This is a genomic window from Ancylobacter mangrovi (genome assembly GCF_024752355.1).
GTDB classification, from domain to species: Bacteria; Pseudomonadota; Alphaproteobacteria; order Rhizobiales; family Xanthobacteraceae; genus Ancylobacter; species Ancylobacter mangrovi.
On record NZ_JANTHZ010000007.1, the window covers coordinates 169,501 to 278,399 of the forward strand.

General features: G+C 69.6%; 110 protein-coding genes and 2 tRNA genes (2 of these 112 only partly in view). 42 read left to right on the plus strand and 70 right to left on the minus strand.

Annotation, left to right across the window (positions count from 1 at the left end):
- From NVS89_RS15895 to NVS89_RS15915, 5 genes are all read right to left on the minus strand, one after another.
- Positions 1-703, minus strand: the 5' portion of a protein-coding gene (locus NVS89_RS15895; protein WP_258733745.1) for an ABC transporter permease. Its footprint begins 221 nt before the window's first position; 703 of the gene's 924 nt are visible here — the first part of the coding sequence; it begins with the start codon at positions 701-703; the stop codon falls past the left edge of the window.
- Positions 696-1,772, minus strand: coding sequence for an ABC transporter permease (locus tag NVS89_RS15900; protein WP_258733746.1), 1,077 nt, complete (start codon positions 1,770-1,772; stop codon positions 696-698). Before NVS89_RS15900 ends, NVS89_RS15895 begins: the two co-directional genes overlap by 8 nt.
- Entirely contained in the window at positions 1,762-3,315 is a 1,554-nt protein-coding gene (locus NVS89_RS15905; protein ID WP_258733747.1) for an ABC transporter ATP-binding protein, read from the minus strand. The genes NVS89_RS15900 and NVS89_RS15905 overlap by 11 nt, the downstream gene beginning before the upstream one ends.
- Before the next feature lie 219 nt (positions 3,316-3,534).
- Positions 3,535-4,512: a quinone oxidoreductase family protein gene (locus tag NVS89_RS15910; protein WP_258733748.1), complete on the minus strand. Its 978-nt coding sequence runs from the start codon at positions 4,510-4,512 to the stop codon at positions 3,535-3,537.
- Between the two features lie 31 nt (positions 4,513-4,543).
- A complete protein-coding gene (locus tag NVS89_RS15915) occupies positions 4,544-5,281 on the minus strand; it encodes a CDP-alcohol phosphatidyltransferase family protein (protein ID WP_258733749.1) in 738 nt (245 codons plus the stop codon).
- A gap of 163 nt (positions 5,282-5,444) precedes the next feature.
- On the opposite strand from NVS89_RS15915, the gene NVS89_RS15920 reads away from it, so the two are divergent.
- Together NVS89_RS15920 and hspQ are read left to right on the plus strand one after the other, a co-directional pair.
- Entirely contained in the window at positions 5,445-6,656 is a 1,212-nt protein-coding gene (locus NVS89_RS15920) for a UbiH/UbiF family hydroxylase (RefSeq protein WP_258733750.1), read from the plus strand.
- A 398-nt stretch (positions 6,657-7,054) separates the two neighbouring features.
- Positions 7,055-7,387, plus strand: coding sequence for a heat shock protein HspQ (hspQ, locus tag NVS89_RS15925; protein WP_258733874.1), 333 nt, complete (start codon positions 7,055-7,057; stop codon positions 7,385-7,387).
- A 95-nt stretch (positions 7,388-7,482) separates the two neighbouring features.
- On the opposite strand, the gene NVS89_RS15930 is transcribed toward hspQ, so the two are convergent.
- Complete coding sequence (locus NVS89_RS15930) at positions 7,483-8,214, minus strand: invasion associated locus B family protein (RefSeq protein ID WP_258733751.1); 732 nt, start codon at positions 8,212-8,214, stop codon at positions 7,483-7,485.
- Between the two features lie 326 nt (positions 8,215-8,540).
- Between NVS89_RS15930 and NVS89_RS15935 the strand changes: the two genes are divergently transcribed.
- Positions 8,541-10,241, plus strand: coding sequence for an extracellular solute-binding protein (locus NVS89_RS15935; RefSeq protein ID WP_258733752.1), 1,701 nt, complete (start codon positions 8,541-8,543; stop codon positions 10,239-10,241).
- Between the two features lie 219 nt (positions 10,242-10,460).
- Positions 10,461-10,781, plus strand: a complete 321-nt coding sequence (locus NVS89_RS15940) for a hypothetical protein (protein ID WP_258733753.1) — start codon at positions 10,461-10,463, stop codon at positions 10,779-10,781.
- A 100-nt stretch (positions 10,782-10,881) separates the two neighbouring features.
- Here NVS89_RS15940 and mfd read toward each other — a convergent pair whose 3' ends face one another.
- Entirely contained in the window at positions 10,882-14,397 is a 3,516-nt protein-coding gene (gene mfd, locus NVS89_RS15945) for a transcription-repair coupling factor (RefSeq protein WP_258733754.1), read from the minus strand.
- Complete coding sequence (locus tag NVS89_RS15950; RefSeq protein ID WP_258733755.1) at positions 14,394-14,690, minus strand: FAD assembly factor SdhE; 297 nt, start codon at positions 14,688-14,690, stop codon at positions 14,394-14,396. The genes mfd and NVS89_RS15950 overlap by 4 nt, the downstream gene beginning before the upstream one ends.
- Before the next feature lie 148 nt (positions 14,691-14,838).
- On the opposite strand from NVS89_RS15950, the gene recG reads away from it, so the two are divergent.
- From recG to mobA, 3 genes are read left to right on the plus strand one after another with little or no spacing between them, the layout of a single operon-like run.
- Positions 14,839-16,920, plus strand: a complete 2,082-nt coding sequence (gene recG / locus NVS89_RS15955) for an ATP-dependent DNA helicase RecG (RefSeq protein WP_258733756.1) — start codon at positions 14,839-14,841, stop codon at positions 16,918-16,920.
- 7 nt (positions 16,921-16,927) lie between these two features.
- Entirely contained in the window at positions 16,928-17,365 is a 438-nt protein-coding gene (locus NVS89_RS15960) for a YbaN family protein (protein WP_258733757.1), read from the plus strand.
- Entirely contained in the window at positions 17,362-17,973 is a 612-nt protein-coding gene (gene mobA, locus NVS89_RS15965; protein ID WP_258733758.1) for a molybdenum cofactor guanylyltransferase MobA, read from the plus strand. Before NVS89_RS15960 ends, mobA begins: the two co-directional genes overlap by 4 nt.
- Here the strand turns inward: mobA and mobB are convergent.
- Positions 17,958-18,497 (minus strand): molybdopterin-guanine dinucleotide biosynthesis protein B, encoded by a 540-nt coding sequence (gene mobB / locus NVS89_RS15970; RefSeq protein WP_258733875.1) that lies wholly within the window; start codon positions 18,495-18,497, stop codon positions 17,958-17,960. The two genes, mobA and mobB, sit on opposite strands and share 16 nt — an antisense overlap.
- Before the next feature lie 196 nt (positions 18,498-18,693).
- On the opposite strand from mobB, the gene NVS89_RS15975 reads away from it, so the two are divergent.
- On the plus strand, positions 18,694-18,954 hold the full coding sequence (locus NVS89_RS15975; RefSeq protein ID WP_258733759.1) for a sulfurtransferase TusA family protein: 261 nt from the start codon (positions 18,694-18,696) through the stop codon (positions 18,952-18,954).
- Between the two features lie 17 nt (positions 18,955-18,971).
- Here the strand turns inward: NVS89_RS15975 and NVS89_RS15980 are convergent, their stop codons facing one another.
- Positions 18,972-19,265: a DUF2218 domain-containing protein gene (locus tag NVS89_RS15980; RefSeq protein WP_258733760.1), complete on the minus strand. Its 294-nt coding sequence runs from the start codon at positions 19,263-19,265 to the stop codon at positions 18,972-18,974.
- A 93-nt stretch (positions 19,266-19,358) separates the two neighbouring features.
- On the opposite strand from NVS89_RS15980, the gene NVS89_RS15985 reads away from it, so the two are divergent.
- Together NVS89_RS15985 and NVS89_RS15990 are read left to right on the plus strand one after the other, a co-directional pair.
- Positions 19,359-20,021, plus strand: a complete 663-nt coding sequence (locus tag NVS89_RS15985) for an alpha/beta hydrolase family protein (RefSeq protein WP_258733761.1) — start codon at positions 19,359-19,361, stop codon at positions 20,019-20,021.
- Positions 20,022-20,066: 45 nt separating this feature from the next.
- On the plus strand, positions 20,067-21,593 hold the full coding sequence (locus NVS89_RS15990) for an MFS transporter (RefSeq protein WP_258733762.1): 1,527 nt from the start codon (positions 20,067-20,069) through the stop codon (positions 21,591-21,593).
- Here the strand turns inward: NVS89_RS15990 and NVS89_RS15995 are convergent.
- Both NVS89_RS15995 and NVS89_RS16000 read right to left on the minus strand, forming a co-directional pair.
- Positions 21,562-22,140: a cytochrome b gene (locus NVS89_RS15995; protein WP_258733763.1), complete on the minus strand. Its 579-nt coding sequence runs from the start codon at positions 22,138-22,140 to the stop codon at positions 21,562-21,564. The genes NVS89_RS15990 and NVS89_RS15995 overlap by 32 nt on opposite strands.
- Positions 22,137-23,252 (minus strand): catalase family peroxidase, encoded by a 1,116-nt coding sequence (locus NVS89_RS16000; protein ID WP_258733764.1) that lies wholly within the window; start codon positions 23,250-23,252, stop codon positions 22,137-22,139. The genes NVS89_RS15995 and NVS89_RS16000 overlap by 4 nt, the downstream gene beginning before the upstream one ends.
- 368 nt (positions 23,253-23,620) lie before the next feature.
- Between NVS89_RS16000 and NVS89_RS16005 the strand changes: the two genes are divergently transcribed.
- A complete protein-coding gene (locus NVS89_RS16005; RefSeq protein ID WP_258733765.1) occupies positions 23,621-23,773 on the plus strand; it encodes a hypothetical protein in 153 nt (50 codons plus the stop codon).
- 114 nt (positions 23,774-23,887) lie between these two features.
- Complete coding sequence (gene bhcC, locus NVS89_RS16010; RefSeq protein ID WP_258733766.1) at positions 23,888-25,051, plus strand: 3-hydroxy-D-aspartate aldolase BhcC; 1,164 nt, start codon at positions 23,888-23,890, stop codon at positions 25,049-25,051.
- A 32-nt stretch (positions 25,052-25,083) separates the two neighbouring features.
- Here the strand turns inward: bhcC and NVS89_RS16015 are convergent, their stop codons facing one another.
- From NVS89_RS16015 to NVS89_RS16105, 18 genes are all read right to left on the minus strand, one after another.
- Positions 25,084-26,133 carry an FAD-binding oxidoreductase gene (locus tag NVS89_RS16015; RefSeq protein ID WP_258733767.1) on the minus strand — a complete coding sequence of 350 codons (1,050 nt, stop codon included), beginning with the start codon at positions 26,131-26,133 and terminating at the stop codon, positions 25,084-25,086.
- Positions 26,133-27,374, minus strand: a complete 1,242-nt coding sequence (locus NVS89_RS16020) for an aromatic ring-hydroxylating oxygenase subunit alpha (RefSeq protein WP_258733768.1) — start codon at positions 27,372-27,374, stop codon at positions 26,133-26,135. Before NVS89_RS16020 ends, NVS89_RS16015 begins: the two co-directional genes overlap by 1 nt.
- Before the next feature lie 37 nt (positions 27,375-27,411).
- Positions 27,412-28,452, minus strand: coding sequence for a GlxA family transcriptional regulator (locus NVS89_RS22955; protein WP_309486563.1), 1,041 nt, complete (start codon positions 28,450-28,452; stop codon positions 27,412-27,414).
- Positions 28,453-28,545: 93 nt separating this feature from the next.
- Positions 28,546-29,724: an NAD(P)/FAD-dependent oxidoreductase gene (locus tag NVS89_RS16035; protein ID WP_258733769.1), complete on the minus strand. Its 1,179-nt coding sequence runs from the start codon at positions 29,722-29,724 to the stop codon at positions 28,546-28,548.
- Entirely contained in the window at positions 29,711-31,300 is a 1,590-nt protein-coding gene (locus NVS89_RS16040) for an FAD/NAD(P)-dependent oxidoreductase (protein ID WP_258733770.1), read from the minus strand. Before NVS89_RS16040 ends, NVS89_RS16035 begins: the two co-directional genes overlap by 14 nt.
- Positions 31,297-32,634 (minus strand): MmgE/PrpD family protein, encoded by a 1,338-nt coding sequence (locus NVS89_RS16045; protein WP_258733771.1) that lies wholly within the window; start codon positions 32,632-32,634, stop codon positions 31,297-31,299. Before NVS89_RS16045 ends, NVS89_RS16040 begins: the two co-directional genes overlap by 4 nt.
- A gap of 206 nt (positions 32,635-32,840) precedes the next feature.
- Positions 32,841-33,089 (minus strand): DUF1993 family protein, encoded by a 249-nt coding sequence (locus NVS89_RS16050; RefSeq protein WP_258733772.1) that lies wholly within the window; start codon positions 33,087-33,089, stop codon positions 32,841-32,843.
- Positions 33,086-33,394, minus strand: coding sequence for a DUF1993 family protein (locus NVS89_RS16055; RefSeq protein ID WP_258733773.1), 309 nt, complete (start codon positions 33,392-33,394; stop codon positions 33,086-33,088). Before NVS89_RS16055 ends, NVS89_RS16050 begins: the two co-directional genes overlap by 4 nt.
- A 99-nt stretch (positions 33,395-33,493) precedes the next feature.
- The gene (locus NVS89_RS16060; RefSeq protein WP_258733774.1) at positions 33,494-34,285 is read right to left on the minus strand and encodes a carbon-nitrogen hydrolase family protein; all 792 of its coding nucleotides are present in this window, start codon (positions 34,283-34,285) and stop codon (positions 33,494-33,496) included.
- 84 nt (positions 34,286-34,369) lie between these two features.
- Complete coding sequence (locus tag NVS89_RS16065; RefSeq protein ID WP_258733775.1) at positions 34,370-35,281, minus strand: ABC transporter substrate-binding protein; 912 nt, start codon at positions 35,279-35,281, stop codon at positions 34,370-34,372.
- Entirely contained in the window at positions 35,278-37,338 is a 2,061-nt protein-coding gene (locus NVS89_RS16070; protein ID WP_258733776.1) for a CocE/NonD family hydrolase, read from the minus strand. The genes NVS89_RS16065 and NVS89_RS16070 overlap by 4 nt, the downstream gene beginning before the upstream one ends.
- Positions 37,339-37,349: 11 nt before the next feature.
- Positions 37,350-38,279 carry an ABC transporter ATP-binding protein gene (locus NVS89_RS16075; protein WP_258733777.1) on the minus strand — a complete coding sequence of 310 codons (930 nt, stop codon included), beginning with the start codon at positions 38,277-38,279 and terminating at the stop codon, positions 37,350-37,352.
- Between the two features lie 11 nt (positions 38,280-38,290).
- Entirely contained in the window at positions 38,291-38,920 is a 630-nt protein-coding gene (locus tag NVS89_RS16080) for an ABC transporter permease (RefSeq protein WP_258733778.1), read from the minus strand.
- A complete protein-coding gene (locus NVS89_RS16085) occupies positions 38,917-39,558 on the minus strand; it encodes an ABC transporter permease (protein WP_258733779.1) in 642 nt (213 codons plus the stop codon). The genes NVS89_RS16080 and NVS89_RS16085 overlap by 4 nt, the downstream gene beginning before the upstream one ends.
- Positions 39,558-41,546, minus strand: a complete 1,989-nt coding sequence (locus tag NVS89_RS16090; protein ID WP_258733780.1) for a CocE/NonD family hydrolase — start codon at positions 41,544-41,546, stop codon at positions 39,558-39,560. The genes NVS89_RS16085 and NVS89_RS16090 overlap by 1 nt, the downstream gene beginning before the upstream one ends.
- Before the next feature lie 349 nt (positions 41,547-41,895).
- The gene (locus NVS89_RS16095) at positions 41,896-42,816 is read right to left on the minus strand and encodes an SRPBCC family protein (protein ID WP_258733781.1); all 921 of its coding nucleotides are present in this window, start codon (positions 42,814-42,816) and stop codon (positions 41,896-41,898) included.
- A complete protein-coding gene (locus tag NVS89_RS16100; protein WP_258733782.1) occupies positions 42,813-43,154 on the minus strand; it encodes an ArsR/SmtB family transcription factor in 342 nt (113 codons plus the stop codon). The genes NVS89_RS16095 and NVS89_RS16100 overlap by 4 nt, the downstream gene beginning before the upstream one ends.
- A 124-nt stretch (positions 43,155-43,278) precedes the next feature.
- On the minus strand, positions 43,279-44,205 hold the full coding sequence (locus NVS89_RS16105; protein WP_258733783.1) for an AraC family transcriptional regulator: 927 nt from the start codon (positions 44,203-44,205) through the stop codon (positions 43,279-43,281).
- A 75-nt stretch (positions 44,206-44,280) separates the two neighbouring features.
- Between NVS89_RS16105 and NVS89_RS16110 the strand changes: the two genes are divergently transcribed.
- Positions 44,281-45,108: an oxidoreductase gene (locus NVS89_RS16110; protein ID WP_258733784.1), complete on the plus strand. Its 828-nt coding sequence runs from the start codon at positions 44,281-44,283 to the stop codon at positions 45,106-45,108.
- A 307-nt stretch (positions 45,109-45,415) separates the two neighbouring features.
- Here the strand turns inward: NVS89_RS16110 and NVS89_RS16115 are convergent, their stop codons facing one another.
- The 4 genes from NVS89_RS16115 to NVS89_RS16130 form a co-directional block, all read right to left on the minus strand.
- Entirely contained in the window at positions 45,416-46,027 is a 612-nt protein-coding gene (locus tag NVS89_RS16115) for a hypothetical protein (RefSeq protein WP_258733785.1), read from the minus strand.
- Positions 46,027-47,046 carry a DUF262 domain-containing protein gene (locus NVS89_RS16120; RefSeq protein WP_258733786.1) on the minus strand — a complete coding sequence of 340 codons (1,020 nt, stop codon included), beginning with the start codon at positions 47,044-47,046 and terminating at the stop codon, positions 46,027-46,029. The genes NVS89_RS16115 and NVS89_RS16120 overlap by 1 nt, the downstream gene beginning before the upstream one ends.
- Before the next feature lie 288 nt (positions 47,047-47,334).
- A tRNA-Ser gene (locus NVS89_RS16125) sits at positions 47,335-47,426 on the minus strand.
- A 164-nt stretch (positions 47,427-47,590) separates the two neighbouring features.
- A complete protein-coding gene (locus NVS89_RS16130) occupies positions 47,591-48,301 on the minus strand; it encodes a glutathione S-transferase family protein (protein WP_258733787.1) in 711 nt (236 codons plus the stop codon).
- A gap of 352 nt (positions 48,302-48,653) precedes the next feature.
- Here NVS89_RS16130 and NVS89_RS16135 point away from each other — a divergent pair, with 352 nt between their 5' ends.
- Positions 48,654-48,932: a hypothetical protein gene (locus NVS89_RS16135; RefSeq protein WP_258733788.1), complete on the plus strand. Its 279-nt coding sequence runs from the start codon at positions 48,654-48,656 to the stop codon at positions 48,930-48,932.
- Between the two features lie 326 nt (positions 48,933-49,258).
- Positions 49,259-49,942 (plus strand): hypothetical protein, encoded by a 684-nt coding sequence (locus NVS89_RS16140; RefSeq protein ID WP_258733789.1) that lies wholly within the window; start codon positions 49,259-49,261, stop codon positions 49,940-49,942.
- Between the two features lie 50 nt (positions 49,943-49,992).
- Here the strand turns inward: NVS89_RS16140 and NVS89_RS16145 are convergent, their stop codons facing one another.
- Both NVS89_RS16145 and gatB read right to left on the minus strand, forming a co-directional pair.
- Positions 49,993-50,496, minus strand: coding sequence for a GNAT family N-acetyltransferase (locus tag NVS89_RS16145; RefSeq protein WP_258733790.1), 504 nt, complete (start codon positions 50,494-50,496; stop codon positions 49,993-49,995).
- A gap of 15 nt (positions 50,497-50,511) precedes the next feature.
- Entirely contained in the window at positions 50,512-51,987 is a 1,476-nt protein-coding gene (gatB, locus tag NVS89_RS16150; RefSeq protein ID WP_374114584.1) for an Asp-tRNA(Asn)/Glu-tRNA(Gln) amidotransferase subunit GatB, read from the minus strand.
- A 183-nt stretch (positions 51,988-52,170) separates the two neighbouring features.
- On the opposite strand from gatB, the gene NVS89_RS16155 reads away from it, so the two are divergent.
- Together NVS89_RS16155 and NVS89_RS16160 are read left to right on the plus strand one after the other, a co-directional pair.
- Entirely contained in the window at positions 52,171-53,142 is a 972-nt protein-coding gene (locus NVS89_RS16155) for a threonine dehydratase (RefSeq protein WP_258733791.1), read from the plus strand.
- A 61-nt stretch (positions 53,143-53,203) separates the two neighbouring features.
- Complete coding sequence (locus NVS89_RS16160; protein ID WP_258733792.1) at positions 53,204-53,512, plus strand: DUF6455 family protein; 309 nt, start codon at positions 53,204-53,206, stop codon at positions 53,510-53,512.
- 36 nt (positions 53,513-53,548) lie between these two features.
- Here NVS89_RS16160 and NVS89_RS16165 read toward each other — a convergent pair whose 3' ends face one another.
- The 6 genes from NVS89_RS16165 to NVS89_RS16190 form a co-directional block, all read right to left on the minus strand.
- Complete coding sequence (locus NVS89_RS16165; RefSeq protein WP_258733793.1) at positions 53,549-53,854, minus strand: chorismate mutase; 306 nt, start codon at positions 53,852-53,854, stop codon at positions 53,549-53,551.
- Positions 53,845-55,326 carry an Asp-tRNA(Asn)/Glu-tRNA(Gln) amidotransferase subunit GatA gene (gatA, locus tag NVS89_RS16170; RefSeq protein WP_258733794.1) on the minus strand — a complete coding sequence of 494 codons (1,482 nt, stop codon included), beginning with the start codon at positions 55,324-55,326 and terminating at the stop codon, positions 53,845-53,847. The genes NVS89_RS16165 and gatA overlap by 10 nt, the downstream gene beginning before the upstream one ends.
- Positions 55,327-55,331: 5 nt before the next feature.
- Positions 55,332-55,619, minus strand: coding sequence for an Asp-tRNA(Asn)/Glu-tRNA(Gln) amidotransferase subunit GatC (gene gatC, locus NVS89_RS16175; protein WP_258733795.1), 288 nt, complete (start codon positions 55,617-55,619; stop codon positions 55,332-55,334).
- A gap of 139 nt (positions 55,620-55,758) precedes the next feature.
- Complete coding sequence (locus tag NVS89_RS16180; RefSeq protein WP_258733796.1) at positions 55,759-56,088, minus strand: hypothetical protein; 330 nt, start codon at positions 56,086-56,088, stop codon at positions 55,759-55,761.
- A 193-nt stretch (positions 56,089-56,281) separates the two neighbouring features.
- A complete protein-coding gene (locus tag NVS89_RS16185) occupies positions 56,282-56,587 on the minus strand; it encodes a hypothetical protein (protein WP_258733797.1) in 306 nt (101 codons plus the stop codon).
- Between the two features lie 24 nt (positions 56,588-56,611).
- Positions 56,612-56,947 (minus strand): hypothetical protein, encoded by a 336-nt coding sequence (locus NVS89_RS16190; protein ID WP_258733798.1) that lies wholly within the window; start codon positions 56,945-56,947, stop codon positions 56,612-56,614.
- A 111-nt stretch (positions 56,948-57,058) separates the two neighbouring features.
- Between NVS89_RS16190 and NVS89_RS16195 the strand changes: the two genes are divergently transcribed.
- Positions 57,059-57,991, plus strand: coding sequence for a hypothetical protein (locus NVS89_RS16195; RefSeq protein WP_258733799.1), 933 nt, complete (start codon positions 57,059-57,061; stop codon positions 57,989-57,991).
- A 10-nt stretch (positions 57,992-58,001) separates the two neighbouring features.
- Here NVS89_RS16195 and NVS89_RS16200 read toward each other — a convergent pair whose 3' ends face one another.
- Positions 58,002-58,703, minus strand: coding sequence for a metal-dependent hydrolase (locus NVS89_RS16200; RefSeq protein WP_258733800.1), 702 nt, complete (start codon positions 58,701-58,703; stop codon positions 58,002-58,004).
- A 148-nt stretch (positions 58,704-58,851) separates the two neighbouring features.
- Between NVS89_RS16200 and ruvX the strand changes: the two genes are divergently transcribed.
- A complete protein-coding gene (gene ruvX, locus NVS89_RS16205; RefSeq protein WP_258733801.1) occupies positions 58,852-59,334 on the plus strand; it encodes a Holliday junction resolvase RuvX in 483 nt (160 codons plus the stop codon).
- 3 nt (positions 59,335-59,337) lie between these two features.
- On the plus strand, positions 59,338-60,276 hold the full coding sequence (locus NVS89_RS16210; protein WP_258733802.1) for an AEC family transporter: 939 nt from the start codon (positions 59,338-59,340) through the stop codon (positions 60,274-60,276).
- A 46-nt stretch (positions 60,277-60,322) separates the two neighbouring features.
- On the opposite strand, the gene NVS89_RS16215 is transcribed toward NVS89_RS16210, so the two are convergent.
- Positions 60,323-60,709: a hypothetical protein gene (locus tag NVS89_RS16215; protein WP_258733803.1), complete on the minus strand. Its 387-nt coding sequence runs from the start codon at positions 60,707-60,709 to the stop codon at positions 60,323-60,325.
- Between the two features lie 163 nt (positions 60,710-60,872).
- Here NVS89_RS16215 and NVS89_RS16220 point away from each other — a divergent pair, with 163 nt between their 5' ends.
- The 4 genes from NVS89_RS16220 (at position 60,873) to dprA (ending at position 64,914) form a co-directional block, all read left to right on the plus strand.
- Positions 60,873-61,826, plus strand: a complete 954-nt coding sequence (locus tag NVS89_RS16220) for an aspartate carbamoyltransferase catalytic subunit (RefSeq protein WP_258733804.1) — start codon at positions 60,873-60,875, stop codon at positions 61,824-61,826.
- A complete protein-coding gene (locus NVS89_RS16225) occupies positions 61,819-63,129 on the plus strand; it encodes a dihydroorotase (protein ID WP_258733805.1) in 1,311 nt (436 codons plus the stop codon). Before NVS89_RS16220 ends, NVS89_RS16225 begins: the two co-directional genes overlap by 8 nt.
- A 63-nt stretch (positions 63,130-63,192) precedes the next feature.
- Positions 63,193-63,798, plus strand: coding sequence for a glycerol-3-phosphate 1-O-acyltransferase PlsY (plsY, locus tag NVS89_RS16230; protein WP_258733806.1), 606 nt, complete (start codon positions 63,193-63,195; stop codon positions 63,796-63,798).
- A 3-nt stretch (positions 63,799-63,801) separates the two neighbouring features.
- Positions 63,802-64,914 (plus strand): DNA-processing protein DprA, encoded by a 1,113-nt coding sequence (dprA, locus tag NVS89_RS16235; protein ID WP_258733807.1) that lies wholly within the window; start codon positions 63,802-63,804, stop codon positions 64,912-64,914.
- 5 nt (positions 64,915-64,919) lie between these two features.
- Here dprA and NVS89_RS16240 read toward each other — a convergent pair whose 3' ends face one another.
- Complete coding sequence (locus NVS89_RS16240; RefSeq protein ID WP_258733808.1) at positions 64,920-65,108, minus strand: hypothetical protein; 189 nt, start codon at positions 65,106-65,108, stop codon at positions 64,920-64,922.
- A 304-nt stretch (positions 65,109-65,412) separates the two neighbouring features.
- Here NVS89_RS16240 and topA point away from each other — a divergent pair, with 304 nt between their 5' ends.
- Positions 65,413-68,103 (plus strand): type I DNA topoisomerase, encoded by a 2,691-nt coding sequence (topA, locus tag NVS89_RS16245; protein ID WP_258733809.1) that lies wholly within the window; start codon positions 65,413-65,415, stop codon positions 68,101-68,103.
- Positions 68,104-68,181: 78 nt separating this feature from the next.
- On the opposite strand, the gene NVS89_RS16250 is transcribed toward topA, so the two are convergent.
- Positions 68,182-69,666: an MDR family MFS transporter gene (locus NVS89_RS16250; protein ID WP_258733810.1), complete on the minus strand. Its 1,485-nt coding sequence runs from the start codon at positions 69,664-69,666 to the stop codon at positions 68,182-68,184.
- 175 nt (positions 69,667-69,841) lie between these two features.
- On the opposite strand from NVS89_RS16250, the gene rnr reads away from it, so the two are divergent.
- The 5 genes from rnr (at position 69,842) to rpmG (ending at position 75,014) form a co-directional block, all read left to right on the plus strand.
- On the plus strand, positions 69,842-72,166 hold the full coding sequence (gene rnr / locus NVS89_RS16255) for a ribonuclease R (RefSeq protein WP_374114585.1): 2,325 nt from the start codon (positions 69,842-69,844) through the stop codon (positions 72,164-72,166).
- Between the two features lie 20 nt (positions 72,167-72,186).
- A complete protein-coding gene (locus tag NVS89_RS16260) occupies positions 72,187-72,645 on the plus strand; it encodes a DUF983 domain-containing protein (RefSeq protein WP_258733811.1) in 459 nt (152 codons plus the stop codon).
- 23 nt (positions 72,646-72,668) lie between these two features.
- The gene (locus NVS89_RS16265; protein WP_258733812.1) at positions 72,669-73,409 is read left to right on the plus strand and encodes an NUDIX hydrolase; all 741 of its coding nucleotides are present in this window, start codon (positions 72,669-72,671) and stop codon (positions 73,407-73,409) included.
- A gap of 136 nt (positions 73,410-73,545) precedes the next feature.
- Complete coding sequence (locus tag NVS89_RS16270) at positions 73,546-74,715, plus strand: MFS transporter (protein WP_258733813.1); 1,170 nt, start codon at positions 73,546-73,548, stop codon at positions 74,713-74,715.
- Between the two features lie 131 nt (positions 74,716-74,846).
- Positions 74,847-75,014 (plus strand): 50S ribosomal protein L33, encoded by a 168-nt coding sequence (rpmG, locus tag NVS89_RS16275; protein WP_013166321.1) that lies wholly within the window; start codon positions 74,847-74,849, stop codon positions 75,012-75,014.
- A gap of 289 nt (positions 75,015-75,303) precedes the next feature.
- Here rpmG and NVS89_RS16280 read toward each other — a convergent pair whose 3' ends face one another.
- Complete coding sequence (locus tag NVS89_RS16280) at positions 75,304-75,672, minus strand: response regulator (RefSeq protein ID WP_258733814.1); 369 nt, start codon at positions 75,670-75,672, stop codon at positions 75,304-75,306.
- A gap of 115 nt (positions 75,673-75,787) precedes the next feature.
- On the opposite strand from NVS89_RS16280, the gene NVS89_RS16285 reads away from it, so the two are divergent.
- Positions 75,788-76,090: a DUF3572 domain-containing protein gene (locus NVS89_RS16285; protein ID WP_258733815.1), complete on the plus strand. Its 303-nt coding sequence runs from the start codon at positions 75,788-75,790 to the stop codon at positions 76,088-76,090.
- Positions 76,091-76,132: 42 nt separating this feature from the next.
- Positions 76,133-77,515 (plus strand): DNA polymerase IV, encoded by a 1,383-nt coding sequence (locus tag NVS89_RS16290; protein ID WP_258733816.1) that lies wholly within the window; start codon positions 76,133-76,135, stop codon positions 77,513-77,515.
- Here NVS89_RS16290 and NVS89_RS16295 read toward each other — a convergent pair.
- Positions 77,469-78,290 carry a cell envelope integrity EipB family protein gene (locus NVS89_RS16295; RefSeq protein ID WP_258733817.1) on the minus strand — a complete coding sequence of 274 codons (822 nt, stop codon included), beginning with the start codon at positions 78,288-78,290 and terminating at the stop codon, positions 77,469-77,471. The genes NVS89_RS16290 and NVS89_RS16295 overlap by 47 nt on opposite strands.
- A gap of 152 nt (positions 78,291-78,442) precedes the next feature.
- Here NVS89_RS16295 and NVS89_RS16300 point away from each other — a divergent pair, with 152 nt between their 5' ends.
- The 4 genes from NVS89_RS16300 (at position 78,443) to NVS89_RS16315 (ending at position 81,621) form a co-directional block, all read left to right on the plus strand.
- On the plus strand, positions 78,443-78,904 hold the full coding sequence (locus NVS89_RS16300) for a RidA family protein (RefSeq protein ID WP_258733818.1): 462 nt from the start codon (positions 78,443-78,445) through the stop codon (positions 78,902-78,904).
- Positions 78,905-78,937: 33 nt separating this feature from the next.
- Positions 78,938-79,684, plus strand: a complete 747-nt coding sequence (locus NVS89_RS16305; RefSeq protein ID WP_258733879.1) for a glycerophosphodiester phosphodiesterase family protein — start codon at positions 78,938-78,940, stop codon at positions 79,682-79,684.
- Between the two features lie 160 nt (positions 79,685-79,844).
- Positions 79,845-81,095, plus strand: a complete 1,251-nt coding sequence (locus NVS89_RS16310) for a GNAT family N-acetyltransferase (protein WP_258733819.1) — start codon at positions 79,845-79,847, stop codon at positions 81,093-81,095.
- Positions 81,096-81,198: 103 nt separating this feature from the next.
- Complete coding sequence (locus tag NVS89_RS16315) at positions 81,199-81,621, plus strand: HIT domain-containing protein (protein WP_258733820.1); 423 nt, start codon at positions 81,199-81,201, stop codon at positions 81,619-81,621.
- Here the strand turns inward: NVS89_RS16315 and NVS89_RS16320 are convergent, their stop codons facing one another.
- The 5 genes from NVS89_RS16320 to NVS89_RS16340 form a co-directional block, all read right to left on the minus strand.
- A complete protein-coding gene (locus NVS89_RS16320) occupies positions 81,622-81,975 on the minus strand; it encodes an AzlD domain-containing protein (RefSeq protein WP_258733821.1) in 354 nt (117 codons plus the stop codon). It abuts the gene before it with no gap.
- Positions 81,972-82,727, minus strand: coding sequence for an AzlC family ABC transporter permease (locus NVS89_RS16325; protein ID WP_258733822.1), 756 nt, complete (start codon positions 82,725-82,727; stop codon positions 81,972-81,974). The genes NVS89_RS16320 and NVS89_RS16325 overlap by 4 nt, the downstream gene beginning before the upstream one ends.
- Before the next feature lie 162 nt (positions 82,728-82,889).
- The gene (gene clpA, locus NVS89_RS16330) at positions 82,890-85,325 is read right to left on the minus strand and encodes an ATP-dependent Clp protease ATP-binding subunit ClpA (RefSeq protein WP_258733823.1); all 2,436 of its coding nucleotides are present in this window, start codon (positions 85,323-85,325) and stop codon (positions 82,890-82,892) included.
- A gap of 31 nt (positions 85,326-85,356) precedes the next feature.
- Positions 85,357-85,713: an ATP-dependent Clp protease adapter ClpS gene (gene clpS, locus NVS89_RS16335; protein WP_374114586.1), complete on the minus strand. Its 357-nt coding sequence runs from the start codon at positions 85,711-85,713 to the stop codon at positions 85,357-85,359.
- A 550-nt stretch (positions 85,714-86,263) separates the two neighbouring features.
- Positions 86,264-86,599, minus strand: a complete 336-nt coding sequence (locus NVS89_RS16340) for a phasin family protein (protein WP_258733825.1) — start codon at positions 86,597-86,599, stop codon at positions 86,264-86,266.
- Positions 86,600-86,962: 363 nt separating this feature from the next.
- On the opposite strand from NVS89_RS16340, the gene NVS89_RS16345 reads away from it, so the two are divergent.
- On the plus strand, positions 86,963-88,645 hold the full coding sequence (locus NVS89_RS16345) for an SPOR domain-containing protein (protein ID WP_258733826.1): 1,683 nt from the start codon (positions 86,963-86,965) through the stop codon (positions 88,643-88,645).
- An 11-nt stretch (positions 88,646-88,656) separates the two neighbouring features.
- Here the strand turns inward: NVS89_RS16345 and NVS89_RS16350 are convergent, their stop codons facing one another.
- Together NVS89_RS16350 and NVS89_RS16355 are read right to left on the minus strand one after the other, a co-directional pair.
- Complete coding sequence (locus tag NVS89_RS16350) at positions 88,657-89,355, minus strand: DnaJ domain-containing protein (RefSeq protein WP_258733827.1); 699 nt, start codon at positions 89,353-89,355, stop codon at positions 88,657-88,659.
- Positions 89,352-90,098 carry a VWA domain-containing protein gene (locus tag NVS89_RS16355; protein ID WP_258733828.1) on the minus strand — a complete coding sequence of 249 codons (747 nt, stop codon included), beginning with the start codon at positions 90,096-90,098 and terminating at the stop codon, positions 89,352-89,354. The genes NVS89_RS16350 and NVS89_RS16355 overlap by 4 nt, the downstream gene beginning before the upstream one ends.
- Positions 90,099-90,237: 139 nt before the next feature.
- Here NVS89_RS16355 and panC point away from each other — a divergent pair, with 139 nt between their 5' ends.
- A complete protein-coding gene (gene panC / locus NVS89_RS16360; RefSeq protein ID WP_258733829.1) occupies positions 90,238-91,098 on the plus strand; it encodes a pantoate--beta-alanine ligase in 861 nt (286 codons plus the stop codon).
- A gap of 14 nt (positions 91,099-91,112) precedes the next feature.
- Here panC and NVS89_RS16365 read toward each other — a convergent pair whose 3' ends face one another.
- The 3 genes from NVS89_RS16365 to NVS89_RS16375 all read right to left on the minus strand — a co-directional run bounded on the left by NVS89_RS16365 (position 91,113) and on the right by NVS89_RS16375 (position 92,494).
- Positions 91,113-91,283 carry a hypothetical protein gene (locus tag NVS89_RS16365; RefSeq protein WP_258733830.1) on the minus strand — a complete coding sequence of 57 codons (171 nt, stop codon included), beginning with the start codon at positions 91,281-91,283 and terminating at the stop codon, positions 91,113-91,115.
- 61 nt (positions 91,284-91,344) lie between these two features.
- Entirely contained in the window at positions 91,345-91,779 is a 435-nt protein-coding gene (locus NVS89_RS16370; protein ID WP_258733831.1) for a DUF1489 family protein, read from the minus strand.
- Positions 91,780-91,819: 40 nt separating this feature from the next.
- Positions 91,820-92,494: a glutathione S-transferase family protein gene (locus NVS89_RS16375; RefSeq protein ID WP_258733832.1), complete on the minus strand. Its 675-nt coding sequence runs from the start codon at positions 92,492-92,494 to the stop codon at positions 91,820-91,822.
- 645 nt (positions 92,495-93,139) lie between these two features.
- Between NVS89_RS16375 and NVS89_RS16380 the strand changes: the two genes are divergently transcribed.
- A complete protein-coding gene (locus NVS89_RS16380; protein WP_258733833.1) occupies positions 93,140-93,835 on the plus strand; it encodes a DUF599 domain-containing protein in 696 nt (231 codons plus the stop codon).
- Positions 93,832-94,137, plus strand: a complete 306-nt coding sequence (locus NVS89_RS16385; RefSeq protein ID WP_374114587.1) for a DUF3253 domain-containing protein — start codon at positions 93,832-93,834, stop codon at positions 94,135-94,137. Before NVS89_RS16380 ends, NVS89_RS16385 begins: the two co-directional genes overlap by 4 nt.
- Here NVS89_RS16385 and NVS89_RS16390 read toward each other — a convergent pair.
- From NVS89_RS16390 to mgtE, 3 genes are all read right to left on the minus strand, one after another.
- Complete coding sequence (locus tag NVS89_RS16390) at positions 94,134-94,937, minus strand: YdcF family protein (protein ID WP_258733834.1); 804 nt, start codon at positions 94,935-94,937, stop codon at positions 94,134-94,136. The genes NVS89_RS16385 and NVS89_RS16390 overlap by 4 nt on opposite strands.
- 15 nt (positions 94,938-94,952) lie before the next feature.
- Positions 94,953-97,265, minus strand: a complete 2,313-nt coding sequence (locus tag NVS89_RS16395; protein ID WP_258733835.1) for a putative bifunctional diguanylate cyclase/phosphodiesterase — start codon at positions 97,263-97,265, stop codon at positions 94,953-94,955.
- Positions 97,266-97,356: 91 nt separating this feature from the next.
- Positions 97,357-98,754 carry a magnesium transporter gene (gene mgtE / locus NVS89_RS16400; protein ID WP_258733836.1) on the minus strand — a complete coding sequence of 466 codons (1,398 nt, stop codon included), beginning with the start codon at positions 98,752-98,754 and terminating at the stop codon, positions 97,357-97,359.
- 140 nt (positions 98,755-98,894) lie between these two features.
- Between mgtE and NVS89_RS16405 the strand changes: the two genes are divergently transcribed.
- Positions 98,895-99,188 (plus strand): acylphosphatase, encoded by a 294-nt coding sequence (locus NVS89_RS16405; RefSeq protein WP_258733837.1) that lies wholly within the window; start codon positions 98,895-98,897, stop codon positions 99,186-99,188.
- Here the strand turns inward: NVS89_RS16405 and lipB are convergent.
- Positions 99,185-99,913 carry a lipoyl(octanoyl) transferase LipB gene (gene lipB / locus NVS89_RS16410; RefSeq protein WP_374114588.1) on the minus strand — a complete coding sequence of 243 codons (729 nt, stop codon included), beginning with the start codon at positions 99,911-99,913 and terminating at the stop codon, positions 99,185-99,187. The genes NVS89_RS16405 and lipB overlap by 4 nt on opposite strands.
- Before the next feature lie 165 nt (positions 99,914-100,078).
- Between lipB and NVS89_RS16415 the strand changes: the two genes are divergently transcribed.
- Positions 100,079-100,163: transfer RNA gene (locus tag NVS89_RS16415), tRNA-Leu, on the plus strand.
- A 190-nt stretch (positions 100,164-100,353) separates the two neighbouring features.
- Here the strand turns inward: NVS89_RS16415 and NVS89_RS16420 are convergent.
- From NVS89_RS16420 to NVS89_RS16455, 8 genes are all read right to left on the minus strand, one after another.
- Positions 100,354-101,142 (minus strand): polysaccharide deacetylase family protein, encoded by a 789-nt coding sequence (locus NVS89_RS16420; RefSeq protein WP_258733839.1) that lies wholly within the window; start codon positions 101,140-101,142, stop codon positions 100,354-100,356.
- A gap of 113 nt (positions 101,143-101,255) precedes the next feature.
- The gene (locus tag NVS89_RS16425; RefSeq protein WP_258733840.1) at positions 101,256-102,677 is read right to left on the minus strand and encodes an exopolysaccharide biosynthesis polyprenyl glycosylphosphotransferase; all 1,422 of its coding nucleotides are present in this window, start codon (positions 102,675-102,677) and stop codon (positions 101,256-101,258) included.
- A 253-nt stretch (positions 102,678-102,930) separates the two neighbouring features.
- Complete coding sequence (locus NVS89_RS16430; RefSeq protein WP_258733841.1) at positions 102,931-104,019, minus strand: RluA family pseudouridine synthase; 1,089 nt, start codon at positions 104,017-104,019, stop codon at positions 102,931-102,933.
- Between the two features lie 48 nt (positions 104,020-104,067).
- On the minus strand, positions 104,068-104,451 hold the full coding sequence (gene crcB / locus NVS89_RS16435) for a fluoride efflux transporter CrcB (RefSeq protein WP_258733881.1): 384 nt from the start codon (positions 104,449-104,451) through the stop codon (positions 104,068-104,070).
- Between the two features lie 15 nt (positions 104,452-104,466).
- Positions 104,467-105,780: a replication-associated recombination protein A gene (locus NVS89_RS16440; RefSeq protein WP_258733842.1), complete on the minus strand. Its 1,314-nt coding sequence runs from the start codon at positions 105,778-105,780 to the stop codon at positions 104,467-104,469.
- Between the two features lie 7 nt (positions 105,781-105,787).
- A complete protein-coding gene (locus tag NVS89_RS16445) occupies positions 105,788-107,251 on the minus strand; it encodes a DegQ family serine endoprotease (RefSeq protein WP_258733843.1) in 1,464 nt (487 codons plus the stop codon).
- Positions 107,252-107,413: 162 nt separating this feature from the next.
- Positions 107,414-107,842 (minus strand): 50S ribosomal protein L17, encoded by a 429-nt coding sequence (rplQ, locus tag NVS89_RS16450; protein WP_258733844.1) that lies wholly within the window; start codon positions 107,840-107,842, stop codon positions 107,414-107,416.
- A gap of 75 nt (positions 107,843-107,917) precedes the next feature.
- On the minus strand, positions 107,918-108,899 hold the 3' portion of the coding sequence (locus NVS89_RS16455) for a DNA-directed RNA polymerase subunit alpha (protein WP_374114589.1). Its footprint extends 44 nt past the window's final position; only the last 982 of its 1,026 coding nucleotides appear in the window; its start codon lies off the right edge, out of view; the stop codon is at positions 107,918-107,920.

The following is a 108,899-nucleotide window of genomic DNA, read 5'->3' on the forward strand; positions in this document are numbered from 1 at the left end:
AGAACACCACCAGCGCCAGCGCGATCCAGCCGCGCCCGGCGGTCATGTCGCTGGCCCAGAACGGCGTGTAGGCGAGCGAGAGCTGCGCCCCCGCCAGCCCCGCGCAGGCGCCGCCGAACATCACAGCCAGCGTGCGGATCCTGCGCACCGGATGGCCCAGCGCATGGGCCGCCACATGGCTTTCGCCGACCGCGCGCAGCACCAGCCCGGCTCGTGTGCGGGCGAGCCCGTAGGCCACGATGGCGAGCAGCGCGATCGAGGCATAGGCGAAGGCGTCCTGCCCGAACAGCACCGGCCCGACGATCGGCAGGTCGCTGAGGACCGGGATGTGCAGGGCGGGCGCGGCGGTGAGCGTGGTGCCGACGAAGGGCGAGCCGATGAGGCCGGCAAGGCCGAGGCCGAGAATGGTGGTGGCGAGGCCCGAGGCCACCTGGTTCGCCGCCAGCCATATCGCGAGGCCGGCGAAGACGAGGGAGAGCAGCGTGCCCGCCAGCATGGCCGCGATGGTGCCGAGGATCAGGCTGCCGGAGCCGTAGGCGGCGGCGTAGCCCACCGCGGCGCCGACGATCATCATGCCCTCGACGCCGAGATTGAGCGTGCCCGCCCGCTCGGCCACCAGCTCGCCGATCGAGGCCAGCAGCAGCGTGGTGGCGGCGGCGACGATGCTCGCGAGCACGGCGCCGATGATGGCGGCATCAAGCATGGCTCGTCCCCTCCACGCGCCGGATGCGGTAGCGCACCAGCACGTCCGCCGCGAGGATCGCGATCAGCAACGTTCCCTGGAACACGCGGGTGACGTCGAACGGCATGCGCATGGTGATCTGAGCCGCCTCGCCGCCGATATAGGTCAGCGCCAGCACCAGGCTGGCGACGAGGATGCCCACCGGGTGCAGCCGGCCGAGCATCGCCGCGATGATGGCGGTGAAGCCGTAGCCCGGCGAGATCGAGGGTTGGAGATTGCCGATCGGCCCCGCCACCTCGATGATGCCTGCGAGCCCGGCGAGGCCGCCCGAGACCGCGAACACGCCATAGGTGACGCGCCGCTCGTCGAAGCCGGCAAAGGCCGCCGCGCGCGGGGCCGAGCCGCCGAGCTCGATCGAGAAGCCGATCAGCGTGCGCCCGAGCACGAAGGTCGCCGCGATCACCACCACCACCGCGATGATGATGCCCGCATGCAGGCGCCCCTCGTCGGACAGCAGCGGCATGATGGCGTTGTCGTCGAAGGTCACGCTCTGCGGGAAGTTGAAGCCCTGCGGGTCCTTCCACGGGCCGCGGACCAGGTAGTCGAGCCCGAGCTGGGCGACATAGACCAGCATCAGCGAGGTCAGGATCTCGCTGGAGCCGAAGCGCACGCGCAGGAAGGCCGGGATCAGCCCCCACAGCGCACCGCCGACGAAGCCCAGCGCCAGCATGGCGGGCAGCACCCAGGGGCCGGCATCGGTGCCGTGGGTGGCGAGGGCGAGCCAGGAGCCGACCACGGCGCCGGCCACATACTGGCCCTCGGCACCAATGTTCCAGCGGTTGGCGCGGTAGCAGAAGGCGAGGCCGACGCCGATCAGCATCAGCGGGCACGCCTTCACCACCAGCTCCTGCTGCGTGTAGGGGTCGAGCAGCGGCTCGATGAAATAGACGCTGAAGGCGCGCAGCGGGTCCTGCCCGAGCGCGGCGAACATCACCGCACCGACGACCAGCGTGAACACCAGAGCCACCAGCGGCGCCGCGACCAGCCCGATCGCGGGCACGTTCTCCTGCCGTTCCAGCCTAAGCGGCATGGACGCCCTCCCCGCCATCCTCGGCACCGCCCATGGCAAGGCCGATCGCCTCGCGCGAGGTCTCCGCGACCGGAACCGGCACGGTGAGACGCCCCTCGCACATCACCGCGATGCGGTCGGTGAATTCCAGCAGTTCGTCGAGGTCCTGGCTGATCACCAGCACCGCGCAGCCCTCGGCCGCCTTCTCGCGCAACGTGTTGCGGATGAAGGCCGCGGCGGCGGCGTCGACGCCCCAGGTCGGCTGGTCGACGATGATCAGCACCGGATCGCGCAGCACCTCGCGGCCGATGACGAATTTCTGCAGATTGCCGCCCGACAGGCGCCGCGCCTTCGGGTCGCGCCCGCCGAAGCGCACGTCGAAGCGCTTCACGATCTCCTGGAAGCGCGCGTTCAGCACCGAATGGCGCACCACGCCGAGCTTGACGATGGCGCCGTCGCTGTGGGTGGTCAGCAGCACGTTGTCGGAGAGCCGCATGTCGGGCGCGGCGGCGTGGCCGAGCCGCTCCTCCGGCACGAAGCCGGCGCGCAGCGCCCGCCGCTCGGTCGGGCCGAGCCCGCCGGCCGGCACGCGGTCGATGACGATGGATTCCTGGTCGTCCGCCAGCTTCTCGCCGGACAGCACCTCGAACAGCGTGGTCTGGCCGTTGCCCGCCACGCCGGCAATGCCGACGATCTCGCCGGCGCGGATCTCCAGATTGACGTCGCGCAGCGCCGAGCCGCGCGAGCCGTCGCCGGGAATGTTGAGGTTGCGGATCAGCAGGCGCGGCTCGCCGAGCTCGTGCTCCAGCACGCGCGGCAGGCGCGGCACCTCGGCGCCGACCATGAGGCGGGCGAGGCTGCCCGCCGTCTCCGCCTTCGGGTCCACCTCGGCGATGAAGCGGCCGCCGCGCAGCACGGTGGCGCGGTGGCACAGGCGCCGCACCTCGTCGAGCTTGTGCGAGATGAACAGCACCGCCCGGCCCTCGTCGGTCAGCAGGTCGACGGTGCGGAACAGGTTTTCCGATTCGTCCGGCGTCAGCACCGAGGTCGGCTCGTCGAGGATGAGCACGCGCGGGTCGCCGAGCAGGCAGCGCACGATCTCCACGCGCTGGCGCTCGCCCACCGAGAGTTCGCCCACCCGCCGCCAGGGCTCTACCGCGAGCCCGTAGCGGTGCACGCAGTCGTCGATGCGCGCGGCGAGCGCGGAGAGCGGCTCGTGCCCCGGCAGGCCGAGCGCGACGTTCTCCACCACGGTGAGCGCATCGAACAGCGCGAAATGCTGGAACACCACGCCCACGCCCCTGGCCCGGGAGGAGGCCGGGTCGGGGAAGACGATCGGCGCGCCCTCATAGAGCAGCTCGCCCGAATCGGGCTGCAGCAGCCCGCACATCATCTTCACCAGGGTCGACTTGCCGGCGCCGTTCTCGCCCAGCAGCGCGTGCGTCTCGCCGGCGCGGATGGCGAGGCTGACATGGTCGTTGGCGACAAGCGCGCCGAAGCGCTTGGTCAGGGCAACGGCTTCGAGGAGCGAGGCGGGAAGCGCATTCGGCGGATTTTCCGTCATACGCCGCCCTTCGCGACCGCGCGCTCCGGCACGTCAGCGGGCCGGCATGCGGCGGACGGCGCATGCTGACGCAAGCGGGGCTCGGGCTGGGTCTCGCGTTTCATTCGCTCTTTGAATACCGGCGATCCTCTCCGCAGCATGGCATGCTCCCCCCCGTGGGCAAGCCTAAAGTCTGGTCCGTCCGGTCCGAAAACTGACGCGTTTCGCGCCATTCCGCGGTCAGGGCAAAAGCACCGTGGAACCCGTGGTCTGGCGCGATTCGAGGTCGCGATGGGCCTCGGCGGCGTCCTTCAGCTTGTAGCGCTGATTGACCGGAATCTTGACGGCACCCGAGGCGACGACGGCCATCAGGTCCGCCGCATTGGCCTCCAGCGCCTCGCGCGTGGCGACATGGGTGAAGAGGGTCGGGCGCGTCGCGTAGAGCGAGCCCTTCTGCGACAGGGAGAGCAGCGAGAAATTCTGGATCGGCCCCGAGGCGTTGCCGAAGCTGGCGAACAGCCCGCGCGGGCGGATGCAGTCGAGCGAGGCGGGATAGGTCGCCTGCCCCACCCCGTCATAGACCACGTCGCACAGCGCGCCCTCGGTGATCTCCTTCACCCGGGCGGCGAAGTCCTCCTCACGGTAGTTGATCACATAGGCGGCGCCCGCCTCGCGGGCCATCTCGCATTTCTCCGGCGAGCCGGCGGTGCCGATCACGGTGGCGCCGAGATGGTGGCCCCACTGGCACAGCAGCAGCCCGACGCCGCCCGCCGCCGCATGCACCAGGATCGTGTCGCCCGCCTTCACCGGATAGGTCTGGCGCAGCAGGTAGCGCGCGGTCATGCCCTTCAGCATCATCGCCGCCGCCGTCTCGTCGGAAATCGCGTCGGGCAGTTTCACCAGCAGGGCGGCCGGCATCACGCGCTCGGTGCAGTAGGCGCCGAGCGAAGAGCCATAGGCGACGCGGTCGCCGCGCCTCAGCCCGTTGACGCCCTCGCCGACCGCCTCGACCACGCCCGCCGCCTCGTTGCCGGGAATGAGCGGCAGGCCGTTGGGCGCGGGGTAGAGCCCGCTGCGGAAATAGGTGTCGATGAAGTTCAGGCCGATCGCCGTGTGCCGCAGCTTCACCTCGCCCGGGCCGGGCTCGCCGACGGTGATGTCCTCGTAGGTGAGGACGTCCGGGCCGCCCAGTTCATGGATGCGTATTGCTGCCGGCATGATGCGCACTCTTTCGGTCGGCTTCGGGAAATCAGTCGTCGTGACCCATCCGCAGGCGGCGCCACGGGATGAGGCCGAAGAGGAGGAAATAGACCGCGCACACGCACAGTCCGGCGACGATCCAGCCCGGCGGGCGTAGCCCGTCGATCACGGCGGCGGCGGCCAGCACGGCCCACAGCGCCAGCAGCGCGATGGTGAGAAGGCGCAGGCGCACCACCCGGAACGGGTGCACGAACTTGATCGGCAGGAAGGTGGCGACCGACAGCAGCGCGACGGTTCCGCCCACCACCCAGCTATTGAGCGGCAGCAGGAAGAAATAGAACACGACGAGGTTCCAGACCGCCGGGAAGCCCTGGAAATACAGGTCGTCGGTCTTCATCGCGGTGTCGGCGAAATAGAGCGCGCTGGTGAGCAGGATCGCCGCGCTCGCCGGCACCGCCATCCAGAACGGCATCAGCCCGCCCGTCGCCACCGCGAAGGCCGGCACCAGCACATAGGTGAGGTAGTCGACCACGAGGTCGAGCGTCTCGCCGGACCAGCGCGGCAGCACCTCGCCGACCCGCGCGCGCCGCGCCATGGTGCCGTCGACCCCGTCGACGAACAGCGCCGCGCCGAGCCAGGCGAACATCAGCGCCCAATGCCCCTCGACCGCCGCCATCAGCGCCATCAGCCCGCAGACGGCGCCCGAGGCGGTGAACAGATGGACCGCGAACGCCAGCGCATGCCGACGGGTCGGACGCTCGCCGAGCGACTTGGTCGTAACCGCCACCGATTTTCCTCCCGCAGCCGCAGGAACGTCGCGGCCGCCGTCTTCTTCGACGTCACGCATATAGCATGTGTCCGTTCTGGTCCGCATTGCCAGAGCGCGCCGCTCCGCTTATCCCACACTCCGGCGCATGCTTACAGCCCCGCCGGCCCGCAGGGAGATCGGTATGACATCGCATGGGGATATAGGGCAGAAAATCGCCGTCGTCGGCGGTGGCGCCAGCGGCCTCATCGCGGCCCTCGCCTTCGCCTCGGCCGGGTTTCCGGTCCGGCTCGTCGCGCCCGACCGCGCGCCGGACCCGCGCGCCACCGCGCTGATGGACGGCTCGGTCCGGGCGCTGCGCGCGCTCGGGCTGTGGGACGCCCTCGCCCCTTCCGCCTCGCCGCTGCGCATCATGCGGGTGATCGACGGCACGAAGCGCCTGCTGCGCGCCCCGCAGGTCGATTTCCGCGCCGACGAGCTGGGGCTCGAGGCCTTCGCCTGGAACATCGAGAACGAGCCGCTGCTCGCCGCGCTTGAGACAGCGTCGGCGGAGAATGCGGGAATCGAGCGGGTGGCGGGCCGGGTCAGCCGGCTGGAGAAGGAGCCCGGCGGCATCCGCATCCGGCTCGAGGATGGCGGGCAGGTCGACGCCGCGCTCGTCGCCGCGGCGGACGGGCGGCACTCGCCCTGCCGCGCCGCGATGGGCATCGGCATGCGGGTCCACGACTACCCGCAGGTCGCGGTGACCGCGACCCTCGCCCATGATCGCCCGCATGGCGACGTCTCGACCGAGTTCCACACCGAAACCGGCCCGTTCACGCTGGTGCCGCTGCCCGGCCAGCGCTCGAGCGTGGTCTGTGTGGTCAGCGCCCGCGAGGCCGAGGCGCTGGTCGCCATGACGCCCGACGCCTTCGCCCGCGCGATCGAGCGGCGCGCCCATTCGGTGCTGGGCGCAATGCGGCTCGACTCCCCGCGCGGCAGCTTCCCGCTGAGCGTGCGCACCGCCGACAGCTTCGCGCGTGGCCGCGTCGCGCTGATCGGCGAGGCGGCGCACATCATCCCGCCCATCGGCGCGCAGGGGCTCAATCTCGGCATCCGCGACGGCGCCACCCTGGCCGAGCTCGCGGCCAACGCCGCCCGTGCCGGCGCCGATATCGGTGGGCCGGAGGTGATGGAAGCCTATGAGCGCCGGCGGCGGGTCGACGTCGACGGCCGCCGCGTGGCGGTCGACCTGCTCAACCGCTCGCTGCTGAGCGACCTGCTCCCCGTCGCCGGGCTGCGCGGCATGGGGCTGTGGCTGCTCGGCCGCTCGCCCATGGTCCGCCGCACCGTGATGCGCGAGGGCGTGGGCCCGAGCCGCGACGTGCCGCGCCTCATCGCCGGCGAGCCGGTTTGATAAAACACTTTACATTTTTCCTATAATAGTCTGATTTTACTAATTCTTGACCGCATCGTCCGTCGCCCGTTCGACGAGGTGTCGGGTGCGAGCGCCCATCCGCCATCGGCATCATGCAAGCCGCCAGCGGGAGGACCGGCAGCAGCGGGGCGACGTAGGCAGTGCCGATGCCGGGCCCGCCGCGTCCGCTCTCCGGCGTAGGCGCTCCTCGCCTGTCCTACGCCGACTGGCGGAGCAATGCCGGCCCACCCGCGCTTTGCTCACGCGCCTATCATGCGGGCCGCGCATGGAGAACGGCCCCGGCGGGCATGCCGGTTGCATTGCCGCTTCGGGATGAACCCGATAGAGAGGGGCCGTCGCGGCCCCCGACGGGACCGCAGATCGAGGTCGTGGCAATGATGACGAAGGCGAGGAACGCCAAATACCGCATCGGGCAGGTCGTGCGTCACCGCCACTATTCCTTCCGGGGCGTGGTGTTCGACGTCGACCCGGAATTCGCCAACACCGACGAGTGGTGGGAAGCCATTCCCGAGCATATCCGCCCGACCAAGGACCAGCCCTTCTACCATCTGCTGGCGGAGAATTCGGAGACGGAATACGTCGCCTATGTCTCCGAGCAGAATCTCGAGCCGGACAATTCCGGCGAGCCGGTGCGCCACCCCCAGGTCGAGGAGATGCTGGCGGCCGATGGCGACGGCGGCTGGCGGGTGCGTTCGGAGCGGCTGCAATAACCGTCCCGCCTTCCGCGTCCTTCCCGCAAGCCCTTAAACGACAACGCCCGGCACGAGGCCGGGCGTTCGATTCACGGTGCGTCTGATCGCGCGGATCACTGCGCGGGCTGGGTGCCCTTCAGCTTCTCGGCGCCGAGCTTCTCCAGACCCTGCTTGGTCTGCTCGTCGCGCTTGGCGGCTTCGCTCTGAAGCTCCTCCTGGCGGGCCTTCACCTTGTCCTGGATCTTCTTCAGCTCGGCGTCGAACACCTTCGGGTCGGTCGGCGGGCCGTCATAGACCTTGGCGAAGTCGCCGAGGCCGATCGGGTAGGAGATGACGCGGCCGACCGCGTTGGCGACCTGCAGCGTCAGGCCCGGCGCCTTCTTCATGCGGTCGATGAAGCCCTGGTCGATCTGCACGTCGCCGCGGCAGACCTGGTTGTCGCACATGATGAAGGTGCCGAGGATCGGCTGCTCGTTGGCGAGCGCGACGCGGAAGCCGTTACGCAGCAGCAGGCCGGTCGGGAAGGAGACGATGAACGCCTTCTTCGGATCGTCCTTCACCTCGAAGATGCCGAAGCGCACCAGGAATTGTCCGGTATCGGTGATGATGGTCTGCTCGAGGTTGCAGACCTCCTTGTTGATCGTCGGCTCCTGCTGGCAGTGCTTCACCCACGGAATGGGGAGCGCAGGGATCGGCTGGTTGGTCGGCTGCTGCTGCTGGCCGTTGGCCGGCGGCTTGGGCGCGGGCTTGGCCTGCTGGGCGTTGGCGGTCGCGGCACCGCCGACCAGCGACAGAGCCAATACGGCGCCGGCGAGGTTGCGCGCGAGAAGGGAGCGTTTGGTCATATCAGGTTCCTGTCGTGCGAACCGCGATGGAAACAGAGGACAGCGGACGCCCTTGGCGCCTACTCGGAGGGGGCTGTCTCCCGTCCAAATGAGGCGACAGAGTGACCCTCGGCAATTCCGGTGGCAGTTCATGTTAGACATGAGTGCGGGGATCGCGACTCGAAATGGTGACCGGGAGACAAAGCGTGATCGGTATCACCCGCCGAGCCTTGATGCGCAACGCTCTTCTGGCCGGAAGCGGCACGGTTTGCGCACGTTTCCTGCCTTTCTCGGCTCATGCGGCGGATGAACCCACCCCCGGCGCGGCACCCGCCCACGGCATCGCGATGCACGGGCGCCCGCTCTATCCGCCCGGCTTCTCCCATTACCGCAGCGTCAACCCGGACGCGCCCAAGGGCGGGCAGCTCGTGCAGGGCGCGGTGGGTGCGTTCGACAGCCTGAACCCCTTCATCGTGCGCGGCACGGCGCCGCCCTTCGTGCGCTGGAACATCGTCGAAAGCCTGATGGCGCGCAGCCCCGACGAGGCGTTCACCTGCTACGGGCTGCTGGCCCGCGGCGTGCGCACCGACGCCGCGCGCTCCTTCGTCGCCTTCGAGATCGACCCCGCCGCCCGCTTCTCGGACGGCTCGCAGGTGACGGCCGACGACGTGCTGTTCTCCTTCGAGTTGCTGCGCGCAAGGGGCCGGCCGAACCACCGCACCTATTACGGCAAGGTGGCCAATGCCGTCGTCACGGGGCCGCTGGCGATCCGCTTCGAGTTCGCCGTGGTCGACCGCGAGCTGCCGCTGATCCTCGCCCTCATGCCGGTGCTGGCGCGGCACGCGGTCGACGAAGCGCGCTTCGAGGAGACGAGCTTCACCGCCCCGCTGGGCAGCGGCCCCTACGAGGTCGCCGACGTGAAGCCGGGCGACACGGTGGTGATGAAGCGGCGGCCGGACTATTGGGGCCGCGACCTGCCGGTGAACCGCGGCAACTACAATTTCGACGTGCTGCGCTACGACTTCTACCGCGACGTGAACAGCCAGTTCGAGGCGTTCAAGCGCGAGCTCTACGACATCCGCTTCGAGACCGACCCCGGACGCTGGAAGACCGGCTACGACATTCCCGCCGTACGGCAGGGCCGGATCATCCGCGAGGAGGTCGAGGACGGCAAGCCGAAGCCCTATTCGGCGCTGGTCTTCAACATGCGCCGCGAGGTGTTCGCCGATGTGCGGGTGCGCCAGGCGATGACGGAGCTGTTCGACTTCCCCTGGGCGAACGAGAATCTCTATTACGGCCTCTACCGGCGCAACGGCAGTTTCTATGACGGCTCCGAACTCTCCGCCCGCGGCCGCCCGGCCGAGGCGCAAGAGCGCGACCTGCTGGCGCCCTTCCCCGACGCGGTGCTGCCCGAGGTGATGGACGGCACCTGGGAGCCGCCGACCTCCGACGGCTCGGGCCGCGACCGCCAACGACTGCGTCGCGCGCTCGACCTGTTCCGCGCGGCGGGCTGGGAGCTGCAGGGCGGGACCCTCGCCGCCAGCAAGACCGGCAAGCCGTTCGCGCCCGAGCTGATCGTCGGCACCAAGGACCAGGAGCGCCTCGCCCTCGCCTATCAGGCGATGCTCAAGCGTGCCGGCGTGACGCTCTCCATCCGCCTCGTCGACAACGTGCAGTTCGAGGCCCGCAAGCAGAATTACGAGTACGACATGGTTCCCTATATCTGGGACCAGTCGCTCTCGCCCGGCAACGAGCAGGCGTTCTATTTCGGCTCGGCGGCCGCCGATATGCCCGGCACGCGCAACTTCATGGGGCTGAAGAGCCCGGCGGCGGACGCGATGATCGAGGCGCTGCTCGCCGCCCGCGAGCGGCAGGATTTCGTCTTCGCGGTGCGCGCGCTCGACCGGGTGCTGATCTCGGCGCGGTTCTCGCTGCCACTGTTCTACACGCCGACGCAGTGGATCGCGCGCTGGCGCCAGATCCAGCGGCCGAAGGAGGTCGCGCTGGCCGGGACGCTGGCGGAAAGCTGGTGGCAGAGCGAGCTGTAACCTGCCCATACGGCAGGCGGGGCGCCGTGCTTGGCGCCCTGACGGTAGGATGTGCCGGCGAGTTTGCTGGGGACCTTGCCGCCACACTCCGAGGAATCATTGACCTTGATGGCACGAAGCGCTGGACAGGCCGGCCGGAAAGCGTTCCTTAAGGGCGGCCGCCCGTGGCGCCTGCAGCGGTGAACGCTGAGCCACACCGACCGTTTCGGAGTTCGATTCATGCGCTACGCCGCGTTTCCCGTGCTTGCCCTGCTGATGACGGCGCCCGTCGCGGCATTCGCGCAATCGTCCATCACGGTGCATCCCGGCCCCACCGGCCAGCCGCAGCCGGGCGGCGGCGTCGAGATCAACATCCCGACCGTCAACAACCCGAACTATCTCGACTACGGCCCGCTGCCGGACCCGCGCGGCTCCGACAAGTCGATGGACTACATGAACCAGGCCGGCGGCAACGACCCGATCTTCTCCGGCCCCGGCTCGGACAATGATTCCGACATCCTGCCCGACAATGACGGGGCCTACGACGCCCCGATCGAGTGAGCGCGGCTGACGCCACGCCCATCTCGCGCCTCGACCGGCGGCAGCGCCGCCGGCCCCGGCCCAGCCGCTTCGTCGGCCAAAGCGCCGCCTACACGACGCCCTAGGCCGCTTTGGCGCCCTGCTCGGCGATCTTCGCCAGCTCCTTGAGGATGACGCCGGTGCCGCGCAGCCGCGCGGTCGGGTTCGGCCAGTCCTCGGAGAACACCACCTTGCCGTCGGGGCGCATCTTCGCCACCACATGCGGCTTGCCGACATACTGGATGAAGCCCGCCGGGTTCGGGAACTTGCCTTCGCGGAAGGTGAGCACCATGCCGCGCGGGCCGGCGTCGACCTTCTCCACATTGGCGCGCCGGCACAGCGCCTTGATGGCCACCAGCTTGAGCAGCAGCTCCACCTCTTCCGGCAGCGGGCCGAAGCGGTCGACCAGCTCGGCGCCGATGGCCTCGATCTCCTGATCGGTCTCGAGGTCCGCCAGCCGGCGATAGAGGCCGAGCCGCACATGCAGGTCCGCGACGTACTCCTCGGGGATCAGCACCGGCGTGCCGATGGAGATCTGCGGCGACCACTTGTCCGCCACCGGCGCCGTGATGCCGGCCTTCAGGTGGGCGATCGCCTCCTCCAGCATCTCCTGGTAGAGCTCGTAGCCGACCTCCTTGATGTGGCCGGACTGCTCGTCGCCGAGCAGATTGCCGGCGCCGCGTATGTCGAGGTCGTGGCTGGCGAGCTGGAAGCCGGCGCCGAGCGTGTCGAGCGACTGCAGCACCTTCAGCCGGCGCTCCGCCTGCGCGGTGAGCACCTTGTTGACCGGCAGCGTGAAGATCGCATAGGCGCGGGTCTTGGAGCGGCCCACCCGCCCGCGCAGCTGGTAGAGCTGGGCCAGGCCGAACATGTCGGCGCGGTGGATGATGAGCGTGTTCGCGGTCGGGATGTCGAGGCCGGACTCGACGATCGTGGTCGACAGCAGCACGTCGAACTGCCCGTCATAGAAGGCGGACATGATCTCCTCGAGCTGCGTCGCCGCCATCTGCCCGTGGGCGACGGCGACCTTCACCTCCGGCACTTCCTTGTCGAGGAAGTCCTTCACCTCGGCGAGGTCCTCGATGCGCGGGCACACATAGAAGCTCTGCCCGCCGCGGTAGCGCTCGCGCAGCAGCGCCTCGCGCACGATCAGCGGATCGAACGGCGTGACGAAGCTGCGCACGGCGAGGCGGTCGACCGGCGGCGAGGCGATGATGGAGAGCTCGCGCACGCCGGTCATGGCGAGCTGCAGCGTGCGCGGGATCGGCGTCGCGGTCAGGGTCAGCACGTGCACCTCGGCGCGCATCTGCTTCAGCCGCTCCTTGTGGCCGACGCCGAAATGCTGTTCCTCGTCGACGATGACGAGGCCGAGATCCTTGAAATTAATGGTCTTGCCGAGCAGCGCATGGGTGCCGACGACGATGTCCACCGTGCCGTCGGCGAGCCCCTTCTTGGTCTCGGCGAGCTCCTTGGAGGAGACCAGCCGCGAGGCCTGGCGCACCACCACCGGCAGCCCCTTGAAGCGCTCGGAGAAGGTCTTGAAGTGCTGGCGCGCGAGCAGCGTGGTGGGCACCACCACCGCCACCTGCTTGCCGTTCAGCGCCACCGCGAAGGCGGCGCGCAGCGCGACCTCGGTCTTGCCGAAGCCGACATCGCCGCACACCAGCCGGTCCATCGGATGGCCGGAGCCGAGATCGTCGAACACCGATTCGATCGCGGCTTCCTGATCCTCGGTCTCCTCATAGGGGAAGCGGGCGCGGAACTCGTCATAGAGCCCGCTCGCCGGCACCAGGCGCGGCGCGTCGTTGAGCTGGCGCTGCGCGGCAATCTTGATGAGCTCGGCCGCCATCTCGCGGATCCGCGAGCGCATCCGCGCCTTGCGGGCCTGCCATCCGCCCCCGCCGAGCCGGTCGAGCTGGGCCTCGGTGTCTTCCGAGCCGTAGCGCGAGAGGAGTTCGATGTTCTCCACCGGCAGGAACAGCTTGGAGCCTTCCGCATAGTGGATCTCGAGGCAGTCGTGCGGCGCACCCATCGCCTCGATGGTCGTCAGCCCGACGAAGCGGCCGATGCCGTGGTCGACATGCACGACGAGGTCGCCGGCGGTGAGCGAGGTCAGCTCGGCGATCACGTCCTGCGGGCGGCGCGCCTTGCGCTTGGGCCGCACCAGCCGGTCGCCGAGGATGTCCTGCTCGCCGATGACGACGAGCCCGTCGGTTTCGAAGCCGGCCTCGATGCCGAGCACGGCGAGCGCGATGGTGCCTTTCGGCAGCGCCTCGGCCGCGTCGCGCGTGCCCACCGTCTGCGTGCCCTTGAGTCCGTGATCGGCGAGCACGGTGGAGAGCCGGTCGCGCGAGCCGTCGGACCAGGCGGCGAGGATGGTGCGCTTCTGCTTGGCGAGGTCGCGCAGATAGTCCGCCGCGCTCTGGAAGACGTTGCCCTCCGGGTCCGCACGCTCGGGTGCGAAGGAGCGCGCGGGGCGGCCGGCGAGGTCGACGATGTCCTTCGATTCGGGAAGAGCGAAGGCCGACAGGGCGACGCTCGGCGCCGCCTCGCGCCCGCGCTTCCACTCCTCGGCGGTCAGGTAGAGCGCGTCGGGCGGCAGCGGCTTGTAGGGCGCGCCGGCGCCGCCATGCTCCATGCCTTCGCGGCGGGCGTCGTAATAGTCGGCGATCTGCTCGAGCCGGGAGGCCGCCGCGTCGTCGTCCTGCGCCTCCATCACGATCGGCGCGTCGGGCGCGTAGTCGAACAGCGTGTCGAGCCCGTCATGCAGCAGCGGCAGCCAGTGCTCCATGCCCGGATAGCGGCGCCCCTCGCTGATCGCCTCGTAGAGCAGGTCGCCGCGCTGGGCGGCGCCGAACTGGGCGACATAGGCCATGCGGAAGCGGCGCATGGTCTCGGTGGTGAGCTGGAACTCGCTCATCGGCACCAGGTCCAGCGCGCGCATCTGCATCGCCGTGCGCTGGGTCTCGGGATCGAAGGAGCGGATCGATTCCAGCGTGTCGCCGAAGAAGTCGAGCCGCACCGGCTGCGGCAGGCCGGGCGGGAACAGGTCGATCAGGCCGCCGCGCACCGCATATTCGCCGGTGTCGCGCACGGTCGAGGTGCGCTGGAAGCCGTTCATCTCGGCCCAGGCGATGACCTCGTCGATCGACAGCGCGTTGCCCGGCGCGGCGGAGAACGACTGGGTGGCGACCAGCGCGCGCTTCGGCACGCGCTGCAGCGCGGCGTTCACCGTGGTGAGGACGATGCTGCCGCCCTCGCGCCCCTTCACCCGCGACAGGCGGGCGAGCGTGGTCATGCGCCGCGCGACCACGGCGCCGTTGGGCGAGGAGCGGTCATAGGGCAGGCAGTCCCAGGCGGGGAATGTCAGCACCTCGACGCCGGGGGCGAAGAAGACGAGCGCGCGCTCCATCTCCGCCATGCGCTCGGCGTCGCGGCAGATGACGATCAGGGTCGGCCAGGGGCCGTCGACCTTGGCGGCGAGCGCGCGCGCAAGGTCGGCCACCACCAGCCCTTCCATCCCGGACGGCACGTTGGAAAGCGTCAGCGTGCGCCCCGGCGCGAGACGGGACGCGATGTTCGGCAGCGCAGTCTTCATAGCTCGGGAACGCCCTCGCCCGACAGGTGGAAGTGGCGGAAGCGGTGGAACACCGGCGTGTCGAAGCCTTCCGGCGGCGTGCCGCTCGCCAGCCAGCCGAACAGGTCCGGGTCCTCGACCTCGATCAGGCGCTCGAAATCGAGAACGTCCGTGTCCGACATCTCGCCGATCAGCGCGTCGGTGAAGCGGCCCATCAGCAGGTCCATCTCGCGCGTGCCGCGATGCCAGGCACGGAAGAGGATGCGGCGGCGGCGGGCGTCGAGCCCGGCACTGGAACGCGTGGTTCCGGACATTTCTGAATCCCTGTCTGCGCAGGTGCAGCGCGAAAGGCGCTGTGTTTAGCGCGCCGCGCGCGCCCTGTCAGGACTACATATGGAGCGCGGTGCGTATCTCTGCCCGGCGCGTTGCGCAGGGCGCGCGCTTCGTCCACCTTCCCGCCTCATGCGGCCGGATATCCTCAATCCCTATTTCGCGGCGATCACCGACCTGACCGGCATCGGGCCGAAGCTCGCCCGCCCGTTCGAGCGGCTGCTCGGCCGTGAGGGCGGCGCGCGGGTGCTCGACCTGCTGCTGCACCTGCCCGCCTCCACCATCGACCGCCGCTCGCGCCCGACCCTGTCACAGGTGGTGCCGGACACGGTGGTGACGCTCGAAGTGCGGGTCGACCGCCACGCGCCGACCCCGCGCGGCTCGCGCGCGCCCTACCGCATCTACGCCCATGACGAGACCGGCGACATCGTCATCACCTATTTCAAGGGCGACCGGAACTGGCTGGAGCGGCTGCTGCCGGTGGGCGAGACGCGGTGGATCTCGGGCACCGTCACGCTCTATGACGGCATCCCGCAAATGTCGCATCCGGACCGGGTGGTGGACGAGGCCGGGCTGGCGAAGCTGCCGCCGATCGAGCCGGTTTACCCGCTGGTCGAAGGGCTCGGCCAGGGCCATCTGCGCCGCGCCATCGAGGCCGCGCTGACGCGCACCGGCGAGCTGCCGGAATGGCAGGCGGGCGCGCCGGCGACGGGCTTCCACGCCGCGCTCTTCCAGGTGCACCAGCCGCGCGAGACGGCGGATGCGAGCCCGCTCGGCCCGGCATGGAAGCGCCTCGCCTATGACGAGCTGCTCGCCGGCCAGCTCGCGCTCGCTCTGGTGCGCGGGCGCACGGTGAAGGATGCGGGGCGCCCCAGCACGGGCGACGGGCACGTCGCCCGCCGCATCGAGGCCGCCCTGCCCTTCACACTGACCCGCTCGCAGGTCGCCGCGCTGGAGGCGATCCGCGCCGACCTCGCCTCGCACGACCGGATGCTGCGCCTGCTGCAGGGCGATGTCGGCTCGGGCAAGACGGTGGTGGCGCTGCTCGCCGCGGCGACGGTGGTCGAGGCGGGACGGCAGGCGGCGCTGATGGCGCCGACCGAGATCCTCGCCCGCCAGCACCTCAAGACCATTGCCCCACTCGCACAGGCCGCCGGGCTGCGCGTCGCCCTGCTGACCGGGCGGGAGAAGGGGCGCGCGCGGGCCGACCTGCTGGCGGCGCTGGAAGCGGGCGAGATCGACCTCGTCGTCGGCACCCATGCCCTGTTCCAGGAGGGCGTCGCCTTCCGCGACCTCGCCCTCGCCATCGTCGACGAGCAGCACCGCTTCGGCGTGCACCAGCGCCTCGCCCTCGCCGCCAAGGGCGCGGCGGTCGACGTGCTGGTGATGACGGCGACGCCGATCCCGCGCACGCTGGTGCTCACCTATTTCGGCGACATGGATTCGAGCGAACTGCGCGAGAAGCCGGCCGGGCGCAAGCCGATCGACACCCGCGCCCTGCCGACCGAGCGCATCGACGAGGTGGTGGCGAGCCTCGGCCGGGCCATGGCCGAGGGCCGGCGCGCCTACTGGATCTGCCCGACGGTGGAGGAATCCGAGAACTCCGACCTCGCCGCCGCCGAGGCCCGCTACGAGGATCTGCGCCAGTATTTCGGCGAGCGCGTCGGGCTGGTGCACGGCCGCATGAAGGGCGCCCAGAAGGACGCCGCCATGGCCGCCTTCGCCGCCGGCGAGACCCAGCTTCTAGTGGCGACGACGGTGGTCGAGGTCGGCGTCGACGTGCCGGAGGCAAGCATCATCGTCATCGAGCATGCCGAGCGCTTCGGCCTCGCCCAGCTCCACCAGCTTCGCGGGCGCGTGGGGCGCGGCGACGTCGCCTCCACCTGCCTGCTGCTCTACCGCCGCCCGCTCGGCGAGATCGCCCGCCAGCGCATCGAGGCGCTGCGCGCCTCCGAGGACGGCTTCTTCCTCGCCGAGGAAGACCTGCGCCTGCGTGGGGAAGGCGACGTGCTCGGCACCCGCCAGAGCGGCTTTCCCGGCTTCCGGCTCGCCCAGCTGGACATCCATGGCGACCTGCTCGTCGCCGCCCGTGCCGAGGCGCTGGAGATGGTGCGCACCGACCCCGACCTCGCCGGCCCGCGCGGCGCGGCACTCCGGCTGCTGCTACATATTTTCGAGCGCGACGTCGCCGTGAAGTTGCTGGGCGCGGGCTGATGACTACATGACCCTGCAGGACCAATCTGGCGCGGTGGCGATGCAACCGGCGGACGACAGGCAGGCGCAGCCCTATTCGACGGCCTCACCCCTGCGCTGGGTGATGTTCGCCGCCGGCTGGCTGTGCGTGGGAATCGGCATCGCCGGGATCATCCTGCCGGGCCTGCCGGGAACGGTGTTCCTGATCCTCGCCGCCTGGCTGTTCTCCCGGTCCTCGCCGCGCTTCGAGGCGTGGCTGCTCGGCCATCCGCGTCTCGGCCCTTCCGTGGTGGCGTGGCGCGAGAAGGGTGCCGTGCCGCGCTGGGCGCAGTTCGTCGCCACCGGCAGCATGGCGGCGAGCTTCGGCGCGCTGGTGCTGCTCAGCTTCTCGCTGCCGATGCTCGGCCTGCTGGGCGCGGTCTTCCTCGCCGTCTCGGCCTATCTCCTCACCCGGCCGACCGCATGACGGCACCGGCGGGCCTCATCCTTGCCGGCGGGCTGTCGCGCCGCATGGGCGGCGGCGACAAGGGGCTGCGCGAGATCGCCGGCAGGAGCCTGCTGGCGCGCGTCGTCGAGCGGATCGGCCCGCAGGTCGCCCCCCTGCTGCTGAACGCGAACGGCCCGGCCGGGCAATTCGGCCTCGATCTGCCGCTCGTCCCCGACGAATTGCCCGGCCGGCCGGGCCCGCTGGCGGGAATCCTCGCCGGGCTCGACCACGTCGCCCGGCACCTGCCGCAGGCGCGCTGGCTGCTGACCGTGCCGGCCGACTGCCCGTTCCTGCCGCGCGACCTCGCCGCACGGCTCGCCACCGCCGCCGCTGAGACCGGCGCCGCCTGCGCGGCCTCGGGCGGGCGGGTTCATGGCGTGGTGGGCGTGTGGAGCCCGGCCTCGCGCGAGGCGCTGCGCCGGCTCATCGTCGAGGAGGAGGTGCGCCGCGTCGACGGCTGGGTCGCGCGCGCCAACGCGGCGACGGTCGAGTGGCCCGTGGCGCCCTACGACCCATTCTTCAACGTCAACACGCCCGACGACCTCGCCGAGGCGCAGCGCATCCTCGCCACCTATCCGGCCGCCTGAGGGTCCGGCAGGCGCCAGCGCACGCTCGCGACCGGCACCGCATGACGCTCGACCGCGTCGGCGATCGTCTCGACATCGTCGAGCCCGATCACCGGCAGCGCCACGTCCGGCAGCGCGCTGTCCGAGGCGATCGCGACGATATGGGGGTCCTCGGGGTGGAGAAACGGCTTGCCGACCTCGGCGCGGTGGATCTCGATCTTGGGATGGTGGTCGCGCTTGTAGCCCTCGACCAGAACGAGGTCGACCGGCGCCAGATGGGCGAGCAGTTCCGGCAGCTCCGGCTCGGGCGCGCCACGCAGCTCATGCATCAGCGCCCAGCGATTGGCCGAGGCGACCAGCACCTCGGTGGCGCCGGCCATGCGGTGAGTGTGGGAATCCTTGCCTGGCTTGTCGACGTCGAAATTGTGGTGGGCGTGCTTGAGCGTCGAGACGCTGTGCCCGCGCGCGACCAGCACCGGGATCAGCCGCGCCAGCAGCGTGGTCTTGCCCGCGCCGCTCCAGCCCGCAAAGCCGATGACACGCATCGCCGCCTCCCGCGTCGCCTCAGCCATCCTCGCCTCCCTCGTGACGTTCCGCCAGATCGGCCTCGCGCAGCGCCAAGTCAAGGCGGCGCCGGCCATGGCGTCATCGCCTGTACCAATCGCCTGCCGGCCCCGCCGGCGCGCAAATTCGCTTGCCGGCGGAACGGGCGCGGTCTAGTGCCGCCCGCGGAGAGGCACGATGGACGACGACGCGAATGGCGGGCCGGTGCGGCTCGATCTGAAGGGGCTGAAATGCCCCCTGCCCGCCCTGCACACGCGCCGCGCGCTGGAACGGGCGGCGCCGGGCGCCCGGATCATCGTCGAATGCACCGACCCGATGGCGGCGATCGACATCCCCCACCTCGTGAACCAGACCGGCAACGAACTCGAGGATGCGCAGACGACGGCCCTCCCGCTGGTGTTCCGCATCCGCAAGCGCGCGGAGCCGGCATCCGGCTAGGCGATCACGCGGCGGACTCAGGCGGCGTCCTGCCAGTCGAAGGGAAGCGGTGCCTCGCGGAAGGCGAAGCGGTCGAGATGGCGGGCGACGACGCCCTTCATGCGCTCCAGCAGCTCCGCGTCGGAGGCGTCGATGCGCACGTCCAGCGCCTCTGCGCTGGCCTTCATCTCGGCGAGCGCGCCGTCGGGCAGCTTCACCCGCCCCTCTTCCGGCGTGAACTCGACCTCCAGCTTGTGCGCCCAGTGCTTGCAGAGCTGCTGGAGGTAGCGGCTGCCATGGGCGGTCGGCACGTGTGCGTGGGTGGATACCATCAAACTCTCCTCACCCAGGGTCAAACGAATGGACAAGCCTGTCCCGTGCCGGCCTTATATAGGCGGTGCGCCGGCGGCGCGTGGGGGTGTTCCATGAAATTCCGTCTCAATCTCGCCGTGGCGATGCTCGCGGCCTGCGTCCTTGCCGTGACCCTTCTCGCTGGCGCATCCGGCGCCGCCGCGCAGACCTCGCCGCGCCCGCCCTGGGCCTCGCCGCCGGTGACCGCCTCGAAGGGTCAGACCCTGCCCACGCGGGCGCAGACCCATGTCTATCTGCTGCGCGGCCTGTTCGGCGTTTTCTCGACCGGCATGGACAGCCTCGCCAAGGAACTGGTCTCGCGCGGCTATGTCTGCGAGGTTTATGGCTGGGACGAGGCGGAGAAAGTGATCGCGCAGATCGATTCCCGCCACGATGCCGGACATACCGGGCCGGTGGTGGTGATCGGCCATTCGCTCGGCGCCAATGCGGTGATCCAGGTGGCGACGGCGGTGGACGCGCAGGCGATCCCGGTCGCGCTCGGCGTGACCTTCGACGCCACCGAGCCGGCGCCGGTGCCGGACAATGTCGAGGTCTTCGTCAACTTCTGGGCCAAGGACGGCTTCGGCCGGCCGGTGGTCGCGGTGCCGGGCTATCCCGGGCAGCTTGAGAATTACGACCTGTCGGGCGTTCCGGGCATCGACCACACCAGCATCGACTCCATGGACCAGTTCCACCAGTACATCATTGCCTCGCTCGAGAGCATGACGGGCAACTAGCCGCGTGCGCGTCCCCATTCCTCCCCGCCACAGGCGGCGCCCGCCATGGAGGTGACGGACGGGACCGGGGCGGCGGAAGGCCTGCGCGCGAGCCTGCGTGACTGGACGGCGCTCGCCGTGATCGCCGTGCCGTGCCTCGTCTACGCGATGGACCTCACGGTGCTGAACCTCGCCGTGCCGCACCTCGCGCTCGACCTCGCGCCCTCGCCGGCGCAGCTGCTGTGGATCGTCGACATCTACGGCTTCATGGTCGCCGGCACGCTGATGCTCATGGGCACGTTCGGCGACCGCATCGGCCGGCGCCGGCTGTTGATGGCGGGCGCGGCGGCGTTCGGCGCCGCCTCGCTGCTCGCCGCCTTCGCCCGCAGCGCCGAGGAGCTGATCGCGGCGCGGGCGCTGCTCGGCATCGCCGGGGCGACGCTGGCGCCTTCGACCCTCTCCATGGTGCGCAACATCTTCCTCGACGAGCGCGAGCGCAGCTTCGCCATCGGCGTGTGGATCGCCTGCTTCTCCTCCGGCGCCGCCCTCGGCCCGCTCGTGGGCGGGGTGATCCTCACCTATTTCTGGTGGGGCGCGGTGTTCCTCGCCGCCGTGCCGGTGATGATCGTGCTGCTGCTGGTCGCGCCGCTGCTGCTGCCGGAGTTCCGCAACCCGAACGCCGGGCGGCTCGACATTCTCAGCGCGGTCCAGTCCATCGTCGCCTCGCTGGCGGTGATCTACGGCATGAAGCGGACGGCCGAGAGCGGGCCTGATCTCGTCGCCGCGCTGGCGATCGTGCTGGGGCTCGCGGTCGGCGCGCTGTTCATCGCCCGGCAGAAGCGGCTCGAGGATCCGATGATCGACCTCGGCCTGTTCCGCCATCCGGGCATCGGCGCCGCGCTCGCGCTCAACGTCACGGCGATGCTGGGCGCGATGGGGATCTTCATCTTCATCTCGCAATATCTCCAGCTCGTGCTCGGCATGAGCGCGATGGAGGCCGGGCTCTGGACGGCGCCGTCCGGCGCCTGCTTCGCGCTCGGCTCGCTCGCCACGCCCTGGCTGGTCCGCCGCTACGGCATCGTCGACGTGCTGAGCCTGACCCTGCTGCCGGCAGCGTTCGGCTTCCTGCTGCTGATGTGGGTCACGCCGCACTCCTCGATGGCGGTGATGACGTTCGCCATCGTCCTGATCAGCCTCGGCCTCGCGCCGGTCGGCATGCTCTCGACGGATCTGGTGATGCGGGTCGCGCCGCCCGAGCGCGCCGGCGCCGCCTCCGGCATCTCGGAGGCGAGCTTCGAGTTCGGCGGCGCGCTCGGCATCGCCGTGCTCGGCAGCCTCGTCACCGCGACTTATCGGGTGGCGATGAATGGGGCGGACCTCTCCGGCCTGCCGGCCGCGGCGGCGGAACATGGGCGCCGCTCGCTCGACGGGGCGGTGAGCGCGGCCGCCGCCCTGCAGCCGGAGGCCGCGACGCGGCTGATGGAGGCGGCCGAGGCCGCCTTCTCGCTCGCCTTCGGCCGCGCCGCGCTCGCCTGCGTCGGTGCGACGCTGGTCGGGCTCGCTATCGTCCGCTGGCGCCTGAACAGGCTCTGACCGGGCGCAGCCTCCAGTTCGCCATGGACTGGAACACCCCGTCGCGGAAGGCGATGGCGTGCATCAGCGCCGCACCGATATGGGCGAGGATCAGCGCGAACAGCGCCAGCGCCAGCACGGTATGGGTGGTCCTGAGGATGGCGAACACCATGTCGTTCTGCGGCAGGATCGGCGGCAGAACGAGGCTGCCATAGAGGACGACCGGGTAGCGCGCCGCCGACAGCATCGCCCAGCCGACCAGCGGCACGGCGAACATCAGCGCGTAGAGCGCGACATGCGAGGCATGGGCCGCGAAGGCCAGCACGCCGGGCATGCCGGCCGGCAGGGCCGGCGGCGGGCTGACCCGCCGGTTGAGCAGCCGCACCGCCGCCAGCACGAGGATGGCGATGCCGAGCGGGCGGTGGACCGACAGCAGCCAGTGATAGTCGGCCAGCGAGGCCTGCATGCCGATGCCGATGAACAGCATGGCAATGATCATCAGCGCCATCAGCCAGTGCAGCAGGCGCGAGAATGCGGGAAAGGCGGGGCTCATTGGGGCGGGGCTCATTGCGGCGCGCCTCCTTGGGCGGGGAACTGCACCTCGCTCGGCGATTTGGGCTCGCCGGCCCGGCGGGTGAAGGAAACCGAATAGGCGGCAGAGCGGGCGCTGAGTAGCGGATCGTCCGAGGGCTCGATGCCCGCCGGCAGCACCAGCGGATCAAAATTCACATCGCGGCAATTGCCGGCGGCCTCGGCTTCGATGTGGTCGATGGTGAGGGTACCGAGGTCCACCTTCTGCCGGTCGTCCGGCCAGGGCAGCGTCGCATCGGCGGTCGGGTCGCCCGGCTGGCCGATGGTGGCGACCAGGTGCCACTCGACCGGCCCGCGCGCGAGCCGCGCCGCGAGATCGTCGAACAGGTAATCGGGGTCGGGCGTGCCGGGCTGGTCGGCCGGTTCGGCGACATCGGGATCGACCGCCATCATGGCCCAGCGCACCGGCGTCACCGTGCCGTCGGCGGCGACAAAACGGAACGCGTCGAGGCTGTTGTAGCTCGCATTGGCGAAGCCGCTGGCAAAGGGCCGCCCGGTGATGCGCTTGAGCGCCGCCGCCACCTCGGGATGGGCGCCGAAGAAGGCGGAGACCCGTGCCGGGTCCGGCTTGCCGGTCGCCGGGTCGGGTGCGGTAGCCGTCATCAGCCCTGTGAAATCCTGAGCCGTGGGCACCGGGAACACCGGGATGTCGTTCATGCCGGTGCGCCATTCCTCGCCGCCGGGAAGCTCGAAGCGCAGCGCGAGACTGCGCACCTGCGTCTTGTTGTCGGGCACGAAGGGCTTGCCGACCGCGACCGCGAAGCGGCCCGTCACCGGCAGCGTGCCGGGCGCGAAGACGACGGCCTTCGACAGGCGCTGGCCGGCGCCGTTGCTCTCGAAATGGCCGGCGATGCAGGCGCCCTTGGTGTGGTTGCGCCGGAAGCCGGGGTGCACGCCGTTGATCTTCTGGAAGGTATCGACGATCGCGCGCTGCGTCAGCCGGCCCGGCGTAAACAGCCCACCCGCATAGGCGAGCCCGCCGGCGAGGGCGAGCGCGACGAGGGCGGACGCGCCCAGCGCCGCCAGCAGGCGCGGGCCGGGCGGCCAGAGCCGGTAGGTGTCTTTGGAAGGATCGGGTTCGCTCTGCATCGACTGCCCTCTGCCCGTGGACGCTGGCGCGGATGCGTTTATTCCGAGCCTTTTACCACGATGCGGCATCGGACGGACATGGTCGTGTCAATTGCGATGCGATTTGCGCAAACGCACGCCCGCGTGGACGGGTCGTCTCGAGGGAATCGGGGCCGCCTCGGCAACACCCTCTGGATTGATGCATCCGCTTGACTCGGCGGCCGGATGCGTGCTCCGGTACCTTACTTAGAGGCAGCCTCGCCATTCGGCTGGATCGCTGCCGGCATCGGTCCCGCAGGCATCCGCAAGGGTGCGGCCGAGAGGTCCCGAAGTGTTTTCGCCGTCCGGCCGTCGTGGGACGCGACCTGTCGAGGAATCGACCTGATCCCTTGCAGTTCGTGCGTCCGCGTCGCCGCATTTGCGAATTCCTTTTCCGCTTCCCCGAGGCCCGATCTCCCATGCATCCGATCTTCAGCGTCGTCCTGCGCGTAGCGCTCGTCCTGTTCACCATCTGGCTGCTGGTGCGCCTGTTCGCGCACTGAGCCGACGCCTTGCCGGCCTGTGGCCGGAGGACCGGCGCGGCTTAGCTCTGGACACGGCGTGCCGGGCGAACGAAAACCCCTGCGGAACTTGGACATCGCAGGGAACCGCCGCGCATGAACGCTGATCCGCGAACCGGCCGCCTCGAGCTCGGCTTCGACGTGCCGGCCCTCCCGGGCATGGACGAGGCCGAGATCCAGACGCCCTGCCTGGTGCTCGACCTCGACGCGCTGGAGCGGAACATCCGCAAGCTGGGTGCCTATGCGAAGGCCCACGGCATGCGCCACCGCGCCCATGCCAAGATGCACAAGTCGGTCGACATACTGAAGCTTCAGCAGGAGCTGGGCGGCGCGGCCGGCGCCTGCTGCCAGAAGGTGAGCGAGGCCGAGGTGTTCGCGCGCGGCGGCATCGCCGACATCCTGATCTCGAACCAGATCCGCGACCCACTCAAGATCGACCGGCTGGCGCGCCTGCCCCTTCTCGGGGCGCGCATCAGCGTGTGCGTCGACGACATCGCCAATGTCGCCGAGCTGTCGGCGGCGGCGCAGCGGCATGGCACCCGGCTCGACTGCCTGGTCGAGGTCGATTGCGGGGCCGGACGCTGCGGCGTCGGTTCGCCCGAGGCCGCCGTCGCCATCGCCCGCGCGATCGACGCCGCGCCGGGGCTGAGCTTCGCCGGCCTGCAGGCCTATCACGGCCCCGGCCAGCATGTTGAGGACTTCGCCGAGCGGCAGGCAAGGATGGACGGCGCGGTCGCCATCGCCCGGGCGACGGTGGACGCGCTGACGGCGGCCGGCCTTGCGCCCGCGATCGTCTCCGGCGGCGGGACCGGCAGCTACACCATCGAATCCACCTCGAGCGTCTTCAACGAGCTGCAATGCGGCTCATACGCCTTCATGGACGCCTCCTATGGCCGCGTGCGCGCCGCCGACGGAAGCCGCCTCGACAAGGGCGAATGGGAGAACGCGCTGTTCGTGCTGACCTCGATCATGTCGCATGCGCGATCCGGCCGCGCGGTGTGCGACGCCGGGCTGAAGGCGCAATCGCTCGATTCCGGCCTGCCGACCGTGTTCGGGCGCGACGACGTGACCTTCACCGCCTGCAATGACGAGCACGGCATCATCGCCGACCCCGGCGACGTCCTCGCCATCAACGAGAAGCTCCGACTCGTACCCGGCCATTGCGACCCGACCTGCAATCTCCACGACTGGTATGTCGGGGTCCGCAACGGCAAGGTCGAGACGCTCTGGCCGGTCTCGGCGCGCGGGAAGATCCACTGACGCCGGCGGCGCGCCTGCGGGGCGAATGCCGGTCAGCGCTTCGTCGTCACCTCGACGTCGCCCTTCAGTTGTGAGCAGCAGGCGAGGATGTAGCCCTGGCGTTCCTCGCGGGCGGTGATGCCGCCCTTGTGGGCCATCTCTACCTCGCCCCCGAGCTTCCTCACCCGGCAGGTGCCGCACATGCCTTCCTGGCAGCCGGTCGGGATCACGATCCCGCCCGACCGCGCGGCGGCGAGGACCGTCATGCCGGCGCTCGCCGCGACGGCGCGGCCGTCGATGGTCAGGGTCGGGCCGGCAGTGCCGGACGGCGCCTCCGCAGTCACAACCGGAGCAACGGTCACACTTTCCGTCGCCCTGGCGGCACCGAAGCTCTCGGTGTGGAAATGCGCCGCCTCGCCGCCCTCGGCGTCGAAGATGCGGCCGATCGCGGCCATGAAGCCGGCCGGCCCGCAGCAGAACACCTCGCGGCGGGCGAGGTCCGGCACCATCAGCGCCATCATGCGCCGGTCGATCATGCCGCGATAGCCGGCCCAGCTCTGGCCGGCCGGCACGTCGGCGACCACGGTTACGATCCGCAGATTGGCCATCTGCCGGTCGAGCGCCGCCAGTTCGTCGGCGAATAGCACGTCCTCGGGCGTGCGCGCCGCGTGCAGGAACACCACGTCGACACTCTCGCCGCGGTCGGCGAGCCAGCGCAGCATGGACATCATCGGCGTGATGCCGCTGCCGCCGGAAATCAGCGCGAAGGCCGGGGCGTAGTGATGGGCGATCGAGAACCGCCCGACCGGCCCGCGCGCCTCGATCTCGAGGCCGGGCTGCAACGCCTCGTGCATCCAGCGCGTCGCATGGCCGTCCGGCGCCGCCTTGATGGTCAGTTCCACCTCGCCCGGCCGGGTCGGCGCCGAGGCGATGGTGAAGGTGCGCCAGGCCGCGCCCTCCGGCAGGGGCAGCGCGAGCGTCAGCGCCTGGCCCGGCAGATGCCTGACGGGGCGGCCTTCGACCTCGCGGAAAGCGAAGGTGACGACGTCGGCGGTCTCCTGCCGGCGCCCGACGCAGGCGAGGCGCAGCTCCAAGGGCGACATTACTCGGCCGCCACCCGCAGGCCGGAGGCGCCCGGGGGCAGATGCGCGGCCATCGTCGTCGTGTACCAGCGATTGAAGTCGAGGATCATGAACTCGCCGGTCGGCGAATAGGGACCGGGCTCATAGGCGTCCGACTGCACGCCGAGGAAGTTCTGCTCGGCCAGCACCTGGTCCTGCTGGTTGGTGACCTGCCACACCTCGGCGAGGCGGTTCACGTCGTAGTCCCAGCCCTCGATCGCGTCCTCGTGCACCAGCCAGGTGGTGCGCACCTCGGTCTCCATCGGGCCGCGCGGCAGCACGCGGAAATGGATGATGTGGTCGGAGAGGAAGTGGTTCCAGTTGTTGGGCACGTGGAACATGCGCACCGAGCCGAGGTCGCGCTCGGTCAGGTCGCCCACCAGCTTCTTGCAGGCCGGCTTGCCGTCCATGGTCATCGAGGTCACGCCCTCGTTGAACGGCAGGCGGATGCAGCGGAACTCGATGCCGCCATTCACCGGCTGGTGCGGCAGGCCGAGCGCGTCCCACTCCTCGCCCTTGCGCTTCATCAGATCGCCGAACCAGTGGGTGCGGGTGTCGCTCGGCAGCGCCGCCTCGACCAGCGAGACCAGCAGCTCGGGATGGTTGCCGGCGCAATGGTAGCACTCGCGGTTGTTCTCGATGACCAGCTTCCAGTTGGCCTTCTCGATCAGCACCGACTCGAACGCGACCTTGGTGCGCGCGGGCTGGTGCGGCGCGATGTAGGGCGTGACGGTGCGCTTGAAATGGTCGAGGTCCGGCGGCACCTCGGCGAGGCAGATGTAGACGAGCCCGGCGACGTTCGCGACATGGACCGGCTTCAGCGAATAGCGCTTCGGGTCGAAGTCGTCGGGCATCTGCGTGGCGGCGAGCAGCTTGCCGTCGAGATCGTAGGTCCACTGGTGATAGGGGCAGACCAGCCGCCCCACCGTGCCCTTGTGCTCCTGGCAGATGCGCGATCCGCGATGCCGGCAGGTGTTGTGCCAGGCCTGCACCTCGCCATTGTCGTCGCGCACGATGATGATCGAGTTGCGGCCGATCTCGAGAGTGAGGTAGTCGCCCGGCTCCTTCACCTCGCATTCGTTGCAGGCGAACAGCCACTGGGTGCCGAAGACCGCCTTCATCTCCATCTCGTAGACGTCGGCATCGTAGTAGAGCGGCCCCGGCAGGCTGAGGCCCGCCCGGTACTGCGCCATAAGCTCGGACACTTTCTCAATCGCGCTCATCGTCGGCTCCCGGCATTCGACGCCGGCTATTATCCGACTATCCGCGGCCCGGGGCCGTCCCGAATGCGACAGCGGGTGAAAGGGAGGCGACGTCGCCCTGCCCCGCGTGCCGCCGGCCCGCGCGTTCGCGCAGTTCGCTCGGGCGCATGCCGTAGATGCGCTTGAACCACTGGCCGAGATGCGAGGTCGAGGCGAAACCGACCGCGACCGCGATCTCGAGGATCGGCTGGCTGGTGTAGATCAGCAGCTCGCGCGCCCGGTCGACCCGCAGCGAGAGGTAGTAGCGCGCCGGCGTCACACCGAGATGCTGGTTGAACAGCCGCTCGAGCTGGCGCGGGCTGAGGCCGGCCGCCTGCGCCAGCTCGCCGACGCTCACCGGCATCTCGAGGTTGCGCTGCATGGTCTGCACCGTGCGCTGGAGCGGCGCCGGCAGGCTGCCCACGCGCCGCAGCCGGCCGCCGCGCTGCTCGTCATTGGCGTCGCGGATGCGCTCGTGGTGGAACTGGTTGGCGACGCGCTGGGCGAGGTCGGGATCGTAGCGATCGGCGATGACGTGCAGCATCATGTCCATCGCCGCCGTGCCGCCCGAGCAGGTCATCCGGTCGCGGTCGATCTCGTAGATCTTGCCGGTCGCGATCACCTTCGGGAAATCCTCCTCGAAGGCGGCGCCGTTCTCCCAGTGGATGGTGCAGCGATAGCCGTCGAGCAGCCCGGCCCAGGCGAGAAGATAGCTGCCGGTCGAGAGCGAGCCGACCGCGATGCCGCGCCGTGCCGCGCCGCGCAGCACGGCGAGGTAGCGCTTCACGTCCTTCGGCGCGATCCGCATGCCGCCGCACACGAAGATGGCATGCGAGCCATCCAGCGCCTGGTCCACCGGCACAGCGTCGAGCCGGATGCCGTTGGAGGCCACCACCGGTTCGCCGTCGATGCTGCACAGGCGCCAGCGAAACGCCTCGCGCCCGATGAGCCGGTTGGCCGAGCGCAATGGCTCGATGGCCGAGGACAGGCTCATCATCGAGAGGTTTTCGATCAGCAGGAAGCTGAAGGTCAGCGGCTCGGCGACCGCGTCGTAGAACATGCCGGCACCGGAGATGGAGGCGGTGCGTTTAGAATGGCTCGAAAACGTCACCAAGGCAACGAAACCGACATGATCGCGACGGGTATCTGATCTTCAGGAGGCCATCGCCATCGACTGCCAGCCCTGAAGCGCGGCCCAGTCGGGCTCCAGATTGGCGAAGCGGCCGAGGCGGAGCGTCGACAGGTCGGCGAAGGCGCAGGCGCCGTCGGTCACGAGCTGCTGGATCGCGTGGCCGCTGGCCGGCGACAGGCCGAAGCCGACGCCGGAGAGCGTAGCCACCGTCAGGTTGTTCCAGCCATCGGGCCGGTCGATCACGGGCCGGCCGTCCGGCGTGTTCTCGATCAGCCCGGCCCAGCTGCGGATGATCTTCACATGGCCGGCGAGCGGCAGCAGCTCGGCGACGCGCTTGCCGATGTTCTGCATCAGCGGCGTGGTGGGGCGCCGGCGCCCGGGCAGTTCCTCGGCCTCGACCCATTCGTGCGGGCCGCCGCCATAGGCGAGGTTGCCGCGCAGCGTCTGCCGGCCATAGAGGCCGTTGCCGTCGACGCCGCCGATCGGCATCAGCGGCAGCGCATCAGTGACGATCATCTCCGCGCGCGCGACCTTCATCGGGATGTCGACGCCCAGCATGGCGGCGAGCCGGCCGGTCTGCGGGCCGGCGGCGAGCACGAGGTGATCGCAGCCGAAGCGGCCTCGGTCGGTCTCGACTGCGGTCACCCGTCCGCCTTCGGTGACGAAGCCGGTGACGGCGGTGTGCTGCATCACCTTGCCGCCGAGGTCCTGCAGCGCCCAGGCGAAGGCCTGCACGGTGCGGTGCGGGTTGGCGTGGCCGCCGAAATGGTAGTAGTGCCCGGCGAACACGTTGTCGCCGGCCAGCGGCACCAGTTCGCGCACCTGCTTCGCGTCGATCTCGTCGATGCGGAAGCCCTGATGGCGGGCGTTCGCCACCGCGCGGCTGTAGAGGGTGAGCTGCTTCTCGTTCAGCGCGATGCGCACGCGGTTGGGTCGGAACTCGGTCGGGTAGCCGAGCAGCTCGTCCATCAGCGGCCACAGCCGCTGTTCCTCGGCGAAGAGAGGGGAATGGTGGTGCGAGCATCCGCCGCCATTGCGGCCCGAGGCCTCCCAGCCGACGATGCCCTTCTCGATCACCAGCACGTCCACGCCGCTGCGCGCCAGCCACCAGGCGGCGCTGAGGCCCGTCACCCCGCCGCCGACCACGACCACGGACGCGCCCGTGCCGCCCTCGGCCTCGCTGATCTCATTCGCTGGCATGGGGCTTTTCCACAGCTAGGCTGGCCACGGTGTATTCCTCGTCGACGTCCCAGAACGGCACCCACTGCCGGGGCATGCCGAACCAGGAATCCCACTGCTCGCCGAAGGCGGGGTCTTCCGCATGCGGGGATGCGGCGGCCAGAGGCAGCGGGCGGACCGGCGCGCGGTAGCCGGCCAACGGCACCGAGCCGAGCGGCACGGCGGCCTGCAGGGCGAGCAGCGCCTGCACCTGCTCGCGGCAGCGGCGGCCCTGGCACGGGCCCATGCCCGCGCGGGTCAGGCGCTTGACCTGGTCGGGATTGGGCGGGCCCTCGCCGAGAATCGCGGCGAGCGTGCGCTCCCGGTTGTCGGCCGCCTGCCAGTCGAGATAGCGCGGCGGGCGGACCTCGAGGATCTCGCGCGCGGTGACCTCCTCGCACTGGCAGACATAGGGCTCGCCCTCGGCCTCAATGATGCTCGCGCGCACCCAGTCCTTGCGGTAGGCGCCGATGTCGTAGGCCGGCTCGCCGGGCACCGGCGCGGGGGTGGCCTCCTCGCCCGGCCGGCCGAGGGAGGCCGCCGCCGCGGCCACCGCGTGGCGCGCCTCGGCCTCGGCGATGGCGGCGTCGCGGCTCTTGGCGGGCCAGATGCCGGCGACGTCGCCCACCGCCTGGATGATGTCGACGCTGGTGCGCCCCTCTCCATCAAGTACCGGGGTGAAGCCACCGCGTTCGGGCTGGAAGGCCAGCCGGCAGCCGGCGGCGTCGAGCAGGTCGACCATCGGCACCGCGCCGATGCCGAGCACGATGAGGTCGCAGGCGAGCGTGCCCGTGCGGGTGAGCGCGCCGCGCACGCCGTCGAGCCCGGTCTCGGCCGCACGCACCACCTCGCCGCAGCGCAGCTCGATCCCCGCCTCGCAGAGCTTCGCGACCAGATCGGCCGGGCCGACCGGCGCAGACGCCTGCTCGATCACGGCGGCGATCTCCACGCCCCGCTCGTGCAGGCACAGCGCCGCCAGCAGCGCCTCGGCGGTGGTGCCGAGCACGACGGCGCGTCGCCCCTCGAGGGCGCCGTAGCGAGTCGCGAGCTGGACCGCCGCGGTCGCGCCCATCACGCCGGGCTGCTCCCATCCGGGAAAGGCGAGGCCCATGTCGCGCCGCCCCGTGGCGACGATGGCGCGCTCGAAGCTGACGAGATGCGTGCCGCTCTCCTCGTCGGCGAGGCCGGCGAGCGGCGCCGGCATCCAGCCGAGATTGGCGCCGTTGACGTAGAGCCCCCAGCAGGCGGTGCCGAGCCGCACGTCGATGCCGAGCTCGAAGGCGTCGGCGATGGCGGGCGCGCTCTCCAACATCGCCTCCATCATGGCGTTGCGGTTGCGCGCAACGCCGCCGACCCGGCCGCCGAAATGCAGCGGCACGCTCTCGCCCATGGTCTCGAACGGGACCGGGTTCTCGTCGACCAGCATCACCGACAGGCCGCGCCGCGCGCCCTCGATCGCCGCGGCGAGGCCGGCCGGACCGGCCCCCACGACCAGAAGCTGGGCGTGGCCCTCGACGGTGAGCGTCTTGCCGGCGACGGAGCGCGGGTCGAGCGTCATGCCGCCTCTCCGATCGGCTCCAGCACCAGCTCGGCGAGGTCCGCGGCCGGCGCGCCGGTGCCCATGCCCATGACCAGCGTCTCGATCGCCTGCCGGCGGTTGTCGCCGAGCCGGCCGGCGAGCGCCTGGTACTTGGCGGAGATTTCCGCATCCGAGAGCGGATCGGACGGCCCGCCATGGGCCTCGGTCCATTCCGAGGTGAAGCGGCGCCCGTCGCGCGTCCCGAGCGAGACGACGGCGAAGCGCTCGGCCGGGAAGCGGGCGCAGATCGCCGGCTCCTCGACCAGCCGGATGGAGGCCGAGAGGTTCAGCACCTCCTCGTCCCGCAGCCCGGCGCCGGTGATCTCGTCGGCGCCGATGCGCCCGCGCACGATCATCGCGGCGAGCGGGAACGGCAGGCTGTACTGCGCCTCCTCCGTCGTCGCCGGGCGGGCGGAAGCGAGGCGCACCGCCTCGGCGAAGGTCTTCACCTCGACATCGGCGATGTCGGCGCCGGTGAGGCCGTGCTCGGCCATCAGGCGCCGGGCAGCCTCCACCGCCGGCTGCGCCCAGCGGCACACCGGATAGGGCTTGAAGTACTGCTCGAGGATCATCCAGCGCGAGCCGAGGTCGCCCCACAGCGCCTGCTGCGCGGGCGCCTCCATGGTCAGCGCCGGCGCGCCGGTGAAGCCGTCGGCGGCGAGGTAGGCGGCGGAGACGCCGACCAGCGCGCCCCAGCCCGAACCGTCCTTCAGCATGGTCGGGTAGTCGATGCAGCGCATCATCTGGCTGCGCGGCCCGTGATACTCGGCGGTGCCGAGCGCCTCGCGCGTCTGCGCCGATGAGAGCTTCATCAGCCGGGCGCCGAGCGCGGCGCAGGCGAGCGAATTCCAGGCACCGGAGGTGTGATAGTCGCAGGCGCTGGCATGGAGCGCGATGCCGGCACGCGTCGCAATCTCGTAGCCGATGACGATCGAGGTCAGCACCTCGCGGTCGTCCAGGGCGAGATCCTCGCCCTCCCAGAAGGCGAGCAGCGCCGGCAGGATGGCGACGCCGGCATGGCCCTTGGTCAGGGCGTGGCCGTCATGGGCGTCGAAGGAATCGATGAGCGAGGCGCCGGCATAGGCGGCCCCCACCGGGGAGACCCGCCGGCCGTCGAAGATCATGCGCGCGCCGCGCCCCTCCCCGGCGCCGAACTGACGCGCCGCGTGGTTGGTGACGATCCGCGCCAGATCGGTGCGGCGTCCGCTCGCGGCGACGCCGACGAGGTCGAGCAGGCAGCGCCGCGCGAGCGCCGCGACGGGAGCCGGCAGGTCGCAATAGCGCAGATCGTGGATGAAGTTCTGGACGTTCATGATGTCGCCTTTGGACGACCGGCCATCGGCGCATCCGCCCTGGCCCGGCACATCCTCATCCTTGCAACGGACGCGCGCTGCGCCACCCTCGATTTTGCGACGAGCGCAATCAGGAACGCGACATCCGCTCCCGCTCGGTGGCTACGCGCTGTGCTGAATCGGCCCTGCCCTTTCGTGAGGCAGGCCGTGCCGGACCGAACATCGGCTCAGAACGAAATGGTGCGCAGCCGGCCCTCGTAGTCACGCTTGCCGAGCGGCATTCCTCGCATGCGCAGGATGTTGTAGGCGGTGACGGCGTGGAAATGGACGTTCGGCAGGGAGAAGGAGAGGATGAAGGTCTCCGGCGTGAAGGCAAGCCGCCGTGGACCGATCTGAAGGTCGAGGTGCCTGCCCGCGCAACCGTCGATCTCTTCGGGCACGAACGCCTCCAGCGCCGTTTCCGCCTTGCCGATCATCGCCTGAAGGTCAGCGAAGGGAACGGCTCCGACCAGGGCGGGAGGGGTGAACGCGCCGGTCCTGAGGGCCTCGCCCCCCACACCGAATGATGCCACGCCGCTTCGATCTGGAAATGGAACGGCGCCATGTCGTCGAAGAGGCGGGCGTTCACGACATCGTCGGGATCGACGCCGGCGTTTGAAAAATGCGTTGCCGCGCGGCCGAGAAAGCCTCCGACGGCTCTTACAGTCTGCAGGAAGGTCGGCACGCTGAGGTCGTAGAGTGATGTCCGCATCGCCTGCCTCTCGCGCGCAATGTGGATCATTGTGAGCGGCCAGCGTGACGGCCGCAACGGCATGAGCCGACAAGATCCGATCGACGTGCCGCGTATCTTCGCTGCGCTTTGGCCAGCGTCGCGGCATCGTCACCCCATTCGGTAAAGGTCCGAACGGCGGTCGGCGAGATAGTCGTGGCCGGCCCGCCAGACATCGACGGTGGCGCGCTTCACGTCGGCCTCGACGATGGCCGGCTCCGCGCCGGACGCCGCGGCGAGCACCGAGCCGTCCGGCGCGGTGATCCGGCTCATACCGATGAAGTCGAACGTCCCGTCGGGCCCGGCGGCATTGGCGTAGACGACATGGCAGCCGTTCTCGTAGCCGCGCGCGGGCACAAGCGCCTCGGGCACCACGGTGTAGGGATGGCTGGTGGCGCTGATGACGACCAGCGTGTCGGCGCCACGCAGCGCGAGGTCACGCGCGGCCTCGGCGAATTCGAGGTCGTAGCAGATCAGCAGGCCGAGCTTCAGCGCCCCCCATTCCATCACGGGTGACGGCAGGCCGGGCGCGAACAGGCCGCGCTCATACGGCCCCCACAGATTGACCTTGCGATAATTGCCGCGGATCGCCCCGTCCGGCCCGACAGCGAGCGCCGAATTGTAGCGCCCCTCCCCGGCCTGCTCGGCATAGCCGGCGATGAAGCCCTTCCCCGCCCGGCGGGCGAGGTCGCGGACTTGTCCGATGAAGGGAGAATCCTGCGCGACGGCGAGCCGGCGCACCCGCTCGGCGTCGCCATAGCCGCACAGGGCGAGCTCGGGCAGCACGATCAGCCCGGCTTGCGGTGCGCCGGCGATGGCGCGCTCCAGCATGGCGATGGCCTCGTCATGGCTTTCCGGCGGCGCGCCCATCTGCGCCACCGCGACGCGCAGCTCGTCGGTCATGTTCCGTTTCTCAACGCAAGGAGCCGGGGCCCGCGAGGCCCCGGCCCGATGGATGGCATCACCCGATGCGGCGGGCGCTTCGCCTCACTTCGGAATGAAGCCCTTTTCCTTCAGATAGTCCTCGGCCACCTTCTCGACGTCCACGCCGTCGATATCGGCGCGGCCGTTGAGCTTGATCTGGGTGGCGGTGTCGAGCGAGTTGGTGACAGCCTCGATCGCCGGCCCGATTTCCGGGTGCTTGGCGAGCACGTCGTCGCGCACCGTGATGGCGGCGTTGTAGGCCGGGAAGAACAGCTTGTCGTCGTCGAGCACGGCGAGGCCGACCTTGCCGATGCGCGCATCGGTGGCGAAGGCGACGATGACGTCGACCGAGCTGCTGTCGATCGCCGTGTACATCAGCCCGATCTCCATCGGCTTGATGGAGCCGAACTTGAAGCCGTAATGCTTGCTCATGCCCGGATAGCCGTCGAGCGGGCGCGCGGCGAACTCGACCGACGAGCCGAGCGTCCATTTGGGCGCGTAGGGCGCAAGATCGGAGATGGTCTTGATCTTGAGCTCCTTGGCCTTGTCCTCCTTCAGCGCCAGCGCATAGGTGTTGTTGAAGCTGGTCGGGGACAGCCAGGTGATCTTGTACGTGTCCTTGTAGGCGTCGCGGACGGTCTCGTACGCCTTCTTCGGATCGGTGATCGGGTCCTTCTTGAGGACGTTGGCGAGCGCATCGCCGGTGTAATCCGGCAGCACGTCGATGGCGCCGGAGATGATCGCCTGCTGCGCGATGCCGGTGCCGCCAAGATTGGGGAAGCGTTCGACCGGCAGGCCGAGCTTCTTCTCGATCACCAGCGCCGCCATGATGCCGAGCATGGCCTGCTCGGTGATGTTCGGCCAGCCGATCTTGATGGGTTCCTCCGCCTTCGCCTTGGAGGCGGAGATGGTGGTGAGCGCCAGCGTCGCCGCGGCAGCGGCGCAGACGGCGCGGCGGGTGAAGAGCCGTGTCATGCGTTCTTTTCCTCTGGATGTGAGACGCTGTTGCCCGCGTCGTGATTGAGCCTGCCTTCGCGTGGAATCGTGACCTCCCATGTTCTTGTCTTGGCGAGGCTTTCTCCCTCGAACAGGTCAAGCCTCGCGGTGAGGTGGAAGCTGTCGGCATCGCCGCTCATGCGCGCGAGGCTTTCGGTGCGGACCGACCAGTCGCCGCGCGCCATCGTCATGGTCCAGCCGGTCTCGATGCGCGCGGAAAGCGGATCGCCGGCCTCGACCTCGTAGGTCTCGTCGTTGATGCGGCCGATCACCATGCCGCTGGGCTCGATCCGCTCGTCCCCATAGTCGAGCCGTACATGCATGCGGCGCGTGCCGGAGACGAGCTCGGAGGACAGCTCGCGGCGGAAGCTGCCCGCGCGCATCGTGGTGCGCGGCTCGGGCGGCGGCGCCTGCGGCGGGTCCATGTCGGGTAGGAACCGCGAGCCGGCGCCGGGCTGCCAGACCGGCAGGCGCAGCGCGCTGGCGCCGGTGACGAGGCTCAGCGTCGCCGGCTCGGGCGCGGGCCAGGCGGTCGGCCAGTAGGAGGTCGACACCGCGATGCGGATGCGGTGGCCGGCCTTGAAACGGTGGGCGATGTCGTTCAGCCCGATCTCGACCCGGTAGCGCCGCCCCGGCCCCAGCGCGACGAAGTGCTCGTGCCCCTCGACATGGTTGAGGTTGAGAAGCCCGTAGCTGACCCGCGACGAGGCACCGTCGGGCGCGACATCGTTCAGCCGCACGGCGACCATGGCGCGCGGGCGGTCGACCGAGAGGTCGAGGACGAGCACCGGCCGGCCGATGACCGCCAGCTCCGCGTCGAGCGGGGCGGTGTCGAAGCACAGCGAGCGCCCGTCATCCTCGCGCTGGTCGGTCGGCTGGTCGGCGGCGACGCCATAGGCGCACCACTCCCCTGCGCCGAAGCCATTGTCGAGCGGGCTCAGATGCCGGAGCTCAGTGGCCGGCGGCGGCGCCTCCGCGAGGCCGGCCGTGCCGAGGAACAGGCGCCGTTCGGTCGTGTCCGGCGAGGGCCAGGCGTCGAAACCGACCCAGCGGCCGGGCCGCGACAGATGGGCGGGGTCGGCCGGCAGTTCGTCCTGCAGCCAGACGCGCAGCGCCGGCTCGCCTTCCACCCCGGTATCGACGCCCTTCAGCCAGCGGTCCCACCAGCGCAGCGCCTCGCCGAGGAAGTCGGCCTGCGGGCCGGGAACGGCGAGGTGGGGATAGTCGTGCCCCCACGGGCCGATCAGCCCCCTGCAGCGGCCGGGAAGGCCGGAAACCAGCCGGGGGACGGCGTTGGTGTAGGAATCCGACCAGCCGCCGACCGCCAGCACCGGCACGTCGATGCGCGCGAAATCCTCGCACACGGAGCCGTGGCGCCAGTATGCGTCGCGCAGCGGGTGGCGGGTCCATTCGGCGATGAAGAGCTGCGCGTTGTCGACCCGCTCCAGCCACATCTGCCGCCAGCGCTCGCCGACCGCCTCGGGATCGGGCGGCCGCGAGAGATCGGCGAAGAAGGTCTGCGACCAGGTGAGGTTGGCGCTCAGCGGGCAGCCGCCCATGTAGTGCACGTCGTCGGCGTAGCGGTCGTCGGTCGAGCCGACGGTGATGATGGCCTTCAGCGCCGGCGGGCGCAGCGCGGCGACCTGCAGCGCGTTGAAGCCGCCCCACGAGATGCCCATCATGCCGATGCGCCCGTCGCACCAGGGCTGGGCGGCGATCCATTCCAGCGCCGCCAGCGCGTCCGCCTGCTCCTGCGCCGTGTATTCGTCCGTCAGCAGGCCCTCGGAATCGCCCGAGCCCCTTATGTCGATGCGCAGCGCCGCATAGCCGTGCCCGGCGAAGAAGGGATGCACGCGCTGGTCGCGCCCCGACATGGCGTCGGACTTGCGGTAGGGGATGTACTCGACGATCGCCGGCACCGGCCCCTCGTGCCCGGCCGGCAGCCAGAGCCGCGAGGCGAGGCGCACGCCGTCCGGCATCGGGATCCAGACATGGCGTCGGCAGTCGACATCGTGGGCAGCCGCGGCCTGTTGCATCCTCGCGGTCCTCAGCCGGTGCTCGCGCGAAGCAGGTCGCGTATGTGCAGGCTGCCGCCGCCCTCCACCGCGAGCGCGTCGTGGCCGGTGTCGAGCATGCGCAGGAAGGCGGCCTCCAGCGTCGCGCCGCCCTCGATGGCGGGCGCCCCCGCGCCGGCGGGCGTGTCGGTCATGGCGGAGGAGACCGGCAGCGTGCTCAGCAGCTTCACCAGCCGGTCATGGCCGATGAGCTCGGCGACGAAGCCGTCCTTCGGGTGGCGCAGGATGTCGACCGGCGTCTCGTGCTGGACCAGCCGGCCCGCGCGCAGCACCGCCACCTTGTCGCCGAGGCGGACCGCCTCGTCCATGTCGTGGGTGACGATGACGATGGTCTTGCGCACCTTGCTCTGGATCGCGAGGAGCTCGTCCTGGATGCGCACGCGGGTGATGGGATCGAGCGCGCCGAACGGCTCGTCCATCAGCAGCACCGGCGGATCGGCGGCGAGCGCGCGGGCGACGCCGACCCGCTGCTGCTGGCCGCCGGAAAGGCTGCGCGGAAACCGCGCGCGGTGCTCCGCCGGCAGGCCGACCAGCGCCAGCAGCTCGTCGATGCGCACGTCGATGCGGGCCTTGTTCCAGCCGAGCAGCCTCGGCACGATGGCGATGTTCTCGGCCACGCTCATATGCGGGAACAGCCCGACATACTGGATGACGTAGCCGATCATCCGCCGCAGCTCCTTGAGCGGCATGTGAGAGATCGGCCGGTCGCCGAGGAAGATCTCGCCGCTCGACGGCTCGATGAGACGGTTGATCATCTTCATCGTCGTCGTCTTGCCGCAGCCGGACGGCCCGACGAGCGCGAGGATGCTGCCCGCCTCGATGGTCAGCGACAGGCGGTCCACCGCCGGCGGATTGCCGGGGAACTCCTTCGTGACCTCGCGGAATTCGACCTGAAGCGCCATCTGCGCGCCTCCTATGATACGCGCCGGCTGGCGAAACGCTCCAGCCCGAACAGCAGGTAGTTGACGGTGACGGCGAGCAGCGCGGTGAGCCCGGAGCCGATGAGGAGCGGCGTCGTGTCCATGCGGGAAATGCCCTGCAGGATCAGCGTGCCGAGGCTGTCGACGCCGATATAGGCGGTGAGCGTGAGCACCGAGACCAGCATCACCGCCGAGACCCGCACGCCGGCGATGACCACGGGCAGCACCGCCGGCGCCTCGACCCCCAGCAGGATCTGCGACGAGGACATGCCCATGCCGCGCGCCGCCTCGATCATGCGCGGATCGATGGAGGCGAGGCCGCTCGCCGTGTTGCGCAGGATCGGCAGCACGCCCTTCACGAACAGCGGGATCAGCGCGCCGGAAATGCCGATGCCGAGGAACGGGATCGACAGCGCCAGCAGCACGATCTCCGGGCACGCCTGCAGGACGTTCACCACCGGCACGATCAGCGCGCCGAGCCAGCGTATGCGGTGGATCAGCGTGCCGAGCGTCATGCCCAGCACGATCGCCGCCGTCAGCGCGATGGCGAACAGCATCACGTGCTGTTCCAAGAGGTACAGGATGTTGTCGCCGAAGATGTCGATATAGTCCGCGAAGCTCATGGCGCGGTCACCTCCCGCGAGCGGGAGAGGCGCTGCTCGGCGAGCTTCAGCAGCCAGTCGGCGCCGAGCGCCATGGCCAGCACCGGGACGCTGCCGGCGATCACCAGGTTCCAGGACATGATGGAGATGCCGCGGAAGATGAAGTCGCCGAGGCCGCCGGCCGCGATCAGCGAGGCGAGCGTGACCATGCCGATCGCGTTGACCACCGCCACCCGCAGCCCGGCGAAGATCACCGGCAGGGCGAGCGGCAGCTCGACCCGCACCAGCCGGGTCAGCCGTCCCATCCCCATGCCGACGGCGACCTCGTTGAGGTTCGGGTCGATATTGGCAAGGCCGGTATAGGTGTTCTGCACCACCGGCAGCAGCGAGTAGAGCACCACCGCGACGATCGCCGGGACCACGCCGATGCCGAGCGGCGGGATCATCAGGCCGAACAGCGCCAGTGTCGGTACGGTGTAGATGATGCTGACCGTGTTCAGCACCAGCGTCGCCGCCAGCCGGTTCAGGTGGCTGAGGATGCCGAGCGGCAGGCCGATGCCGAGCGCCAGCCCGACCGCCATCAGCGACAGCCGCAGGTGCCACCAGGACACGGCGAGGATGTCCTCCCAGCGGCTGGTCAGGAAATCGTAGAGGCCCATCAGACCCCATCCCCCGACATGCCGGCGCGCGGCGTCTCGATCGTCCATTCCCGCGCGAAGATGCGCTCGCCATGGTCGTAGGCGTCGTATTCGGCATGGAGCCGCCAGCCGGTCGCGGTGGCGGTCAGCATGCTGCGGGTCTCGATGCGGGCCTGCCAGTCGCCGCGGATGAACTCGGCCTTGCGGAAGGCGAAGGACGAGGCTTCGCCCGGGTCGTCGCGCACGGTCGAATAGGTCTCACTGCCGAGCGCGCGCAGTTCGAGCCCGGTCTCCCTGATGCGGATGGCGCCGAGATTGCGCACCACCTCGACCGTGGCGCGCCCGGTCGCCACCTCGTGGGTGATGACGAGACGGCCGCGCGCGGGCGCCTCGATCACGTCCGTCTCCAGCGGCGGCGGCGACCATGGCGCGCCGAGATCGGGCGCGCCGGGCCCCTCCCCGCGCCGCACCGGCAGCGCGAGCGAGCCCTGCTCAATGGTCGCGGTCGCCACAACAGGCAGCGGCATCGTGAGCGGCCAGTACTGCGTCGAGACGGCGAGCCGCAGCCTGTGGCCGGCAGGCACGCGATAGCCGGTCACCTTGAGCGGCACTCTCACCTCGATGCGGCTCCCGGGCACCAGCGGCTTGCCGTGCGCGAAGCCGTCGCGATGCGCGAGATTTATCAGCCCGTAAGTGACGCGGGCGCTGGTGCCCTCCGGCGCAACCGCATTGAGGCGGAGGGCGAGCACCGCCTCGGGCCCGTCGACCGTCAGCACCAGCTTCACCTCGGGCCGGCCGAGGATCGCGAGCGGCTCATCAAGCGGCGCGGTGTCGAAGCAGGCCGAGCCGGCATCGTCCTCGCGCTGATCGCCGGGCATGTCAGGCCCCCAGCCATAGGGGCACCATTCGCCCGAGGCGAGGCCGACCGTCGCCGGCGACTTCACGCTCGCGGCGAAACGCGCACCGGCCTCGGCCCGCAGGGCGTCGGCGGCGAGATTGAACGTGCGGGTCTCGACATTGGCGCTCGGCCAATGCGCCTCCGCCACCCAGCAGCCGGCCCGCCGCTCATATTGCGGGCGAGGCGGCTCATAGTCCTGCATCCATGCGGTCAGCATCGGCTCGGCCTCGACGCCGTTGTCGACGCCCTTCATCCAGCGGTCGAACCAGCGAGCGGCAAGACCGATGAAATCGAAGCCGGGACCGGGAGTGGCGACATGCGAATAGGCATGGCCACCGGGTCCGATCACGCCCTTGCGCGGGCCGGAGAGATGGCTCAGCAGCCGGTGCACCGCGTTGGTGTAGCCGTCCGCCCAGCCGCCGACGGCGAGCACCGGCACCTCGATGCGGGCATAGTCCTCGCACACCGAGCCGCTCTGCCAGTAGGCGTCGCGGTCGGCGTGGCGCATCCAGCGCGCGGCCGGCGGCTCGCTGATCGCGTTCATGCGATCGAGCCACATCGCGCGCCAGCGTTCGCCGACGATCTCCGGATCGGGCGGGGGCGCGAGCCAGGTGAACAGGGTCGAGCCGTACTGCAGATTATCGTTCAGCAGCGCGCCGCCCATATAGTGCATGTCGTCGGCGAAGCGGTCGTCGGAGCCGCAGGTGGTAACGATGGCCTTCAGCGCCGGCGGCCGGGTGGCGGCGATCTGCAGCGCGTTGAACGCGCTCCAGGAAAGGCCGATCAGGCCGACCGCGCCCGAGCACCAGTGCTGGGCCGCGATCCAGGCGATCACCTCGTTCGCGTCCGCCCATTCCTGCGGGGTGTATTCGTCGTCCATCGTGCCGTCGGAATCGCCCGAGCCGCGCATGTCGACGCGGATCGCGGCATAGCCGGCGGCGGCGAGGCCCGGATGCAGGATGGCGTCGTCGCCGCGATGACGATCGCGCCGCCGGTAGGGAAGATACTCGAGCACCGCCGGAGCCGGGCCCTCCCCCTCCGGCAGCCAGAGGCGCGCGGCCAGGCGGCAGCCATCTTTGAGGACGATCCAGAGGGTCTCTTCGGCGGGCATGGCGTCCTGTCGGGTATCGGTGGCGGCGTTGCCCACTGATACACGCCATACGGCACGCGGGAGCCACGTATCCGACTTAAGACGTCAGATTGACGACAGAGGCATCGCTCCCGCGCCCGGCACATGGGCAGAGTGCGCCGCCGCACAATTTGCGGGCATAGGGTGTGGCGGCGCAGGGTCGGGGATCGCGAGACCGGCAACGCTCGCGAGCGCGGTACCGGCCGTGCCGCGCGCATGCCGGACGAGCCCGAAGGCCGATACCGGCCGCCCGTGGGGGGGCAATGGAGCGGAGTGCCAGGGGCGCGCCGCAGCCCTCCCCACTCGAGGCCAGCGACCGGCCCTCCGGCGTTCATCGGTTCTCGATGAACCGTTCCAGCTTGCCCAGCGTCTGCTGGCCCAGTTCCACCGCGCCGAATCCCTTCGCCGTCTGAAACTCGGCCTCGGTGCTGAACACCATGCCCAGCGTCACCCTGGTCGCCCCGCCCTCATCCTCGAACGAGGCCCAGGCGTCGGCGTGCTTCGGCCCGTTCTCGCCCCAGAGCAGCGCGTAGCCGATCCTCTCCTCGGGCCGAACCTCGTGGTAGCGATGGTGGTTCGGGAACACCGTGCCGTCCGGCCCGATCATGTCGAACACCCATTCGCCGTCCGCCCGCAGATCGATCCGCTTGGTGCGGCAGGAGAAGCCGTGCGGCCCCCACCATTGCGGCAGCGTCTCGGGGTTCATCCAGGTGTTCCAGACGATGCTCCGCGGCGCGCGGATCACCCGCTCAAGCACCATGGTCCGTGCCGCCACCCCGGCGAGATTGTCGAGCCCCGCCCCGAAGCCCTGCCGGTAGCCCGCCTCCATGTCGGCGGCCAGCGCGGAAAGCTGCACCGTCACGACCAGCCGGCTGCGCTCGCCGGCGCCGGAAAAATCGGCCGTCACCAGCGCCGCCGACAGGGTCGCGCCCTCCGACGAGACCACTTCGTAGTTCACGCTGCGCCGGCCCGGCTGCAATGCGAGCCAGCCGCACTCGCAGCGTATGTCCGGCTGGCCCTCGACCTTGCACAGCGAGACCTCGCGCCCGCCGACCCGGGTGTCGGCCTCCAGGAACTCCACGGTGACGGAGGGGGTGGGCGCGGACCAGACCGCCCGCGCGGCCGGGGCCGTCCACGCCTGCCACAGCGTCGGCAATGGCGCGGCCACCTCCCGCTCGAAGGTCAGCGTCGCGAAGCGACCCTCGGCGCCGCGCGCCGTCGGCATTGCGTCCGGATTGAAGTTCGATGTCATTTCGCGCGCTCCTTCGCCGCCTTGATCGCAAAAGCCTCCAGCCGGTCGAGGCGGGATTCCCACACGGCCCGCTGCTCGTCGAGCCATGTCCGCGCCGGCTCCAACGCCTCCGGCACGATGGCGCAGGTGCGCACCCGCCCGTCCTTGGAGGTGGCGATCAGCCCCGCCTCCTCCAGCACCGAGAGGTGCCGCATCACCGTGGGCAGCCGCAGGCCGGTGGGCTCCGACAGGTCGGTGACCCGCGCCGGCCCTTCCGCCAGCCGCGCCAGGATGGAGCGGCGGGTAGTGTCGGCCAGGGCATGGAAGAGCAGCGAGAGTTCCGGATGATGCTTAGCCATGTCGCTAACTATCATCCGCTGCGTCGCCGACGCAAGGAAAACTTTGCCGATCGGCTAAGTGTCGTCGGCAAGGCGGGTGGAGCATGGACTGGCCGCCATGCCGGGACGCGCATCTCTCACGATTTCAGGGAAGCTCGCCGAGATGCCGGCGCACCCATTCGGCCTCTTCCGAGGCGGTGCGCCGGAAGTGCCACTTGAAGTCGCGGCTGAACTGGGCCGGGCTGGCATAGCCGACCGACGCGGCGACGTCGGCGATCGTCCTGTCCCGGCGGGCGATGATCAGCCGCGCCTCGTGGAGCCGCATCGCCTTGACGTACTGAATCGGCGTACTACCCGTCAGGGCCTTGAAGTGGACGTGGTAGGAGGGAACGCTCATGCCCGCCTCGCTCGCCAGCTCCGCGACCGAAATCCCCGCCGCGTAGTGTTCGCGCAGGCGCGCGATGCTTTGCACGATACGCCCGGAAGGCCCCCGCTGCTGCAGCGCCGCGATCATCGCCCCGCCCTGCGGGCCGACCAGCACCCGGTAATGCAGCTCCCGCAGGAGGCCCGCGCCGAGCACCTCGAGCTCGACCGGATCGCGCAGGGCCCGCAGCAGGCGCAGCACGACATCCTCGATCCCCGGCTCCATCCGGCTCGATGTCAGGCTCTTCGCCCGGCCGGCCACTGCGCGCCCGCTGGTCCGGGCGGCGATCTCGGCGGCGAGCCGCATGTCGAAGTCGACATAGACCGCGAGCAGCGGCCGTTCGGGGCTGGCGAGCGATTCCATCCGGAACGGGACCGGCACCGAGACCGCCAGATAGTGCTCCTCGTCATAGCGATAGACCTCGCCTTCGAGCATCCCCCGCTTGCTGCCCTGCAGCACGAAGACCGCCCCCGGCCGGTACAGCACGGGAACGTCGTGAAGCACCGCCTCGGTCCTGAGAATGCGCACGCCCTGAAGCGGCGTCGCATTGTATCCCTCGCGGGAGGCCAGGCGCCCGGCCAGCTCCACCAGCTCCCGGCGCGGCGCCGAGGCCTGCTCCATCCTCATAGGATCCGACAAGAATCTCATAGTTTCGGCGGTCGATATGCGCTCCATCAGATATTATTGATCAACGCCAGGCAGCGATCAACAGGAGACGCCAGCATGGCACCCAAGACCTTCTTCATCACCGGCGCGAATTCCGGCTTCGGATTCGCAATCGCGGCCGCCGCCAGCCGCAAGGGCCACACCGTCATCGGCACTGTCCGCTCGCCGAAATCGCGGGCTGATCTCGCCGAACGCCTGCCGGACGCGCGGCCGGTCCTGTGCGACGTGACGGAATTCGATCGGATCGCGGACATCGTCCGGCAGGCCGAGGAGGACCACGGCCCGGTCGACGTGCTGATCAACAATGCCGGCTACGGCCACGAGGGCATCCTCGAGGAATCGCCCCTTGAAGAAATGCGAAAGCAGTTCGACGTGAACGTCTTCGGCGCGGTCGCGGTCGCCAAGGCGTTCCTGCCGCGGTTCCGCGAGAGGCGCCGCGGATTCATCGTCAACGTGACCTCGATGGGCGGCATGATCACCATGCCCGGCATCGCTTATTACTGCGGCAGCAAGTTCGCCCTTCAGGGCATCTCGGAAGTCATGCGCGCGGAGATGGCGCCGTTCGGCGTCCATGTGACGGCGCTGTGCCCGGGCTCCTTCCGCACCGACTGGGCCGGGCGCTCGATGGTCCGAACCGAGCGGTCCATCGCCGAATACGACCCGCTGTTCGACCCGATCCGGCAGGCGCGTCAGGCCAAGAGCGGCAAGCAGCTCGGCGACCCCGACAAGCTCGCCGCTGCGGTGCTGGATCTGGTCGAATCCGACAACCCGCCGCCCCAGCTCCTGCTCGGCAGCGACGCGCTAAAGCTGGTGTCGGACCGGATCGAACGGCTGAAGCAGGAGATCGCAGCGTGGGAGGCCCTCACCGTTTCGACGGACGGCTGAGGGTATCGACGGAGGGGCGCGTGGGCGGCGCCGTTACGCGGGCCGTCCTGTCTATGGGTGCGCGGGCGGGAATCGGCGGCTCTGTCGTGGTGGAGAGGGCAATGAGCGGCGAATGGCGGGACGAAAACGGAAAAACGGAGAACCATACGTACGCCATAACCCTCCAAAATTGGGGGAAGATCGAAGGACTGCATGGGGTGGTTAACGGACAGTCTGCATTCAGAAGGGGCGCCGAAAAGCAGACATCCGCTGACAGATGAAGGACGTCACGAAACCGATCAACGAAGCGGGAAGGGGTTCAGGCGAGCTAGCCTCTGACGATATCCCTCATCATGACATTGGCTTTGACGATATGGGTCTCGATCAATGGACGGGTGTACGAGACGCGCGGCGATACCAGAAGATTGCCGCACGTGACGCCGGGAACGCGGGCGCCGTAGTAGCGTTGGATCAGCTTCACGAAATTCTTTCGCGTGCCATCGTTCCTATGGGCGATGTGGTTCCTGATCCACCGAATATCGGTCATGAGGCCCGCGTGATTGATCAGCTCTTGGTGGCACTTGTCGCTGGGATCTATGACGAATTTGATGTTCTCCCGGATCTCCTTGCCGTCGTTCCAGGGCAAGCCGTTGCGCGTCACCGGCCGATTTAGAGTTTTCATAGTTTTGACGGCGGTCGGGATATTGCGCTGTTGCACGATCAAGGTAGGTGCAGCCCCGTCGATGAAGGTCGCTCCGCAGCAGAGCTTGCAGAATACGGTCTTCATTGAGTTCTCGATCAGGATCGCCAACCGCAACAACGCCACCTCGGCGATGTACTTGCGATGCTTGGGGGCCAGCGTCGTTGTCGACGCCAGCAGGCTCGTCAGCCGAGCGGTCTCCGCGCGGAAATCAGCGTAGTCCTTGACCAGCGATGGCATCAGAATGCAGCGGCAAGCGCCTGATCACGAAGGGTCCTGGACTTGATACGGTGCAGGTTACCGCCGGTGAAACCCTCGATGAGATTCGACTGCTCCTCGGTTCGGACATCCAGCTCCTGATAGCCAGCGACCCGTGCGTCGAAATCGCGGATGACCTGTTCGATTTTCTCGGCCGAGGGATTCTGATCCCTCATGCGGTCGACCACCACCATCAGGCTGAAGGCGAGCTGGTATTGCTTGAAGATGGTGTCCTTAAAGGCGGTAGCGGGGATAGCCACCAGCTTCACGAATAGGCTCTCCATCCGCTTCGCAATGTCCTCGCGTTCTGGGAAATCCACGTCGCGATCCTTGTAAAACTTGTCGATGGTCTTCGCGTTGAAGTCGCTCAAGCCCTTGATCATGTTGATCGCCAAGTCCGAAATGAACTGGACCTCCTGCATGCGCGAGATGTCGGCCGCGGTGAAGACGTCCGTCGCGCGCCAGAACGGGAGCCGCTCGGCCGCTTGCGTCAGCGAGAACTGCTTGAATTCGCCACTGTAGAGCGCATTTCGCTTCTCCTGCGGATTAAGCGTCTTGGAGATGGAGTTGATACGACCGAAGATCTCGATGACGTCCTGATCCTCGGCACCGATCAGGTAGCCAACCGAGAGCTTGGTGGCCACGAAGGTCTCCCGTTGCGTCTTGCTCAGCTGAGAGTACTTCACCTTGTTCTTGTGCTCGGGGTGCCGAGCGGCAAAGGCATCCTCTCGATAGGACAGGATAGTGCGAATGCGCTGCTGACCATCAACGACTTCCTTGATGCTTTTCTCGGCGTCGACGTCGATCTGATGGCGCACGTACAGGCTGGGCACCGGCTTCTGCTCGAAGATGGTGTTGATCAGGTAGGCCTTTTGGGGCTCCGACCAGACCGACCGGCGCTGATACCACGGGCTGATGTTCAAGCTCTTGTCGCGATGAAAGTTCAGAAGATCTTGGATAATCAGAGATTCGTAGTCGACACGATCCACAGCCGCCCCCATTTTTATCTCATTGCTACATAGATGACTGACGGTGCCGCGTCACCTAGCCTATCGGAATCGCCGTCGAACCTCCGGCTGCTCCAGCGCGAGCCGACCAGCAGTGCAGGAATGTCTGCGTCTGGGCATTTAGGAACGTCTGTGGGGCGACCGGTATGGGGTCGGAAGCTGCCGTTCGATGGCTTTAAGATTTGTCTGGCTGCAGCTTCGAATCAGCGGCTCTTAGCACCGTGGGGTGCATGCGCGGTGATCGGCGGCAATATCGCGCTATAGAGGGTAATAAGCGGCGAATGGCGGAGACGGAGGGATTCGAACCCTCGAGACCCTTTTGGGGGCCTGCTCATTTAGCAAACGAGTGCCTTCAGCCTCTCGGCCACGTCTCCAGCCGCCACCGGCTGCGCGGCGCGCACCGTATCGGCGGCGACCTGTCTAGGTTTCCCCATCCCGCCGGTCAAGGGCTTTCGCCGCATGTCCCCTCCCGCTGCACAGCGGCGCACGCCGCCGGCCCGGGGGTCGCGGCGCGCGTGGCCCGGCGCCCTCGCCCGCCTCAGCGCGCGCGCTGGCCGAACATGATGCTGCGCGCTTCCTTGTCGGTGGCGAGATCGATCGTGCCGCGATCCTCGGCGTTCACCGCCAGACCGCGCTTCACCGCCGGCCGCGCCAGCACCCGCTCCAGCCAGGCGGCGAAATGGGGGAACTCCTCGAGGCTCTGCCCCTGGCGCTCCCACAGCTTGGCCCAGCCGATGCAGGCCATGTCGGCGATGGAATAGTCACCGGCGATATAGGGGCGGTCAGACAGGCGCCGGTTCATCACGCCGTAGAGGCGGTGCACCTCGTTGGTGTAGCGCTCGACGGCGTAGGGCAGCTTCTCGGGCGCGTAGATGCGGAAATGGTGCGCCTGCCCGGCCATCGGGCCGAGCCCGCCCATCTGCCAGAACAGCCACTGGTCGACCTCGACCCGCCCGCGCTCGTCGGCCGGGTAGAACTGGCCGGTCTTGCGCCCGAGATACTGAAGGATCGCCCCCGACTCGAACACCGAGATCGGCGCGCCGTCCGGGCCCTGCGGGTCGACGATGGCCGGGATCTTGTTGTTCGGCGAGATGGCGAGGAAATCGGGCTTGAACTGCTCGCCGCGGGCGATGTTCACGGGGCGCACCTCATAGGGCAGCCCGCACTCCTCCAGCATGATGCTGATCTTCCAGCCATTGGGCGTCGGCCAGTAATAGAGCTGGATCGGCTGGGTCTGAAGCTCGGCCATGGACAGAACGCCTTCCGCATCGCCCCCGCGGGCGTTTCCACATCAGAACTAGGACCAGCGCCCGCCGCTGGCAAGCACGCACGAAACGCGCGCCCGCACGCGCGGGGGCGGCGCACAGGGCGCAGGCACAGGGCGCAGGCACAGGGCGCAGGCACAGGGCAGAAGGTTAGGTGACGGTACGTCATCATATATACTTATTATTTTACGGTTTTACTTGCCGATACGTCATCACCAAGCAGAGCGTTAAAGAGTTCGCTAAATTTTTGCTTGATTCCGTCCAAATTTCGACATGAGGCGGATAAGTAATCGCGGCGTCCGCAACGACGCGGATGTGAAACGAGGGTTTCAAGAAATGACCAAGCGCCTCCTTGCCGGGCTGACCGCCGCGACGTTCGTCCTCGCGTCGGCTTCCGCCTTCGCTGCCTCGTCCGGCACGGCGCCGGCCGGTGCTGCTCCCGCCGCGACCGCGACTCACGCCAGTGCCACGCCTGAGAAGCCCAAGACCAGCAAGGTCGCCGTCTCCAAGCAGCAGAAGAGCTGCGAGAAGGAATGGTCGGTCGACCACAAGGCGGGCAAGCTCAAGGGCGTGACCCAGAAGGACTTCATCTCGAAGTGCATGAAGGGCGCGTGAGCGCGGCGGCCCCGCCGGTCCGCGACATCCGCGCCGGCCGGGGTCGATTCCCATCGCCTGCGATGGGCGCTCCCGCGAACTGATGCTTCCCGCCGGCGATCGGCACGCATGGCGGGACAGTCGACTGGCCGTTGGCCACACCTGACGGCGCCGTCCCCTCGCCCCGTCGGGCCGAAACGGTTAAGCTCTCCCGGGAAGGCCGGCCTCGCGCCGGCCTTCGCTTCCGCCGACCGTACCTCTTGCCAACGCCGAGCCTCATGCCGACGCCGAGCCGTCTGTATTCGCCGAGCCGCATGCCCAGACGATTCGCGGCCGCGTGGGCCTGCGTGCTCCTTCTCGCGGCCCTCGCGCTGCCCGCGCCGACGCATGCGCAGTCCTCGCCGACGCAGGCCTGCGCGGATCGCTGGAACCAGATGAAGGCGCAGGGCAAGACCGGCGACCTCACCTATCGCGACTTCGCACGCCAGTGCCTGGCCGAGCTGTCGGACGACGACGACGCCCCCGCCGATTCGCCCGCGCCCGCCAAGCCGGGCGATTCGAAGCCGGCGGCGAAGCCCTCCGGCTCCGGCGCGCCCGTTCCCACCGGCCCGGCGGCCACGGCGGCGCAGCCCTCGATCAAGCAGTGCGCCGACCTGTGGAACGAGATGAAGGCGAAGAACCAGACTGGCGACTTCACCTATCGCGAATTCGCGCAGCAATGCCTCGCCGGCACCGCGGCCGGCGCCAATGCGGCCAAGCCCTCCAACCCTCCGGCCAAGGCGCCCGAGACCGGCGCAACCCCGAAGAACCCGGGAAGCGACGCCGCCGCCAAGCCGCGCACCTCCGTCCCCTCCGTCGGCACGCGCCCGATCGGCGATGCCGCGGCGGATGCCGACGAGCAGAATGAGGAGAAGGAGGACGAGCGCGCGGCGCTGAACCGCTGCAACGCGGCGTGGAAGGTCTACAAGGCGAGCCACAACCTCACCGGCGCCAAGGCGTGGCACGTATTCATGGCGAAATGCCTGCCCTGAATACTGCCCGCTTCCCCGGCCGTGCGTCCTGAACGCAGCCGGGAGGGCCGCTATGCCGGCCCGCTCAGATCCAGCTTGAAGCCTTCGTGCCGGCGCTCGAAGCCGAGGCGCTCATAGAAGCGCTGGGCGTCGATGCGCTTCTTGTTGGTCGCGACCTGGAGCGAGTTGGCCCCGCGCCGGCGCGCCTCGGCGATGGCGAACGTGACCATCGCGGAGCCGATGCCGCTGCCGCGCGCTTCCGGGTGAACCTGCACCTGCTCCAGCACGCCTATCCGCGCGCCGCGCCGCACCAGCACCGGGAAGACCACCAGCAGGAAGGTGCCCAGCACCCTGCCCTCGCGCCGCGCGACGTACAGGGCGAGGTCGGGATCGGCGTTCACCGCCTCGAACGCTTCCTCATAGACCGGCAGGGCCGACGGATCGGTGCTGTCGCGCTCGCCCAGCAGGCGGTCGGCGGCGAGGATGGCGACGATCTCCGGCAGGTCCGCCCGCGTCGCCCGCTCGATACTCACCGACAGGTCGCGGGCGTGCGATTCGCCCTGTTCGCCGGTCACGGCTCATCCCCGCCTTCAGATGCCGAGCTTGCCCTTGAGCAGCTCGTTCACCGCCTGCGGGTTGGCCTTGCCGCCGGTCTGCTTCATCACCTGGCCGACGAACCAGCCCAGCATGGTGGGCTTGGCCTTCACCTGCTCGACCTTGTCCGGGTTGGCGGCGATGATGGCATCGACCGCCGCCTCGATGGCGCCGGTGTCCGTCACCTGCTTCATGCCACGCGCCTCGACGATGGCGCGCGGGTCGCCGCCCTCGGTGAACACGATCTCGAACAGGTCCTTGGCGATCTTGCCGGAGATGGTCTTGTCGGCGATCAGGTCGACGATGGCGCCGATCTGCGCGGCCGAGACCGGCGAGGTCTCGATGTCCTTGCCGTCCTTGTTCAGCCGGCCGAACAGCTCGTTGACGATGAAGTTCGCCGCCGCCTTGGCGTCGCGCCCGTCGGCGCAGGCCTCGTAATAGTCGGCGGTCGCCTTCTCCGCGACCAGCACGTCGGCGTCATAGGCCGACAGGCCGTAGGCGGAGACGAAGCGCGCCTTCTTCTCGTCCGGCAGCTCGGGCAGATGCGCGGCGAGCTCGTCGACGAAGGCCTGGTCGAATTCGAGCGGCAGCAGGTCCGGGTCGGGGAAGTAGCGGTAGTCGTGCGCCTCTTCCTTCGAGCGCATGGAACGCGTCTCGCCCTTGTTCGGGTCGAACAGGCGGGTCTCCTGCTCGATCGTGCCGCCATCCTCGATGATGCCGATCTGCCGGCGCGCCTCGGTCTCGATCGCCTGGCCGATGAAGCGGATCGAGTTGACGTTCTTGATCTCGCAGCGCGTGCCGAACTCGTCGCCGGGCTTGCGCACCGAGACGTTCACGTCGGCGCGCAGGTTGCCCTTCTCCATGTCGCCGTCGCAGGTGCCGAGATAGCGCAGGATGGTGCGCAGCTTGGTCACATAGGCCTTGGCCTCCTCCGAGGAGCGCAGGTCCGGCCGGGAGACGATCTCCATCAGCGCCACGCCCGAACGGTTGAGGTCGACCAGCGACATGGTCGGGTGCTGGTCATGGATCGACTTGCCCGCGTCCTGCTCGAGATGCAGGCGCTCGATGCCGATCTCGATCTGCCCCTCGGCGGTGTCGACCAGCACCACGCCCTCGCCGACGATCGGGCTCTTGTACTGGCTGATCTGGTAGCCCTGCGGCAGGTCCGGGTAGAAGTAGTTCTTGCGGTCGAAGACGGATTTCAGGTTGATCTCGGCCTTCAGCCCGAGCCCGGTGCGCACCGCCTGCTTCACGCATTCCTCGTTGATGACGGGCAGCATGCCGGGCATGGCCGCGTCGACGAGGGAGACATGGCTGTTGGGCTCGCCGCCGAAGGCGGTCGAGGCGCCGGAGAACAGCTTGGAATTGGAGGTGACCTGGGCATGGATCTCCATGCCGATCACGACTTCCCAGTCGCCGGTCGCGCCCTTGATCAGCTTCTTCGGGTCGGCGGGGCGGGCGTGCATGTTCATCCTCGGCGGGCCTCGTCTGGATAGGTCATCGGCGCGGAACGGGTCGTCGGAACGTCCGATTGCGCCGTTTCCCTACTCCGTGTACCGCGGACCCGCAACCGGCGCCCGCTCCGTCCGCCATCCCCGGCGGGCGCCCGCCCTCCACCGCGAACCTTCACAGCCAAGCGAGGTCGAGCCGACAACATGTTCACCATCGACGAGCTCGAGAGCGCCCTGGCCGACATCCACACCGTTTTCGCCGGCACGCCGCAATATGCCTGGCCGATGCTGGCGCGCCGGGCCGGGACGGAGGTGTGGGTCAAGCACGAGAATCACACCCCGACCGGCGCCTTCAAGGTGCGCGGCGGGCTGATCCATCTCGCGCGGCTCGCCCGGGAGGACGGCGTCCCGCGCGGCATCATCTCCGCGACGCGCGGCAATCACGGGCAGTCGCTCGCCTTCGCCGGCGCACGCTTCGGCATTCCGGTCACCATCGTCGTCCCGCACGGCAACAGCCTCGAGAAGAACGCCGCCATGGCGGCGCTCGGCGCACGGCTGATCGAGCACGGCACCGACTTCGACGCCGCCCGCGCCCACGCCATGGAGCTCGCCGCGCGGGAGGGACTGACCTTCGCGCCCTCCTTCCATCGCGACCTGGTGCTGGGGGTGGCGACCTGGTCGCTGGAGCTGTTCCGCGCCGCGCCGCCGCTCGACGTGCTCTACGTGCCGATCGGCCTCGGCTCGGGCATATGCGGCGCCATCCTCACCCGCGACCTGCTCGGCCTTTCGACCGAGATCGTCGGCGTGCAGAGCGCGCACGCCCCCGCCTATGCGCTGTCCTTCGAGGCCGGCCATCCGGTGGAGACCAACAGCGCCGACACGAAGGCGGACGGGCTCGCGGTGCGGGTGCCCGATGCCGGCGCGCTCGCCATCATCCGCGAAGGCGCCTCGCGCGTCGTCACCGTCAGCGACGACGAGGTGGCGGCGGCCGTGCGGGTCTATTGGGAGGACACCCACAACCTCGCGGAAGGCGCCGGCGCCGCCGCCCTCGCCGCGCTGCTGCGCAAGAAGGAGACGCTGCGCGGCCGGCGCGCGGGCGTGGTGCTCTCGGGCGGCAATATCGACCTCGCCCTGTTCCGGGACTGGGTCGCGGGCGGGCCTACCCCGGCGGCTTGAGGAAGATCAACGCCGGCCGGCCACCTTCTTGCCACGATCGGGCAAAGCGAAGGAGGCGAACATGAAGGTGGACACGATCGACGAACGTCTGGCCCTGTTCGGCCGGATGCTGGAGCAGGCGGGGGTCGACGTCGACAGCCCGACCCTTTCGGAGCGCGAGCTGCGCGCGGCGGTGCAGCGCTGCCTCGGCTGCCAGGCCGGGGACGAATGCCGCGCCTGGGTGGCGGAGGCTTCCGAGAACCAGCCGCCGCCCGGCTTCTGCCGCAACGTCGAGCCTTTCGCGCGCTGGGCCGAGCGCCAGGCCGACATCGAGTTCGCCTCGCTCAGCGAGGCCGTGTGCTCGCTGGACGCCGCCGGCAGCGGAAGCTGAGGCGGAAATACGGGCAGGAACCGGCGATCGAGCGGCTCAGCCGAGCCGCTCGTTCTCGTAGTCGATCACCCACTGGATGAGGATGCGCCAGAGCTTCTCGACCAGCTCGGGCGGCACGCCCTTGGTCTCGGCGCGCACCATCACCTTCTCGACCACATCCTCGACCCGCTCGGGCAGGAGCGCCGCGAGGCCCTCCGCCCGCTTCACCGCGATCACATGCTTGACCACCTCGAAGCGGCGGGCGAGCAGTTCGACGATCTCGCCGTCGATGGCATCGATCTCCGCCCGGAAGGGCGCGAGGGAGCGCTCGTTCTCGGGCAGGATGCGCATGGTCACAGCCACCACTTGTCGTGGCACTCGAAGCGCCCGGCGGCGTCCTCGATCACCTGCGCCAGCGCGAACAGCCCCGCCTCGCCGAACGGGTGGCCGATGAGCTGGAGGCCCAGCGGCAGCCCTTCCGAGGACCGCCCCGCCGGCACCGATATGCCCGGCAGCCCGGCCATGTTGAGCGTCACCGTGAACACGTCCTGCAGATACATCTCCACCGGATCGGCCCCCGACTTCTCGCCGATGCCAAACGCCGCCGAGGGCGTTGTCGGCGCCAGCACGGCGTCGATGCCGTCGGCGAAGGCGGTCTCGAAGTCGCGCTTGATCAGCGTGCGCACCTTCTGCGCCTTCAGATAATAGGCGTCGTAATAGCCGGCGGACAGCACATAGGTGCCGATCATGATGCGCCGGCGCACCTCGGCGCCGAAGCCGGCGGCGCGGGTCTTCTCGTACATCTCGATGATGTCGCGCCCATCGACCCGCTCGCCGTAGCGCACGCCGTCATAGCGCGCGAGGTTGGACGAGGCCTCGGCCAGCGCGACGATGTAGTAGGACGGCAGCGCGTATTTGGTGTGCGGCAGGCTGATCTCGACGATCTCCGCCCCCGCGTCGCGCAACATGTCCGCGCCCTTGTCCCAGAGCGCGGCGATCTCGGGCGACATGCCCTCGACCCGGTATTCCTTCGGGATGCCGATGCGCTTGCCCTTGATCGAGCCGCCGACCGCCGCCTGATAGTCCGGCACGGGAAGGTCGGCGCTGGTCGAATCCTTGGGGTCGTGGCCGGCCATGGAGCGCAGCAGCAGCGCGGCATCGTTCACCGAGCGGGCGATCGGCCCCGCCTGGTCGAGCGAGGAGGCATAGGCGACGATGCCCCAGCGCGAGCAGCGCCCATAGGTCGGCTTGATGCCGACCGTGCCGGTGAAGGCCGCCGGCTGGCGGATCGAGCCGCCGGTGTCGGTGCCCGCCGCGCCGGCGCAGATATGCGCCGCCACCGCCGCCGCCGAGCCGCCCGACGAGCCGCCGGGCACGAGCGGCTGCTCCGAGCCCTTGCGCCGCCACGGATTGACGGCGCAGCCGAAGGCGCTGGTCTCGGTGGACGAGCCCATGGCGAACTCGTCCTGGTTCAGCTTGCCCAGCAGCACCGCGCCCTCGCTCCAGAGCTTCGAGGTCACGGTCGATTCGTAGCGCGGCACGAAGTTCCTGATGATCCGCGAGCAGGCGGTGGTGCGCACGCCCTCGGTCGCGAACATGTCCTTGATGCCGAGCGGAATGCCTTCCAGCCTGCCGCCCTCGCCCTTGGCGATGCGCGCGTCGCTGGCCTTGGCCATCTCCAGCGCCTTCTCGGGCGTGGCGAGCACATAGGCGTTGAGGTCGCCGGCCGGCTCGATCGCGTCGATATAGGCCTGGGTCAGCTCGGTGGCCGTGAAATGACGGCTGGCGAGGCCCTCGCGGGCGGCGGTGATGGTGAGGCGGGTGAGATCCGACATCGCGTTCACTCCACCACTTTCGGGACGGCGAAGAAGCCGTCCTCGCTGGCGGGCGCGTTGGCGAGCACCCGTTCGGCGGCGTCGCCGTCGTTCACCACGTCCGCCCGCAGGGGCAGCTTCATCGGGATGACGCTGGTCATCGGCTCGACGCCGGTGGTGTCCACCTCGCCGAGCTGTTCCACAAAGGCGAGGATGGCGTTGAGCTCGCCCTGGAGGTGAGCCACCTCCTCCTCCGTCACGGCGATGCGCGACAGATGCGCCACGCGCCGGACCGTCGCCTGATCGACCGACATCCGAAATTCCAATCCTCTGAAACCGATGCGCGCCCTATAGCAGGCGGGCACGGCGCCCCGCAACGCAGGGCGCCGGTTTCAGGCGGGGATGGAGGACGGCCGGTGGCGATTCCGGGCGCCGGCGTCCGGGCGCCGGAGTTCAGCGCAGGCCGGGGCCGTTCACGCCGCCATTGAGGTTCACGCCGGGGCCGGGACGGGCCAAGGCGCGGGTCTGCGCACGCGCCGGGCCGCCGGCGACGCAGCCCACCGGATAGCCCGGACGGGTGCAGTAGATGACCCTGGCGGTGGTGCGCGCCGGGGTCGGGCGCACCACGCAGCCGCGCGGATAGCCGGGGCCGGTGCAATAGACCACCGCGGCATCGGCGGGCGCCGGAGCGGTGAAGGAAAGGCCGGCGAAAAGCAGGGCGGCGGGCGCAGCGGCGGCCCCCGCGCGGGCCAGGAACGAAAGTCGGCTGTGATTCGCAGTCATGTCGCTTCCTCGCGTGACGTGGCCAAAGGTAACCCGAAAGCGTTACTTTCGTGTCACCCGCCCGAGGAGTCGGGCAGGACACCCCCTCGACAAGCGCCGACGGCGCCGACTGTTCCCCCGCGGATGCTTGGTTTGCCGGCCCTTCTCGGGTGCCGGCGGGATGGCGGGCGGCGGTCGCCCGCCGCCCGTCGAATCACGAGCCGGCCTGGGCGAGGCAGGCGCCGGCGGCCTCGGCATTGCTGCGGGCGCTGCCGCGGCTGATCTGGCCGGACATGGCGAGCGACTTGGTGGTGCTGGTGACGGTCTCGCGCACATCCGCGCCCGAGCTCACCTGCCCGATGGCGGCGGCGTAGATCGCCTTGCCGTCGGCCGACAGCGAGGCGGCGCAGGCGTCGGCCGAGGCCTTGTCGGCATGGGCCGGTGCGGCGGCGAACATCAGCGCACCAAGGCAGGCGGCCGCGAGAGCCTCCCGCACCGGGACGACACGAGAGAGGGTCATGCTAATCTCCTTCGGAGGTGGGATTCAGCGCAGGCCCGGTCGGTTGACCGGCCCGCCAAGATTCACGCCCGGCCCGGGCCGGACGACCGCGCGCGCCGCCGGCGCGGCGGCGGGGCCCGGCACGCAGCCGACCGGATAACCCGGCCGGGTGCAATAGACCGCGGCACGCGCCACCGGATTCGGCCCGGCGAGCGGCGTCGCACGCACGACGCAGCCGGCCGGCACACCCGGACCGGTGCAATAGACCACGGCCGCCTGCGCCGACGGCGCGGGCAGGCCCACCACACCGAGCACCGAGAGCAGCGGTGCCAGCGCAGCGCCGACCGTCACGGTCGGAAGGAAAGAACGAAGTCCGGTCATGTCGCGTCCTCGCCTGGACGTATCGTTGCGGAAACGGCGCGACTTAGAGCCGAACGGAGGGGGAGACACAATGTCGATTTTTGATCGCTTCGGCCAGAGCCGGGGACGGCGATGATGCTCGCCGGAGTGCCCGCAACACGGGTCCGCGAGAGCGACGACGCCCCGCCCCTCGCCGCGGTCCGAACCGATCCGGCCCTGTCGGCGGAAGAGGAGGCGGAACGTTCCCGCCTGCATGCCCGGCCCGATTTTCCCGGCATCGCGCGCGCCGCCGCCGCCAAGCTCTGCGCCTCCTACCGCCACGACCGCCTGCTCTCCCGGCTGATGAACGATCGCGGCCGGCTGACCCTGATGTCGCTGATGATCGACCTGCATTTCGAGCCGCCCGAGGCGCAGGGCCTGACCTCCGGCCGGCTGAAGGCCGAGGCGGCCGCGCTCGACATATGCAGTCCCGGGCGCGTCAGCGCCGTGCTCGCCGCGTGCCGGCTGTTCGGGCTGGTGGCGTCGGCGCCCGACGATGACCGCCGCCGGCGCCGGCTCGTCGTCACCGACCGCCTGCTCGACCTGCACCGCGAGCGCTGGGCGGTGATGCTGGAGGCGCTCGCGAGTGCCGTCCCGGAAGGAGCGGAGGGCCTCGCCCGCCTGCGCGACGAGGCGTTCCTCGCCGCCTATGTCGGCGCGCTGGTCGAGCCGATCCGGGCCGGATGGCGCCCGGTTTTCGACGTGCCGAGCCTCGAACTGTTCGTCGAGCGCGACGGCGGGCTGATCCTGGCGTTCGCGCTGTTCGAGAATGGGGGCGCCGGTGCGCCGCTCTCCGCCGCCGAACTGGCGCGCTCCTACAAGCTCTCGCGCTCGCACATCGTCGACATCCTCCAGCAGGCGGTCGAGGCCGGCCTCGTGCGGCGGATCGAGGACCGTGCGCAGGGCGGGCCGGGTTTCCTCGCCCGGCCCGCGCTCGTCGACGCGATGGAGATGCTGCTGGCGACCGCGCTGGTACGCCAGGCCCGGGCAGTGCGCCGTGGGCTCGCCGCCACCGCCCCGGGGTGAGCGGCGCCGCTCAGGCGGCGAACTCGACCGCCTCGCCCTTGGCCGGCACCACGACGGTCGCTTCCTCGCCGACCAGCGCGATGAAGCGCTCGGCATCGGGCTCCAGCAGGCCGAAAGTCGCGTAGTGGCCGGGAATGACGGTGAGCCCGCCGAGATAGCGCGACACCGCGACGGCGGCCGATTCCGGCCCCATAGTGAAGCGGTCGCCGATCGGCACGATGACGATCTCGGGCCGGTGCAGCTCGGCGATCAGCGCCATGTCGGAGAAGATGTCGGTATCGCCCATGTGCCAGACCACCGGCTCGCCCGGAGCCTTGACGATCAGGCCGTTCGGATTGCCGAGATAGACGCTGGCGCCGTCCACCATCATGCCGGAGGAGTGGTCCGCCCGCACCATGCTCACCGCGAAACCTTCGGTATGGATGGTGCCGCCGGTGTTCATCATCTCCAGCTTCTCGACGCCCTGCGTCGCCAGCCAGCTCGCCAGATCCGCATTGGCCACCACGGTCGCGCCGGTCTCCTTGGCGATCGCCACCGTGTCGCCGAGATGGTCGCCATGGCCGTGGGTGAGCAGGACATGAGTCGTGCCGGCGGTCGCCGCGGCGAAATCGCCGTCGAAGGCGGGATTGCCCGTCAGGAACGGGTCAATCAGCACGACCTTGTCCGCGAAATCGAGACGAAAGGCCGCGTGGCCAAACCAGGTGATCTTCATTGCCATCTCCGTGGGTAGGAAGTGGGCGGGAGGATAGGCGACGGCGCGGACGACTCAAGCGCGGAGCCGGTCACGCGTGCCCGCCGCTGCCCGCGCCCTGCCCCGCCATATGGCGCGGCGCGCGCGGGCGTGCTAGGCGCACGGCACCATGGTCGCGCCGATCCTCACCATCGCTGAAGCCGCCCCGCTGCTCGCCGAGCGCGGGAGCCTCGTCGGGCTCGACCTCGGCACGCGCACCATCGGCATCGCCAGCTCCGATCCCGACCGCCGGCTGGCGACGCCGGTCGAGACCATCGCCCGCAAGCAGTTCACGCCCGACGCCACCCGCATCCTCTCGCTCGCCGAGGCGCGCGGCGCCGCCGGCTTCGTGCTCGGCCTGCCCGTCAACATGGACGGCAGCGAGGGCCCGCGCGCGCAGTCGGCCCGCGCCTTCGCCCGCAACTTCGCGCGGCTGACCGAGCTGCCGATCATCCTGTGGGACGAGCGCCTGTCCACCGCCGCGGTGGAGCGCGAGATGATCGCCACCGACATGAGCCGCGCCCGCCGTGCCGAGGTGGTCGACCAGCAGGCCGCCGTCTTCATCCTCCAGGGGGCGCTCGACCGCCTGCGCCACATCGCCGGGGACAGGTGACGCATGACGGGTGTGCTCGGCGCCCTGGTCCCGGTGTTCCTCATCATCGCCCTCGGCCAGATCCTGAAGCGCAGCCTGCTGCCGGAGGATTCGCACTGGGTGGCGCTGGAGCGGCTCACCTATTTCATCCTGTTCCCGGCGCTGCTCATCGTCTCGATCTCGCGCGCCGAGCTCGGCAATGTGAAGGTGTTCCAGGTCTCGGTGTCGCTGCTGGGCGCCATCGCACTGTTCAGCGCGCTGCTGGTGGTGATGCGCGAGCCGATCTGCCGGGGGCTGCGGCTGATGGGGCCGGGTTACACCTCGGTGGTGCAGGGCTCGCTGCGCTGGAACAGCTATATCGCGCTTGCGGTCTCGGGCTCGCTCACCGGCACCGCCGGCCTCGCCGTGGCGGCGGTCGGGCTCGCGGTGATGATCCCGACCCTCAACACAATCAGCGTCGCGGTGCTGGCGCGCCACGGCGAAGGCGCGGCCGGCGGCAACCGCGCCATGCTGATCCAGATCGTGCGCAATCCCTTCATCTGGTCCTGCGCGCTGGGCGGGCTGATCAACCTGCTGCACATCCACGTGCCGGCGGTGATCTTCGACTTCGGCGACATATTAGGAAGGGCGTCGCTGGCGCTCGGCCTGCTCGTGGTCGGCGCCGGGCTGCGGCTCGCGGACCTTCGCCGCCCGCGCGGCGCCACCTGGCTCACCAGCGCGGTAAAGCTCATCGGCGTGCCGCTGGTGGCGATCCTGATCGGCTGGACGCTCGGCCTCACCGACGTGGACCTGCTGATCGTCGCGGTCGCCTCCTCGGTGCCCTCGGCGCCGAACGGCTACGTGCTCGCCCGCCAGATGGGCGGGGACGCGCCGCTGCTCGCGCAGATGCTCACCGTGCAGACCGTGCTCGCCGCCGTGACCATGCCGGCGATCATCGCCGCCGTGTCGCATCTGGGGGGGTGAGCGGCAAGGACGGCTGCGTCCCTGCCGCTACATGCTGTCCGCAGGGTCAGCAGCGGGTCCAGTAGCCGGTGCCGCGCATCGGGTTGGTCTCCACCCAGCAGCGGTTGGCCGGGCGGGCATAGGCCGGGCGGCCGTAATAGACCGGGCCGGGCGGCGGGCCGTAATAGCGGGGAGCGTCGTAGTAGCGCGGGCGCGCCGCGTTTGCGATCGCCGCGCCGGCGACGACGCCGGCGGCCACGCCGAGGCCGACCGCGCAGCCCTCGCAGCGCACCTGCTCGACCGGAGCGGACGTCGCACGGGCGGATTCGGGAACCGCGGCGCCCGACATGGGCAGGGCGGCGGCAGGCACGGCACTCAGAGCGGCCACGGCAGCTACGGCCATCGCGGCGAGCCGGCCGGCAGCCGGCCGGGTGGACTGAACGGACCTCGTCATCGATCGTTCTCCAATCGTGCCCCTCAGCACTGTGGCGCGACAACGTGGGCGTGCGAACGAAGTTCCCTGACGGCACCCCGCCACCGGGACAGCCGCTCGCCGTGGACAGCGACGGGAAAGACTTGCGGCGGGGCCGTGCTGCGTCTATCCAGCCGACTTCGATATGACATCGAACCCGACCGCCAGCTTCACCCTCTCGCGCCGCCACCTGCTCGGCATCGAGGGCCTGTCTCCCGAAGAGATCGTCGGGCTGCTCGACCTCTCCGAGGAATTCGTCATCCTCAACCGGCAGATCGAGAAGAAGCGCGCGACGCTGCGCGGGCGCACGCAGATCAATCTGTTCTTCGAGGCATCGACCCGCACCCAGTCCTCGTTCGAGCTGGCCGGCAAGCGGCTCGGCGCGGACGTGATGAACATGGCGGTCAGCAACTCCTCCCTGAAGAAGGGCGAGACGCTGATCGACACTGCCGCGACACTCAATGCCATGCACCCGGACGTGCTGATCGTGCGCCACAGCGCTTCCGGCGCTGTCGAGCTGCTGGCGCGCAAGGTCGACTGCGCGGTGGTCAATGCCGGCGACGGGGCGCATGAGCACCCGACCCAGGCGCTGCTCGACGCGCTCACCATCCGCCGCAACAAGGGGCGCATCCAGGGCCTGCTGGTCGCGATCTGCGGCGACATCGCCCATTCGCGCGTCGCCCGCTCCAACATCCTGCTGCTGCAGGCGCTCGGCGCGCAGGTGCGGGTGGTCGCGCCGCCCTCGCTGCTGCCGACCGACATCGAGCGCTTCGGCGTCGAGGTCCATAGCGACATGCGCCGGGGGCTGGAGGACGTCGACATCGTCATGATGCTGCGGCTCCAGCGCGAACGCATGAACGGCTCGTATGTGCCTTCGGTGAAAGAGTATTTCCATTTCTGGGGGCTCGACGAGGCGAAGCTGCGCCATGCCCGGCCGGACGCACTCGTGATGCATCCCGGCCCGATGAACCGCGGCGTCGAGATCGATTCGGCGGTCGCCGACGGCGCCCAGTCCCTCATCCGCGAGCAGGTCGAGATGGGCGTCGCCGTCCGCATGGCCGTGCTCGACGCGCTCTCGCGGACGCTGCCCAATGCCTGACCTGCGCTCCACGCCGCGCCCCACCCTGCTGTCCGGCGCCCGGATCCTCGATCCCTCGCGCGACCTCGACACCCATGGCGACATCCTGATCGCCGACGGCGTGATCAAGGACATCGCCGGCAACCTGAAGGCCGCCGGCCTGCCGGACGACACCGAGATCGTCGACTGCCGCGGCCTGATCGCCGTGCCGGGCCTCGTCGACATGCGCGCCTTCATCGGCGAGCCCGGCGCCGAGCACCGCGAGACGCTGGCCTCCGCCAGCCAGGCGGCGGCGGCGGGCGGCGTGACCACCATCGTGTGCCAGCCCGACACCGATCCCGTCATCGACGATCCCGCCATCGTCGACTTCGTGCTGCGCCGCGCCCGCGACACCGCCATCGTCCACGTCCATCCCATGGCCGCCCTGACCAAGGGGCTGGAAGGGCGCGAGATGACGGAGATCGGCCTGCTGCAGGCCGCCGGCGCGGTCGCCTTCACCGACGGCACCCGCTCCGTGCCCTCCGCCCAGGTGATGCGCCGCGCGCTCACCTATGCCCGCCATTTCGACGCGCTGATCGTGCACCACACCGAGGATGCCGGCCTGACCGGCGAAGGGGTGATGAACGAGGGCGAGTTGGCCTCGCGCCTCGGTCTCGCCGGCGTGCCCAGGGCGGCGGAGACCATCGTGTTCGAGCGCGACGTGCGCCTCGCCGCCATGACCGGCGGGCGCTACCACGCCGCCTCGCTCACCTGCACCGATTCGCTCGACGTGCTGCGCCGCGCCCGCGAGGCGGGGCTCGACATCACCGCCTCGGCCTCGATCAACCATCTGACGCTCAACGAGCGCGACGTCGTCGGCTATCGCAGCTTCTTCAAGCTCAGCCCGCCGCTGCGCGCGGAGGACGACCGGCAGGCGCTGGTGCAGGCGGTGGCGGAAGGGCTCGTCGACGTCATCGTCTCCGACCACAACCCGCAGGACGTCGAGGTCAAGCGCCTGCCGTTCTCGGAAGCGGCCTTCGGCGCCATCGGCATCGAGACCATGCTCGCGGCCGGGCTCCGGCTGGTGAATGACGGCTCGGTCGACTTGATGAGCCTCGTCCGCGCCATGTCGACCCGCCCGGCCCAGCTTCTCGGGCTGGAGGCGGGCACGCTGCGCCCCGGGCGAGCGGCGGACATCGCGCTGATCGCGCCCGACGAGGCGTGGATCCTCGACGCGGCGATGCTCAAGTCGCGCTGCCGCAACACCCCATTCGACGAGGCCCGCTTCGAGGGGCGCGTCATACGCACGCTTGTCGCCGGCTGTACGGTGTATGAATACGTGTGAGCCGGAGCGTCCCGGTGCCCTACCGGGATACACTTTCCGGCGAAAGCCACTAAGGTCGGTCCCATGAGTTGGTCCCTGCCCCCGATGTCGAGCTATGCCGCGCTGCTGCTCGGCTACCTCCTTGGCGCGATCCCGTTCGGCCTCATCATCACCCGCCTCGCGGGCACCAAGGACATCCGCAGCATCGGCTCCGGCAATATCGGCGCGACCAACGTGCTGCGCACGGGGCGCAAGGGCCTGGCGGCGATCACGCTGCTCTGCGACGCGCTGAAGGGCACGGTCGCCGTGCTGCTCGCCGGCTGGCTGTTCGGCGCGGCCGATACGCTGCCGGCGGCGCTCGGCGCCTTCCTCGGCCACGTCTTCCCGGTCTGGCTCGGCTTCAAGGGCGGCAAGGGGGTGGCGACGTTCCTGGGCGTGACCATCGCCCTCGCCTGGCAGGCGGCGATCGTGTTCGCCGCCTCCTGGCTCACCGTCGCCTTCGTCACCCGGTACTCGTCGCTCTCCGCGCTCGTCGCCAGCATCCTCACCGCGCTCGCCGCCTTCCTGATCGCGCCGCCGCCGACCGGCCTGCTGCTGGCGATCCTCTCGGCGCTGCTCTGGTTCATGCATCGCGCCAACATCGCTCGGCTGATCGCCGGCACCGAAGGCCGGATCGGCGGGAAGGGCTGAGGTTTGGCCTTACGCGGCGTCGAGCTCGACCACGGCCAGCGCCGCGACTGGCTTCGCCTGATCCGGGCCGAGAATGTCGGGCCGCGGGCCTTCCTCAACCTCGTCAACCGCTTCGGCGGCGCGGCGGCGGCGCTGGAGGCGCTGCCCGGCATGGCGCGGCGCGGCGGCCGGCTGATCGAGCCGCGCATTCCCTCCATCGCCGAGGCCGAGGCCGAGATGGAGGCGCTGGCACGCATCGGCGGCCGCTTCATCGCGCTGGGCGAGCCGGCCTATCCCGTGCTGCTGCGCCAGATCGAGGACGCGCCTCCCCTCATCGCCGTGCGCGGCCGTCCCGAGCTCATGAGCGCGCCCGTGGTCGGCATGGTCGGCTCGCGCAACGCCTCGGGCGCCGGGCGCACCATGGCGGCGCGGCTGGCGCGCGGGCTCGGCACGGCGGGCTGGGTGATCGCCTCCGGGCTGGCGCGCGGCATCGACACGGTCGCCCATGAGGCGAGCCTCGACACCGGCACCATCGCCGTGCTCGCCGGCGGCCATGACCGGCCCTACCCCCGCGAAAACGAGCGGCTGCTTGCCGCCATCGCCGAGCGCGGCGTGGTCCTCACCGAGATGCCGATGGGCTGGGAGCCGCGCTCGCGCGACTTCCCGCGCCGCAACCGTCTGGTGTCGGGCCTGTCGCTCGGCGTGGTGGTGGTGGAGGCGGCGGAGCGCTCGGGCTCGCTCATCACCGCGCGCCTTGCCGGCGAGCAGGGCCGCGAGGTCTTCGCCGTGCCGGGCTCGCCGCTCGACCCGCGCGCGGGCGGCACCAACGCGCTGATCAAGCAGGGCGCCGCGCTCGTCACCGACGTATCGGACGTGATGTCGGCGCTGGCCGCGTTCCGCGAGCGCCTGCCGGTCATCGACGCCGACGAGGAGGTGTCCCCGCCGATGGAGGCGCCCGAGCCGGGCGACGACCTGCGTGCCCGGGTGATCGGACTGCTCGGGCCGACGCCCCTGCCGGTCGACGACCTCGTGCACATGGCGGGCACGAGCGCCGCCGAGCTGCAGATCGTCCTGCTCGAGCTCGAGCTCGCCGGCCGACTGGAGCGGCACGGCGGCGGCCGGGTCTCGATGCTGTGACGGCGTCAGTCGTCCTGCCCGCCCGGCTCGGCGCGGCGGGCCGCCGCGCGTGCCTCATCGCGTGCCATCTCGAGCAGATAGCGCAGCACCGCGAGGTCGGTGGTGTCGGCGAGCTCGGAAAGTTCGTGGGCCAGCGTGGCGATATAGTCCGCGGTCTCACGCGTCCGGTCTGCGTGGCGATCGATCTCGTTCACGAAAGTTCCGTAGGGCTGAATTCTGGATAACTGAAGGGTAACATTCCGTTTCCCGGTATTGCTACCCATGGCTGCACTGTTTCCTATAGACACTATCAAAAATTGTAATGCGCCCTGCCGCAACCTCGTGCATGGGTGGTATGCGGCCGGACGGCTCCCCCGGTGCGGCCCGAGACGTTGCATGGATGCGCCACGCTGGCACTCCTCGTGCTTGTGGAACGGTTGCCATTTGACAGCCGGTGGCGGCTACCCCATTTTCCCGGCCTCTTTCAAGGCTTGATATACCAACGGACACAGCTGGCTCATGCAGGTCGTCATCGTCGAATCGCCGGCAAAGGCGAAGACGATCAACAAATATCTGGGTCCAGGCTACGAGGTCTTCGCCTCGTATGGACATGTGCGCGATCTCCCGGCCAAGGACGGCTCGGTCGATCCCGAGCACGATTTCCACATGTTGTGGAACGTCGACCCCAAATCCCAGAAGCGGCTGTCGGACATCGCCCGCGCGGTGCGTGACGCCGACGCGCTGATCCTCGCCACCGACCCGGATCGCGAGGGCGAGGCCATCTCCTGGCACGTGCTCGAGGTGCTGAAGGAGAAGCGCGCGCTCAAGGACAAGCCGATCTCGCGGGTCGTCTTCAACGCCATCACCAAGCAGGCTGTGCTTGAGGCGATGAAGAACCCGCGCATGATCGATGAGGCGCTGGTGGATGCCTATCTCGCCCGCCGCGCGCTCGACTATCTGGTCGGCTTCACGCTCTCCCCGGTGCTGTGGCGCAAGCTGCCCGGCGCCCGCTCGGCGGGACGCGTGCAGTCGGTCGCGCTGCGCCTCGTCTGCGACCGCGAGCGCGAGATCGAGACCTTCGTCACCCGCGAGTACTGGTCGATCGCCGCCCGGCTCGCCACCCCGCGCCGCGACGAGTTCGAGGCCCGGCTGGTCGGCGCCGACGGCAAGAAGATCGGCCGGCTCGATGTCGGCACCTCGGAGGAGGCAGCCGCCTTCCGCCAGGCGCTGGAGAGCGCGAACTACACGGTGCGCTCGGTCGAGGCCAAGCCCGCGCGGCGCCACCCCTACCCGCCCTTCACCACCTCGACGCTGCAGCAGGAGGCGAGCCGCAAGCTCGGCCTCGCGCCGGCGAGCACGATGCGGATCGCCCAGCGCCTCTACGAGGGCGTGGACATCGGCGGCGAAACGGTCGGCCTCATCACCTATATGCGTACCGACGGCGTCGACATGGCGCCGGAGGCGATCGCCTCGGCGCGCTCGGTGATCGGGCGCGACTATGGCGAGCGCTACGTGCCCTCCGCCCCGCGCCGCTACACCGCCAAGGCGAAGAACGCGCAGGAAGCCCATGAGGCGGTGCGTCCCACCGACCTGGCGCGCCGCCCGAAGGACGTCACGCGCTACCTCGAATCCGACCAGGCCCGGCTCTACGAGCTGATCTGGCTGCGCACCATCGCCAGCCAGATGGAATCGGCCGAGCTGGAGCGCACCACGGTCGACATCGACGCGGTCGCCGCCGGCCGGGCGCTGGAGCTGCGCGCCACCGGCTCGGTGGTGAAGTTCGACGGCTTCCTCACCCTCTATCGCGAGGACCGGGACGACGCACCGGCGGACGGCGAGGACGAGGAGAACCGCCGCCTGCCCGCCATGTCCGCCGGCGAGGGCCTCGCCAACAAGGGCATCAAGGCCGACCAGCACTTCACCGAGCCGCCGCCGCGCTATTCGGAAGCCTCGCTGGTCAAGCGCATGGAGGAGCTCGGCATCGGGCGCCCCTCCACCTACGCCTCGGTGCTCGCCGTGCTGCGCGACCGCGAATATGTGCGCCTCGAAAAGCGCCGGCTGGTGCCCGAGGACAAGGGGCGGCTCGTCACCGCCTTCCTGGAGAGCTTCTTCGACCGCTATGTCGAGTACGACTTCACCGCCGATCTGGAGGAGAAGCTCGACAAGATCTCGGCCGGCGAGCTCGCATGGAAGGACGTGCTGCGCGACTTCTGGCTCGATTTCACCGCGGCCGTCGGCGAGACCAAGGACCTGCGCGTCTCGGAAGTCATCGCCGCGCTCGACGAGATGCTCACCGCCCACATCTTCCCGCCCAAGGAAGACGGCTCCGACCCGCGCCTGTGCCCCAATTGCGGCACCGGCCGGCTGTCGCTGAAGGTCGGCAAGTTCGGCGCCTTCATCGGCTGCTCGAACTATCCCGAGTGCAAGTACACCCGCCCGCTCGCGGTGCAGTCCGGCGAAAATGGCGAGGCGGTCGAGACCGGCCCGCGCGTGCTCGGCACCGATCCGGAGACGGGTCTGGAAGTCACCGTGCGCGACGGGCGCTTCGGCGCCTATCTCCAGCTCGGCGAGGCCGCCGAGGGCGAGAAGCCCAAGCGCTCCAGCCTGCCCAAGGGGCTCGCCCCCGCCGATGTCGATCTCGACACCGCGCTCGGCCTGCTTTCGCTGCCGCGCGAGATCGGCCGCCACCCGGAGACCGGGGAGCCGATCCTCGCGGGTATCGGCCGCTTCGGGCCCTATGTGCAGACGGGGAAGACCTACGCCAATATCGAGGCCGGCGACGACATCCTCGCCATCGGTCTCAACCGGGCGGTGACGCTGATCGCCGACAAGCAGAACAAGGGGCCGGGACGCGGACGCGCGGCCGGCGGGCGCGAGCTCGGCGAGCATCCCAGCCTCGGCGGGTCGGTGACGGTGCGCCCGGGCCGCTTCGGCGCCTATGTCAATCACGGCAAGGTCAACGCGACCCTGCCCAAGACCATGTCGCCGGACGAAATCACGCTGGAGCAGGCTGTCGAGCTGATCACCGCCAAGGCCGGCTCGGCGCCCGCCAAGCCCGCCCGCCGCGGCGCGGCCAAGACCGCCAGCAAGGACGCCGACGCGCCCGCGAAGAAGCCGGCGGCGCGCAAGTCCGCCGCCAAGAAACCGGCCGCCAAGGCCTCGTCGGCCAAGTCGTCTTCTGCCAAGAGCCGCTCCGCCACCGGCGGCTGAGGCGAAGTCGTCCCGCCGGGCGGCCGGGCGACGATCTCCGGGAAAGAGATGAGGAAGCGGGCGGCGCGCCGCCCGGCCCTATTCCGGCAGCGCGGCGGCCGGCGAGGCGTGGCCCCTGAGCGGGCGCTCCTGCATCGCGATCATCGCGATCAGCGACAGGGTGAGCGCGGCCGCGGCCATCAGGAACACCCAGCGGAAGGCGAGCGCGAGTGCCTCGCTCCCGGCCTGCCCGCCGCCGAGCAGGGTCTCCATCGAGCCGCTTCCCTCCAGCCCCGACATGCTGATGACGACGGCGCCGAAGCCGGCGGTCAGGATGGCGCTGCCAAGCGAACGGAAGAAGTTCGCCAGCCCGGTCGCGGTGCCCATCTGCGGCAGCGGGACGGCGTTCTGGATCGCCACGGTCGAGACCGGCAGCACCGTGCCGAGCCCGATGCCCGTCACGCCCATCGCCACCAGATAGAGCCACAGCGGCGGGTTGACGGGCTCATAGGCCAGCACCAGCAGGGCGAGAATGCCGCCCACGAGGCCGAGCACCGGCAGCCGCTTGTAATGGGTGACGCGGCTCATCACCTGCGAGGCGCCGGTGGCGCCGACCACGACGCCCGCCATCAGCGGGATCAGCGCGAGGCCCGACTGGCTGGCGCTGAGCCTGACCACGCCCTCCAGATAGAGCGGCATCTGGATCGAGAGCCCGACCATCGTGCCCATCGCGAAGGCGGCCGAGGGCACGCCGGTGCGCACCACCTGGTTGGAGAGCACCGCGATCGGCAGCAGCGGCTCCAGCGCCGTCGCCACCCGCACCGCGAAGCCGAGCCAGATGACGGCCGAGATCGCGGCGAGCCCGAGGATCTGCGGCGAGGTCCAGGCGAAGCGCGTTCCGCCCCAGCTCAGCGCCAGCAGCAGCGCCACCGTGGCGGCGCACATCAAGAGCGCCCCGATCACGTCGAGCCGGCGCGGATGGTGATGAGCCGGCAGGCGGCGCAGCGTGCGGTCGCTCATGGCCGCGGCGGCGATGCCGAGCGGCACGTTTATCCAGAAGATCAGCGACCAGTGCAGGTGCTGGGCGAAGAAGCCGCCGAGGATCGGCCCCGCGATCGAGGAGGTGATGAAGACGGCGGCGAAATAGACCTGGTAGCGCCCGCGCTCGCGCGGCGGCACCAGCAGGCCGATGATGGTCTGCGCCAGCGCGATCAGGCCGCCGCCGCCGAGCCCCTGCACGGCGCGCCCGCCGATCAGCCACAGCATGGAGGGCGCCAGCGCGCACGCGATCGAGCCGACGAGGAACAGCGCGATGCAGCCGTTCAGCACCGGGCGCGGGCCGTGGATGTCGGCGAGCTTGCCGACCATCGGGGTGACGGCGGTGCCGGTCAGCAGGTAAGCGGTGACGATCCAGGAGAGGTTCTCGAGATCCCCGAACTCGGCGCCGATGGTCGGGAGGGCGGTGCCGATGATGGTCTGGTCCAGCGCGGCGAGCAGCATGGCGAGCATCACGCCGACAATGATGGTTCTTATCGCGGCATGGTCGAGCGGGGCGGGCTGCGCCTCCGTGGTACAGGCATCCATTAACGAATCTTTCAAGCAGCGGCTGGTCCCGCCCCCCGGGACGGCGCAAAATCTTCCTATGATCGCCTGAATGCAAGGGCAAAGGAGGCGCCCCTGCCGCCGGTGCGCCGGCCCGCCCGTCGACGTGAGCGCCCGATACCGCTAGCGTCTTCCTGACATTCTCGGACAGTGACTCGTGCGCAAACCCGCCAGACCGAAACCCCGCAAGGAAGCCGTCCCTCGCCGGCCGAAGGGCCTGCCTACCCGCGAGGAGCTCACCACCTTCATCGCCTCCCATGGCGGCGACGTCGGCAAGCGTGAGATTTCGCGCGCCTTCGGCCTCGACGGCAGCGACCGGATCGTGCTCAAGGCCATGCTGCGCGAGCTCGCGGACGAGGGGCTGATCGGGCGCAAGCGCCACAAGCTCCACGTGCCGGGCGCGCTGCCCGCCGTGGTCATGAGCGAGGTGGTGGAGCGCGACGAGGACGGCGAGCTGATCGCCAAGCTGATCGACTGGGACGAGGAGGAGCACGGCGAGGCGCCCCACATCCTGGTCCGCCTCGCCCGCCGCGGGCGCATGGCCGGCCCGGCCCCGGCGATCGGTGATCGCGTATTGTTGAAGACCGACGAGATCCCCGAGGCCGACGGGCGGGTGCGCCACACCGGGCGCGTGCTCAAGATCATCGAGAAGGCGCGCGCCCTCACCCTCGGCATCTTCCGCCGCGACGCACAGGGCGGCGGGCGCCTCGTGCCGGTCGACAAGCGGCACATGGGCCGCGAGCTCGTCATCCCGCCCGACTTCGCCGCCGACGCGCAGGAGGGCGACCTCGTCTCGGTCGAGGTCGTGCGCCACCACGCCTACGGCCTGCCGACTGCGAAGGTAAAGGAGCGGCTCGGCTCGATTTCCACCGAGAAGGCGATCAGCCTCATCGCCATCCACGCCCACGGCATTCCGAGCGTGTTCCGGCGCGAGGCACTGGCCGAGGCCGAGGCGGCCAAGCCCGCGTCTCTGGCCGGGCGCGAGGACTGGCGAGACCTGCCTCTCGTCACCATCGACCCGCCCGACGCCAAGGACCATGACGACGCGGTCCATGCGGTGGCCGATCTCGATCCCGACAATGAGGGCGGCTTCATCCTCACCGTTGCCATCGCCGACGTCGCCGCCTATGTGCGCCCCGGCTCGGCGCTCGACCGCGAGGCGCTGGCGCGCGGCAACTCGGTCTATTTCCCCGACCGGGTGGTGCCGATGCTGCCCGAGCGCATCTCCAACGATCTGTGCTCGCTGCGCCCGCTGGAGGATCGCCCGGCGATGGCGGTGCGCATGGTGGTCGGCGCCAATGGCCGCAAGAAGCGCCACAGCTTCCACCGGGTGATGATGCGCTCGGCCGCCCGGCTCTCCTACATCCAGGCGCAGGCCGCGATCGACGGGCGGCCCGACGACACCACCGGCCCGCTGCTGGACGAGGTGCTGCGCCCGCTCTGGGCCGCCTATGCGGCGGTGAAGAAGGCGCGCGACGCCCGCTCTCCGCTCGAGCTCGACCTGCCCGAGCGCAAGATCCTGCTGAAGCCCGACGGCACGGTCGACAAGGTCGTCGTCCCCGAGCGGCTCGACGCGCACAAGCTGATCGAAGAGTTCATGATCCTCGCCAATGTCGCGGCGGCCGAGACGCTGGAGGAGAAGCACACGCCGCTGGTCTACCGCGTGCACGACCAGCCCTCGCTGGAGAAGATGTCGGGCCTGCGCGAATTCCTGCAGACGCTCGACATCAAGCTGCCCAAGACCGAGACGGTGCGCCCGGCGCAGTTCAACGACATCCTCGCCCGGGTCGACGGCTCGGAGCTGGCACCGCTGGTGAACCAGGTGATCCTGCGCAGCCAGGCGCAGGCGGAATACGCGTTCGAGAATTACGGCCATTTCGGCCTGCATCTGCGCCGCTACGCGCATTTCACCTCGCCGATCCGGCGCTATGCCGACCTCATAGTGCACCGGGCGCTGATCCGCGCGCTCGGCCTCGGGCGCGACGGCCTGCCGGAGACGATGACGCCCGAGCAGCTCGCCGAGATCGCCGCCCGCATCTCCGCCAGCGAGCGGCGCGCCATGGCGGCCGAGCGCGAGACCATCGACCGGCTGATCGCCCACCACATGGCCGAGCAGATGGGCGCCCAGTTCAAGGGACGCATCGCCGGCGTCACCCGCGCCGGGCTGTTCGTCACGCTGGACGATACCGGCGCGGACGGGTTCATCCCCGCCGCCACGCTGGGGCTCGACTATTACCGCTACGACGAATCGCGCCACGCGCTGATCGGCGAGCACAGCGGCGAGATGCACCGGCTCGGCGACCGCGTCGAAGTGAAGCTGGTCGAGGCCGCGCCGGTAGCTGGCGCGCTGCGATTCGAGCTTATATCGGAAGGACAACAGGTCACGGGCGCCCGGAAAGGCGCGCGCGGGGCGGGCCGGTCCCGCTTCCGCCGCCCCGAGGAGCGCCCGCGCCGCGCGGCGCTGCGCGGCAAACGCAGATAGCGCCCGGAGGCGCGACGCAGATGAAGGCACGGCCGCAATATCCCTACCGCCCGGTCGGCACCGCCCTCAGCCGCGGGCTGCACATGCGCTGCCCGGCCTGTGGCGAGGGCAAGCTGTTCCACGCCTATCTCAAGGTGAACGAGCGCTGCCCCGCCTGCGGCGAGGCGCTGTGGCACCACCGCGCCGACGACGCCCCGCCCTACATGGTCATCACCATCGTCGGCCATATCGTCGTGCCGCTGCTGCTGGCGGTGGAAATGGCGCTGCATCCGGCGATCTGGATCCACATGGTGCTGTGGCTGCCGCTGACGCTCATCCTGTCGCTGGCGCTGCTGCCGGCAGTCAAGGGCGCGCTGATCGGCTATCAATGGGCGCTCCACATGCACGGCTTCGACCCCTCCGATCCCGAGCACGACCCGCTCCCGCCCAGCCACCGCGCCCAGGCGGCGATGGGCAAGCCCGCCAGCCTCGGATCCTGAACCTTCCGGAACGCCTCCCCGCCATGAGCCCTGTCGACGTCACCTCGCGCTTCAATGTTGCGGCGCGCGGACCCCGCCATCCGACCATCCGCCCCGCCGACGCAGCGGTTCTCATTCTCGTCGACCGCTCGAAGCGCACGCCGCGCCTGCTGTTCGGCCGGCGCAACCCGGCGATGCGCTTCATGCCCGGAAAGCTGGTCTTTCCCGGCGGACGGCTGGAGCCGAAGGACCGGCACATGCCGGTCTACGGCATGCTCGACGCCGAGAGCGAGCGCCGCCTCGCCGCCCGGGTGGTGCGCCCGAGCGCGGCGCGCTCGCGAGGGCTGGCGCTCGCCGCCATCCGCGAGGCGTTCGAGGAGACCGGGCTTGCACTCGGCACGCGCGAGGCCGGCACGCCGGAGCGGATGCCCGACGGCTGGCAGGATTTCGGCGCCGCCGGGCTGTTCCCCAATCTCGAGGCGCTGACCTTCGTCGCCCGCGCCATCACCCCGCCCGGCCTGGTCCGCCGCTTCGACACCCGCTTCTTCATCGCCGACCTCGCCGATGTGAGCCATCGCGTCGACGGCGTCATCGGGCCGGAGCGCGAATTCGTCGAGGCCGCCTGGCTGACGCCGGACGAGGCGCGGGGCGCCGAGATCCCCGACATTACCCGCGCCATCGTGGAAGAGGTCGAGACCCGGCTTTCCGGCGGCAACAAGCCCTGGCTGCCGGTGCCGCTCTATTTCGCCCGCGGCAAGCGCATGTATCGCGAGCCGCTGGCCTGAGGCGCCGGGCCGGCGAGCGCCCGGCCTCCCCCCGATCCGCGTGATGAACACATTGCCAAAAGTCATTCGACTTTCGCCGTCCATGGGGTAGAGCCAACGGCCCGGAGGCTGCGTCCTCCCTGCTCCAGGTGCCGTCATGTCCGCCCCCGTCTCCTCCATCCCCGCGCCGCGCGGCGCCAACGTCGCCTCGATCGCCGCCGCGATCGCCGCGATCTCGGTGGTGGGGCTGGGGCTGGCGCTGTCGATCCCGCTGCTCGCCTTCGAGCTGAACGCGCGCGGCATCTCCAGCACCTGGATCGGCATCAACACCGCGGTCGGCGGCGTCGCGACGATCCTCATCGCGCCCTTCATGCCGGACCTGGTGCGCCGCTGCGGCGCCGGGCCGCTGCTGATGGCCGCGCTGCTCGCCGCCGCCGCCAGCCTCGTCGCCTTCAAGCTGACGGGGCCGTTCGTGCTGTGGTTTCCGCTGCGCTTCGTGTTCGGCGCCGCGCTGTGCGTGCTGTTCGTCGTCAGCGAGTTCTGGATCAACGCGGCCGCGCCGAGCGGGCGGCGCGGGTTCGTCATCGGCATCTACGGCACCGTGCTCTCGCTCGGCTTCGCCGGCGGGCCGGCGATCCTCAGCCTCGTCGGCACGGACGGCCTGACGCCCTATCTGTGGGGCGCCGGCTTCTTCGCCCTCGCCGCCGTGCCGGTGCTGATCGGTGCCTCCGGCGCGCCGGTGATCCGCAAGGAGAGCTCGGGCGGCGTGTTCAGCCTGATGCGGATCGCGCCCGCCGCGACGCTGGCCGCCTTCATCTTCGGCGCCGTCGAGACCGGCTTCCTGAACTTTCTCCCGCTCTACGGCCTGCGCCGGGGACTCGGCGAGGCGGACGCGGCGATCCTGCTCACCGTCGCCGAGCTCGGCAATGTCGGGCTCCAGCTCCCGCTGGGCATGATCAGCGACCGGGTGGACCGGCGCCGCCTGCTGCTCATATGCGGCACGCTGGCGCTCGCCGGCGCGCTGCTCCTGCCCCATCTCGCCGTCGATAGCTGGGTGATGTGGGCCGTGGTGTTCGTCACCACCGGAATCTGCGCCGGGCTCTACACGGTGGGCCTCACCCTGCTCGGCGCGCGCTTCGAAGGCGCGGCGCTCGCCACCGCCAACGCCGCCTTCGTCATGCTCTACTCGATCGGCCTGATCGTCGGCCCGACCGCGGTGGGCGGGGGCATGCAGGTGCTCGACCCGGACGGCTTCGCCTGGGCACTCGCCCTGTTCCTCGCCATCTATGTGGTGGTGGTCGCGGGGCAGATATGGCGCGATCGCTGACGCGCCTTCCTTGACAATCGCGCGCCGATCACGGATACGGACGCGCAACGAGCGGCGGACCAGCCGCACGAACCCAATCTGTTTGACGTGGCCGTCCCACGTTCGACTGCCACGCTCCTGGAGATCCGGTCATGGCCAAGGCAACGACCATCAAGATCAAGCTCGTGTCGAGCGCCGACACCGGCTTCTTCTACGTCACCAAGAAGAACTCGCGCACCATGACCGACAAGCTGGTCGTGAAGAAGTACGATCCGGTCGCGAAGAAGCACGTCGAGTTCCGCGAAGGCAAGATCAAGTGATCTGAGCCTTCGGGCTCGAGCCAAGCACGCAGAAGGCGCCGCGAGGCGCCTTTTTTGTTGCCGGTACAGGGATTTGCGGACGACGCCTGAGACGGCGAATCAGGCATGGATCGGAAGGTGGCGGCGCGAAGAGGCCTTCCGCGCCGCCACCCGCCGACTGACCCCCACGGACCCAGGAGATGCGGCGGACCCGAGCACTCCGCAGGGCAGCTCGATACCGGCCTCAGGCTAGCGCAAGCCGCGCGGAAAGCAACTGTCCGCCAGGGGGCGAATCGCCCCGGCAGGCGCTTCAGTCGGGAAGGAACTGGCGCACGGTCTCGAGGAACCGGCCGACCGAGATCGGCTTGGAGAGATAGGCCTCGCAGCCCCCCTCGCGAATCCGCTCCTCGTCGCCCTTCATGGCGAAGGCGGTGACCGCGATGACGGGAATCGCCTTGAGTTCCGGGTCGGCCTTGAGGGCGCGCGTGACGTCGAGGCCGGAGACTTCGGGAAGCTGGATGTCCATCAGGATCAGGTCGGGCCGGTGGTGGCGCGCGAGGTCCATCACGTCCCGCCCGTTGCGGGTGCCGATGGTGACGTAGCCGTGGGCTTCCAGCAGATCGTTGAAGAGCTTCATGTTGAGCTCATTGTCCTCAACGATCAGAACGGTCTTGGGCATCGGGGCTCGATCCGTGAATCCTGCGAGGTCGCCGACGGTCCACGCGGGCCGGAATCCAGCAGCGTCGGCCCGTCAATGGCGTTAATCTAGCCGCCCATTCCTTACGGAACCGCAAATGCAACGTCGCTCTTCCAAGCCCCTGTCGACGCTCCAGGCCGCCCGCGAGGTGAGTCTGGGCGCCCTGTCCTACCTCGCCGGCGATCCGGAGCGGATCGGCCCCTTCCTCGCCGAGAGCGGCCTCTCGCCGGCCGACCTGCGCGGGGTGGCCGCCTCGCCCGCCTTCCACGTCGCGCTGCTCGACTTCCTAATCGCCCATCAGGACCTGCTGCTCGACTATGCGCAGACGGCCGAGATCGATCCCGGCCATGTGGTGGCGGCGCGCGAGATCCTGTTCCACGCCGATATCGGCGAGGACTGACGGCGCGTCACGGGGGACGAGGGAGCGATCGGGAGACCAAGGATGGCGCGCCTGCCCGCCTTCTGCCGGGACTGCCTGCACGAGGCGGGCGGGGAGCCGCGCTGCCTCGCCTGCGGCAGCCCGCGGCTCGTCCGCCATGGCGAGCTCGACACGCTCCACATCGCCCATATCGACTGCGACGCCTTCTACGCCTCGGTGGAGAAGCGCGACGACCCGAAGCTGCGCGACGTGCCGGTGATCGTCGGCGGCGGCAAGCGCGGCGTCGTCTCCACCGCCTGCTACCTCGCCCGGGTGAAGGGCGTGCGCTCGGCCATGCCGATGTTCAAGGCGCTCGCCCTGTGCCCGGAAGCGGTGGTGGTGAAGCCGAACATGGCGAAATACGCCACCGTCGGCCGGCAGATCCGCGAGCGCATGCTGCGGCTCACCCCGCTGGTGGAGCCGCTCTCCATCGACGAGGCCTTCCTCGACCTCGCCGGCACGCAGCTCCTGCACGGCGAGAGCCCGGCCCGCGCGCTCGCCCGCCTCGCCCGCGAGGTCGAGGCCGAGATCGGCGTCACCCTCTCGGTCGGGCTGGCGCCCAACAAGTTCCTCGCCAAGATCGCCTCCGACCTCGACAAGCCGCGCGGCTTCGCCGTCATCGGGGCGGGCGAGGCGCGCGCCTTCCTCGCCCCGCGCGGCGTCGGCACGATCTGGGGCGTTGGCAAGGCGACGCAGGAGCGTCTCGCCCGCGAGGGCTACCGCCTGATCGCCGACCTGCAGGCGGCCGACGAGGCGACGCTGGCCCGCCGGCTCGGCAATGAGGGGCTGCGCCTGTTCCGCCTCGCCAACGGCATCGACGAGCGCCCGGTCAACCCGGAGCGGGAGACCAAGAGCGTCTCCACCGAGACCACCTTCGACGTCGACATCAGCGATTTCCGCGCCCTCGAGCAGGAGCTCTACCGGCTCACCCGCAAGCTGTCGGACCGGCTCAAGGCCGGCGGCCATGCCGGGCGCACGGTGACGCTCAAGCTCAAGACCGCCGATTTCCGGCTGATCACCCGCGCCCATTCGCTGGAGGACCCGACCCAGCTCGCGCACCGCATCTTCGATCACGCCCGCACGCTGCTGCAGCGCGAGGCGGACGGGCGGCGCTTCCGGCTGATCGGGGTCGGGGTGTCCGAGCTCGCCGACCCGGCGCTCGCCGACCCGGCCGACCTCGTCGACACGGTGAACACGCGGCGCGGCATCGCCGAGCGGGCGGTGGACGACCTGCGCGCGCGCTTCGGCAAGGAGATCATCGACCGCGGCATCATGCTCGACGCCCCGCGCCGCACCGTGACGCCGCAGCCGGACCGCAACCTGACCTCGCCGGACGCGCCGCCCGCCGGGCCGGACGCGGTCAGTTCTTCGGGCACTCCTCGCGCGGAAGCGCCTCGTAGGAGGTGAGCGTGCCGCGCAGGGCGAAATCGCCATAGTCCAGCTTCAGCGCGCGGCTGACGCCGTTGTCGAACAGGTCGAAGCTGATGATGTAGTCCGGCGTCTGGCTCTTGCCGCCGTGCTCGTAATAGCTGATCGTCACCGGGTAGCGGGTGCGCCCCGCCAGCTCGCCGGACTTGGCGGCGGCCTCGAGCCCGCTCTCGTCGGTGAGGCCCTTCCCGATCACGGTCAGCGTGTCATAGACCTTCCGCCCGTCGGGCGAACCGTCATAGACCGCGGCCTGCAGGATCGGGTCGCCGCGCGTCGCGGCGGAGAGGATCTCCATCACGTGCTGGGTCGGCAGCAGCACGTTGCCGGGAATCTGGATCGTCGCCTCTTCCGGCTCGGTCGCCTTGACCACCAGCTTGCCGCCCTTGCGCTCGGCGACGCCGTCCGCCTCCTCCGGCACCTCGCCATTGACGGCGTTGGTGACGCGGAAGCGGTAGGCGCTGCCCGAGCCGTCCTCCCAGGTCGCGGTCGAGATGGCGCTGCTCAGACGGCCGCCCTGCGTGTCGAGGTCCGTGTTCTGGCGAAGCTGCACCGAATAGCCCGCACAGCTATTGCCGCGCAGCTCGTAGACGATCTGCCCCTTGGCCGCGTCGACGCGCTTGGCGGGCTCGCTGCCGTCGAGCGAAAGCGCGTAGGTCGCGCGGTGCGGCGCGAGCTGGACCGCCCCCGCCGGCAGCGCCGCGCACAGGAGGAATGCCGAAGCGAGGGCGACGCGGAACGGCACGCGGACAGGCATAGGCACGGCTCCTCTGGCATGCTGCGCGCAGCTTGCGCACGGCCCTCCGATCAGCCAAACATCGCTACCCGAGCGGGGCAAGGGCCAATATCGAACAAGGCTAACGCCCTCCGACCCAGGGTCCGAGGTAACAAGATAGCATGGAGAGACATATGTCCGGAACGGTCGAAGCCAGGCTGGCGGCGCTCGGCATCACCATCCCCGAGGCGAGTGCGCCGGCGGCCAACTACGTGCCGAGCGTGATCACCGGCAACCAGCTCTTCATCTCCGGCCAGATCTCCATGGCGGGCGGCAAGATGATGCAGGGCAAGCTCGCCCGTGAATCCGACATCGAGGCCGGCCGCGCCGCCGCGCGCCAGTGCGGCATCAACCTGATCGCCCAGATCAAGGCCGCACTCGGCGACCTCGACCGGGTGAAGCGGGTGGTCAAGCTGGTCGGCTTCGTCAACTCGGCGCCGGACTTTACCGAGCAGCCGAAGGTCGTCAATGGCTGCTCGGACCTATTCGTCGAGGTGTTCGGCGATGCCGGCCGCCATGCGCGCTCGGCGGTGGGCGTCGCGGCGCTGCCCTTCAATGTGAGCGTCGAAGTCGAAGCGATCATCGAATTCGCCTGAGCGCGGCCCGTGAGCGCCCCTCCCGCCTATGCGATCAACGCCCCGGCCTGGCTCACCGCCCGGCCGGTGGCGCATCGCGCCCTGCATGACGCGGCGCGCGGCATCGTCGAGAACACGCCCGCCGCGGTGGACGCGGCGATAGCCCGCGACTACGCGATCGAGGTCGACATCCAGCTCGCCGCCGACGGCGAGGTCATGGTGTTCCACGACGACACGCTCGACCGGCTGACGACGGCCACCGGCCCGGTCGGCGCGCTTGCCGCCGCCGCGCTCAAGGCGGTCGCCTTCCGCGATACCAGCGACCGGATGATGACCCTGCCCGAGCTGCTGACGCGGGTCGCCGGGCGGGTGCCGCTGGTCATCGAGATGAAGAGCCGTTTCGACGGCGACGACGCGCTCGTCGTGCGGGCCGCCGGCATCCTGGCGGACTATGCCGGCCCCGCGGCGCTGATGTCGTTCGACCCCGACCTCGTGGCCGCGGCGCTGCGCCTCGCGCCCGACATCCCGCGCGGCTTCACCATGGAGCGGCGCTATGACGACCCGGAATGGGATTTCCTGGCGCCGGGCACCAAGTTCGCCTGGGGCAACCTGCTGCACGTGCCCCGCACGCGCCCGGACTTCCTCGCCCATTACGTGAAGGACCTGCCCTCGCCGGCCGTCGCGCTGGCGCGGCGCTCGCTCGGCCTGCCGCTGCTGACCTGGACCGTGCGCACCGCCGAGGACCGCGCCGTCGCCGCCCGCCACGCCGACCAGATCATCTTCGAGGGCTTCCTGCCCTGAGCTTCTTGCCCTGAACTCCCACCCGAGCGTGCTCTCCGTGCCCTGCCCGCAGCGCAGGGCACCGGAATTCGCGTTGTCGTGAAACGCCTTCCGTCCGCCGCATGGGGCGCGCACATTAGGCACGGCACCCCGCGCCATCCTGCGAACGACACGGCATCCCATGACTGACGACACCATCCGTCTGCGCGTCGAGAGCGACATCCGCGCCCTCACGCCCGCAGACTGGAACGCCTGCGCCGACGACGCCTCGCTCGAAACCTTATCGAACGACTTCAAGAAGCTGATCTGCAAGGATTTTTCCGACCCCGCCAAACGGCGCGGCAACCCGTTCACCAGCCACGAGTTTCTGTCCGCGCTGGAGGAATCCGGCTCGGTCTCGGCCAAGACCGGCTGGCTGCCGCAGCATCTGGTGCTGGAGGGGGCGAACGAGCAGGTGCTCGCCATCTGCCCGGCCTATCTGAAGTCCCACTCGCAGGGCGAATACGTCTTCGACCATGGCTGGGCCGAGGCCTATGAGCGGGCGGGCGGCCGCTACTATCCCAAGCTCCAGGTCAGCGTGCCCTTCACCCCCGCCACCGGCCCGCGGCTGCTGGTGCGCGCCGGTGCCACCGCGCCCGCCGCCCGCACCGCGCTGGCGCAGGGGCTGGTCGCGCTGGCGGAGATGCGCGGCGCCTCCTCGGTCCACGCCACCTTCCTGACCGAGGCCGATGCGCGGGCGCTGGAGGGCGAAGAGTTCCTGCCCCGCACCGACCAGCAGTTCCACTGGCATAATCGGGGTTATGGCAGCTTCGACGACTTCCTGGGCGAACTCGCCTCGCGCAAGCGCAAGGTCATCCGGCGCGAGCGGCGCGAGGCGCTGGCGAACGGCATCTCCATCCACTGGCTCACCGGCGCCGACATCACCGAGGAGATCTGGGACGCGTTCTTCGCCTTCTACATGGAGACCGGCTCGCGCAAATGGGGCCGCCCCTATCTCAACCGGAAATTCTACTCGCTGATTGGTGAGCGGATGGCCGACCGGGTGCTGCTGGTGATGGCGAAGCGCGCCGGGCGCTGGATCGCCGGGGCCATCAACTTCATCGGTCCGGACACGCTCTATGGCCGCAACTGGGGCGCCGTCGAGCACCATCCCTTCCTGCATTTCGAGGTCTGCTACCACCAGGCGATCGAGTTCGCGATCGCGCGCGGCCTCGCCACGGTCGAGGCCGGCGCCCAGGGCGAGCACAAGCTGGCGCGGGGCTATCTGCCGGTGACCACCCGCTCGGCCCATTTCATCGCCGACCCGGGCTTGCGCGCGGCGGTGGCGAGCTATCTCGAGCGCGAGCGCGACTACGTGGAAAGCGCGGGCGAGGAGCTGACCGAGCTCGGCCCCTATCGCCACAATGCCCGCCACCTCGACGAGGAAGCCTGACCGGCGCACGGGTGCGCGAAGCCTTGACCGGCGCCGCGCGGGCTGCAATCACGGCCGGCACACAGGACGGCCGGCGGGCGCCGGGCCGACAGGGAGGACCGCCATGACCTATGATCCGGGCAACATCTTCGGCAAGATCCTGCGCGGCGAGCTGCCCGCCTACCGGGTCTATGAGGACGAGCGCGTCCTGGCCTTCCTCGACATCATGCCGCGCGCGACCGGCCACACGCTGGTCATCCCCAAGGCCCCGTCCCGCAACCTGCTGGACGTGGAGCCGGACGACCTCGCGGCGGTGGTCGCCGCCGCGCAGCGCATCGCCCGGGCGCAGATGCGCGCCTTCGAGGCCGACGGCATCACGCTGACCCAGCACAATGAGAAGGCCGGCGGACAGGAGGTGTTCCACCTCCATCTCCACGTCATCCCGCGCCATACCGGCGTCGAGCTGCGCCCGCCCCTGTCCTACAAGGAGACGCCGGAAGCGCTCGCGGCGCAGGCGGAGGCGCTCAAGGCCGCGCTCGCGGGCTGATCACGCCCCGACGCCGAGCCACCAGGCGCCGGCCACCAGCACCACCTCGGCGGTGAGCACGCCCGCCAGCACCGAGCGCCGCCCGACGAGGAAGCCGGCGATGCCGGAGCCCACCGCGGCCAGCCTGAGCCAGAGCGGAAGCGCCACCAGCGCCCCGCTCGGCACCAGCACAAGATGCGCGACCACCGCTGCCAGCAGCGCTGTCGCCACCGCGCGGATCCAGCGCATGAGGAGGCTGTCGTCGTCGAGCCCGCGCCCGAGCGCGACGCCAAGGACGCGCCAGACCTCGTTCGGCAGGAAGCCGACCAGGATCACGATCAGGATCGCCCCGAACTCGCTGAGCTGTCCGTTCACGGGCGCGCTCCCGTCCGCCGCTTCGGCGGCAGCCGCGCGATGACGAAGGCGAGCGTTCCCCCGCCGACGCCGGCCCAGAACAGGTCGAGCCCGCCCGGCAGGTAGGAGGCGAAGGGCGAGATCGCCGCGCCGAGCACGATGGCGAGCCAGTCGACGCGCGCCTTCGCATTGCGCACCAGCAGGATGGTGAAGGAGATCGGCGTGAGCAGCAGCAGCGCCACCGCGAGCGGCGCCGGCAGCACGTTGGTGAGGTAGAAGCCGGCGGCGGTGCCGATGACGCTTGTGGTCATCAGCCCGGCACCGACGCCAACCGAAAAGGCCGGGCGCGCCGCCGTCGGCACCTTGGGCAGCAGGCGGAAGCCTTCCGCCCACAGCGTGACGGCGACGAAATGGGCGCAGAGCAGTTCCTGCCACAGGCGCGGCCTGCGCCCCCGCATCAGCGGCATCAGCGACACCACCATCGGCAGCAGCCGGACACCGGACAGGCACACGGCGATCGCCAGGGCCGGGAGCGAGGAGCCCGACGCCAGCCCGCCGACCAGGATCACCTGCGCCGGCAGCGCCCAGACCAGCACGGTGGAGATCAGGCCGGCGACGATGGGAAAGCCGAGGTCGTGCAGCAGGCCGCCGAACCCCAGGAAGGTCGCCAGCAGCACGAAGCCGGGCGCGCTCAGCGAGGCGATGGCGCCGCGCAGGAACCAGACCGGGGTGCCGGCCTCGCCGGCCTCGGGGATGGAAGGGGGTGAATGCATTATGCGGAATCCAGTGGGCCGTTGATCGACCCGCAGGACGGCGCGGTCAAGCCGAACCTTCGGACCCTGGCCGCCAGATAAAGCAAAACCGCCCGCGAGCTACCGCGGGCGGCTTGCATTTTTCGATGATCGGCCCGGCGTGCCGGGCCTCTCCGCCGCGGCTCAGACCTTGAGCGGCACGCGCGGCACGCGCGAACCGCCGGCCCGGCCGCGCCCGCCATCGGCGGCCTTCTTGGCCTTGGTGCCCGTGCCGGCCTTGCGGCGCGGCGCGCGCTTCGGCTTCGGCGCCAGGATCTTCTCCGGCTTCGGCGTGATCGGCCCCTCGGGGAACTCGAAGCCGAGCGAGGTGGTCGCCGTCTCGTCGGTGACGACCACGACCCGCACATGCCCGCCCGAGCGCAGCTTGCCGAACAGCACCTCGTCCGCCAGCGGCTTCTTGATGTGCTCCTGGATCACGCGGCCCATCGGGCGCGCGCCCATCTGCTCGTCATAGCCGCGCTCGACCAGCCAGGCGGTCGCCTCGTCGGACAGCTCGATGGTGACGTTGCGGTCGGCGAGCTGGGCCTCGAGCTGGAGCACGAACTTCTCGACCACCAGCGCGATCACCTCGTTGGTGAGGTGGGCGAACGGGATGATCGAATCGAGCCGGTTGCGGAACTCCGGCGCGAACAGACGGTTGATCGCCTCCACGTCGTCGCCCTCCCGCTTGGAGCGGGTGAAGCCGAACGCCGACTTCGACAGGTCGGCCGCGCCCGCATTGGTCGTCATGATGAGAATGACGTTGCGGAAGTCGACCTGCTTGCCGTTGTGGTCGGTCAGCTTCCCGTGGTCCATCACCTGCAGCAGGATGTTGAACAGGTCGGGATGCGCCTTCTCGATCTCGTCCAGCAGGAGCACGCAGTGCGGATGCTGGTCGATGCCGTCCGTCAGCAGGCCGCCCTGGTCGAAGCCGACATAGCCGGGAGGCGCGCCGATCAGCCGCGAGATGGTGTGCCGCTCCATGTACTCGGACATGTCGAAGCGCAACAGCTCGACGCCGAGGCTGGAGGCGAGCTGCTTGGCCACCTCGGTCTTGCCGACGCCGGTAGGGCCGGAGAACAGGTAGGAGCCGATCGGCTTCTCCGGTTCACGCAGGCCCGCGCGGGCGAGCTTAATCGCCGAGGCGAGCGCCTCGATCGCCTTGTCCTGGCCGTAGACGACGCGCTTGAGCGTGGTCTCCAGCCCGGCAAGGATCTCGGTGTCGTCCTTGGAGACCGTCTTCGGCGGGATGCGGGCGATGGTGGCGATTGTCGCCTCGATCTCCTTCACGCCGATGGTCTTCTTGCGCCGGCCCTCGGGCAGCAGCATCTGGGCCGCTCCGGACTCGTCGATGATGTCGATCGCCTTGTCCGGCAGCTTGCGGTCATGGATGTAGCGCGCGGAGAGTTCCACCGCCGCCTTGATGGCGTCGTTGGTGTAGCGCAGCCGGTGGTAGTCCTCGAAATAGGGCTTCAGCCCCCGCAGGATCTCGATCGCGTCCGGCACGGTCGGCTCCGGCACGTCGATCTTCTGGAAGCGGCGAACCAGGGCGCGGTCCTTCTCGAAGTACTGGCGGTACTCCTTGTAGGTGGTCGAGCCGATGCAGCGCAGCGTGCCCGAAGCAAGGGCAGGCTTGAGCAGATTGGAGGCATCCATCGCCCCGCCGGAGGTCGCCCCGGCGCCGATCACCGTGTGGATCTCGTCGATGAACATGATCGCGTCCGGATAGGCCTCGATCTCCTTCACCACCTGCTTCAGGCGCTCCTCGAAGTCGCCGCGGTAGCGCGTGCCGGCGAGCAGCGCACCCATGTCGAGCGAGAACACGGTCGCCTTCTTGAGGACGTCCGGCACCTCGCCGTCGACGATGCGGCGCGCAAGGCCCTCGGCGATGGCGGTCTTGCCCACGCCGGGATCACCCACGAAAAGCGGGTTGTTCTTGGAACGGCGGCAGAGCACCTGGATGGTGCGCTGGATCTCGCCGTCGCGGCCAATCAGCGGATCGATCTTCCCGTCGCGCGCCTTCTTGTTGAGGTTCACGCAATAGGCTTCGAGCGCATCGGCCTTCTTCTTGGCCTCTTCCCCGGTCTTCGTCTCCGTCTCCTCCTCGGCGCCACGGACGGGACGACTCTCGGACATGCCGGCGCGCTTGGCGATGCCGTGGCTGATGTAGTTGACCGCGTCGTAACGGGTCATGTCCTGTTCTTGCAGGAAATAGGCCGCATGGCTCTCCCGCTCGGCGAAGATCGCGACCAGCACATTGGCGCCGGTCACCTCCTCGCGGCCGGAGGACTGGACATGGATCACCGCGCGCTGGATCACGCGCTGGAATCCGGCCGTCGGCTTGGAATCCTCGCCCGCGTCCTGCACCAGGTTGTCGAGCTCGGTGTCGATGTACTCGACCAGGTTCCGGCGCAGCTTCTCGAGATCGACATTGCACGCGCGCATGACCGCGGCGGAATCCTGGTCGTCGACCAGCGACAGCAGCAGGTGCTCGAGGGTTGCGTATTCGTGATGGCGTTCGTTAGCGAGCGCGAGGGCCCGGTGAAGTGACTGTTCGAGGCTTCGGGAGAAGGTGGGCATCGGGACCTCTTCGTTTAGCCGTCGCGGGGCGTCACTTCTTCTCCATGACGCACTGCAAAGGATGCTGATGCTTTCGTGCGAAGTCCATCACCTGGGTGACCTTTGTCTCGGCCACCTCGTAGGTGTAGACGCCGCACTCGCCCACGCCATGCTGGTGCACATGCAGCATGATCTGGGTGGCTTCCTCCCGGTTCTTGGTGAAGAAATGCTCCAGCACGTGCACGACGAACTCCATTGGCGTGTAGTCGTCGTTGAGAAGGAGCACCCGATAGAGATTGGGCCGCTTCACCTGCGGCTTGGTACGGGTAATCACCGCCGTGCCGGGCGCGTTGTCGCCGCGCCGGCGACGCTCGTCGTCAGCCATCATCCTCTCGTGCAGCTTAGACATGACCGATAGTGCCATTCAGGCTGGACCTTCGCGGCCGGGGCTGGCCGTAGGAAACTATAATAGGTACGCCTCCCCCCCAGCGCCAGAGCCTCCTTGCGGGCGCTCTGTCGCAATCCGGTGACATTGCCCGCCCGGATCGTTGCGCGACGCCGCCTTGGCGCATGACCGCGCGATGACGCGCCCCTCGCGCCCGCCGTGGAAAACATTCCCCGAAGGGTGGGGAAAAGGCGAGCCGGCCGGCGCGGCAGGGCGTGGCCACAAAAGCAGAAGGCCCGGCGGGGAGCCGGGCCTTTGCGGTGGAGACGGTACCGGCCCAAAGCCGGAAAAGATTTGCCGAGGAGACTGCGGGAAGCAGTCCGCCGAGAGCGATCCGCCCGAGGGACCTCCCTCGCCGGACCCGCCTCGCGAATCCGGGCCCCGGGGAAAACCCGCGCAGACGCCGTCGCGACGGATCCCGGGGAGAGCCTCAGAGAGAGCGGCCTCGGCACGGCGCCTCGCTCGGCGCCGGCCAATAGGCGCCGATCACCTGACGCCGGTCACTTGGCGCCGATCACTTGGCGCCGGGAAACTTGCCCAGCATGCTCTCGTACGGCTTGTAGGTTTCCTTGGCGAGATCGGCATAGAGCTCGCCCATCTTGGTCGCCTGGGCGACGAAGCCTTCATAGGCGTTCTTGAAATAGTCGGACTGGATCTCGACCGCCTTGTCGAGCGTCTTGGCGCCGAACAGCTTCTCGGCCGCGGCAGTGCCTTCCTCGAAGGACTTCTTGGAATAGTCGGCGACTTCGACGGCGATCGCCTGGACGCCCTTCGACATGGTGCCGAAGCTCTTCATGGCGATGTCGAGATTGTCCTTACCCAGTTTCTGGATCTCGTCCATATTCTGCATGGTAGCCAACTCCTTTGCTCCTCCGCGCGTGCGGCCTACGCGTCTCACCCGCGCCTGCTTTGGGAAACCGTGGTCCCACGCTCTATATAATGCAATGCACCATCCACGTCAATGAATTTTGTGCACTGCAATATGGCGGCTACAACACTGCGCTACCTGCCCTTTTTCTCGCCACATGAATGTCGTTCACTATCCGAGTTTACGAGTTCGTAACCGCGCCCTCCATAAGCTCCCCGTAGTGATCGCTCGGCAACGTTTCCTTGAGCTGCGGGATATCAGCGCCGCTAAGGCGCATCCAGCGCAGGGGCGCTGACGGGTATGGATGTTCCCGGCCGGGGGCCGGATGAGTAGCGGGACGGGTAGATGCAGGTTCCGGGGATGGGCACGCGGCTTCTGCGTGCGGGGGCGACCTTGTTGGCAATTTCGGTGCTGGGGGCCGGTGCGGCCGAGGCAGCGAGCGGCGGTTGGCAACGCGGTTATGCCGACATCGTCATCGACGCCAACACGGGCAAGGTCCTTCACCAGGACGACGCGGATTCGCTGCGTCATCCCGCCTCCGTCACCAAGGTGATGACGCTCTACCTGCTGTTCGAGCAGCTCGAGGCCGGCAAGCTGCGGCTCAATTCGCAGCTCAAGGTCTCTTCTTACGCGTCCAAGCAGCAGCCCTCGAAGCTCGGCGTGAAGGCCGGCTCCACCATCCAGGTCGAAGACGCCATCCAGGCGCTCATCACCCGCTCGGCGAACGACGTCGCGGTGGTGATCGCCGAGAACATCTCCGGCAGCGTGCCCGAATTCGCGCGACTGATGACCCGCCGCGCCCACCAGCTCGGCATGTCGCGCACCAACTACGTCAACCCGAACGGCCTGCCGGACAAGCGCCAGCTCACCACCGCCCGCGACCTCGCCACCCTCGGCCGCGCGATCCAGGAACGCTTCCCGACCTACTACAAGTATTTCGAGGAACGCAGCTTCATGTATCACGGGGTCGCCATCCGCAATCACAACCGGATGCTCGGGCGGATGAAGGGCGTGGACGGCATCAAGACCGGCTACACCAATGCGTCCGGCTTCAACCTGCTGACCAGCGTGAAGCGTGACGGGCGCTACGTGATCGCCGTGGTGCTCGGCGGCCGCAGCGCCGCCTCGCGCGACAACCGCATGGTCGCGCTGCTCAACGACACGCTGTCCCGCGCCTATTCCGGCCGGCAGATGGTCGCCCGCATGGACAAGGCGCCGGTGGACGCCGACGACCTGCCGACGCCGGTGGTCGCGCTCGCCACGCCGACGCCGCCCGCCCCGCCGGCCGTGTCGCCGGAGGAAGTGCCGGTCCCGCTCGCCAATCCGCGCTTCGCCCTGGCCTCGGCCACCGCGTCCGTCACCTCGTCCGCCTCCGCCCCGCTGGCGATGGCCGAGGTCGAGGACGAGGACACGATGGCCACCGCCTCCATCCCGATGCCGCTGGCCGCGCCGCAGCAGGCCGCGCGCGCCCCGGTCAAGGTCGAGGCCGCCCAGGTCGCCGCCGCGCCTGCCGAGGACACCCCGCCCGTGGGTTCGGCCGCGCCGATCGTGCCGGTAAACGTCAAGACCGTGGCGGTGGTGTCGCCCAATTCCGCCGCGACCGCGCATTTCAGCAACCAGCCCGGCATTCTCGGCACGCTGTCCTTCAGCCCGCTGCCGGGCTCGGGGGTGAAGACCGCCGCCGCCCAGCGCGCCATCAAGCCGATCGAGGTGGCCAGCGTCGGCGACGTCGCCATTCCTCGCCAGGACACCGAGGTCGCCGAGAAGACCGCCGCTCCGCGTTCGGGCTGGGCGATCCAGATCGGCGCCTATGGCAGCGAGGCCGACGCCCGCGCCCAGATCGCCCGGGCGCAGAAGAAGGTCCCCGGCCCGCTCGCCAATGTCGATCCCTACACCGAGGAAGCGACCAAGGGCTCAACCACCTTCGTGCGTGCCCGCTTCGCCGGCTTCGATGCCGAAGCCGCCGCGCGCAAGGCCTGCAGCGCCCTGAAGCGCCAGGACTTCGGCTGCATGGTCTTCCGGAACTGACGGGGATGCGATCAATGCCCGTCGAGCAGGATATCCTTGGCCTCGTTTACCCGGGCGGCGAGATAGTTCGACCCGCCCTGGTCGGGATGGAGTTTCTTCATAAGGGATCGGTGAGCCTTTCGGATCTCGTCCGTCCCCGCCCCCGGCGGAAGGCCCAGGATCTGGTAGGCCTCCTCTTCCGTCATCGCGCCGCGGCTCGCCGCATGAGCGCGCCCCCGGCCCGGGTCGCCCTGAGCGTTTTCACGCCAGCCGGGCGCCCGGCGGTCCAGGTAAGCTTCGAGTAGCTGGCGGCTCTCGGGGTCGACCTCGAGCGCGAGCCGCGCCAGCGTCGCCACGTCCAGCCCGTCGAGGGCGGCGCCCTTCAGCGGCCCGCCGATCACCGTGCCGCTGAGCCGTCCGCTGTCATGGTCGAGCACCATGTCGAGCATGGCGGTGCGCACCTTCGACTGCCTGCCGGGCGTCTTCTGCCCGCGCGACCATGGCAGCGCCTGGCCGATGTTCCAGCCGATCAGCGACAGGCCGAAGATGCCGAGAGGCAGCGCGGTCTCGATATGCCCGCGCATACCGAGGAAGCCGGCGAGCAGCAGCACCACCGTGCCGCCGACCGAGCGGCCGAGTTTGGCCAGCGCCTGCGCATCGGCCCGGCCGAACGCCTTCAGCCCGTAATAGAGCAGCGCGACGATGGCCGCGCCCGCGAGCAGGTTGATCATCGCCCCTCTCCGAGCGCGGCGATGAGCTGGCGGGCGCCGGCCGAGGAGTGTGCCAGCGCGGTCAGCGCCTGCGTGCCTCCGGCGGCATAGGCGGCCGCTGCACGCAGCAGCGCGCGGAGTTGCGCCGCGGCGCCGGCGTCGAAGCGGCACCACGCACCGTGCGTCAGCCGCGCGATCTCGCGGAAGGCGTTCTCGGCCACGGGATCGTGGCCTTCCTGGAACATCATCACCGGAATGGCGCGCATCGCCAGCGGCCCCGCCTCGGCGCACAGCGCGTCGACCGGCTCCTCCATGGCGTCGCCGATGAACACCACCGCGCCGACGGGCCCCTTCTCCGCCTGGCTGGCGGCGTGGCGCAGCACGCGGGAGATCTGCGTGCGCCCGCCCCGGCAATCGATCCGCCCCATCAGCGCGCCGAGCTTGCCGGCGTCGGCGAGCCAGGGCGAGGCCCTGCACTCGCCGATGCCGCGATAATAGACGAGCTGGATGTCGAGGCCGCCGATCGCCGCCGCCTCCTTGAACATCTCCGCCTGCAGCGAGCAGGCGAGGTCCCAGGTCGGCTGGCGGCTCATAGTGGCGTCGAGCGCGAAGATCAGCCGCCCGCGCCGGTCGGCCGCCACCGGAGGACGGGCCTTCACCTCGGCGAGGAAGGCCGCGACGTCGGCACTCGCGGCGGGCGGTGCCGGCGTCCGGCCTGTCGGCGCCGTGGGGGAGGTGGGCGGTCTGGTCTTGTCGGCGGCCATGAAGCACCTGCACGCGGATTCGCGGCGATAGTAGCGGGGGAAGAGGCACGCCGAACAGCCATCTCCCGAACGGTTGACCCCCCTTCCCGCTCTGCTAGCTTCCGCGCCCCACCCGCCGACGCATCCCACAGGTCGCATCATGAGCTCCACCCGCACCATCCGCTCCGTCCACACCGTCGCGGATCTTCGCGCGCAGGTGGGTCGATGGCGCGCGGCGGGCGAGAGCGTCGCGCTGGTGCCCACCATGGGCGCGCTCCACGCCGGACACGTCGCGCTGATGGAGGCCGCCCGCGGCGAGGCCGACCACGTCGTGGTGTCGATCTTCGTCAATCCGACCCAGTTCGCGCCGACCGAGGATCTCAGCCGCTACCCGCGCACGCTGGAGGCCGATCTCGACAAGGCCGACGCCGCCGGCACCGAGCTCGCCTTCGTGCCGGATGCCGGGGAGATGTATGGCGAGGGCTTCTGCACCACCATCTCGCTCGCCGGCCCGGCGCTGGGGCTCGAGACCGATTTCCGCCCCACCCATTTCGCCGGCGTCGCCACCGTCGTCGCCAAGCTGCTGATCCAGACCCTGCCGGACGTCGCCCTGTTCGGGCAGAAGGATTACCAGCAGCTCCAGGTCGTCACCCGTCTGGCGCGCGATCTCGATCTTCCCGTGCGCATCGTCGGGGTGCCGACGGTGCGCGAGGCGGACGGGCTCGCCCTCTCCTCGCGCAATGTCTATCTCGGCCGAGAAGAACGCGCCGCCGCGCCGACGCTCCACCGGGCGCTGAGCGAGGCCGCCGCCGCGATCGCGGCCGGCGAGCCGATCGCCGATACCGTCGACGCGGCCCGCCACGAGGTGATCGCGGCCGGCTTCGCGCTCGACTATCTGGAAGCGCGCCATGCCGCGACGCTGGCGCCGATCGCCTCTCCAGCCGAGGGCCCGGTCCGCCTGCTGGTTGCGGCGCGGATCGGCACCACGCGGCTCATCGACAATCTGGCCGTACCCGGCTGAACAGCCGGCCCGCCTCAGGTGAAGGTCACGTAGCTGACCGCCATGCCGATGATGACCAGCACCAGGCCGATGCCCAGTACGTAGCGCATCGGCCGCACCTCGGCCGCCTGACGCTCCTCGGTGTTCGCCTTCACGACCGTCTCGCCGTGGTCGAACTCCCGGTGGTCGTCCGAATCCTGGACCATCTCGGTCTCCCTTGTCCGTTCTCACCTAAGGACAACGTTCAAGGAGCGGTCCGGTTCGCGCTTACATGAGGCCGAGCGAGCGCAGTTCGCGGCGCAGGTGCTCGGGCAGCACGGTGCTGCTCTCCTCTACGCCGAGATCGGCCGGCGCGTCCTTCGCGGCGAGATAGCGCCAGCCCTGGAACGGCCGGCTCGGGCGCGGCATCACCTTATGCACCGCCGGCTCGAGCACGAGGTGGCAGCGCCGGATGCCGTCGCCGTCCACGAAGGGCCGTATCGCGAGCAAGCGCTGGCGGCAGGCGACCTCGCCCTTGATGACCCAGTAGAGCGAGCCGCCATCGAGCAGCTCGTCGGTGCGGGTCGGCACCATGCGGGTGGTGTGGAACTGCTCCGCCGGCTCGCCGCGCGCGGCCTTACCGGCCAGATTCTGCGCGATCCACTCCTCGAGGTCCTGGATGGATTCGGCGCCGACGCAGAGTTTCAGCAGGTTGAGAGGCATGGCTTTTACGGGCATGGGAGGCGGGGCGGTTCGCCGCCCTCTATACGCGCTTCACCACGGGCCAGTCGACCTCGTCGATCTCCAGCACGTGGGTCTCCTTCAGCGCCGCCTCCTTCCACGCAACGAAGGCCGGATGGGCGTGGATCGCCTCCACATAAGCGGCCGCGACCGGGTCGACCTCGATGGCGTAGGTGCGCAGCCGCGTCGCCACCGGCGCGTACATCGCATCCGCCGCGCTGAAGGCGCCATAGAGGAAGTCCCCGCCGGCGCCGAAGCGCTCGCGTGCCTCGCTCCAGCGGCGCAGCAGCACGCGCACGTCCTTCACCGTGTCCTCGGGAAAGGCGCGCGGCTCCACCGGGCGCCAGAGATTCATCGGCGCCTCGCGGCGCAGCGCGCCGAAGCCGCCATGCATCTCGGTCGCCAGCGAGCGGGCATGGGCCCGCGCCGCCGGCTCGCGCGGCCACAGCGGCTTGTCGGGAAAGCGTTCGGCGAGATGTTCGAGGATGGCGATCGATTCCCACACCACCGCCTCGCCGTCGATCAGCACCGGCACCCGCCCCGCCGGCGAATGCGCGCGGATCTGGCTCTTGAATTCGGGCGTGTCGAGCGGGACCAGGATCTCCTCGAAGGCGATGCCGAACGCGGTCATCGCCAGCCAGGGGCGCAGCGACCACGAGGAATAGTTCTTGTTGCCGATCACCAGCTTAAGCGTCACGCCGTGCCTCCGCGCGAGAATTGGGGGACGCCACCTTCCGGCGTCGCGCCCCGCGGCGCAAATGCGAAGACGTCATGGACGCGATCAGCGACGTTGATCGCGGCCCGGGCGGCGTCGGGCCGGCAGCCCATTCGCAGTCCGGAAACGGAAAACGGCCCGGCTGTTGGCCGGGCCGCTTTCAGACTTAGGCAGGCCGCTCGCAAAAGCTGAACGAGAGCCAGGAATTGGCAGGCACGTTCAGCTCGCGGCAACCTGAACGGCGTCGAAACCGCCGAACAGATAGACCAGACCGACACCTACGAGAAAGGCGACAACAGCCCAGCGCGCAACTCCCCAACAGGAGCGCTCGGAAAGGGAACTCATGGATGATCCCCGGATAATCACACCTGACCGCCGGCTTTCGCGGGAACGACTCCCGAAGCGCAGCGCACGAAACATTATTTAATGAAACGTTACTCCTTTCGCAATCGCGGAAACGTCACAATCCACTGCTGCCCTGCAACCCAGACGCGCTTGGGACGCATGGGAAGGGCGGATCCGGGGCGTGCCTGTCTTCGCGCCAATGGTAAGCTCGGCCACCGCCGCATCAGCCGATTCGGCGGCGATGCTGGTTGAAGCGAAACGCGAGGGCACGATCCTACCGCCATGTTCGGCTTCACTTATCTGGACGGGATGGCCTTTGCCCTGTTCGCCGTGACCTGGGTCGCCTACCACCATCTGATGGAGGGCGGGTGGTCGCGCGGGCGGACCCTGAACGGGCGCATGGACGGCTTCCGGCTGCAGTGGATGCAGCGCATGCTGGCGCGCGAGAACCGCATCATCGACACCCAGATCGTCGCTGCACTGCAGAATGGCACGGCCTTCTTCGCCTCCACCTCGCTGCTGGCGATCGGCGCGTCGCTTGCGATCCTCCAGTCGACCGACGCGGTGATGGCGATCTTCGCCGACCTGCCCTTCGTCGCGCCCACGCGCTCGAGCTGGGAGATCAAGACGCTCGGCCTGACGCTGATCTTCGCCAACGCCTTCTTCAAGTTCGCCTGGGCCTACCGGCTGTTCAACTACACCACCATCCTGGTCGGCTCGACGCCGCCGCCCGCCGAGGTCGCCAGCGCGGAGGCGCAGGCGCATGTGCTCTCGGCCGCGCGCATGGCGACGCTGGCCGGGCGGCATTTCAACCGCGGCCAGCGCGCCTTCTTCTTCGCCATCGGCTATCTCGGCTGGTACATAAATGGCTGGGCCTTCATGGCGGCGACGGTCGCGATCTTCTTCGTCATGATCAACCGCCAGATCGGGCGCGACTCGCACTGGATCCTCGATACGGACGCGGGAGGCCGGCCGTGACCGCGCCAGCATCTACCGACACCACCTCGACGGACGCCGCGCCGGACGAGGCCGCGATGGAGGCGGCGATCCTCGCCCTCGCCGGCCGTCCCGATGCGCCGCGCACCATCGCCCCCGAGGAGCCGGCGCGAGCGCTGGCGACGGGGCCGGACTGGCAGAGCCTGCTTCCGCTGGTGCGCCGCACCGCGCTGCGCCTTGCCCGCGAGGGGCGGCTCGTCATCTATCGCAAGGGCAAGCCGGTCGACCCGGACAGCCTCAAGGGCGTCTACCGGCTCGGCCTGCCGCCGGACGACCCGGCCTAGGGCTGGGATTCGGGCCGGGGCGCGGGGAACCACGCGTCGGTGCGTCCGGTCCAGTAATAGACGGCAAGTCCCACCCATTCGCGCACGGAGCGGTCGACGAAATCGAGCCCTTCCGACACGCTGCTGAACAGCCCGAGGCTCAGCCTGTCCGTGGTGCGGAAATCGACCGGATAGGCGATCACCGGAAATCCCGCGGCACGGAAGCATCCCACCGCGCGTGGCATGTGGAAGGCCGAGGTGACGAGCAGCCAGCGCTCGCCCGGCTGCGGCTCGAGCAATTCCCGCGCGTTGCGGGCGTTCTCCGCCGTGTTGCGCGAGCGCGTCTCGAAGGTCACCCGCGCCGGATCGACGCCGAGCTGGCCCAGCGCCCGGCGGACCACCGCCGCCTCCTGCATGGTCGAGCCGAGGATCTGCCCGCTGCCGCCGACGAAGACCAGCCGCGCCTGCGGGTAGCGGCGCGAGAGGTCGGCGAGCGCGAATTCCCGCTCGGCCGACTCGTTGAAGCTCGGCTGCCCGCGCGAGGCGGTGATCTCGGTCAGCTCCGCGCCGCCGAGCACGATCACGCCGGTCACCGGCCCCTTTCCCTCATATTGGGGAAAGCGCTGCTCCAACTCGTGCATCAGCACGCGCCCGAGCGGCCCTAGGCCGGCCACCGCGATGCCGATCGCCCCCAGTGCGGCGAGCGTCAGCCCGAGCCGGCGGAACCATGGCATCAGCATCAGGCCGACGAGCGCCAGCAGGGTGAGGAAGGTCGAGGGAACGGCGACCATCCAGGCAATCTTGGAGGCGTAGAAGAACATGAGGCTGCCTCCCGCTCAGACGATGACGCGGCGGCGTTGCGGCGTGGGCGTGAGCGGGCGGAGCGCGCGTTCCAGATACCGATCGATGCTCGACAGCGGAACCGGGCTCGCCAGCAGGAACCCCTGCACCTGATGACAGCCGACCGACTGCAGGTAGCGAAGCTGCTCGCGCGTCTCCACGCCCTCGGCGGTGACGGTGATGGCGAGCGCGCGCGCCAGCCGCACCACGCAGTCGATGATCGCCGCCGCGTCGTCGCTGCGGCCGATGTTCTGCGTGAAGCTGCGGTCGATCTTGATCGTGTCGACGCGGAAGCGGCGGATGTAGCCGAGCGAGGAATAGCCGCTGCCGAAATCGTCGAGCGCGATGCGGATGCCCATGTTGCGCAGTGCCGAGAGCGAGGAGAACGCTTCGGGCTGGTTGCCGAACAGCAGGTTCTCGGTGATCTCGATCTCTAGCCGCTCCGGCGGGAAGCCGGTCTCCTCCAGAATGCGCGCCACCTGCACCGCGAGGTCCTGGGCGCGGAAATCCACCGGCGACAGGTTGACGGCGATCTTGACGTCGCTCCAGTCGCGCGACTGGGCGCAGGCCTGGCGCAGCATCCACATGTCCAGCTCGGTGATGAGGCTGGACTGCTCGGCGACCGAGATGAACTCGCCGGGCGAGATGACGCCGTTGGTCGGGTGATACCAGCGCACCAGCGCCTCGAAGCCGACCACCGCCTCGCCGTCGACCGAGAACTGCGGCTGGTAGAACACCGCGAGCTCGCCCTCGTCAAGGGCCCGCCGCAGCTCGCGTTCCATCTCGCGGCGGCGGACCACCTCGCGCTCCATGCTCGGCGCGAACAGGCGCACCGCGTTCCGCCCGTCCGCCTTGGCGCGGTAGACGGCAATGTCGGCGAGGCGCAGCAGCTCGCTGGCCTCGGTGCCGTGGTCGGGCACGATGGTCGCGCCGACCGATCCGCTCACTGCCAGCGTCTGCACGGCGAGCTCGACCGGCTGGCGAACCGTCGCCAGGATGACGGCGCCGATGGCCTCGATCTCGTGATCGTCCGCCCCGACCGGGACCAGGATCACGAACTCGTCGCCGCCGAAGCGCGAGGCGAGCGCCACCGGCATGGGCAGGCTGTTCAGCCGGTTGCCGATCTCGGTCAGAAGCTGGTCGCCGATATGGTGGCCCAGCGTGTCGTTGATGTCCTTGAAGCCGTCGAGGTCGAGAAAGAAGATCGCAAGCCGCGCGCCGGGGGCGTTCTGCGCCGGCCACTCGCCGATGGTGCGCACCAGCATGGCGCGGTTGGCGAGCCCGGTGAGCGGGTCGACATAGGCAAGGCGCGAGGCCAGCGCCTCGCTGGCGGCGAGGTTCTGGGTGGCGCGGCGCGCGAACCAGAGCACGATCGCGGCGGCGACCAGCAGCAGGACGGCGGTGCCCGTCAGCGCGGGCAGCAGCGCCCGGATCAGCGAGGCGCCGGGGTTGTCCGGGATCCAGCTCAGCCAAGCCGGTGGCAGGTTCGAATCGTAGAAGGGAATCGCTACCGCCTGACGTTCGCTACCCGGCGGGTGGTTGGTCACGATCGGGTCGACGATGTGCAGCTCCCCGACGATGTCGCCGAGGAAATCCGCATCCATGAACAGAACCGTGACGGCGATCGGCGGCAGGCCGCTGGGCGGCACCACGCGCCCGTAGTCCGGCGTGATGCTGATCGCGCCCACCAGCGCGGGATGGCCCTCGACGCGCATGTAGCCGGCCCGGAACACCGGCGGCAGCTCGCGGCTGCGCCCGTCCTCCATCTTGGGAGCGGTGGCGGCCTCGTGGCTGCGTGCGGCATAGGCGCTCTGCACGCCGCGCACCAGCGGCAGGATGGCGTCGGCGTCGAAGGGAGCCTTGTCGACCGGCGTCAGCTCGCCATCGACCGAGGCATAGGCGACCCCGCTGTCGAGCACGATGTAGGACCGGTTGTGCCGCTGGGTCTTGTAGAGCCAGTGGCCGAAATTCTCGTGCACCCAGTCGACGTCGAGGAAATAGGCGGTGCGCAGCACCGATTCGTCCCAGTGCGCGAAGCTCGCCAGGTCCCGCTGCAGCGAGCTCGCCCGGCGCTGGAGCGACTCGACCACGACGCTGCTCCAGCGGGCGCGCGAGGCCATGTCGATGCGTTCGGCGGCGACGAAGGCGAAGCCGGCCATGGCGACGACCGCGGCGACGATGACCAGCGCGACCGCGATGATCATGCGGTCGCCCGCGCGCGCCAGGTCCGGGTGCGGCGAGCCCGCCGCGCCGCGGATCGCGTCGCCTTCGGCACGAGGTCCAAGAAGGCGTCCGAAGGGCGCCTTCATCCGCTCCTCCAACAAGACGACAACAGCTTAGCTCGTGTTTCCTTAATTCCGATTGAAATCAGATAGGGAGGTAGACACGAAGCGGCGAGTCCTAGAACCACAATGAAGCGATACCCAGGAACGCGAAGAAGCCGACGACGTCTGTCACTGTGGTGACGAAGGGGCCGGAGGATACCGCCGGATCGACCTTGAGCCGGTCGAGCCCCAGCGGGATGAGGATGCCGCCGAGCGCGGCCGCCACGAGGTTGATGATCATGGCGAGGCCGATGACGTAGCCGAGATCGGCCAGGCCGAAGCGGGCGAAGACCACCGCCGCCATGATCACCGCGAAGACGACGCCGTTGAACAGCCCGACCAGCAGCTCGCGCATGACGATACGCCGGGCGTTGCTGGCCCTCAGCTCACGCGTCGCCAGCGCCCGCACGGCCACCGTCATGGTCTGGGTGCCGGCATTGCCACCCTGGCTGGCGACGATCGGCATCAGCACCGCCAGCGCCACCATCTTCTGCAGCTCGCCCTCGAACAGCGAGATGACGAAGGAGGCGATGTTGGCGGCGATCAGGTTCAGGAGCAGCCAGGAGAAGCGGCTGCGGGCGATGTACCAGAAGCTGTCCGACAGCTCCTCGTCGCCGGCGACGCCGCCCAGCGCCTTGAGGTCCTCGTCGGCCTCCTCCTGGATCACGTCGACGATGTCGTCGACCGTGAGCACGCCGACGAGGCGCCCTCCCTCGTCGACCACCGGCGCGGAGATCAGGTTGTAGCGCTCGAACACGCGGGCGACGTCCTCTTGGTCGTCGGTCGCCTGCACCACATGGCGGTCCGGCGTGACGACCTCGCCGAGCTTCACGTTCCGGCGCGTGCGGATCAGCCGGTCGAGCGGCACCGAGCCGCTGTGGCGGTAGGTCGGGTCGACCACGAACACTTCGAAGAAGGTCTCCGGCAGCCCTTCGGTCTCGCCGATGTAGTCCAGCGTCTGGCCGACGGTCCAGAACGGCGGCAGCGCGATGAACTCGGTCTGCATGCGCCGGCCGGCGCTGGCCTCGGGATAGTCGAGGCTGCGCTGCAGCGCCGCGCGCTCGGGAGTCGGCAGATAGGCGAGGATCTGCTGCTTGTCGGCCTCGTCGAGGTCCTCGAGGATGTAGACCGCGTCATCGGATTCGAGCTCCCGCAGGCCCTCGACCACGGTGCGGGTCGACAGCGCCTCGAGGATCTGCAGGCGCGCGGTCTCGTCGAGCTCGGTCAGCGCGGTGAAGTCGAAATCCGGGCCGAGCAGTTCGACGAGGCGCGGCCGGTCCTCGCCGGGAAGGGCCTCGAGCAGGCGCGCCAGGTCGCTCTCGTGGAGATCGGCGACCAGCTCGCGCAGCGCGCCGACATCGCTGGTCGCGACCGCGCCGGCCACCGCCTCGACGAAGCCGGGCACCTCGATCGGGTCGCGTTCGGGTTCCGTCCCGCGCGCGGGCGGGACGGCGAGATCGGTCTCTTCGCTCATGCCGCACTCCGGCCGGACGTTCACACTGACTGGATGGAGCTGTTCTTAGGAAGCATCGCATGGGAACGCAAATCGTTCCGCGCGCGATAGATTCGAACCGGCCGGCGCCGTTGTCGGTCCGCAACAGGAGAACCGGCAGCATGACACCTCAAGCGACCCGCCTGATCATCCACGGGCGCGTGCAGGGCGTGGGCTACCGCGCCTGGCTCGCCGACAGGGCGCGCCGCGAGGGCCATGCCGGCTGGGTGCGCAACCGGCGCGAGGGAACGGTGGAAGCGCTGATCCACGCTACGCCCGAATCGCTCGCCGCCTTCGTCGAGGCCTGCCGCGCCGGGCCGCCCTCCGCACGGGTGACGAATATCGAGGTGATCGGCGAGCCCCCGACGCAGGGCGGCATCATCGCCGGCGATTTCGCGGTGCTGCCGACGCTCTAGCCTTCGGTCCGCGTCGGGCCGAACAGCACCTCGAACTCGCGCCGCAGGGCGAGGTCGACATCCTCCATGGTCACCGGCAGGCCGAGCTCGACCAGGCTGGTGACGCCGTGCTCGCGCACGCCGCAGGGCACGATGCCCTCGAAATGCGCCAGCTCCGGCTCCACGTTGAGCGAGACGCCGTGCATCGTCACCCAGCGCCGCACCCGTATGCCCAGCGCCGCGATCTTGTCCTCGCCCTCCCCGGCCTTGGTGGGATGGCGCACCCAGACGCCGACCCGGTCCTCCCGACGCTCGCCGCGCACGTTGAAGGCGGCGAGCGTGCGGATCAGCCATTCCTCCAGCGCGGCGACATAGCGGCGCACATCCGGCGCGCGGCGCTTGAGGTCGAGCATGACATAGGCCACCCGCTGGCCGGGGCCATGATAGGTGAACTGGCCGCCGCGCCCGGTCTCGAACACGGGAAAGCGGTCGGGATCGACCAGATCCTCGCGCCGGGCGCTGGTGCCGGCGGTGTATAGCGGGGGATGTTCGAGCAGCCAGACGGTCTCGTCGGCCCGTCCGGCGGCGATCGCCTCGGCCAGCCGGTCCATCTCGGCGAGCGCCTCGGCATAGGCCACCGGCGCAGGCGCCACGCGCCAGGCGACGGGCGGACTACCCGCCAGCGGCAGGAAGGATGTGGGCAGCGCATCGCGCGCGGTGGAGGGGGAAACGGCGCTCACCTTCATGGCCCACACATAATCATCCGCGGCCGCGCTGTCTCCCCGCCGAGAGCCGCGGCGAACGCAGCCCTGTCCACAGCCCATGGCAGCTCTTGTGGAGCCTCATTCGATCTGTTAGACGATCCCCCGCTCGCGTCGGTAGCCACTTTGCCGGCGGATCAACGGGCATTTGCGGTCGTGGCGGAATTGGTAGACGCGCTGCCTTGAGGTGGCAGTGGGTAACACCGTGGAGGTTCGAGTCCTCTCGACCGCACCATTCCCGATCTGAAGGATCGGCCCCGGCCCGGAGATCTGTCCGGGCCCCTCATCCGACAATTTGACGATCAGAGCGGCGCAGGTCCCGCGCGTCGCGGCGAGCGCGCGCCGTTGGCTCCGGCGGCGCGTCCGGCCCCTGCCCTGCCCCGTGCGGCCACGGAGCGGGCGTTAACGCCGCACGGGGGCGCCGCTCACTGCGGGGCGGTCGCCGTCACCGGGCCGGCGGGAACGACGTGGACGACGTGGTAGCCCTTCCTGTGCAACTCGGCGAGGAAAGCCGGCATCATCTTCGCGGTCTGCTGGTGGGTGTCGTGCAGCAGGATGATTCCGCGCCGCTGCCGGTCGAGCCTCGACATCAGCAGCTTGAGCTGCTGATCCGGCGTCATCGGGTTCCAGTCGCCCGCCCACAGGTCAGCGCCGAACACGCCGACGCCCCGCTTGTCGAGATAGGCGAGGAGCTGCGGCGACGAGCCGAAGCCGGGGAAACGGAAGAACGGCACCCGCGGCTGCGCGCCGGCCTTGCCATAGGCGGCCTTGTCGACCGTGGCGAAGCCCTTCTCGATGTCCGCCACCGCCTTGTCGAACGGCAGGTCGGCCAGCGTCATGGGATGGGTCTGGCTGTGGTAGCCGAGCGTATGACCGCCGGCGAGGATCTGCTTCAGCAGCGCCGGATGGGCGGCGGCGTTGCGGCCGATGACGAAGAAGGTCGCCCGGGTGCATTCCTGCGCCAGCGCCCTCAGCACCGCCTCGGTCGTCCCCGGATGCGGCCCGTCGTCGAAGGTCAGCACCACCTCGCCCTCGGCGAGGTCGAGGGTCTGGGGAAAGTGCTTGGTGCCGACCTGCAGGTGATGAGGATCGACCTCGAGCACGCGCTCGGTGCCGAGCTTCCCCGCGCAGCTATCGGTTGCGAAGGCGCTGCCCGGCAGCAGGCAGGCGGCGAGGAGGGCGAGAGTGGGCAGGCGCCAGGAATGGCCGAGCATGATGGACCCGAAATCGGTGGGCGAAGGCGGCGGCCCGGCGCAGTCGTCCGGGCGCTGTCGGGCTTCAATGGCGCGTGGATTGCGACGCGACCAAGGCAGCGTCCGCCCGTGCCTCAATAGGCGTTGCTGTGGACCGCGACCCGGACCGTCATCACCAGGATCTTGATGTCGAGCCAGAGCGACCAGTCGTTGATGTATTCGAGATCGGCCGCGACGCGGCGCTCGATGTCCTCGCGGCTGTGGGTCGCGCCGCGCAGGCCGCGCACCTGCGCGAGGCCGGTCACGCCCGGCTTCATCGCGTGGCGGCTCCAGTATTCCGGCACCAACTCCCAGAACAGCGCTCCCTCGGCGCGCGAGCCGAGCGCGTGCGGGCGCGGCCCGACGAGGCTCATGTCGCCCAGCAGCACGTTGAAGAGCTGCGGCAGCTCGTCGAGGCTCGTGCGCCGCAGGAAGCCGCCGATCCGGGTGATCCGTGAATCGCCGCGCGAGGCCGAGATGCCGCCGTGCTTGTCGGTGAGGTCGGTGCGCATGGTGCGCAGCTTGAAGCAGCGATAGGTGCGGTTGTTGCGCCCGGTGCGGTCCTGCACGAACAGGGCGGGCCCGGGCGAATCGAGCTTCACCAGCACCGCGCAGACGGCGATGACCGGGCCGGCGACCAACAGCATGCCGCTCGCCACCAGAAGATCGAACATCCGCTTGAGCAGGCGCTCGCCGAGATTGAGCGGACCTCGCGAGACGACGAGCGTGGTGTGGTCCTCCCAGCGCGAGAGCGCGATCGGGCGCACTTCGCCGAGATCCGCCACCACTTCGGCGTCGACGCCGGTCTGGCGCATCGCCTCGGTCCAGGCCAGTCGCTCGCCGGAGTCGGAAAAGGCCAGCACGACGCGGTCGGCATCGCGGACCGCGTGGCCGAGGCGGTCGAAGAAGCGCGGGTCCGCGAGCTCCGGTACGATGCCCGCCCTGTGCACATCGACCAGGAAGGTCATCCGGTGGCCGGCGCGCCGCTCGAGCCCCTCCCCGTCGGTCAGCACGACGATGCGCGGCTCGACGATCGAGCTCAGGGTCCGGCGGATCAGCCGCACGCCGACGAGGCGGAAGGCGGCGATCAGGAACATCGCCAGCACGATCGTCATGCCCGTCTGCAGGCGCGACAGCTCCTCGCCGACCTTGAGGCCGAAAGCGATGCTGAAGGTGATGGCCGAGGAGCCCACGATCGCCAGGAACGAGGTCAGCACCGACCGGCCGAGCGAACCCAGCACCGCGATCGAATAGGCGCGCAGCGCCAGCGCCATGACGAGGTAGGAGGGCGACAGCAGGACGAGCGACTGCACCCAGCTTCCCGCGCTCACATCGGAGAACCGCAGGAAGGCGCTCAGCACACCCGCCCCGCCGATGGCGGCGAGATCGACGGCGGCCGCGCCGACCATCAGCCCGCAGCGGATGACGTGCCGGTAGCGCTCCAGCCGCGCTACGTTGGCGAGGCGGCCGGCGGCCTGTTTCCGGTCCGGAACATCAAAGACGCTCAATTCGCTCACGGACGACCATCCCCCGCGCTCGTCCCGTTGCTGCCGGCGTATCCCGTGAACCAAGGCGCATTCCGATCCCGAAGACCACCCGACAGGCGAATACATTCACGGCGCGCGCTTGGTAAATGGCGGCCGGCCGCCATTTCCGCGGCAGGCCGGCTTCCGGATTCCCTCATGCAATGAGCGAATCCGAAAGGCGTACCGCCACGATACTCCTATACTCCAAAGGTAATAGGCGCTGCCAGAACGTCTGTCGACCCGATCAGCTTTCGGGCGCCTCGATGATGGGGTCGTAGTGCGTGGCGTCGAAGCCGAGCACGTTCCAGCTCTGCTGCATGTGCGGGGGCAGAGGGGCGGAGACGTCGATCATCCGGTCACCACGCGGATGGGGGATCACCAGCCGGCGCGCCAGCAGGTGCAGCCGGTTCTGAAGCCCGCCCGGCAGGGGCCAGTTCTCGATGTCGAAATATTTCGGATCGCCGACGATCGGGTGGCCGATATGGGCGGCGTGAGCGCGCAGCTGGTGGGTGCGCCCCGTCACCGGCTTCAGCGACAGCCAGGACATCTTCTGCGCGGCGTGGTCGACCACGGCGTAATAGGAGATGGCGTGGCTCGCCTCGTCGTCGCCGTGCCGCGCGATCCGCATCTTCTCGGCCGCGTCGTCCTTGGCGAGATAGGTGGAGATGCGCCCCTGCGCCGGCCGGGGAACGCCCGGGACCAGCGCCCAGTAGACCTTGCGGGCGGAACGCGAGCGGAAGGTCTTGGCCAGCGTCGAGGCCGCCAGCCGGCTCTTCGCCACCAGCAGGATGCCCGACGTGTCCTTGTCGATGCGGTGGACCAGGCGCGGCTTCTGCCCGTCCTCCCGGCGCAGCGCCTCCAGCATGCCGTCGACATGGCGATAGGTGCCCGAGCCACCCTGCACGGCGAGGCCGTAGGGCTTGTTGAGCACCAGCACGTCGCGGTCCTCGTAGAGCGTCATCGCCTTGAGCGCGCTCGCGTCCTTGTCGTCGGCGCTGGCGCGGCGCACCGCCGGCGCCGCGATCGCCCCGCCAGGCGACGTTGGCCGGGGGGGACGCACGCCGGGCGCCGTGCCCGCCTCCGCATGCTCCTGCGCGTCGAGATAATCCGCCGCCGAGAGCTGCGCCTTCTCCTCCAGCGGGGGAATGCGGACGGCCTGGCCGGCGGAAAGCCGGGTGTTGGTCTTCACCCGGCCGCCATCGACGCGCACCTGCCCGCTGCGCAGCAGCTTCTGCAGGTGCCCGAAGGAAAGGTCGGGGAAATGCGTCTTGAACCAGCGGTCGAGGCGCATGCCCTCTTCATCGCTGTCGACGTGTCGTGTGACGACGGCCATCGTGTGTGTTCTCCTCGCCCCAGCACATAGCCGAGACGAGGCCCCGCGTCACGCGACCGCGCGCACCAGCGCCAAGCCACCGAACACGGCGGCCAGCGAGACGATGACCGATCCACCGACATAGAGCGCCGCCAGCCACACCTCGCCGCGCTCGGCGAGGATGGCGGCGTCGAGGGAGAAGGAGGAGAACGTGGTGAACCCGCCCAGCAGGCCGGTGACGACGAAGAAGCGGGCATGGCCGGCCCACATGTGCTCGACCCGCATGGTCAGCCAGCCGGCGGCGCATCCGATGATGAAGCTGCCCACCACGTTGACGAGGAAGGTCCCGAACGGAAACGCCGTGCCGAACATGCGGATGGACGCCATGCCGACGGCGTTTCTCAGCACGCCGCCGATCCCGGCGCCGAGGAAGATAAGGAACAGACCGCTCATCGTCATGGCTTCCCCTTACCTCTCCTGCCGCTCCGCGCGCAAGCGGGCCCAGTAGTCGAGGCGCTTGCGGATCTCGCGCTCGAAACCGCGCTCCACCGGCTCGTAGAAGTGCTGGCGGCCCAGCTTGTCGGGAAAATAGTTCTGCCCGGAGAACGCGTCGGGCGCGTCGTGGTCGTAGTCGTAGCCCGAGCCATAGCCTTCCTGCCGCATCAGCTTGGTCGGCGCGTTGAGGATGTGCTTGGGCGGCACCAGCGAGCCGCCCTCCTTCGCCACCCTCAGCGCCTGCTTCCAGGCGGTGTATACGGCGTTCGATTTCGGCGCGGTTGCCAGATAGACCGCCGCCTGCGCCAGCGCGAGCTCGCCCTCGGGCGAACCGAGAAAATCGTAGGTGTCCTTCGCCGCATTGGCGACCACCAGCGCCTGCGGGTCGGCGTTGCCGATATCCTCGGACGCCATCCGCACCAGCCGGCGGGCAAGGAAGAGCGGGTTCTCGCCGGCATCGATCATGCGCGCCAGCCAGTACAGCGCCGCGTCCGGGTCCGAGCCGCGCACCGACTTGTGCAGCGCCGAGATGAGGTTGTAGTGCCCGTCCTCGCTCTTGTCGTAGATCGGGGCGCGGCGCTGGACGATCTCCTGCAGCTTGGCGCCGTCGAACACTTCGCCCGGCCGCGCCGCACGCCACGCCTCCTCGGCCAGTGTCAGCGCCGCCCGCCCGTCGCCGTCCGCCATCCGCACCAGCACCGCCCGCGCGTCCGTGTCGAGCGGCAGGGGGCGGCCCTCGAGCTCCTCGGCCCGGCCGAGCAGCCGGTCGATCGCCTCCTCGCCGAGGGCGCGGAAGGTGAGCACGCGGGCGCGCGAGAGTAGAGCCGCGTTGAGCTCGAAGGACGGATTCTCGGTGGTGGCACCGACCAGCGTGACGGTGCCGTCCTCCATCACCGGCAGGAAGCTGTCCTGCTGGGCGCGGTTGAAGCGATGGATCTCGTCGACGAACAGCAGCGTGCCCCGGCCGAGCGCGCGGCGCCCGCGCGCCGCCTCGAACACCTTCTTCAGGTCGGCGACGCCGGTGAAGATGGCCGAGACCTGCTCGAAATCGAGATCGGTCGAATGCGCAAGCAGCCGGGCGACGGTCGTCTTGCCCGTCCCGGGCGGTCCCCAGAAGATGAGCGAGCCCAGCGAATGGCTCTCGATCATGCGGGTGAGGATGCCGTCCGGGCCGGTCAGGTGCTCCTGTCCGACCACCTCGGAGAGCTGACGCGGCCGGAGCCGGTCGGCCAGCGGCCGCGGCGCGGTGGTTTCAAGCCCGGCGCTGGCAAAGAGGTCGTCAACCAAGGAAGCCTCATCCCGGAAGCATGGCGGTGAGCGTGCGCCCGCCGCGCTGCAGCGTAATGCGCCACACCCGCGAGGGCGAGGCGGTGGCGCGCACCAGATCGTCGGTGCGCTCGATGCGCTCGCCATTCACCTCGACCAGCACATCGCCGACCTTCAGATTGGTGAGGTCCGCGGGCGAGCCATCGGCGACGGCGGTCACCACCACGCCCTTGTCCGGCTCGACCGTGCGCAGCTCCTCCGCCACGGCCGGCGACAGGTTGACCACGGTGGCGCCGGCGAGCGGCGAGCGACCGTCGAGCACGCGCTCCTCGCGCGGCACGGTCTCGGGCGCGGCCTCGAGCGGGAGCGAGAGCTCCATCTTCTTGCCCTGCCGCACCACGGCCACCTCGACCTTGCCGCCGAGCGGGCGGGTGGCGAAGCGATAGCCGAAGGCGTCCGGGTCGTCGGTCTCCTGCCCGGCGATGCCGGTGATGAGGTCGCCGACCTTCAGCCCGCCGAGCGCCGCCGGACTGCCGGGCACCACGCTCTGCACCAGCGAGCCGACCGGGCGCGGCAGGTCCAGCCCCTCGGCGATGTCCGGCGTCACCCGCTGGAGCTGGGCGCCGAGCCAGGGGCGGCGCACCGACTTGCCACCGCTCAGCACCGATTGCAGCACCACGCGCACCATGTCGGCGGGAATCGCGAAGCCAATGCCCTGCGAGCCGCCCGAGCGCGAGAAGATCGCCGTGTTGATGCCGATGACGCGACCGGCCGTGTCCACCAGCGCGCCGCCGGAATTGCCGGGATTGATGGCCGCGTCGGTCTGGATGAAGAACTGATAGTCGGTGATGCCGACCTGGGTGCGCGCGAGCGCCGAGACGATGCCCTGCGTCACCGTCTGGCCGACACCGAACGGGTTGCCGATGGCAAGCACGATGTCGCCGACCTGAAGATCGTCGGACGAGCCGAGCTCGGCGGAGGGGAAGTCGCCCTTGCCGCCCTTCAGCTTCAGAATCGCCAGATCCGTGCGCGGGTCGCGCAGCAGGATATCGGCGTCGTATTCGCGCTTGTCGGCCAGCGACACCCGCACCTCGTCGGCACCGTCGATGACGTGGTTGTTGGTGACCACCAGACCCGACGGGTCGACGATGACGCCCGAGCCGAGGGCGCGCTGGATGCGCTCGCTCGGTCCGCCGAAGCCGGGGCCGGAGGGAGCGCCGAAGAAGCGGCGGAAGAACGGGTCGTCGAGCAGCGACATGCCCCGGCGCTGGCGGACCGCCCGCATCGCGTAGACGTTGACGATGGCGGGCGCGGTGCGCGCCACCACGGGCGCGAAGCTGAGCGCGATCTCCGCCCGCGAGGTCGGCACCCGCGTCTGCCCGGGCGTCGCCATCGGCATCGGCGTGGGCGGCGTCGCCGGGCTGGGGGCCTGCGCCACAGCGGGCGCGATCAGGAGAAGGGTGGCGGTGAGGAAGCTGGCAAAACGGTTCATGGCCTCAGATATAGCCTTGGCTCCTTGGCGGAAAAAGGGTCGAGGGCCTTCACCGCCTCACTTCCGCGCCCTGCCCGTAGGCGAGCCATGCCCCCTGCCCCGGCACAAACAAAAAGGGGCAGCCAAGGCCGCCCCTTCGTCATGCCGTTGCGTCGCCCGGTGTCAGGCGGCGGCGGATTCTTCGGTCTTCGACGCCTCGTGACGGGCGAGGTCGGCGGCGCCCTTGGCGCTCTCGTCGCGGTCGACCAGCTCGATCACCGCGATCGGGGCCGAATCACCGTGCCGGAAGCCGGCCTTGATGATGCGGGTGTAGCCGCCGTTGCGCTCCTTGTAGCGCGGGCCGATGACGTCGAAGAGCTTGCGCACGACGGCAACGTCGCGCACCTCGGCGATCGCCTGGCGGCGCGCATGCAGCCCGCCACGCTTGCCGAGGGTGATCAGCTTCTCGACCACCGGGCGAAGGTCCTTCGCCTTCGGCAGCGTGGTGATGATCTGCTCATGGGTGATGAGCGCCTGCGCCATGTTGGCGAACATGGCCTTGCGGTGCTCAGCGGTCCGGTTGAACCGGCGATATGCCTTGCCGTGGTTCATGACGACTAAATCCTAAGGTGCGACGGCCTTCGAGCCGGGTAATGGATGTGACGGCTCGAACGCCGCGTTCAGTGCTCAGTAGTGATCTTCGAACCGCTTGGCGAGATCCTCGATGTTCTCCGGCGGCCAGCCCGGCACTTCCATGCCGAGGTGCAGGCCCATGCTGGCGAGAACTTCCTTGATCTCGTTCAGCGACTTGCGGCCGAAGTTCGGGGTCCGGAGCATCTCCGCCTCGGTCTTCTGGATCAGGTCGCCGATATAGACGATGTTGTCGTTCTTCAGGCAGTTCGCCGAACGAACCGACAGCTCGAGCTCGTCGACCTTCTTCAGCAGCGCCGGGTTGAAGGGCAGCTCCTGCATGGCCGGGCTCTCGGCCTCGCGCTTGGGCTCCTCGAAGTTCACGAAGATCTCAAGCTGGTCCTGCAGAATGCGCGCGGCATAGGCCAGCGCGTCCTCGGGACCGATCGAGCCGTTGGTCTCGATGGTCATGGTCAGCTTGTCGAAGTCGAGGATCTGGCCCTCGCGGGTGTTCTCGACCTTGTAGGAGACCTTCTTGACCGGCGAGTAGAGGCTATCGACCGGGATCAGGCCGATCGGCGCGTCCTCGGGACGGTTGCGGTCGGCGGCGACATAGCCCTTGCCGGTGTCGACCGTGAACTCCATGCGGATCTCGGCGCCGTCGTCGAGCGTGCACAGCACGAGCTCGGGGTTCAGCACCTGGATGTCGCCGACGGTCTGGATGTCGCCGGCGGTGACGATGCCCGGACCCTGCTTCTTGACGACCATGCGCTTGGCACTGTCGCCGACCATCTTGATGGCGATGTCCTTGATGTTGAGGACGATGTCCGTCACGTCCTCACGCACGCCGGGGATCGACGAGAACTCGTGCAGCACGCCGTCGATATGCACCGACGTCACCGCCGCGCCCTGGAGCGAGGACAGCAGGATGCGACGCAGCGCATTGCCGAGCGTCTGGCCGAATCCACGCTCGAGCGGCTCGGCGACAACCGTCGCGAAGCGCTTCGCATCGCCGCCGACCGAAACCTCGAGCTTCTCG

What these genes read in the sequence shown, in the direction of transcription:
- NVS89_RS15900 (WP_258733746.1), bottom strand. Translation starts at nt 1,772, where the DNA reads ATGCCGCTTAGGCTGGAACGGCAGGAGAACGTGCCCGCGATCGGGCTG.
- NVS89_RS15905 (WP_258733747.1), bottom strand. Translation starts at nt 3,315, where the DNA reads ATGACGGAAAATCCGCCGAATGCGCTTCCCGCCTCGCTCCTCGAAGCC.
- NVS89_RS15910 (WP_258733748.1), bottom strand. Translation starts at nt 4,512, where the DNA reads ATGCCGGCAGCAATACGCATCCATGAACTGGGCGGCCCGGACGTCCTC.
- NVS89_RS15920 (WP_258733750.1), top strand. Translation starts at nt 5,445, where the DNA reads ATGACATCGCATGGGGATATAGGGCAGAAAATCGCCGTCGTCGGCGGT.
- hspQ (WP_258733874.1), top strand. Translation starts at nt 7,055, where the DNA reads ATGACGAAGGCGAGGAACGCCAAATACCGCATCGGGCAGGTCGTGCGT.
- NVS89_RS15930 (WP_258733751.1), bottom strand. Translation starts at nt 8,214, where the DNA reads ATGACCAAACGCTCCCTTCTCGCGCGCAACCTCGCCGGCGCCGTATTG.
- NVS89_RS15935 (WP_258733752.1), top strand. Translation starts at nt 8,541, where the DNA reads ATGCACGGGCGCCCGCTCTATCCGCCCGGCTTCTCCCATTACCGCAGC.
- NVS89_RS15940 (WP_258733753.1), top strand. Translation starts at nt 10,461, where the DNA reads ATGCGCTACGCCGCGTTTCCCGTGCTTGCCCTGCTGATGACGGCGCCC.
- mfd (WP_258733754.1), bottom strand. Translation starts at nt 14,397, where the DNA reads ATGAAGACTGCGCTGCCGAACATCGCGTCCCGTCTCGCGCCGGGGCGC.
- NVS89_RS15950 (WP_258733755.1), bottom strand. Translation starts at nt 14,690, where the DNA reads ATGTCCGGAACCACGCGTTCCAGTGCCGGGCTCGACGCCCGCCGCCGC.
- recG (WP_258733756.1), top strand. Translation starts at nt 14,839, where the DNA reads ATGCGGCCGGATATCCTCAATCCCTATTTCGCGGCGATCACCGACCTG.
- NVS89_RS15960 (WP_258733757.1), top strand. Translation starts at nt 16,928, where the DNA reads ATGACCCTGCAGGACCAATCTGGCGCGGTGGCGATGCAACCGGCGGAC.
- mobA (WP_258733758.1), top strand. Translation starts at nt 17,362, where the DNA reads ATGACGGCACCGGCGGGCCTCATCCTTGCCGGCGGGCTGTCGCGCCGC.
- mobB (WP_258733875.1), bottom strand. Translation starts at nt 18,497, where the DNA reads ATGCGTGTCATCGGCTTTGCGGGCTGGAGCGGCGCGGGCAAGACCACG.
- NVS89_RS15975 (WP_258733759.1), top strand. Translation starts at nt 18,694, where the DNA reads ATGGACGACGACGCGAATGGCGGGCCGGTGCGGCTCGATCTGAAGGGG.
- NVS89_RS15980 (WP_258733760.1), bottom strand. Translation starts at nt 19,265, where the DNA reads ATGGTATCCACCCACGCACACGTGCCGACCGCCCATGGCAGCCGCTAC.
- NVS89_RS15985 (WP_258733761.1), top strand. Translation starts at nt 19,359, where the DNA reads ATGAAATTCCGTCTCAATCTCGCCGTGGCGATGCTCGCGGCCTGCGTC.
- NVS89_RS15990 (WP_258733762.1), top strand. Translation starts at nt 20,067, where the DNA reads ATGGAGGTGACGGACGGGACCGGGGCGGCGGAAGGCCTGCGCGCGAGC.
- NVS89_RS15995 (WP_258733763.1), bottom strand. Translation starts at nt 22,140, where the DNA reads ATGAGCCCCGCCCCAATGAGCCCCGCCTTTCCCGCATTCTCGCGCCTG.
- NVS89_RS16000 (WP_258733764.1), bottom strand. Translation starts at nt 23,252, where the DNA reads ATGCAGAGCGAACCCGATCCTTCCAAAGACACCTACCGGCTCTGGCCG.
- bhcC (WP_258733766.1), top strand. Translation starts at nt 23,888, where the DNA reads ATGAACGCTGATCCGCGAACCGGCCGCCTCGAGCTCGGCTTCGACGTG.
- NVS89_RS16015 (WP_258733767.1), bottom strand. Translation starts at nt 26,133, where the DNA reads ATGTCGCCCTTGGAGCTGCGCCTCGCCTGCGTCGGGCGCCGGCAGGAG.
- NVS89_RS16020 (WP_258733768.1), bottom strand. Translation starts at nt 27,374, where the DNA reads ATGAGCGCGATTGAGAAAGTGTCCGAGCTTATGGCGCAGTACCGGGCG.
- NVS89_RS22955 (WP_309486563.1), bottom strand. Translation starts at nt 28,452, where the DNA reads ATGTTCTACGACGCGGTCGCCGAGCCGCTGACCTTCAGCTTCCTGCTG.
- NVS89_RS16035 (WP_258733769.1), bottom strand. Translation starts at nt 29,724, where the DNA reads ATGCCAGCGAATGAGATCAGCGAGGCCGAGGGCGGCACGGGCGCGTCC.
- NVS89_RS16040 (WP_258733770.1), bottom strand. Translation starts at nt 31,300, where the DNA reads ATGACGCTCGACCCGCGCTCCGTCGCCGGCAAGACGCTCACCGTCGAG.
- NVS89_RS16045 (WP_258733771.1), bottom strand. Translation starts at nt 32,634, where the DNA reads ATGAACGTCCAGAACTTCATCCACGATCTGCGCTATTGCGACCTGCCG.
- NVS89_RS16050 (WP_258733772.1), bottom strand. Translation starts at nt 33,089, where the DNA reads ATGATCGGCAAGGCGGAAACGGCGCTGGAGGCGTTCGTGCCCGAAGAG.
- NVS89_RS16055 (WP_258733773.1), bottom strand. Translation starts at nt 33,394, where the DNA reads ATGATCCACATTGCGCGCGAGAGGCAGGCGATGCGGACATCACTCTAC.
- NVS89_RS16060 (WP_258733774.1), bottom strand. Translation starts at nt 34,285, where the DNA reads ATGACCGACGAGCTGCGCGTCGCGGTGGCGCAGATGGGCGCGCCGCCG.
- NVS89_RS16065 (WP_258733775.1), bottom strand. Translation starts at nt 35,281, where the DNA reads ATGACACGGCTCTTCACCCGCCGCGCCGTCTGCGCCGCTGCCGCGGCG.
- NVS89_RS16070 (WP_258733776.1), bottom strand. Translation starts at nt 37,338, where the DNA reads ATGCAACAGGCCGCGGCTGCCCACGATGTCGACTGCCGACGCCATGTC.
- NVS89_RS16075 (WP_258733777.1), bottom strand. Translation starts at nt 38,279, where the DNA reads ATGGCGCTTCAGGTCGAATTCCGCGAGGTCACGAAGGAGTTCCCCGGC.
- NVS89_RS16080 (WP_258733778.1), bottom strand. Translation starts at nt 38,920, where the DNA reads ATGAGCTTCGCGGACTATATCGACATCTTCGGCGACAACATCCTGTAC.
- NVS89_RS16085 (WP_258733779.1), bottom strand. Translation starts at nt 39,558, where the DNA reads ATGGGCCTCTACGATTTCCTGACCAGCCGCTGGGAGGACATCCTCGCC.
- NVS89_RS16090 (WP_258733780.1), bottom strand. Translation starts at nt 41,546, where the DNA reads ATGCCCGCCGAAGAGACCCTCTGGATCGTCCTCAAAGATGGCTGCCGC.
- NVS89_RS16095 (WP_258733781.1), bottom strand. Translation starts at nt 42,816, where the DNA reads ATGACATCGAACTTCAATCCGGACGCAATGCCGACGGCGCGCGGCGCC.
- NVS89_RS16100 (WP_258733782.1), bottom strand. Translation starts at nt 43,154, where the DNA reads ATGGCTAAGCATCATCCGGAACTCTCGCTGCTCTTCCATGCCCTGGCC.
- NVS89_RS16105 (WP_258733783.1), bottom strand. Translation starts at nt 44,205, where the DNA reads ATGAGATTCTTGTCGGATCCTATGAGGATGGAGCAGGCCTCGGCGCCG.
- NVS89_RS16110 (WP_258733784.1), top strand. Translation starts at nt 44,281, where the DNA reads ATGGCACCCAAGACCTTCTTCATCACCGGCGCGAATTCCGGCTTCGGA.
- NVS89_RS16115 (WP_258733785.1), bottom strand. Translation starts at nt 46,027, where the DNA reads ATGCCATCGCTGGTCAAGGACTACGCTGATTTCCGCGCGGAGACCGCT.
- NVS89_RS16120 (WP_258733786.1), bottom strand. Translation starts at nt 47,046, where the DNA reads ATGGGGGCGGCTGTGGATCGTGTCGACTACGAATCTCTGATTATCCAA.
- NVS89_RS16130 (WP_258733787.1), bottom strand. Translation starts at nt 48,301, where the DNA reads ATGGCCGAGCTTCAGACCCAGCCGATCCAGCTCTATTACTGGCCGACG.
- NVS89_RS16135 (WP_258733788.1), top strand. Translation starts at nt 48,654, where the DNA reads ATGACCAAGCGCCTCCTTGCCGGGCTGACCGCCGCGACGTTCGTCCTC.
- gatB (WP_374114584.1), bottom strand. Translation starts at nt 51,987, where the DNA reads ATGAACATGCACGCCCGCCCCGCCGACCCGAAGAAGCTGATCAAGGGC.
- NVS89_RS16155 (WP_258733791.1), top strand. Translation starts at nt 52,171, where the DNA reads ATGTTCACCATCGACGAGCTCGAGAGCGCCCTGGCCGACATCCACACC.
- NVS89_RS16160 (WP_258733792.1), top strand. Translation starts at nt 53,204, where the DNA reads ATGAAGGTGGACACGATCGACGAACGTCTGGCCCTGTTCGGCCGGATG.
- gatA (WP_258733794.1), bottom strand. Translation starts at nt 55,326, where the DNA reads ATGTCGGATCTCACCCGCCTCACCATCACCGCCGCCCGCGAGGGCCTC.
- gatC (WP_258733795.1), bottom strand. Translation starts at nt 55,619, where the DNA reads ATGTCGGTCGATCAGGCGACGGTCCGGCGCGTGGCGCATCTGTCGCGC.
- NVS89_RS16180 (WP_258733796.1), bottom strand. Translation starts at nt 56,088, where the DNA reads ATGACTGCGAATCACAGCCGACTTTCGTTCCTGGCCCGCGCGGGGGCC.
- NVS89_RS16185 (WP_258733797.1), bottom strand. Translation starts at nt 56,587, where the DNA reads ATGACCCTCTCTCGTGTCGTCCCGGTGCGGGAGGCTCTCGCGGCCGCC.
- NVS89_RS16190 (WP_258733798.1), bottom strand. Translation starts at nt 56,947, where the DNA reads ATGACCGGACTTCGTTCTTTCCTTCCGACCGTGACGGTCGGCGCTGCG.
- NVS89_RS16195 (WP_258733799.1), top strand. Translation starts at nt 57,059, where the DNA reads ATGATGCTCGCCGGAGTGCCCGCAACACGGGTCCGCGAGAGCGACGAC.
- NVS89_RS16200 (WP_258733800.1), bottom strand. Translation starts at nt 58,703, where the DNA reads ATGAAGATCACCTGGTTTGGCCACGCGGCCTTTCGTCTCGATTTCGCG.
- ruvX (WP_258733801.1), top strand. Translation starts at nt 58,852, where the DNA reads ATGGTCGCGCCGATCCTCACCATCGCTGAAGCCGCCCCGCTGCTCGCC.
- NVS89_RS16210 (WP_258733802.1), top strand. Translation starts at nt 59,338, where the DNA reads ATGACGGGTGTGCTCGGCGCCCTGGTCCCGGTGTTCCTCATCATCGCC.
- NVS89_RS16215 (WP_258733803.1), bottom strand. Translation starts at nt 60,709, where the DNA reads ATGACGAGGTCCGTTCAGTCCACCCGGCCGGCTGCCGGCCGGCTCGCC.
- NVS89_RS16220 (WP_258733804.1), top strand. Translation starts at nt 60,873, where the DNA reads ATGACATCGAACCCGACCGCCAGCTTCACCCTCTCGCGCCGCCACCTG.
- NVS89_RS16225 (WP_258733805.1), top strand. Translation starts at nt 61,819, where the DNA reads ATGCCTGACCTGCGCTCCACGCCGCGCCCCACCCTGCTGTCCGGCGCC.
- plsY (WP_258733806.1), top strand. Translation starts at nt 63,193, where the DNA reads ATGAGTTGGTCCCTGCCCCCGATGTCGAGCTATGCCGCGCTGCTGCTC.
- topA (WP_258733809.1), top strand. Translation starts at nt 65,413, where the DNA reads ATGCAGGTCGTCATCGTCGAATCGCCGGCAAAGGCGAAGACGATCAAC.
- NVS89_RS16250 (WP_258733810.1), bottom strand. Translation starts at nt 69,666, where the DNA reads ATGGATGCCTGTACCACGGAGGCGCAGCCCGCCCCGCTCGACCATGCC.
- NVS89_RS16260 (WP_258733811.1), top strand. Translation starts at nt 72,187, where the DNA reads ATGAAGGCACGGCCGCAATATCCCTACCGCCCGGTCGGCACCGCCCTC.
- NVS89_RS16265 (WP_258733812.1), top strand. Translation starts at nt 72,669, where the DNA reads ATGAGCCCTGTCGACGTCACCTCGCGCTTCAATGTTGCGGCGCGCGGA.
- NVS89_RS16270 (WP_258733813.1), top strand. Translation starts at nt 73,546, where the DNA reads ATGTCCGCCCCCGTCTCCTCCATCCCCGCGCCGCGCGGCGCCAACGTC.
- rpmG (WP_013166321.1), top strand. Translation starts at nt 74,847, where the DNA reads ATGGCCAAGGCAACGACCATCAAGATCAAGCTCGTGTCGAGCGCCGAC.
- NVS89_RS16280 (WP_258733814.1), bottom strand. Translation starts at nt 75,672, where the DNA reads ATGCCCAAGACCGTTCTGATCGTTGAGGACAATGAGCTCAACATGAAG.
- NVS89_RS16285 (WP_258733815.1), top strand. Translation starts at nt 75,788, where the DNA reads ATGCAACGTCGCTCTTCCAAGCCCCTGTCGACGCTCCAGGCCGCCCGC.
- NVS89_RS16290 (WP_258733816.1), top strand. Translation starts at nt 76,133, where the DNA reads ATGGCGCGCCTGCCCGCCTTCTGCCGGGACTGCCTGCACGAGGCGGGC.
- NVS89_RS16295 (WP_258733817.1), bottom strand. Translation starts at nt 78,290, where the DNA reads ATGCCTGTCCGCGTGCCGTTCCGCGTCGCCCTCGCTTCGGCATTCCTC.
- NVS89_RS16300 (WP_258733818.1), top strand. Translation starts at nt 78,443, where the DNA reads ATGTCCGGAACGGTCGAAGCCAGGCTGGCGGCGCTCGGCATCACCATC.
- NVS89_RS16310 (WP_258733819.1), top strand. Translation starts at nt 79,845, where the DNA reads ATGACTGACGACACCATCCGTCTGCGCGTCGAGAGCGACATCCGCGCC.
- NVS89_RS16315 (WP_258733820.1), top strand. Translation starts at nt 81,199, where the DNA reads ATGACCTATGATCCGGGCAACATCTTCGGCAAGATCCTGCGCGGCGAG.
- NVS89_RS16325 (WP_258733822.1), bottom strand. Translation starts at nt 82,727, where the DNA reads ATGCATTCACCCCCTTCCATCCCCGAGGCCGGCGAGGCCGGCACCCCG.
- clpA (WP_258733823.1), bottom strand. Translation starts at nt 85,325, where the DNA reads ATGCCCACCTTCTCCCGAAGCCTCGAACAGTCACTTCACCGGGCCCTC.
- clpS (WP_374114586.1), bottom strand. Translation starts at nt 85,713, where the DNA reads ATGTCTAAGCTGCACGAGAGGATGATGGCTGACGACGAGCGTCGCCGG.
- NVS89_RS16340 (WP_258733825.1), bottom strand. Translation starts at nt 86,599, where the DNA reads ATGCAGAATATGGACGAGATCCAGAAACTGGGTAAGGACAATCTCGAC.
- NVS89_RS16345 (WP_258733826.1), top strand. Translation starts at nt 86,963, where the DNA reads ATGCAGGTTCCGGGGATGGGCACGCGGCTTCTGCGTGCGGGGGCGACC.
- NVS89_RS16350 (WP_258733827.1), bottom strand. Translation starts at nt 89,355, where the DNA reads ATGATCAACCTGCTCGCGGGCGCGGCCATCGTCGCGCTGCTCTATTAC.
- NVS89_RS16355 (WP_258733828.1), bottom strand. Translation starts at nt 90,098, where the DNA reads ATGGCCGCCGACAAGACCAGACCGCCCACCTCCCCCACGGCGCCGACA.
- panC (WP_258733829.1), top strand. Translation starts at nt 90,238, where the DNA reads ATGAGCTCCACCCGCACCATCCGCTCCGTCCACACCGTCGCGGATCTT.
- NVS89_RS16365 (WP_258733830.1), bottom strand. Translation starts at nt 91,283, where the DNA reads ATGGTCCAGGATTCGGACGACCACCGGGAGTTCGACCACGGCGAGACG.
- NVS89_RS16370 (WP_258733831.1), bottom strand. Translation starts at nt 91,779, where the DNA reads ATGCCTCTCAACCTGCTGAAACTCTGCGTCGGCGCCGAATCCATCCAG.
- NVS89_RS16380 (WP_258733833.1), top strand. Translation starts at nt 93,140, where the DNA reads ATGTTCGGCTTCACTTATCTGGACGGGATGGCCTTTGCCCTGTTCGCC.
- NVS89_RS16390 (WP_258733834.1), bottom strand. Translation starts at nt 94,937, where the DNA reads ATGTTCTTCTACGCCTCCAAGATTGCCTGGATGGTCGCCGTTCCCTCG.
- NVS89_RS16395 (WP_258733835.1), bottom strand. Translation starts at nt 97,265, where the DNA reads ATGAAGGCGCCCTTCGGACGCCTTCTTGGACCTCGTGCCGAAGGCGAC.
- mgtE (WP_258733836.1), bottom strand. Translation starts at nt 98,754, where the DNA reads ATGAGCGAAGAGACCGATCTCGCCGTCCCGCCCGCGCGCGGGACGGAA.
- NVS89_RS16405 (WP_258733837.1), top strand. Translation starts at nt 98,895, where the DNA reads ATGACACCTCAAGCGACCCGCCTGATCATCCACGGGCGCGTGCAGGGC.
- lipB (WP_374114588.1), bottom strand. Translation starts at nt 99,913, where the DNA reads ATGAAGGTGAGCGCCGTTTCCCCCTCCACCGCGCGCGATGCGCTGCCC.
- NVS89_RS16420 (WP_258733839.1), bottom strand. Translation starts at nt 101,142, where the DNA reads ATGCTCGGCCATTCCTGGCGCCTGCCCACTCTCGCCCTCCTCGCCGCC.
- NVS89_RS16430 (WP_258733841.1), bottom strand. Translation starts at nt 104,019, where the DNA reads ATGGCCGTCGTCACACGACACGTCGACAGCGATGAAGAGGGCATGCGC.
- crcB (WP_258733881.1), bottom strand. Translation starts at nt 104,451, where the DNA reads ATGAGCGGTCTGTTCCTTATCTTCCTCGGCGCCGGGATCGGCGGCGTG.
- NVS89_RS16445 (WP_258733843.1), bottom strand. Translation starts at nt 107,251, where the DNA reads ATGAACCGTTTTGCCAGCTTCCTCACCGCCACCCTTCTCCTGATCGCG.
- rplQ (WP_258733844.1), bottom strand. Translation starts at nt 107,842, where the DNA reads ATGAACCACGGCAAGGCATATCGCCGGTTCAACCGGACCGCTGAGCAC.